Origin of the sequence: Arthrobacter sp. zg-Y919, assembly GCF_030142045.1 — a bacterium.
In the GTDB taxonomy this organism is placed as follows: domain Bacteria; phylum Actinomycetota; class Actinomycetes; order Actinomycetales; family Micrococcaceae; genus Arthrobacter_B.
Window position 1 is genome coordinate 2,627,436 of the sequence record NZ_CP126242.1, and the last position, 111,989, is coordinate 2,739,424.

The window sequence follows — 111,989 nt, forward strand, 5'->3', positions numbered from 1 at the left end:
AAGCCGGAGACAGAGCCGTTGAGCTGATGAAGGCGGCGGTGAAGGCCACCCACAATTCCTCGGTCCTGGGCGGGGTAGGCGGGTTCGCAGGCCTCTACGACGCCTCCCGTCTGCTTACGTACCGGAAGCCGCTGCTCGCAACGTCCACCGACGGAGTGGGTACCAAGGTCGCGATTGCCCAGGCCCTGGACATCCATGACACCATCGGGTTCGATCTGGTGGGCATGGTGGTGGACGACATCGTGGTGGTGGGTGCCGAACCGCTCTTTATGACCGATTACATCGCCTGCGGCAAGGTGGTGCCGGAGCGGATCGCAGCCATCGTCCGCGGCATCGCGGCGGCCTGTGAGGTGGCCGGGACGGCCCTGGTGGGTGGGGAAACCGCCGAGCACCCCGGCCTCCTAGGTGAGCACGAGTACGACGTCGCCGGCGCGGCCACCGGTGTGGTGGAAGCGGACCGCCTGCTCGGCCCGGACCGCGTGCGCAGTGGAGACGTAGTCATCGCCATGGCATCATCGGGCATCCATTCCAACGGTTATTCACTGGTCCGCCATGTCATCAACCGTGCCGGGTGGCAGCTCGAACGCCAGGTTTCCGAACTGGGACGCACCCTGGGCGAGGAACTGCTGGAGCCTACCCGGGTCTACGCCACCGACTGCCTGGACCTGGCCCGCTACGAAGCCGCCGGCGTCCACGCCTTCAGCCACGTGACCGGTGGCGGTCTGGCGGCGAATCTCGCCCGTGTGCTGCCCAAGGGGCTGCAGGCAACCGTAGACCGCGCCACGTGGGAGCTGCCTCCCGTCTTCAAGCTGATTGCCGAGCTGGGCAATGTTCCACAGCCGGACCTGGAACGGACACTGAACCTCGGCGTCGGCATGGTGGCGATCGTCGACGCGGGTGGCGCTGACGCCGCGCTCAGCCGGCTCGCTGCCCGCGGGGTCCCTGCATGGGCCATGGGCACCGTCGGGCAGTCCGAAACCCCGGCCGGCGCCGATCCTGATTTTGTCCAGGGTGCCAAGGGGGTCGACGGCGGCGCCGTGCGGCTCGTCGGAGCCTACGCCTAGCCCCCTGCCCCCGCCGCATTGCTAAGGCCTCGACCCCGCTTACCGGGTTCGAGGCCTTGGCTTTGGCTTTAGCTTTCTAGAAAAGCATCTTAACGCCATTCAGCGGATGCACCCTTAGGTGATCCGCTGAAGGATGGCAATTGGCCAACGTCTTTGAGGAACGGCCGCTAGCCTGCGCGGCGGTTACCCTCATCATCGTCATCGTCGCCAAATTGATCCGCGTACTTATCTTCGTACGCCGAGTAGTCGGGCTCAGCCGGTTCCTCGGGATATCGACTGGATGGACGACTCGTCGGTCCTGAGAGCTCGCGCTGAAGCGCCGAGTAGTCCGTGGCCGGGGTGAAGTACTTCATCTCCCGGGCCTGCTTGGTTGCTTTTGCCTTTTGACGGCCGCGCCCCATGGCGTGACCCCCTTTTTGCGTCGATCCGGAGGTTAGTCGTTCGGGCAGATGAACGAGGGCCCCGGAATATTTGGTCAATTTGTCGTAAGTACAGGTTACATGCTTTCCCGCGCCCTTGTGCCCCTCCACCACTGCAGGGAGGTGGAGCCCGGGCACTTGCGCAGCAGTCCCGGCAGGCCTTCCTCCGCGCCCCGCCCCTCGATATTGGCTAAAGTCGGAGGTAGAGACAGTTTTGGGGTGCATTACGGCGCCGCCTACAGGGAGGACAGACGTTCACCATGAGCGATCAGAAAAATACACCGGCAGCGGGTTTTCCGCCACCGGAGAAGGACAGTACGCCGGGTGCCTTCCCTGATCTGAGCGCACATTCGGACTCCCCCGCTTGGCTTTCCGAAGACGGAAACCACGATGCCGGGGTGTGGGAACGCAGCTTTGAGGGTGTTGCCGACGGTGAAATGCCCGCTGCGGATGCGAAGGGTGAGGATCGGGACGGTGCCGCTGGTGAAGGCGGCGATCAAGGCCGGGCCGCTGGTGATGAAACTCCCAACGCAGACCTCCCCGCGGAACCTGTGGTTGTGGCACCCGAGGACCTGGAACTGGAAGAACCCTCACTGGCCGATCCGGCGCTGGGCGAGGACGCCGTAGAAGCTGCTGAGCTGGACGAAGTCGCCTCGGAAACCGCCGCCGTGGAGGCCAATGCCGCTGAAGCAGGACGCCTTTCCGGACTCGAACCCGCGCCCGCCGGCGCCGAAATTCCTGTGAACACTGAAGGCTCCGGCACTGCTGTACCCGAAGACACTGTTGCCCCCGAAGATACTGCGATAGAGGCAGAGGCAGAGTCCGGCAGCGAGGCTGCCGGTTCCGGCGCCGGGGACGACGCCGGGGACGACGCCGCGAATGACGCTGCAAATGACAACGCCGAAGGTTCCGACACCGCTGGAGCCCCGGAAACGGCGGCTGATGGGGAGGCCGGAACCGAGGCCGCAGGGCAGCCTGAGGAGGTCGTCGAATCCGCAGACGAAAAGACTGACAGCGCCGGTGAAACGGCGGCTGATCTCGCGAAGGACACGGAGGCCAAACCGGAAAAGGACGCCCAGGAGCCCGGGACCCCCGCCGAGTCAGGCACGGAGAACACTGTGGACGCCGGTCAGGAACCGACTGCGGACACGGTGATCCGAGTGGAGGCCGTCGAGAAACCGGCAGCGGAACCACATGCCGGTGGGGCGGACGCCCTGCACGGCATAAATGCCGCAGCACCCGTGACGGGCGCGCTTCCCGACCAGGAGCCTAAAGCCGTCGACGCCGCTGCTTCACCCGCCGCCACGGCCGCTGTTCCCGCCGGCGAAACCCGCCGGTCCCGCCGGCTCGCCGAAAGCCAGGCGGCCGCAGCAGCGGGGGCGGCAGCACGGAAGCCGGCCGGCACATCCACGGACGTTGAGAACCCCGGTGCAGACCGTTCCAGCTCCGCCGCCGGGATGGGAACTCCTGCCGGTGGTGCCCAGGACCCCGCAAAGGATGGCGGCAGGGGCAAACGCAACACGCGTCTGCTGCTCGTGATCGGCGGTGTCGTACTGGCCGCCGTCATCGCCATCCTGTTGTTTGTGTTCGTGTTTAACGACAAGGAAGAAGGAGTCCTTTCCGAAGACGTCAGCCCGATCGAGCTCGAAGCCGGCGCGTGCCTGCAGGACTGGGATGACGTGAACTCCTCGGCGACCGTTGTCACCTGCGAGACACCGCATGATGCACAGCTGGTTGCCACCGACAGCTTCACCGAGGATGCTGCGTTCCCCGGCACCGGCGCCCTGGAAGAACGGGTCGACGAGGTCTGCGCAGCCGTGAAGTACTCCGATGCGGCAACACAATTCCCCGGCTTGAAGTTGACCAAGTCCATTCCCACCGAACAGACCTGGGCCACCGGCGACCGCCGCGTGGACTGCTTCGTCTTTGCTCCGGAGGGCCAGGAACTCACGGAATCCCTGCTGGCTGAATAAAAACCCATCGCGCGGCGGGGAGTACCCGCCGCGCGAAGCCGTCCCGGGCTAGGCGACAGCTGCCACCGTTAGACCGGGCTCGGCCACCAGCCCGTCGCCGTCCAGTCCGTCCGCGGTGCGGTCCACCAGGACGGTGTCGCCGTCGCTGATCTTCCCGGCCAGGATGCCGCGCGCCAGCTGGTCACCAATCTCCCGCTGCACCAGGCGGCGCAGCGGCCGGGCGCCGTAGGCCGGGTCATAGCCGGTCAGCGCCAGCCATTCCCGTGCAGCGTCGGTCACGTCCAGCACCAGCCGGCGCTCGTGCAGACGGCTGGCGAGGGCGCGTACCTGGATGTCCACAATCCGGGTCAGGTCCTCCAGGCTCAGCGGGTCGAACAGGATGACGTCATCGAGCCGGTTCAGGAACTCAGGCTTGAAGTTGGCGTTGACCATGGCCATCACCGACTCGCGCTTCTGCTCCTCGGTCAGGCCCGGGTCCACGAGGAACTGGGATCCGAGGTTGGACGTGAGGATCAGGATGACGTTGCGGAAGTCGACCGTGCGCCCTTGGCCGTCGGTGAGCCGGCCGTCGTCGAGCACTTGAAGCAGGATGTCGAAGACATCGGGATGCGCCTTCTCCACTTCGTCGAGGAGGATCACCGAGTAGGGGCGGCGGCGTACCGCTTCGGTAAGCTGGCCGCCCTCTTCGTAGCCGACGTAGCCGGGAGGTGCACCGACAAGGCGGGAGACCGAGTGCTTTTCGGAGTACTCACTCATGTCGATGCGCACCATGGCCCGCTCGTCGTCGAAGAGGAAGTCCGCCAGCGCCTTGGCCAGCTCGGTCTTGCCGACGCCGGTGGGACCGAGGAAGAGGAAGGAACCGGTGGGACGGTCCGGGTCGCTGACGCCGGCGCGGGAACGGCGCACGGCGTCGGACACCGCTGCCACCGCCTTACCCTGCCCGATCAGGCGCGAGCCGATGGCCTCCTCCATGTCGAGGAGCTTCTGCGACTCGCCCTGCAGCATGCGTCCGGAGGGAATTCCGGTCCACGCAGAGACCACTTCCGCGATGTCATCGGCGGTGACCTCTTCGGAGACCATGAGCTCCTTGGCTCCCTCGCCGGAGTTGTTCTCCTCGGCCTGCTGGGCAGCGTCCAGCTCCTTCTGGAGAGCCGGAATTTCGCCGTACAGAATGCGGGAGGCTTCGGTGAGGTCACCGTCGCGCTGGAATTTCTCCGCTTCGCTGCGCAGCGCATCAATCTTCGCTTTGAGGTCACCGACGCGGTTCAGTCCGGCCTTCTCCGCCTCCCACCGGGCGTTAAGCGCAGCCAGCTGTTCCTTCTTGTTGGCCATGTCTTCGCGCAGGACCGCCAGCCGCTCAATCGAGGCCTCGTCGGTTTCATTGGCCAGTGCCAGCTCTTCCATGGTGAGCCGGTCTACGGCACGCCGGAGTTCGTCGATTTCCTCGGGTGCGGAATCGATTTCCATCCGCAGCCGGGAAGCTGCCTCGTCCACCAGGTCAATGGCCTTGTCTGGAAGCTGGCGGCCGGTGATGTAACGGTTGGACAGGGTCGCGGCGGCCACCAGTGCGGAGTCCGCGATGGCGACCTTGTGGTGGGCTTCGTAGCGTTCCTTCAGGCCGCGGAGGATGCCGATGGTGTCCGGGACGCTGGGCTCCCCCACATAGACCTGCTGGAAGCGCCGCTCCAGGGCCGCGTCCTTTTCAATGTTCTCTCGGTATTCGTTCAGCGTGGTGGCACCGATCAGTCGCAGCTCCCCGCGCGCCAGCATCGGCTTAAGCATGTTCCCGGCATCCATTGACCCTTCGGCTGCACCGGCGCCGACGACGGTGTGCAACTCGTCGATAAAGGTCACGATCTGCCCCTCGGCGTTGGAGATTTCCTCGAGCACCGCCTTGAAGCGTTCCTCGAATTCACCGCGGTACTTAGCACCGGCAACCATGGACCCAAGGTCCAGGGACAGCAGGGTTTTGCCGGAGAGGCTCTCGGGCACGTCTCCGGCAACGATGCGCTGGGCCAGCCCTTCAACGACAGCTGTTTTGCCTACGCCCGGCTCGCCGATTAATACCGGATTGTTCTTGGTCCGGCGGCTCAGCACCTGGATGACGCGGCGGATTTCCGCGTCCCGGCCGATCACCGGGTCCAGTTTGCCCGAACGGGCCATTTCCGTCAGGTCGGTACTGAATTTCTCCAGTGCCTGGAAGGTGTTCTCCGGGTCGGCATTGGTCACTTTGCGGTCTCCTCGTACGGATGGGAGCACGGCGCTCAGGGCGTCATGTCCGGCATTGTTGTCCCGCAGCGCTTTTCCGGCGGGACCGCTGTCCAGGGACAACCCCAGCAGGAGGTGTTCCGTGGAAACAAAGGCATCGCCGAGCTGCTCGGCTTCCTGCTGCGCGGCGTTGATGACCTGCAGCAGCGGCCGGGAAAACTGCGGCTGCGCCACCGATGACCCCGAAGACGACGGAAGCTGGTGAATGGCGCTGCTGGCGGCCGCACTGACGGTATCTGCATTTACTCCGGCGGCCTTCAGCAACGCGACAGCCACACCCTGCCGCTGGTCCATGAGCGCTTTCAGCAGGTGGGACGGTTCAATCTGCGGGTTTCCCGCAGTATTGGCGTTCATCGCGGCAGCCGAGAGGGCTTCCTGGCTCTTGTTCGTGAATTTAGTGTCCACGGGGGCTCCTCAAAAACCTCAGCGAAATACTTCAGGGGGTGCTGCTAGGCAGAGTTGAGTCTAGTCAGCTCAACTTTAGAAGTAAAGTTATCCACAGCACCTCCGGCCCCGGCAGTCCCCTAGGGAATGTGCTCCTGATCGAAGTCATCGGCGGTCTGGCGCCACCGTTGGTTGCGGGCCTCGAAGAGATCCGCGAGGGCGCCTTCGGACTCGATTTCGAACTGGATTCCCGGGGGCTCTTCGGGGATGCGTCCGGCCAGGTACTCTTCCAGGACGTCGAGGAAGTATTCCCACCCGGCACCGCCGGTCCAGAGCCCGGCTCCGGGGGCAGCCGTTACGGCAAATCCCTTCCGGACGGACGCGTAGCGCAGCTCAAACCGGGTGGACCCGTCCTCCCCGGTCAGATGGAACTCCACCTCGGCCACGGAGTTTGCCTCCCGGGACCAGGACACGGTCAGAAGGCGGGGACCATCACACCGGAGGATGGTTCCGTGGGAGCCGTCAGGAAGGGTGTAGCTCCCACCGCGCCGCAGGTCACCTTCCGGCAGTGCCACCCATTGGCCCAGCCGGTCCCGGTCGGCGATGGCTGACCACACCTCGCCGATGGGGTAGGGAATCTCCCGCGCCATCACGATCATCAACGCGTGGCCTGCCTGAATCTGCCGGCGCCCGTAGGATCGCACCGTCTTCTCGAGAATCATGTCCAGATCGGACATTTGCCCACTCCTGCCGTAGAACAACCGGCAACCGATCCGGTCCTCCAGCGGCCATCGCGGCCGTGACGGCCGTCAGCAGGTTGCCAGTGGAAGCGGGTTGTATTCAAAGATGTCATGAGAGCTGTCATGAGTGGCCACACATTGGCCGTTTTCAAAACCGTAGCAGGGAAACCAGACCCTGCACAGGGTCCGCAAACCGCAGCGCACCGCCACCCCCTGCGCAACCAGGCAGAGGATTCCCGCAGCCCTTCATCGTGTCTGCGCCAGCGCACGGTACCCTGTGCGGATGGGGAAAAACCGTACGCCAGTTTCCGTTCTTGCCGCCGCTGCCCTGACACTGACCCTGGTGTCCTGCTCGGGAGACAAGCCGTCTCCCGACGACGCCGCAGCAGCCCTCGCACAGGGCCTGAGCGAGATGGACCTGTCGGCGTCGGTCTTTACGGAGGGCGACGCGTCCGAGGTCAACGCAGAACTGGAGCAGCTGGTCGTTGATATGGGCCCGGGCCGCCCGGAAGTCACAGTGGCCGGGATCGACGAAAACGAGGACGACGACGAAGCCGCCTCCGCGCGGCTGGCCTACGACTGGGACGTCAACAATGATTCGTCCCCGGACTGGTCCTACGAAACCACCGCCCAGCTCCGCCGCGGCGACGATGATAAATGGCTCGTCCAGTGGGAGCCCTCCGTCCTGTTCAGCTCCCTGGTCGACGGCGACCGGCTGGTGCGCACCACAACACCCGGCGGCCGTGCTGACATCGTGGACCGTAACGGGAATCCCCTGATGGGTCTGCAGCCGGTGCTGCGCATCGGCATCAACAAGCCTGATCTCCCCGAGGAACAGCAGGCCTCCTCAGCGGCTGCCCTGGCAAACCTGGTGGGGTTGGACCCCGCTGCGTACACCGCGGCGGTCCAGGGCGCCGGTCCCGAGGCGTTTGTCGAGGCGCTTGTCCAGCGTGCCGAGGCGGACGGCCCGGCAACCGAAGACGGCGTCGCAGCCATCCCGGGGGCACTGGCCCTGCCTGCCCAGCGGATCCTGGCTCCCACCCGGAGCTTTGCCCGCGCCCTTCTCGGCACGGTGGGAGAGGCGACGGCGGAACTCATCGAGGATTCCGAAGGCAGATTGTCCGCCGGAGACCAGACCGGGCTCTCCGGGCTTCAGAAACAGTACGACGCACAGCTTCAAGGCAGCCCCGGCATCCAGATCACGGTGGAGAACGCAGCCGGGACCAATGACACCGTCCATCAGCAGGACCCGCAGCTCGGTACAGCCCTGCACACCACGCTGGATCCTCGGCTGCAGGCGCTGGCCGAAGGCATCCTGGAACAGGAACCCTCGGCGTCCGCGATCGTGGCCATCCAGCCCTCCACCGGGGAAATCCTGACCGCGGCCAATGGGCCGGGCAGCGAAGGCCAGCAGACCGCCCTGCTCGGCCAGTACCCGCCGGGCTCCACCTTCAAGACCGCCACCGCCCTGGCGATGCTGCGCAGCGGCAGTACCCCGGCCAGCACCGTCGACTGCCCCGCCGACCTCACCGTCGACGGCCGGAAATTCAGCAATGTCCCCGGGTATCCGGCCGCTGCCACTGGCGCGGTCCCGCTGCGGACGGCCTTCGCAAACTCCTGCAACACCGCGTTCCTCAATGCCCGGGACACGGTATCGCAGCAGAGCCTCTCGGCTGCCGCCGCCGATCTGGGCATCGGCGTCGAAGCTTCGATCGGAACCGACGCGTTCTTCGGCTCCGTGCCCGCCGAGGCGGAAGGCACCCAGCATGCCGCCTCGTTGATCGGGCAGGGACAGGTATTGGTATCTCCCCTGTCCATGGCTGTTGCCGGTGCCTCCATTGGCAAGGGTGAACGCGTCTCCCCCACCCTGATCCGGCAGTCGACCGGCACTCCGGTACCGGCTGAGGGGTCAGCTTCCGCCACAGCTTCACCCACTGCCACGGAATCCACGGCCCCGGGAAACCTCAGCGGCGAAGAGGCTGCCTCCCTGCGGGAGATGATGCGGGCCGTAGTGGCCGAAGGCGGGGTGCAGATGCTGCTGGGCGTCCCCGGAGAGCCCGTGCTGGCCAAGTCCGGCACCGCTGAGTTCGGCAGCCAGGACCCGCCGGAGACCCACGCCTGGGTGCTGGCCATCCAGGGTGACCTCGCAGTTGCGGTGTTCGTGGAGCAGGGCGAGCGGGGCTCGACGTCGGGCGGTCCGCTGATGAAGGCGTTCCTCGAAGGCGCCCAGGGCTAACCGGGGATACCCGGGCCTTACCGGCCGCCGCAGCCGGTCAGGAGGGCCACTGCTGATGCGGCGCCATCCGGCCCACGTATCCGGGCTGCCGGTAGGCGCTGCCGGCATACGGCGTGACCTGCCAGGTGTCCGTGGGGACAATGACCTTACCCAACGGCATCAGTGAAATCGGCAGCATCTTCAGGTTGGCGATACCCAGCGGGATCCCGACAATGCTTACGAACATCGGAATGGCCGTGAGGACGTGTCCGATGGCAATCCAGATCCCGGCCAGCAGCAGCCAGATGACATTGCCCAGCAGGCTGAGCGGACCCGTAAAGCCGCCCCGGTCCACCACCGTCCGCCCGAACGGCCAGAGGGCGTAGTTGGCGATCCGGAAGGACGCAATGCCGAACGGAATGGTCACGATCAACAGGCAGCACACCACCCCCGCCAAGGCGTACCCGAGGGCCAGCCAAATACCGCCGAACAGGAGCCAGATGATGTTCAGGATCGCTTTCATGGCTCCATTGTTCTCCACCGGCCCCGCATAAGCCACGGCTTTGCCGCCTGCATACCCGCCCGGCCGCTCCTGCCCTAGACTGTCGCCATGCTGACCAGCGACGAAAGCACCCCGGACCACCTGACCTCCAGCCAGTGCTGGAACTATATCCGGCAGGCGCGGTTCGCCCGGCTTGCCGTAGTTGTCGACGGGCACCCGGAGATTTTTCCGATTAACTTCGCCGTGGACCACGGCACGGTGGTTTTCCGCACCGCGGCGGGAACCAAGTTGGCCGGTGCGCTCTCCGGCAGTCCTGTCGCTTTTGAGATCGACGGTTATGACGACACCCTTTCCTCCGCCTGGAGCGTCGTCCTCAAGGGTGGCGCCACCCTGTTGGAGGACTACGCCGAGGTTATGGACTCCGAGGAACTGCCGTTGTTCCCCTGGCAGTCGGGGACCAAGAACGCGTTCGTCCGCATTGAACCGGAGGTGACGGCCGGACGGCGGTTCCTGATCTCGAACGCCGCACGCCGCAATGTCCTGCGCGGAATGGGGCTTTACACCGAGTAGGTCCCTGCGCCTCCGCCACATAGGCCTCCAGCGCAAAAGAGGCACCCCATCCATGTGGATGCGGTGCCTCTTTTGCGGTCGAGCTAAACCCTAGCGGGAACGGCGTTCGTTCGACGCCGGCGCGGTGGCGCGGCGGGGGCCGGCGGCGCGTGCCGGACGGCCGGAGGCAGCACCAGCGGCGCCGCGGGCGGCTCCGCCCGCACGCTGGCCGGTGCCGGCACCTTCGGCGCGCTGGCCGGTGGCCGGACGGCGGTTACGGCCGGATGCGGTGGCAGCCGAAGCACTGTTGCGGCGGCCGTCGCCCGAGCGGGCCGGGCGCTGCGTCACGTCACCGGCAGCTGCGCGGTCATTGCGTTCGCTGCGGTCGGGACGTTCAGCCGAAACGCGGCCACGTCCGCCTGTGCCGCCGCGTCCACCGGCGCGGGGAGCACCGGTGGACCGGGCTGCACGCTTGCGCTGGGCATTGGCTCCGGTGGAGCGCCCGCCACCCTGCTGCGGGGACTTGGCGGCAAGCTGCGCTGCTCGGACGTGCGGTTCCACGACGGCCGCGCGTTCGCCGACAAGCTTGGCGATGGACGGCGAATTGTGGCTGACCTTCTCGATGGAAACGTCGACGCCGGCAGCCTTCATCAGCTTCGACACCTCGCTCTTCTGCTCCGGGAGGGTCAGCGTCACCACGGTTCCGCTGGATCCGGCGCGGGCCGTACGGCCTGAACGGTGCAGGTAGGCCTTGTGTTCCGTGGGCGGATCAATGTGGACCACGAGTTCAACGTCATCCACGTGGACACCGCGGGCGGCGACATCGGTGGCTACCAGCACGCGGACGTCGCCGGAAGCGAACTCCGCCAGGTTGCGGTCACGGGCATTCTGGGACAGGTTGCCGTGCAGGTCCACCGTGGGGATGCCGTTGTCCGTGAGGAACTGGGCCATCTTGCGGGCGTGGTGCTTGGTGCGCATGAACATGATGCGGCGGCCCTGGCCACCGGCCAGTTCCTTGACCAGCAGCTTCTTGGCCGTCTGGTCCTGGACCAGCAGCACGTGGTGCTCCATGGTGGACACAGCTGCCTGCGGCTCATCCACGGAGTGCGTCAGCGGGTTGGACAGGTAGCGGCGGACCAGCTTGTCCACGCCGTTGTCCAGGGTGGCGGAGAACAGCATCCGCTGGCCCTTTTCCGGAGTGCGGTCCAGCAGGCGCTGGACAACCGGCAGGAAGCCGAGGTCGGCCATGTGGTCGGCCTCGTCCAGCACGGTGATTTCGACGGACTCGAGGCTGATGACCTTCTGCTTCATCAGGTCTTCGAGGCGGCCGGGGCAGGCGATGACAATGTCGACGCCGGCCTTGAGTGCCTTTTCCTGGCGCTGCTGGGACACGCCGCCGTAAATCACGGTGGTGTTCAGGCCCAGCTCCTTGGCCAGGGGCTCAATCACGTTATTGATCTGTGTGGCCAGCTCGCGGGTCGGCGCCAGGACCAGGCCCAGCGGGCGGTTCGGGCGGCGGCGGTAAGCTGCTTCATTCTCGGCCAGCCGAGCAACCAGCGGAAGGGAGAACGCCAGCGTCTTGCCGGAGCCGGTGCGGCCACGGCCCAGGACGTCACGGCCCTTGAGTGTATCCGGAAGGGTTTCCACCTGAATGGGGAAGGCCTCGTCGATTCCGGCGGCGGCGAGGGAGGAAACAAGTGCCTTGGGCACACCAAGGGCAGCAAAAGTGGTCATTAAAGACAGGCAACTTTCGGTAAGAGGCCCCCAACGCCGTTTGGGCCGGGGGTTCGCCGAAGAAAAGTCAGACAGTGTCTACCGCACTGAAGCGGGACAAAAGAAAGCGTTCATCGACGCAGGCTGGACTGCTTACACACACCGTTTCACCAATGGTTTCGACTCAACGTTTCAACCGGGATTGACAGTGGCAGGACCAACATCTGCCTTCAGTTTACCGTAATGCGCAATCTTTCCTAATCGGCGGCAGGGGCGGCAGTGAAATCCGGACCGGTCCCAGCCGATAGCATTAACGGTAATGACTACTGAACCAGCCCTGCCCGACGCCGCCGAAAACGGGTCCACGGACGCAGCCGCCGACGCCGACGGCGAGCAGCATTTCCGCGCGCCGGTGTCCTTTGTCCGGCGCGGCTCGCGCTTGCAGGGCCGCCGCCAGCAGGCCTGGGATGAACTCTCGGACCGCTTCGTTGTGGATGTCCCGCGTGATGAAGCAGACACCTCGGTGCACCCCGAGTACGTGTTCGACGCCGCTGCCGAGTTCGGGCGCACGGCTCCGCTCGTCGTCGAAATCGGTTCCGGGCTGGGTGAAGCCGTTGCACACGCAGCCGAGCAGAACCCGGACAAGGACTTCCTGGCCGTGGAGGTCTATCTCCCCGGTCTGGCGCAGACGCTGCAGCGGATCGGCCAGAAGGGCCTGACGAATATCCGCGTGGTCCAGGCCAATGCGCCGGAGGTGCTCAGCACCATGCTCCCCGCCGGCTCCGTGGACGAGGTGTGGGTGTTCTTCCCGGACCCCTGGCACAAGACCCGGCACCACAAGCGCCGTCTGGTGAAGGAATCCTTTGCCGAGCTCGTGGCCCGGGTGCTGGTACCCGGCGGCACTTGGCGCCTGGCCACCGACTGGTCCGACTACGCCGTGCAGATGCGCGAAGTGCTTGACGCTTCGGCCTCGTTTGAGAACCTGCACACCGGTGAGCATGCCGGCGACCAGAGCCCGCTGACCCGCGTGAACCGGGAAGGCCTCGAAAACAAGGCACCCCAGGACGAGGTGGACACCCTCGGCGGGTGGGCCCCCCGCTTTGAGGGCCGGACACTGACCAGCTTTGAAAACAAGGCCCACGAGGCCGGCCGACTGATTTTCGACCTTGCTTACCGGAGGATCTAACCAAAAAATGACTGAACCGAACGACGCCCGCGTCGGCCTCTACATCGACTTCGACAACATTGTCATCTCGCGCTACCAGCAGCTGCACGGCCGCAACGCCTTCCAGCGCGACGGCATCCGCAACTTTGACCGGACCAGCCGTGAGGCCGACCCCGAGGTAGCCGCCAAGCTCACCGCAGCGACGGTGGACTTCAATGCCATCATCGACTTCGCCGCGTCCTTCGGCACCCTGGTGGTTAACCGTGCCTATGCCGACTGGTCCGTGCCGGTCAACGCGAGCTACCAGCGCCAGCTGATGTCCCGGGCTGTGGACCTCACCCAGCTCTTCACCACCACCACCCGTGGAACCAAGAATGGCGCGGACATCCGTCTCGCCGTGGACGTGGTCGAAGACCTCTTCCGGCTGCCCGACCTCACGCACATCATCATCGTGGCCGGCGATTCCGATTACATTGCCCTCGCGCAGAAGTCCAAGCGCCTGGGCCGCTTCGTGGTTGGCATCGGCGTCGCCGGATCCACCAGTACCTCCCTCGCCGCGGCCTGTGACGAGTTCGAGGACTACGATTCCCTGCCGGGCATCGTAGCCGCTGCTGCTGCTCCCCCTGCGGCCGAATCTTCGGCGGAGAAGGGACAGGCTCCGGAGCAGGCGGATCCGGCCCCTGCACGCCGGCTCACCACTGTTCCGATGTTCTCGCACACCGGACAGGCTGCATTCGACGAGCCGGAACCCGCCGACGACGTCGACCCGGGTGTCGTCGCGACGGAGCTGCTCGTGCGGGCACTGCAGATCGGCCATGCCAAGGGCGACGCCGACGAGTGGCTCAACACGGGCACGGTCAAGAACCAGATGCGCCGGATGGATCCGGCCTTCAACGAGAAGCCGCTGGGCTTCCGGTCCTTCACCGATTTCCTCTCTTCGCACGGCGACCTGGTGGAACTGGACGACGACGGCCCGCAGCGGCTTATCCGGCTCCGCCCGGACGCCAAAGCCCGAAGCTGATACAAGTGACTGTCCGCCAGGTGCTTTTGCCGCTTCGGCAAAAGAACTTGGCGGACATAGCCTGACGGCGCCATCCTGCAGATATGGAATCTCCAAACCCAGCTTCTCCTGACTCAGCACATCCCGCGGACCGCAGCGGCACCCCTCAGCCTCCACTGCGGGATCCTGCAGCGGTGGAGGCGCACTGGGACGAGCGTTACGCCGGCAGCGACGGGTTGTGGAGCGGCCAGCCGAATCCCGTCCTCGTCAGTGAAGCCAGCGGGCTTGCGCCCGCACGTGCGCTGGACGTCGGCTGCGGTGAGGGCGCCGACGCCCTCTGGCTGGCCCAACAGGGCTGGGACGTGACCGCACTGGATGTCTCCGGGATTGCGCTCTCCCGGGCCGCCCGCCAGGCCGAACGGATTTCGGTGGAGGTGACCTGGCTGCATTCGGGCCTGGTCGAGGCTGCGCTTCCCCCGGCATCCTTCGAGCTGGTTTCGGCACAGTACCCGGTGCTCCCCCGCACCGAGCAGAACATTGCTGAACAGGCCCTGCTTCAGGCCGTCGCCCCCGGCGGTGTGCTCCTCCTGGTGCACCATGCGCTGCCTGCGGCGCACGGGGCGGAGGGCCACGGGGCCCAGGACCACGGCGTGGACCTCAGCGAATATGTGCTCCCCGGAGACGTGGCAGCCCTTCTCGATGACGGCTGGCAGGTGGAGGTGGACGAAATCCGCCCGCGGCACGTTTCCGCCGGTGCCGGGGCGCACCACAAGGAGGACGTGGTGCTGCGGGCACGTCGGCTGCACTAGTCGTCTGGCTGCTTTTCCTTCCGAGGGAACCGCCTCTCCGTCTCCCACCCATTGACAGGTGCTGCGCAGCACCGCCAGCATGTTGCCGGGCACCGGGGCCCAGTGCCGCAAGCAACGGGAGGGCAGCATGGCAGGCCGTGTATCCATCGACATATTCATGACCCTGGACGGTGTTGCCCAGGCTCCGGGCGGTCCGGAGGAGGACCCGGAGGCCGGCTTCGCCTACGGCGGGTGGCAGGCTCCCCTGTTCGACGAAGCAGTTGGGGCGCAGGTGGACGAGGGCATCCACGCCATGGACGCGCTGCTGCTGGGGAGGAAAACCTATGACATTTTTGCGGCGTACTGGCCGGGTCAGCTGGAGGGGACGGATTCGTCGATTGCCCGGAAATTCGATGCCATCCCGAAATACGTGGCGTCCCGGGGAACTCCGGATCTTGGCCGATGGCGGGACTCGCACCTCCTTGGTGGAGACCTGGCGGAGGCGGTGGCAGGCCTACGGGCGCGGCACCGGGAAATCCACGTCATAGGGAGCATCGATTTCGCCCGCGCTCTGGTTGCGGGCGGTATGTTCGACTCCCTTAACCTGTGGGTGTATCCCGTCGTACTGGGCTCCGGCAAACGCCTGTTTCCTCCGGACGGACCGCCCGCGGAACTGAAACTGCTCGGAGCTTCAGCCGGTTCGGAAAAAGGCGCCGTCCTCCTGCGCTACGGCTGGGCAGGACCGACCCCCGGAACCGGGCTCATGGGCGCCTGAGCCCTCCCGCTGCTATCCCGGTGTGCGGCGGAGGGCGGCAACGTCACCCTCCGCCAGCGTTCCGGTGCGAACGATATAGGCCTGCAGACCGAATTCCGTGGAATGGATCCCGCCGAGAAGCTTCAAGGCTTTGCTCTCTGCCGGGATCCCCGCCTGCGCCTGGTCGATCATGACGCAGCGCGGCATCCCCTCTCCCAGACGCAGGACTACTCCGTCTCCGAGGGCCAGTTCGGCACCGATCCAGTCGTCCTCGCAGAAGGCAGGCAGCATCCCGGTGTCCAGGACGATGTTGGGGCGGAAACGGCGTTCATCCACCGCCCCACCGGTTAATGCGGAGAGAGCGGCAAGCGAGGAGGTCGTCACCAGGTGCAGGGGCGTTTCATCGTGGTGCGGAATGGTGGTTTCGGGCCGCACCATCAGGTCCTGTCCGAAGGCTGCACTCAGGGCCCGGGAGGCAGCGGGATCATCCGCCCGGTAGCGGAGGCCCCCGGGGCTGACGAGCAGGGGTACACCGGAAGCGTCCGCAATACTGGAGGACCACTGCATCAGGCCGGGGACGGGGCGGAAGCGCTGGGTCCGCTTGCCGCTGGCAATGCCGCCGTCGCCGGTATAGACAGCCCAACGGCGGTCGTGCAGCAGCCCCCTGTCGGTCACGGTCGCGGTGCGCAGTGCCTGTCCCGCTGTTGACTTGACGGGGTACCGGTACAGCGCCCGGACCGTGCCTACCGGCGTTTCCTCATATGGCATCCCGGCATTGTGTCACACGGGCAGGGTCTTTCAGCTGAACCGCGGTCCCGCACGGGCGGGTGCCTAGAGGGACTGGATGTACCCGTCGTCGGCGTAGTTCCGCTCCGCCGACTTTCCGGCGGGCAAAGCGCGCAGCCGGCTCCGGCGCTCCATCAGCGAGACCAGGCCGAGCTGCTGGACCGCCGCGGCGGCGGATGCTGGCGGGCGCTGGCCCCGGCTGAGGGTCACGACGTCGCCGGCAAGCCCGGCCGCGAAGACGCGGCTGCGGTCCGGGGACCGGCGCTGGGCCTCATCCAGTTCGGTGGAGAGTTCCACGATCCGCTGCCGCAGGCCCGTGACCTGGTTCTGCAGCTCCATGATCCGTTTGATTCCCTCAAGGGAAACGCCCTCCTGGGAGAGTTTCTGGACCTCGCGCAGCAGTTCAATGTCGCGCTGGGAGTAGCGGCGTGCGCGGCCCGGGGCCCGGCTGGGCCGGACAATCCCGAGCCGGTCGTATTGCCGGAGGGTCTGGGGATGCATCTCCGCGAGTTCAGCGGCAACGGAGATCACGAAGATAGGCGCATTGACGTCTATGCCCATTGTTCCTCCTTCACTGCTGTTGAAATGGTAGCGCGGGACGTTCATCCTCCGGCGGGCGGACCCGCCCACTAGAGCCGTGCTTTTGCTGCCAATCCGACCCGGGGGTCCTCACCCTTGGTGGCGTCGGCAAAAGCCTCCACGGCCGCCCGGGCATCCTTGTTCAGGTGTGTCGGTACGGCGACGTCGATGGTCACCAGCAGGTCGCCGTTGCCCTTGGACGTGTGGACGCCGCGTCCCTTGACCCGCAGGGTGCGTCCCGACGGCGTTCCGGCGGGTACCTTGAGCCGGACGGTGTCCGACGTCAGCGTGGGAACCTCGATCGTGGCCCCCAGGGCGGCCTCGGGGAACGAGACCGGCACGTGGATCCGGATGTTGTTGCCCTCGCGGACGAAGAAGTCGTGCGGGGTGACGTGGACGGTGACCATCAGGTCTCCGGCGCCGGCGGGGCCGGGCTGGCCCTTGCCGCGGACCCGGATCTTCTGGCCGTCCTTGACCCCGGCGGGAACGCGGACCTCGACGACGTCGCCGTTGGGTTCGCGCAGCCCAATCACGGTTCCGTTGATGGAACCGGCAAAGGAAATGGTGGTGCTGGCGGTACGGTCCGCGCCCTTGGTGGGCGGCGGTGCGCCGAAGCCGCCCCCTCCGAATCCGCTGCCGCCGCCGAAGAGATCGGCGAATTCGGGTGGGATGTTGCTGCCGCCGGCGTTGAAGGTGGTCCGCCGGCTGCCGCCGCGTGCGGTCTGGCCGAACAGGTCACCGAAGATATCCTCGAAGCCCGCCCCGCCGGCTCCGCCGCCACCACCGGGAGCACCGCCGGCAGTGAACCGGGCGCCGCCTCCCATGGCGCGGATGGCGTCGTACTGCTGGCGTTCCTCGGCGTCGGAGAGCACCGAATACGCCTCGGAGAGGTCCTTGAACATCCGTTCCGAGTCGGCATCGCCCTGGTTCTGGTCGGGATGGTACTTCCGTGCCAGTTTCCGGTACGCCTTCTTGATGTCGGCGTCGGACGCATCCTTGGGAACACCCAGAATCTTGTAAAAGTCCTTATCGACCCAATCCTGACTAGCCAATTGGTGTCCCTTCCTCATGTGCGGATCCCGCTGCTTGGCCGAAAAACCCGGCCGCCGGGCCTGCTGCCCCTGCTGCGGGACCTGCCGATGGAAAAAGTGTCCGGGGCCGCTGTACTGCGGCCCCGGACACGGTACTACTACTGTTCCGGAACCGAAACAATCACCTGCGCGGCACGCAGTACCCGGGCACCGGACTTGTAGCCGGCCCTCAGGATCTGCGTGACGGTATCGAACGTGACATCCGCGCTCTGCTGCTGGATGAGCGCCTCGTGGATGTTCGGATCGAACTCCACTCCGGTTTCATCGATGCGGCTGAGTCCGTACGTCTTCAGCGAGTTCTCCAGCTTGGCAGCGATCGCCGCGAAGGGTCCCTCGGCCAGGTCACCGTGCTGGCGCGCGGCGTCGATGTCGTCCAGGACAGGCATCAGGGAGTTCAGTACACCAATAACGGCCATGTCCCGGGCGACGTCGCGGTCACGCTCCACCCGCTTGCGGTAGTTCACGTACTCGGCCTGCAGGCGCAGCAGGTCGTTACGCAGTTCAGCTGCCTCGGGCGAACCGGTGGCGGCCGGCTGCGCCGGCACGTCGGCATTGTTCAGGATCTGCTCCGCCTGGGAGAGTGCATCTCCGTCGGCTCCCGCGGCCGGGGTGGAAGCCGAAGCTTCCTCCCCCGCCGCGGCGCCGTTGGCGGAATCCGCTGCCTCGCCCGGGTCGGGTGTGCCGTTTACCGGCTCTTCACCTTCGGGAGGGTTACCGTGCTCGTTTTCCGCCGGCATGATTACTTCTTTTCTTCGTCGTCGACAACTTCGGCGTCAACGATGTCTTCGTCACCGGCGGCGCTACCTGCGCCGTCACCGGCCGGAGCACCGTCAGCAGCGCCGGGGGCGCCTTCGGCACCGGCGGCGGAGGCCTGGGCGTAGATGGCTTCGCCCAGCTTGGTCTGGGAAGCCTGCAGCTTCTCAAACGCGGTCTTGACCTCGTCGTCGTTGTCGGTGCCCTCGAGCGCCTTCTTCAGCGCGTCGACGTCGCCCTTGACCTCGGTCTTGACGTCTTCGGGCAGCTTGTCGTCGTTGTCGGTGAGGAGCTTGTCCACCGAGTAGGCGAGCTGCTCGGCCGAGTTGCGGACGTCTGCAGCCTCGCGGCGCAGCTTGTCTTCGGCTGCGTGCTCTTCGGCTTCGCGCACCATCCGGTCGATGTCTTCCTTGTTGAGGGAGGACCCGCCGGTGATCGTCATGGACTGCTCGGCGCCGGTGCCCTTGTCCTTGGCGGACACGTGCACAATGCCGTTGGCGTCGATGTCGAAGGTGACCTCGATCTGCGGGACGCCGCGCGGAGCCGGCGCAATGCCAGTCAGCTCGAACGTGCCCAGCGGCTTGTTGTCGCGGGTGAACTCGCGTTCGCCCTGGAAGACCTGGATGGCCACGGACGGCTGGTTGTCATCCGCGGTGGTGAAGGTCTCGCTGCGCTTGGTGGGGATGGCCGTGTTGCGCTCGATCAGCTTGGTCATCACACCACCCTTGGTTTCGATGCCCAGGGACAGCGGGGTGACGTCGATGAGCAGCACGTCCTTGCGCTCACCCTTCAGTACACCGGCCTGCAGGGCTGCGCCCACGGCGACAACCTCGTCCGGGTTGACGCCCTTGTTCGGCTCCTGGCCGCCGGCCAGTTCCTTCACCAGTTCGGAGACGGCAGGCATACGGGTGGAACCGCCCACGAGGATGATGTGGTCGATGTCGGAAACCTTGATGCCGGCTTCGCTGATGACGTCCTGGAACGGCTTCTTGGTGCGGTCCAGCAGGTCCTTGGTCAGGTCCTGGAACTTGGCACGGGACAGGTGCTCATCCAGGTGGACCGGGCCTTCGGGGGTGACCGAGAGGTACTGCAGGGAGATGTTGGTGGAGGTGGCCGAGGAGAGTTCCTTCTTGGCCTGCTCCGCTGCTTCCTTCAGGCGCTGCAGGGCGATCTTGTCCTTGGACAGATCCGCACCCTTGGCCTTGGCCTGGCTCAGCAGGTAATCAACAATCCGCTGGTCCCAGTCGTCGCCGCCGAGGCGGTTGTCACCGGCCGTGGCGCGGACCTGGATGGTGGAGAATTCGTCTTCGTCCTTGCCGACTTCCAGCAGGGAGACGTCGAAGGTGCCGCCGCCGAGGTCGAAGACGAGGATGAGTTCATCTTCCTTGCCCTTGTCCAGGCCGTAGGCCAGGGCAGCCGCGGTGGGCTCGTTGACAATGCGCAGCACGTTCAGGCCGGCAATTTCGCCGGCTTCCTTCGTGGCCTGGCGCTCTGCGTCGTTGAAGTAGGCGGGAACGGTGACCACGGCGTCCGTGACCTTCTCACCGAGGTAGGCCTCGGCGTCGTTCTTCAGCTTCATCAGGATGCGGGCGGAGATCTCCTGGGCGGTGTACTTCTTGCCGTCCACGTCGACGTTCCAGTCGGTGCCCATGTGGCGCTTGACGGAAGCGATGGTCCGGTCAATGTTGTTGACGGCCTGGCGCTTGGCGATCTCGCCAACCAGCACCTCGCCGGACTTGGCGAAGGCTACGACGGACGGAGTGGTGCGGCCGCCTTCGGCGTTGGCGATAACCGTGGGCTCGCCGCCTTCGAGGACCGAGACAACCGAGTTGGTGGTACCGAGGTCAATACCTACTGCACGTGACATATTTGCTTCCTCTTTCTTTGGAGAAACCCGCATCTCGTGGCTTTCCGGCCTGGGCTTCCCTGAAGGAAGCCGCACCGTCAGCCACGTAGAGCAATTGAGCGTTCTGCACTCAACTTTACTCAGCGGTACTTCTTTGTCAACAAACTTGAGCGTTCCCGGCTCAACTTTGCGGCGGTGGGAACTGCGCGGGCCGGTCCGCCGTTCCTTCCGCGCAAACGGCCCGGCGGGCGGTAGGGTCCTGCCATGGCTTCCGAAACCTATTCCCACGGCCACCACCACAGCGTGGTGGACGTCCATGCCGTCCGCACCGCGCAGGACTGTGCCGGGTACCTGCTGCCGGAGTTGGCTCCCGGGATGAGCCTGCTCGACGTCGGGTGCGGGCCGGGGAGCATCACCTCGGACCTTGCGGCACTCACGGCTCCCGGCCCGGTGGTGGGACTGGACTCCTCCGAGGACGTGCTGGTCCAGGCCCGGGATCTCGCCGCGGGACGGGGGCTGGCCAATGCCTCCTTCGTTGCGGGGAATGTCTACGACCTGGATTTTCCGGACGAAACCTTCGACGTTGTCCATGCGCACCAGGTGCTCCAGCATCTGATGGATCCGGTAGCCGCACTGCGGGAAATGCGCCGGGTCGCCAAGCCGGGCGGACTGGTGGCAGTGCGCGACGCCGATTTCTCCGGCATGGTCTGGCATCCGCCCACGCCGGAACTGGCGGAATGGATGCGGATCTACCAGCTGATTGCACGCGGCAACTCCGCCGAGCCCGACGCCGGCAGGCACCTGCTCGCCTGGGCGCTGGAGGCAGGTTTCACTGAAATCACGCCCTCATCGTCCAACTGGCTCTACGCCACACCGGCGGAGCGGAGCTGGCATGCGGACTCCTGGTCCCAACGCGTGCTGCATTCGGCCTTCGGAGAGCAGGCACAGGACCGCGGACTGGCGGACGCGCAGGGGCTGCAGCGGCTCGCGGCAGGCTGGCAGGAGTGGGCCGCCGCCCCGGAGGGCTGGTTCCTGATCCCCTGCGGGGAGCTGCTCCTGAGGGCCTGACCTTTCTGGCTAGGCTTAGGGAATGTTCCGATTCCTGACCGCGTGCCCCGGCGGCACCCGCGATGCCCGCTAGACCCGGCGCTCCCCTGCTCATTGCCGTGGACGGCTTCTCCGGTGCCGGCAAAACCACCCTGGCCACGGAAATCGCCGCCGCCATGACGCGCCGCGGCTCGGTGCAGCTGTTCCATCTGGAGGACATTTATCCCGGCTGGGACGGCCTCGAATCGGGAATGACGTATTACCGCGAGCAGATCCTGCGCCCGCTCGCCGGGAACCGGGCCGCACGCTGGCAGGCCTGGGACTGGGAGGCCGGACGCTACGGGCACTGGCGCACCACCGAGCCGGCCGACGTCGTGGTCTTCGAAGGGGTGGGCGCGGCGCACCGAGAGGCGCGCGCCCTGCTGGACACCGCGGTCTGGGTGGAGGGGGAGGAAACGGTCCGGCGCCGCTGTGCGCTGGCGCGTGACGGCGGAACCTACGCGCCGCACTGGGAACGCTGGGCGGCACAGGAACGCCGCTGGGCGGCCGACGACGACGCCGCCTCCGCCGCGGACCTCACCGTGTCCCTCGTGGGGCCGCAGGGAAACACCGCAACCGCACTGGCCGCGGTCCTCGCCTGCCTCCCTCGCTAGACCCTGCCCGGAAAACCGGCCGGGCTGGCTGGGCTGGCTGGGGACGCGCGGAGTCAAAAACCTACTGCAGGGTGGCCGTCAACCTGGCGACGTTGTCGATGTACCGCTGCCACACCGGCCGGCCCACCCAGTTCTCCAGGATCAGTTCCTTGGACAGCGCCCGGTAGGTGTCCTCGATGCGGCGCATCTGTTCCACAATGGTGCCGTCAAACATCATCACTGACACTTCGAGGTTCAGCGAGAAGGACCGCATGTCCATGTTGCTGGACCCCAGCACGGCCACCTCGTTGTCGATGGTGAAGTGCTTCGCGTGCAGCACCAGCGGCTTGGGGTACTGGTAAATCCGGACGCCCGCCCGCAGCAGCGCCTCGTAATAGGAACGCTGCGCGTGGTCCACCAGGAACTGGTCGCCCTTCTCGGACACAAACAGCTCCACGGCCACACCGCGCTGCGCTGCCGTGGTCACCGCGTACAGCAAGGTGTCATCCGGGACGAAGTACGGGCTGGTGATGGAGATGCGGTCGCTGGCCGAATAGATCAGGGACGCGAAGAGGCGCAGGTTGTTTTCCGTGCTGAAGCCGGGACCGCTGGGAACCACCTGGCAGGTGACGTCCCCCGGATCGAAGGACCAGTCGTACAGGTCCAGTTCCTGCTCCAGGTTTTCGTCCGTTTCCGCGTTCCAGTCGGTGGCGAAAACGACGTTGAGTTCATCCACCACGGCACCTTCCACGCGGGCCATCAGCTCGACCCAATTGCGCCCGGACCGGCGGTTGCGGCGCTTGTTGTAGGCCGGTTCCACCAGGTTCTGTGAACCGGTGAAGGCCACCGCACCGTCCACCACGAGGATTTTGCGGTGGTTGCGCAGGTCCGGCCGGCGCCAGCGCCCTTGGAACGGCTCGACCGGGAGCATCCGCCGCCACTGGATATCACTGCTGCGCAGTTCACGCAGCAGCTTCCGGTAGCCGGGAATGCGCAGGGTGCCGATGTGGTCGAACAGGAGGCGGACGGTGACGCCCCGGCCGGCAGCGTCCTTCAGCGCACGGAAGAACCCGCGGGTGACGTCGTCGTACCCCATGATGTAGAACTCCACGTGGACGTACCGCGTGGCTTTTTCCACTTCGCGGGTCATTTCCGTGATGGACTCGTGGTAGTCGCGCTGCAGCTCCACCTTGTTGCCGTCCAGGGTGGGGAAGGACCCCAGCCGGCGGTTCAGTTCGGCCGCATTCAGCACCCACTCGGGGCCACTGTAGTTGGTGCCCTCGGTTTCCAGTTCCTTGGTGTTCTCCCGGACCAGCCGGTTGATTTCCGCCTGCCGCTTCACGCGCTGCTCGGAGAGGCGGTGGTTGCCAAAGAGGGAAAAGAGGATGATGCCGGGAATCGGGAGGAAGAAGATGCACAGCAGCCAGGCCATCGCGGTGGTGGGGCGGCGGTTGCCGGGAACAACGCCCAGGGCAATAATCCGGATCGCGTAATCCACCGCCGTCAGAACGACGGCCGTCCATCCGGACAGCTCAACACCGGTCAGAGACCACCACACACTCTTGCTCCTCCCCAAAGCCGCCTTGGAGACAGCTTATCCGCCCGGAGGCTGCTCCCGGGCCTCCGGGATTACGCTGGTGCCATGACTGTTCTGGTTTTCCTGGATTCCGCCTTCCCCGACGGCCGGCCGGCCGACGCCGGTGAGCCGCAGCTGATGATTAATGACCTGGGCGTGACGCGCGGAGACGGGATCTTTGAATCCCTGCTGGCCGTGGATGGGGTCCCCCGCAAGCCTGATGCCCACTTGGACCGGATGGCCTCCTCCGCGCAGTTGCTGGAGCTGGAGATTCCTTCCCGGAAGGCGTGGGAACGGGCCATCGCCACGGCCCTTCAGCTGCATGCTGAGGCGGAGGGCACCGGTGACACCGGCCGGGCAGCCGTGAAGCTCGTGGTGACCCGAGGCGTCGAGGGTGCGGATACGCCCACCGCGTGGGTGCAGGTGACGGCGGCCGCCGATGCCTCCCGGCAGCGTGCTGAGGGCATCAAGGTCCTGCTCCTGGACCGTGGTTACGACAGCCTGGCCGCCGCCCGCGCGCCGTGGCTGCTGCTTGGCGCCAAGACGCTCTCCTATGCCGTGAACATGGCTGCCCTGCGCTACGTAAAGCAGAACGGCGCCGACGACGCGATTTTCACCTCCTCCGACGGCAAGGTCCTCGAAGGGCCCACCTCCACCGTGGTGCTCGCCCGCGAGCGCAACGGTGTGCGCACCCTCCTCACCCCGGAGCGGAAGAGCGGCATCCTGGCCGGAACCACGCAGGACGCCCTTTTCAAGGCAGCCGAGGCAGCCGGCTGGGAACTGGGTTACGGACCGCTGGTGCCGGAGGATTTGTTCGCGGCCGACGGCGTCTGGCTGGCCTCCAGCATCCGCCTGCTGGTGCCGGTCCGGTCCATCGACGGGCGGGAACTGCCGTTTTCCGCAGCTTTGAACAGCGAACTCACCCGACTGGCGGACGAAGCGCTCTGACCCGGGAGTGGCCAGCCCCCAGGGCCGGCCTCAGGTCAGGATGAAGTTGAAGGTTCCGGCGGTCACCGCCGCGGCCACGGCTGCCGCGGACACGGCCAGCCCTGCCCCGAAAATGACGGCATCGATCCGGCTGTAGGTGGACGTCCTGGCCCAGGAACGTTCCGCAGCCCCGAAGCCACGCGCTTCCATGGCCGTGGCGAGGCGCGTGGCACGGCGGATGGCCTGCACCAGCAAGGCCAGGGACTGCCCCGCGAAGCCGCGGAGCCGCGCGGCTCCCCCGGCGTCGGGACCGGCCCCGCGGGCGTGCCGGGCCAGGCCGATGGTGCGCCATTCCTCCACGAGCAGGCCCACCAGCCGCATGGCCGCCAAGGCGCCCAGCACAAAGCGGTGCGGCAGCCGGAGCTTCTGGGCCAGGGCATCGGCCAGGTCCGTGGGATCCGTGGTGGCCAGCAGATAGATTCCCGGCAGCGCAATCGCCAGGCCGCGCAGGCCGATGGCAATACCCGCGGCTATGGAACCGGAGGTGAACACCAGCGGACCGGCGTCGAACAGCACCGTTCCGGTCTTCTCCGCCAGCAGCGCCGTCCCCCACGCCCCGATCAGGGCCGCAACAAGCAGCGGCCAGATCCGCCGTACCAGCGTCCCCGGCCGGATATGCAGCAGCGGCAGCAGGGCCAGCTCGGCGGTGAGGACGACGGCGGCGCTCACCCAGTCCACCGTGATCAGTACGGCCAGGGTCAGGAACACTGCCGCCGCGAGCTTCGACAGCGGATTGGCCCGGGCAAGGAACGTCCGGGCGGACGGCGCCGGTGCCCCGGCAACTGCGGCGCTCACGGACTCACCCCGGCATCCGGCACCGGACCGGCCACGCCGGCGGGCGCGGGTGCGGGTGCGGGCGCGGGGGCACTACCCACTGCTGTCAGCACTCCGTCCACCACCCGCAGCTCGCGGGAGGCGAGCGCAGAGATGAACTCGGCGTCGTGCGTCACGGACACCACACAGCGTCCCTCCGCCAACTGCCCGCGCAGCAGGGCCACAAGTTCTGCCCAGGTGCGTGCGTCCTGTCCGAAGGTTGGTTCGTCCAGCAGCAGGATGGACGGCTCCGTCGCCAGCATGGTTGCTACGGAGAGCCGGCGTTTTTCCCCGCCGGACAGCGTGAACGGGCTGGCGTCCAGCAATCTGTCCAGCCGCAGCCGTTCAGCGAGGAGCTGCACCGTGGCCAGCACCTGCGCATCCGTGTCCCGGCCGAGCCGCCTGGGCCCGAAGGCGAGTTCGTCCAGCACGGTGGTGGCCAGGAACTGGTGTTCCGGCTCCTGGAAGACGGTGCCGATCCGGTCCACCAGCTGCGCGGAGGTCCAGCGGCCGGGTTCCGGCCGGGCGGTTCCGGCCAGCACCGGAGCAGCGGCCAGGGTACCGTCCCTGGGCCGGAGCAACCCGCCCAGGGTCAGGGCGAGGGTGGATTTCCCGGCGCCGTTGGGTCCGGTGATGCCGACGGCGGTTCCGGCGTTCAGGCTCACGTCCACTCCCGTCAGCACCGCAGGGCCCCGGCCCGTGCGGGCCACAGCCAATCCGCGCGCCTCCAGCAGCCGGGGGCTGGGGGCGGCAGCGGTCCAGGGTCCGCCCGGGATTTCCGGTCCGCTGCCGGGAAGCCAGACACCGGACTCCGCCAGGGTGCGCCGGTGTGAGGGATTGCCGAGTACCTGCTCCGGGGAGCCGTCCGCCAGCACCCCGCCGCCGGCGGCAAGGACCACCACGCGGTCCACGACGCCGGCCCAGACCTCCACCCGGTGCTCCACCACGATGAGCGTGGCGCCGGTACGGTCCAGCACCCGGGTGACGGCGTCGCGGATTTCCACTACCCCGTCGGGGTCCAGGTTGGCCGTGGGTTCGTCCAGGAGCAGCAGTCCGGGTTCCATGGCCATGACGGACGCGAGGGCCAGACGCTGCTTCTGCCCGCCGGAGAGCGCGGACGTGGAACGGTCCAGCGGAACGTCGAGTCCGACGTCGGCCAGTGCTGCCCGCACCCGCGGCCAGATTTCGGCGGCCGGAACCGCCAGGTTCTCCGCGCCGAACGCTACTTCGTCCCCGACCCGGGACAGGACGGTCTGGGAATCCGGGTCCTGCAGGACCAGCCCGGCCCGGCCGCGGAGGGAGGCGGGATGGGCGCCGTCGAGCAGCAGGGTGCCGTGCTCCTCGCCGCCGGTATCGGGGCCCAGGACCCCCGCGAGGGCGTGCAGGAACGTTGATTTGCCGGCACCGGAGGCACCGAGCAGCAGCACCCGTTCACCGGGGGAAACCGTCAGGTCCAGCCCTGAGACCGCCGGGCCCGTCCGTCCGCCGTGCCGCCAGCCCCAGCCGCGGGCCGTCAAGGCCGCCGGGCGGGACCGGGTGCGGGATGCCGGGGATGTGCCAGCCGATGTGTCAGCCAGCGTGGACAGCCCGGCGGGCCGGCCGCGGCCGCCTGTGAAGCCGAACCGCACCGCTACGCCTGCCCCGTCCGTCCGGACGCAAACGGAGCGAGCGCGCCCGTCCGGGCCAGGGCACGGACGGCCAGCCACGACAGGCCGCCGGCAAGCACCGCGCCCGAAACAGCAGTGAGCAGGACATACAGCAGCTGCCACTGCGCGGCCCACTCCACGTTGTAGAGGACGTTTTCGCTCAAGCCCAGGAACAGGCCCGACCCCAGCCCCGCGAGCAGGGCCACGGGAAGGGTGAAGCGGCGGTACAGGAACAGCAGGAACACCAGCTCGGCACCCAGGCCCTGCAGGAAGCCGGAAAGCAGCACGGACAGGCCGAACTGGGTGCCCAGCACACCCGACACCGCCGCGGCCAGCATTTCGCAGTAGACGGCGGCACCCGGTTTGCGGATGATGAGCCCGCCCAGCACCCCGGCGATCAGCCAGCCGCCGGTATAGAGACCGGCAAGCGGCGGAAAGGCCGCGGTGAGTGCGCTGATCCCGGCGTAGCCCAGGGACCAGGCCCAGAACACGACGCCTACGGCCACGGCAAGGACGGACGCGACAACAATGTCCACCACACGCCAGCTGCGCCCGGAGGCTGCGGATCTGGCGGAGCGGGGTGCTGCGGAAAGGTCTTTCATGAATATCCTCCTGTTTTCAGGAGGGGAGGGTGCTGCGGCACCGGCGAACCGGCGCACTTCCCCCGTAGGCCGCTGCCGGCCAACGGGGAATTTCCCTGAGCTCTCGACTCCCTTCGCCGGTACTAACCGGATCAGGTTCGAGGGTCTGCGGCTACCCGCACTCTCAGCGCCTTGTCTCCGCGGGTCCGAAGGACCTGATGCGGGACGGCGCTCCCCTGTCGTATGTTTGCGCTTCCACTCTACACAGCCACCCCCGATCCGGCGACGGGTAAACGGGTACCGTAGGGTTAGGAAAAACGCCCGAAGCTAGGAGTCCTCATGAACCTGATCCTCAAACTGCTCGGAACCGGAGGCAGCATCCTCGCCGGACTCGTCGCCACCAAGGTGCTGGATTTCGCCTGGACAAAGGCCACCGGCAACGAGCCGCCCAAAGATGCCGAGGGCAGCCTGGAAAACAGCCTCCGCTCCGCCGTGGCCTTCGCCTTGGTCTCCGGTGCTGTCAGCCAGGTCATCCGTGTGCTGACCAACCGCGGCACGCAGCGCGCCATCCAGCGGTACCAGAAGACCCCGGAAATGGTCTAACCCGCCGCTTCTGCTCCGCCCCCGGGCGGAACATCACGCTCAGCCCTCGGGACTGCTTCCCGGGTGCTGGGCGTTGCTGTTTAACCTGCGTTCCTCCGCCGTGCCCCGGCCGGCCAGCAGCTCGTCGTCGTCGAGCTCTACAGCATGCTCGTGCCCCGGATCATCGTCCACGCGTGGATCGTCTTCCTCATTTTCGAGGGCTTCCTCTTCGGCTTCCCGGAGCAGCCGCTGGGCGCGTTCAACGACGTCGTCGAGTTCGTCGATGACCAGCAGTTCGGGCCGCAGGTGCTTGGTCCGGTACCCGGCGCGCCCCACCATGTGGGCGGACACCGGCGCGGTCAGGAGCATAAAGATCCAGGCCACGGCCAGGATGGGCAGCAGTTTCCAGCTGCGGAACTCCACCGCCATGGCCAGCAGGAACAGCAGCAGTCCCAGCACCTGGGGTTTGGACGCCGCGTGCATGCGGCTGAGCAGATCCGGAAAGCGGATCAGGCCGATGGCAGCGGCCAGGGACATCAGCGCACCGCCGAACATCAGCACGGCGACGATCATGTCGATTACGGTCTCATCCATGTCCTACCGCCTGTCCGTCACGAAACGGGCCACCGTCACGGAGCCGATGAACCCGATCAGGGAGATGGCCACCAGCAGGGCGAGGTAGTCGAGGTTGCGGTAGACAATCATGTCAACGGCCAGCGCCGCCCCCACAATGGCCAGCAGCACATCCGTGGCCAGCACCCGGTCCAGGATCGAGGGGCCGCGGGCAATCCGGTAAATGGCACCGGCGCCCGCCACGGCCAGCATGCTGGACACCACCATGACGGCTGCACTCATCATGCCCACCCTCCTATCTTCTGTTTCCGCGTTTCAGCGGTTTCAGCCCGCAGTGCGGCCAGCTCCTCTTTGGTTCCCATCGTGCGGATCAGCCATGCTTCGGCATTCAGCACGTCTTCCCGCACCTTTTCCGCCTGCTCGGGCGTCGAGACATTCAGTGCGTGCAGGTAGAGCGTGGAAGTGGAGCGGTCCACTTCCACAATCAGCGATCCGGGAATCAGGGACAGCGCATGCCCAGTGGCCGTGGTCAGCAAGTCGGAGCGGCTGCGCAGTTTCACGCCGATCACGCCGTTGCGGATCCGCGGGCCGCGGACGACGGCGAGCCAGAAGACGTGGAAGCTGGCCTGCACCAGCTTCCAGATAAAGCGTCCGGCAAAGACCGCCGCGTAGAGCGGGTTGAACCTGCCGCTGAGTTCCACGGGCGGGAGGTAGAAGATGTTCGCCACGATCAAGGCGATCGCTGCCCCGAAGATCAGGTTCCCGGCGCTGAAATCCTGCCACAGGGCACCCCAGAGGAAGACCAGCCAGATCAGCAGCGGCAGTTCCTGCAGCAGCGGGACACGTGGCCGGTTGCGCATGCGTGCTTCCTTGGTCATTGGGCCGCCCCTTCGCCAAGTACCGCTTCGATGTAGGGGGTCCGGTCCAGCAGGTCCCGGGCCGCGCCGTCGCTGAGCGAGAACAGCGGTCCCGCCGCCACGGTCAGGGCAACGCCGAGTGCCACCAGCCCCGCCGTCGGGTAGACCATGGTCCGGGGCAGCAGGTCCACTGAATCCCGGCCGGAGAACCGTCCGGTGGGGTGCTCGCTGACATTCTCCGAGCTGCGCAGGCTGGACCCGTCGGCGCTCGTGGCCAGCAGGATGGGGTCCGGGTGCACGGCGTCCTCGGGGGTCCGCCAGAACGCACGGTTCCAGACCCGGGCCATCACCAGCAGGGTCAACAGGCTGGTGGCGGCACCCGCACCCACCAGGACATAGGCCAGCGGCGTGCCCAGCTCGACGCCGGCCTGCATCAGGCCGAGCTTGCCGAGGAAGCCGGAGAACGGCGGAATACCGGCCAGGTTGATGGCCGGAATGAAGTACAGCACCGCCAGCAGCGGCGACAGCCGGGCCAGCCCGCCGAGCCGGTCCATGTTGGCGGTTCCACCGCGGCGTTCGATCAGGCCCGTCACCATGAACAGCGAGGTCTGCACCGTAATGTGGTGCACCACGTAGAACACGGTGGAACCGATGCCCACCACGGAGGCAATCGCCAGCCCGAACACCATGTAGCCGATGTGGCTGACCAGGGTGAAGGAAAGCATACGTTTGATGTCGGTCTGGGCCAGGGCACCCAGGATGCCCACCAGCATGGTCAGCCCGGCCACCACCATCAGCAGCGTGTTGATCCGGTCCCCGGGGAAGAGCAGGGTCTCGGTGCGGACCATGGCGTAGACACCCACCTTGGTCAGCAGGCCGGCGAACACGGCGGTGACCGGCGCCGGAGCGGTGGGATAGGAGTCCGGCAGCCAGAAGGAGAGCGGGAAGATGGCGGCCTTGATCCCGAACGCCACCAGCAGCATCAGGTGCAGCATCAGCTGGGTCGCGGGATCCAGTTCGCCGAGCTTCAGCGCCAGGTCCGCCATGTTCACCGTGCCGGTGGCAGCGTAGATCATGGCGATGGAAATCAGGAACAGCAGCGAGGACACCACGCTGACCACCACATAGGTGACACCGGCCCGGATACGCGGCGTGGTGCCGCCCAGCGTCATCAGGACATAGCTGGCGGTCAGCAGGATCTCGAAGCCCACATAGAGGTTGAACAGGTCTCCGGCGAGGAAGGCATTGGACACACCCGCCACGAGAATCAGATAGGTCGGGTGGAAAATCGAAATCGGCCCGTCTTCGTCACCGTCGGTCATACCCTGGCCGGCGGCGTAGATCAGCACGGAGAGGCTGATCGCCGAGGAGACCACCAGCATCAGCGCGGAGAACTGGTCCACCACCATGGTGATGCCGAACGGCGGAAGCCAGCCACCCAGGTCCACTGCCTGCGCGCCGGATTCCCAGACGGAACCCAGCAGGATGACTTCCAGGATCAGGGTGACGCTGAGGATGCTGATGCTGACCGCCCGCTGGGAACGCTGGTGGCGGATCAGGATGAAGGCGAGGGCGGCACCGAAAACCGGAAGCACCACCGCCAGCGGTGCAAGGCTGGCGGTGTTCATCGGGTCACCTCGGAGTCGTTTGGTGTGTTGCCACGCTGGGAGCCGGGAGCCTCTTCGGCTTCCTCCGGCGGAGTGAATTCCGTGGTGTCCTCCGGGACGTCAGCGTCATCCTCGGCATCGAAGCTGCTCTGGCTGGCCACGCGCCGGTCCTCAAGGTCGTCCTGGACCTCGTCCTGCCGGCCCAGGACCCAGGACCGGTAGATGACGCCGAGCATAAAGGCGGTGACCGAGAAGGAAATCACGATCGAGGTCAGGATGAACGCCTGCGGCAGCGGATCGTTGTAGGCATCCGCCGCAATGTCCTTGTTGAAGATCGGTGCCAGCCCGGCCGGGCCGCCGGTGGCCAGCAGCAGGATGTTCGTGGCGTTGGTGAGCATGGCCAGGCCAAGCACCACCCGGGTCAGGCTCCGTTCCAGCAGCAGGTAGATACCGGCGGCGTAGAGGGCTCCCATCACCAGCAGGAGAGTGATGTTCACAGTCACCGTGCCACCTCTTCCTCGGGGCGGGCATCGGCGTCGGAGCCGCCGTCGGGCCGTACCGCAATATCCAGGATTTCCGGTTCCTCCACAATGCTTTCGTTGTCGTCCTCATCGTCGGCGTCGTCCTCGCTGCGCTCGTCGATCTCGGAGCCAAGGCTGCGCAGGACGTCCAGGACCAGCCCCACCACCACGAGATAGACACCGATGTCGAAGATCGTGGAGGTGACGAATTTGACCTCCCCGAAAACCGGCCAGGTGAACTTGAGGATCGCGCTCTGCAGGATCTGCCCGCCGAAGAAGAGCGGCGCGGCAGCGGACAGCGCAATCATGCCCAACCCGCCGCCCAGCAGCGTCCCTGCGCTGACCGGGCTGGCTTCGGCAAGTTCAAAGCGGCCGCCGGCCAGATAGCGGATGGTCAGCGCGAGACCTGCCATCAGTCCTCCGGCGAAACCGCCGCCCGGCGCGTTGTGCCCGGCGATCAGCAGGTAGACGGAGAACAGGATGACGGAGTGGAACAGCAGCCGGGTAATCACCTCGAAGATGATGGAGCGGCGCTCGGGCGCCAGCGTCCGGCCAGCCACGAGCCACGCATCCCGGCCTACGCTGGAGAATTTGCGGGCCAGCGCCAGGGTTGCCTCCCGGCGGCCGGTGGGAGCAAATTGCTCGCGTCCCCGGTCCACCGATCCCGTCGCCACTCCTTCGGCCCGGCGGCGCTTATCGCCACGTCCGCGGACGAAGATCAGCGAGGCCAAACCGGTGGCGGCAATGGCCAGCACCGTGATTTCACCGAACGTGTCCCAGGCCCGGATGTCCACCAGGGTGACGTTGACAATGTTGGAGCCGCCGCCGCCTTCATAGGCGAGCTTTGGGAAGTCGAGGGACACCGGGGCAGCGACGCGTGAGGCCATGGCAGTCATCGCGAACACCACCATGCTGGCGCCGAAGGCGATGCCCAGCAGCGCCCGCAGGAGGCGGTGGCGCTTCGGTTCGCGCTTCCACAGGCGGGCGGGCAGGGAGCGCAGGGCCAGCACGAACGCGACCAGCACGATCGTCTCCACCAGCATCTGGGTCAGGGCCAGGTCCGGCGCGCCCTGGAGGGCGAAGATGAGGGCAATGCCGTAGCCGCTGACTGAGACCATCAGCACGGCGAGGAAACGCTTGGTGGCGCGGGCCGCGGCCAACGCACCCAGGATGACGGCCGCGCCGGCCACAGCCTGCAGCGGGTTGTCGAACCAGCGGAAGCTCTCCGGCATGGGCGCTGACCGCAGGATCACTGCCGTCAGTGGAGCGATGATCGCCATGGTCAGGATGACGAACAGGTAGAACATCAGCGAACCGCGCTGGGTCCGGCCCGTCACCCACACCGCGACGTCGTCGAGCACGCCGACGATGCCGCGGTAGGACCGCTCGGCGTCGAGCGGGAAGGCGACGACCTGCTGGAAGGACTCCATCCGGCGCCGCAGCAGGAAGAGGGTGGTACCGGCGGCGAGGGTAAGCACGGTCAGGCCGAGGGCCGGAGTCAGCCCGTGCCACAGTGCCAGGTGCGTGGGTTTGCCCTCCGCCGGGAAGAGGTCCGCATAGGAGACGATCGCTGCATCCAGCGGGCCCGGCCAGAGGCCGAACAGGACAGTGGCGGCCGCCAGGATCGCCGGGGCCGCGAGGAAGGACCAGGACACGGCCTTGAACGGGGTGGGGGCGCAGCCTCCCTTAGTGGCGAAGGCACCCCAAATGAAGCGGGCACTGTAGGCGAAGGTGAGGATGGATCCCGTCACGACGCCCGCCAGCAGGATCCAGGCGGCGAAGCTGCCCTGCTGCTCGGCGTAGTGCACAAAGGTCTCATAGACGGATTCCTTGGCCACAAAGCCCAGCAGCGGCGGCACTCCTGCCATGGACGCTGCACCGATAACGGCGACGACGGCCAGTTTCGGCGCGGCGCGGAAGATGCCCGAGAGTTTGCGGATGTCCCGGGTTCCGGCCTGGTGGTCGATGATCCCGACCACCAGGAACAGGGTGGCTTTGAAGAAGCCGTGCGCCAGCAGCAGGCCCATCCCGGCGACGGCGGCCTCCCGGCTGCCCAGCCCCACCACCAGTGTGAGGAAACCGAGCTGGCTGACCGTGCCGTAGGCCAGGATGAGCTTCACATCGAACTGGCGTAGGGCGCGCCAACCGCCCAGCAGCATGGTCGCCAGACCTAGGACCAGGACGATGGGATGCCAGAGCAGCGTTTCGGAGAAGCCGGGGGCCAGCCGGGCAATGAGGTAGATGCCGGCCTTCACCATGGCGGCGGCATGCAGGTAGGCACTGACCGGGGTGGGGGCGGCCATCGCGGCGGGCAGCCAGAAGTGGAAGGGCACCAGGGCGGACTTGGAAACGGCCCCCACGAGCATCAGGGCAATCGCCACGTTGACCAGCGCCCCGGCCTCCACCAGTTCCGGTGCCTGCGCCAGGATCTCGGAGATCCGGTATGTCCCTGCGGCGGAGCCGAGCAGGATCATCCCGACCAGCATCGCCAGGCCGCCGAGGGTCGTGACGATCAATGCCTGCAGCGCCGCACGCCGTGCGGAGAGCCGGTGTGCCGAGTATCCGATCAGCAGGTAGGACAGGACGGTGGTGAGTTCCCAGAAAATGAACAGCAGGATCAGGTCATCTGCCGTAACCAAGCCGAACATCGCGGCAGCGAAGGCCAGCAGCTGGGCGCCGAAGCTGCCCATCTTGGGATCTTTCGGCCGGAAGTACCTGGCGCAGTAGAACAGGACCAGGGCGCCGACGCCGAGGATCAGGATGGAGAGCAGCGCCGAGAGCGTGTCCATCCGGAACGCCAGCTCAACCCGCAGCTCGGGAATCCAGGGGATGGTGACCGACGGCGGCGCGTTCGGGGCGCCGGAGGCCAGGGTCTGGCCGGCCCCGGTGTACTGGGGGAAAGTGGCAATGAGCCAGGCAAAGGCAGCCGCGGGGAAGGCGGCAAGTATGTAGAACGCCGACCGTCCGGCCTTCCGGAACATTAAGGGCGCAACAAGTGCCACCGCAAACATGACGGTGAGCACAAACAGCACAATGATCTCCCGGGCTCTCTTATCGATTTTGCAGCACTTATATGGCTGTAGTGATCGCTGTAATTCCTAAGGGGGCGTTCAGGGTCGTATATACATACTACCCATGGCATACGCATGCCTTTGTCCCTGGGCAGCGTTCCCCCGGGGGCCGGCACCGGCGTTTCAGGTTCCGGATACCCGCACCGGCCCTAGCACCCGCTAGGCTCAGCGGCATGGGTCTCAGCACAGAAAAAACGTCTCCGGCCGCTCCCAGTGGGAGCACCCCGGCACCTGCCCGTTGGAAGCAGGTGGCGGCATGGGCTTCCTGGGACTGGGGATCGGCTGCCTTCAACGCGGTGATGACCACTTTTGTCTTCACCGTGTACCTGACGTCCTCGTCGTTTGGGGACACTGACACAAACTCCGCCGTGCTCGGCGCCGCACTGGCCATTGCCGGCGTTGCCATCGCCGTCCTCGCTCCGGTCACCGGGCAGCGGTCGGACGCAGGTGGACGCCGCCGCAAATGGCTGACCATCAACACCCTGCTGACCTGCGCCCTGGTCGCCGCGTGCTGGTTCGTCCTGCCCTCCCCGGATTACCTCATCCTGGGTGTGGCGCTGATCGCCGCGGCAAACCTGTTCTTCGAGTTTGCCGGTGTGAACTACAACGCCATGCTCGGCCAGGTCTCCACGCCCGCCACCGTCGGCAGGATCAGCGGCCTGGGCTGGGCCATGGGATATGTGGGCGGCATCGCGGCCCTGGCGCTGGTGCTCGTGGGGTTCGTCCAGCCCGACGTCGGCTGGTTCGGCGTCACTACCGAAGACGGCTTGAACCTCCGGGCCGTGGCACTGTTTTCCGCCGTCTGGTTCCTGCTCTTTGCCCTGCCGCTGATGTTCGCCGTTCCCGAAGTCCAGCGGCAGGAGGCGGTGGCGCGCCTGGGCATCCTTGCGTCCTACAAGCTGCTGTTCCACCGCATCAAGGTCCTCTTCAGGACTGACCGGCACACCATTTACTTCCTGCTGGCCAGTGCCGTCTTCCGCGACGGGCTCGCGGCCGTCTTCACCTTCGGCGGCGTCATCGCGGCAGGCACCTTCGGGTGGGAACTGTCCCAGGTAATCATGTTTGCCATCTTCGGCAACGTGGTGGCCGCCGTGGGATCCGTCATCGGCGGGTTCCTCGACGACCGCTTCGGCCCCAAGGCGGTAATCGTCGGTTCGCTGATTGGGCTCATCATCGCAGGCACCGCCGTCGTCGTGCTGGGTCCCGGCGACCAGGACCTGCTGGGGCTGCAGTGGACCGGGGACACCACGTTCTGGATCTTCGGCCTGATGCTGTGCCTGTTCGTGGGCCCGGCCCAGTCGGCGTCGCGGGCGTTCCTGGCCCGGCTCGCACCGGAGGGCAAGGAAGGCGAGCTGTTCGGCCTGTACGCCACCACCGGGCGGGCGGTCAGCTTCCTGGCCCCCACACTGTTCTCGGCCTGCATCGTCATCTTCGGAGCCCAGCGCTACGGCATCATCGGCATCGTGGCCGTGCTGCTGCTGGGTCTGCTCGTCCTGCTCCCCGTCCGCTCCCCCGCTGCACGGACCGCTTCACCCGTCGAAAAGGCGTAGGTCCGGCGTAGGTCCGGTCCGCCGGACTGGTGTGCGGGCCCGGCCTGCGGGACTAGCTCCGGCCTCCAGGCCTACGCCTGACTCCGGCCTCCAGGCCTGACTCCGGCGGCAACGAAATTCCTCGCTCGCAGAGCTCGCTTGGAATATTAAAGCCGCCTACGCCAGACCCTACGGCCGGGCGGGCACGGCACCTCACGCCTCCGCCAGACCCTACGGCCGGGCGGGCACGGCACCTCTGGCAGGGGCTCCGGCGGGGTGGGCACGCCGCAAGTCCGGACCTGCGCCCGGACTCCCTCCGGGTTGTCGGAATCCCTACCGTTTGTGGCAATCCCTCCGCCGCGCAGCGGAGGGACGTGCACAAACCGGAGGGAGTTGTACAAACCGGAGGTTTTTGCCCGGGTTGCCGGTTACCGCAGGGGCATCCCTTAGGAGGCGCTGACGCCGGCCGTGTCCTCGTCGTTCGCGGCAGTGCTGACGTCGGTGCGGTGGAAGTTCAGGTGGCTGCGCGACGCCGTCGGGCCCCGCTGGCCCTGATACCGGTTGCCGTAGCGGCCGGACCCGTACGCGTGCTCCGCCGGAGAGCTCAGCCGGAAGAAGCAGAGCTGGCCGATCTTGGAGCCGGGCCAGAGCTTGATGGGCAGCGTCGCCATGTTGGAAAGCTCCAGCGTGACGTGGCCGGAGAATCCCGGGTCAATAAAGCCGGCGGTGGAGTGCGTCAGGAGCCCCAGCCGTCCCAGCGAGGACTTCCCTTCCAGGCGCGCGGCAATATCGTCCGGCAGGGTGACCTGTTCGTAGGTGGAGCCCAGGACAAACTCGCCGGGATGGAGGATGAAGGGCTCGTCCGGAGCCACCTCCACCAGGCGCGTCAGCTCCGGCTGGTCCTGCGAGGGATCAATGTGGGCGTATTTGTGGTTGTCGAATAGCCGGAAGAAGCGGTCGATGCGGACATCGACACTGGAAGGCTGGACCATTGCGGGGTCGTAGGGGTCCAGGGCAATCCGGTTATCGGCAATCTCGGCTCGGATGTCACGGTCAGATATCAGCACTCTTCAAAAATAGCGCATGCACCTAGCGGCCGATTTCCGTCCGCACCGCATAGAGCTCAGGGAAAAACGTCAGTTCCAGGGCGCGGCGCAGGAAGCTGGCTCCGCTGGAACCGCCGGTTCCGCGCTTCATGCCGATGGTGCGTTCCACTGTCTTCACATGTCGGAAACGCCACAACTGGAAGTTGTCCTCGAGATCCACCAGCTCTTCACAGGCCTCGTACACGTCCCAGTTTGAGGCGGGGTTCTCGTAGACGTACTTGTAGACCGCCAGCAGCGACTCGTCATACACATGGGCCTGCGTCACGTCACGGTCCAGCAGTTCCGGTGCCACTGCATAGCCGCGGCGGGCCAGGTAGCGGATGAACTCGTCGTAGATGCTGGTTTGGGAGAGCACCCGGGACAACAGGTCCTGGGCCTCCGGATCGGCCGCGAAGACGGCAATCATCGCTTCGTTCTTGTTGCCCAGCAGGAACTCCACGGCACGGTACTGGTAGGACTGGAAGCCGCTGGAGGCGCCCAGGTCGTCACGGAACTCGGAGTATTCGGACGGGGTCAGCGTGGCCAGCACCGACCATTGCTCCGTCAGCGAGCGCTGGATGTGCTTGATCCGGGCGATGCCTTTCATGGCCGACCGCAGATCATCAGCCGCCAGCCGGGCACGCACGGCAAGCAGCTCGTGCAGGACGAGCTTCAGCCACAGTTCCGAGGTCTGGTGCTGGATGATGAAGAGCATCTCGTCATGGTGCTCCGGACGGCTCACGGGATGCTGCGCGGACAGCAGCTCATCGAGGGCAAGGTAGGAGCCGTAGCTCATCTTGTCGCTGAAATCCCGTTCAATGCCTGCTTCGAGGCTGCGGGTGTTCTCGTTCGGACTCATGCCCACCACGGTAGCCGCTGGATATGCCAGACTTGGAGTTTTGGCACCAATCCTCCCAAGGAGAGTCCCCCATGGAACCGGACAACACCCCCGAGATCCCGACAATGCCGCTGGCCCATGACGATGTTGAGGCGCCCGGCGCGGCGCTGGAAGAAGCCATCACCGCCGGCCGCGAGGGACGGCTCAGCAACCGCGAGGTCATGTCAGTGATCTGGACCTCGGAGCTGCTCAGCGTGGGGCGGCTCGCGAAGAACGATGATCCGTCGTCCTTCCAGGCCGTGGTGCTGAAGGCACCCGATGCCGACTACTCCGTGGCTGCCACGTTCACCTCCCCGGACCACATCCCCCAGCAGCTGCGCGAGGCCGCGCCCGTGATCGTCAAGGCAAGCGGCGAGGCAACCATCCGCAGCATTGCGGCGGGATACGGCATGTCCGTGAACCCCGGCCACGAAGTAGGGCTGGAAATCGGCCCCGACGTCGTTGCCTCGCTGGTCGCAGCTTCTGAACAGACCACCGGTCAGCCGGAAGATCAGACGGAAGAGCCCGTCCGGACGGAACGCACGGACGCGGAGCACTAAACCGGCGCGGGGAGGGCCGGAAACGGCCGCTTAGGTTGCGTTATGGCCATTTGATGCCGTTTTTGCAGCCCCGGCCCTTGCAGTGTCGGTGGCGGAGCCTACGCTTGGGAACCTCACAACAGAGGGAGGGCTGTACCGTGACCAACTCGAGGATGGCTTCGTCGATCTGTTCCATCGTTCCGCCGTATCTGCTGGACCGCCTGGCTGCCGCCGATGATCCCGCCAGGGCGACGGCGGCGAAGGCCGCCCGCCGGGCCCTGACCGGGATCGAGGGCGTGGAAGCGGCCCGTTCGGTACCGCATCCAGTCCCGTCCCGAAGTTCCGGTACGGCTCTCACGCCGTCGCTGCGCCGTTCCGTTTCCGACGCCCTCGGCATGGAGGACCTGCCGGGTATCGTGGTGCGGTCCGAGGGCGGGCCGGCAACGGGCGATCCCGCCGTGGACGAGACCTACGACGGACTCGGCGCCACCTACCGTCTCTTCGGCGATGCCTACGGCCGGTCCTCGCTTGACGGCGCAGGGCGGTCGCTCGAGGCCACAGTCCACTACGGGCGGGACTACGACAACGCCTTCTGGGACGGTTCCCGGATGGTGCTCGGCGACGGCGACGGCGAAGTCTTTGAACGCTTCAGCAAGTCGCTGACGGTGATCGGCCACGAGCTGACCCACGGCCTCATCCAATACACTGCCCAGCTGGACTACCGCGGCCAGGCCGGAGCCCTCAACGAATCGGTTGCGGACGTCTTCGGTGTGCTCGTGGAACAGAAACTGTTGGGCCAGAGGGCCGAGGAGGCCAGTTGGCTGGTGGGCGAAGGCCTGTTTACTCCACTGGTGCAGGGGCATGCGCTGCGGTCGCTGAAGGCTCCGGGCACTGCCTACGACGACGATGTGCTGGGCAAAGACCCCCAGCCGGGGTCCATGGAGGACTTCGTGGACACCGCGGCGGACAACGGTGGTGTCCATATCAACTCGGGGATCCCCAACCGCGCCTTTTACCTGGTGGCTGCGGCTCTGGGCGGGTATGCGTGGGAACGTGCGGGGCAGGTCTGGTACGACACAATCACCGAGCGTAATTTCCCTGCGGACGCGACCTTCGCGGTCTTCGCCGGTGCCACGCTTACGGCGGCGGAAAAACGGTACGGGGCCGGAACCGAAGAAAGTACTGCTGTGCAGGCCGCATGGAAAGAGGTTAACGTCTTGGTATGAAACTGGTTGTAGTGCGCAGCGGCGGCTTTGCCGGCATGCAGCGCACCTGGAGCACGCAGGTCAGCTCCGAAGAGGCACAGGAGCGGTGGCTTCCGCTGCTCAACGACCCCCCGGAAGTCCCGGACAGCGAACCGGACCGCTTCACGTACGAGATTTCCGTGGGCCCCGCGGCCGTCACCATCCCGGAACGCCAGGTCAAGGGCAGGTGGCGCGAACTGGTGGACCGTGCACGCACCGGCGGCGAGGCATCCGGCGGCGAGGCAGCGGACGGAAAGGACGCCGGCGAGGCAAGCGGGAATTAGGCAACCAGTGGGTTGCATGTAAAGTTAGAAACTGTGCCGGATCCCTTCCGGACACTGCGGGCGTAGCTCAATGGTAGAGCGCTAGCTTCCCAAGCTTGATACGCGGGTTCGATTCCCGTCGCCCGCTCCCCTGGGGCCCCCTCCACTCTGGACTGCCGGTGTCAACCCCCGGCTCGTGTTCCTGTGCAATCGGCGTAGACTTGTCCGCGATGAACCGGAAAATGTTTAAGTCCAAAATCCACCGCGCAACGGTGACCCATGCCGACCTGCACTACGTGGGGTCGGTGACAGTCGACCTTGACCTTCTCGAGGCCGCCGACATCCTGCCCGGCGAGCTCGTCTCGATTGTCGACGTCGACAACGGCGCCCGCCTGGAGACGTACACCATCGCCGGCGAGCGCGGCTCCGGCGTGCTGGGCATCAACGGGGCTGCTGCACATCTGGTGCACGTGGGTGACACCGTCATCCTCATTACCTACGCAGACATGACGACCGATGAGGCCCGCTCCTTTGTGCCCACGGTCGTCCACGTAGATTCCGCCAACCGCATCCTCGAACTGGGAACGGATCCCGCCGAGGCCGTGACCGAGGGCACCGAGCGTCCCCCGCTGGCCCTGGACAACACCCAGGTCATGGGCACCACGCCGGACGTACCCGCCGAAGCCAGATAGCCGCATCCGGTGCTGGGGGTACTCACCGGATTCGCCGTTGTCTGGATCATCATCCTTACCGGCTATGCCATCGGCAGGCTCGGGGTGCTGGGGGAAAACGCCCAGACCGTCCTGAGCCGGCTGGCGTTCTTCGTGGCTTCCCCCGCGCTGCTGCTCATTACCCTCAGCGACGCGGACCTGCACACGGTCTTCTCACTCCCGCTGCTGGTGGCTGCCGCCAGCGCCCTGGCCACCGCCCTCCTGTATGTGCTGGTCACCCGCTGGTGGCTGCGCCGGCCGCTGCCGGAGCTCCTTATCTCGGCGATGTCCTCCTCCCTGGTGAACGCTGCCAACCTCGGGCTGCCCATCTGTGTGTATGTCCTCGGGGATGCCGCCTATATTGCGCCGGTGCTGATCTTCCAGCTTGCCTTCTTCACCCCGTTGTTCCTCATGTTCATGGATTCGGCCACCAGCGGGCGGCGCACATCCGTCCGGGTTTTCGCCGGCCAGGTGGTGCGGAACCCGATCATCGTCGGGTCCCTGATCGGCCTGCTGCTGGCCGCCACCGGAACGCAGCTGCCCGAGATCATCCACGAACCGGTCTCCCTCATCGGCGGGGCGGCGGTTCCGGCCATGCTGTTGGCCTTCGGCCTCTCCCTGGTGGGTTCGCGGCCGCTGGAGGCCGACGGCGGCAGGCGCGCCGACGTCGTCCTCGCCTCTGCATTCAAACTCCTGCTCCAGCCCCTGCTGGCCTACCTGCTGGCCCGTTTTGTCCTGGGGATGGACGGGCACCTCCTCTTCGCCGTCGTCGTCACCGCCGCGCTGCCTACGGCCCAGAATGTCTTCGTTGCCGCTGCCCGCTACCGGGAGGGCGTACTGGTCGCCAAGGACACCGTGCTGCTCACCACCGTTGCCTCGCTTCCCGTGCTGGTTCTCGCCGCAGCCCTCCTGACCTGAGGATTTACCCGCCCTACCCCGTTCGGATGTGGCATAAATTACGTTCTGGGCCTATGGTCAAAGAAAAGGCTGCTTAGTAGGTTGCAGCTCGTTCCCTGCAATGCCGCGGGGACGTCTATGACGAGGTGGAGGCACAGTACCTATGCCAAAGGACGCAAGATACGTGGGGCGCACCCGGAAAGGGGTACGGGCAGCTTCCGGCGCTGTTCTGGCCTTGGCTGCGACTCTGCTGACCGGCTGCGGAACCGACGAGGGCGCAGCACCAACATTGACCTGGTACATCAATCCGGATGCCGGCGGGCAGGCAGAGCTGGCCCAGCAATGCACCGAGGCCTCCGGCGGCGCGTACACCATCGAAACGTCGCTGCTGCCCAATGATGCCGCCTCCCAGCGCGAGCAGCTGGCCCGCCGCCTGGCGGCCGGGGACAAAAGCATGGACATCATGAGCCTGGACCCGCCCAACGTGCCCGAGTACGCGGAGCCGGGCTATCTGGCCCCCGTCCCCGAGGATGTCGCCGCCAGGACCACCGAGGGCGTGCTGGAAGGCGCCCTTGAGGGTGCCAAGTGGAAGGACAAAGTGGTCGCGGTTCCGTTCTGGGCCAACACCCAGATCCTCTGGTACCGCAAGTCCGTGGCGGCCGCCGCAGGGCTGGACATGACCCAACCCGTGACGTGGGACCAGGTGATCGACGCCGCCCAGAGCCAGGACAAGTACATCGGTGTGCAGGGCGCACGCGCAGAGTCCATGACCGTGTGGGTCAATGCCCTGGTGGCATCGGCCGGCGGCGAGATCGTGGAGAACCCGGACGCACCGGCGGACGAACTCAAGCTGGGCCTGGACTCGAAGGCCGGAAAGCAGGCGGCCGACGTGGTCTCCACTATCGGCAAGGAGGGCCTGGGCGGTCCGGGCCTTCCGACACAGACGGAAAACACGTCCATGATCCAGTTCCAGGGTGACCAGGGTTCGTTTATGGTCAATTACCCCTTCGTCTGGCCGGCCACCAACGCGTCAGTGGAGGAAGGCGCCCTGCCTGCCTCCCTCATCGACGACATCGGCTGGGCGCTTTACCCGGCCATGAACGAGGGCGAGGACACCGCTCCCCCGCTGGGCGGCATCAACCTCGGCGTGGGCTCCAACAGCCAGCATCCGGACCTGGCGTTCGAGGCCATCGAATGCATTGTCTCGCCCGAGAACCAGGCCCAGTACTTCACCACCAACGGCAACCCGCCGTCGAATGAAGAGGCCTACGAAGCCCCGGGCATTGCCGAAACCTTCCCGATGGCCCCGACCATCCGGGACTCGCTGGAGCTGGCCGTACCGCGGCCGCAGACACCGTACTACAACGAGATCTCCACTGGTATCCAGCAGACCTGGACACCGCCGAGCGAGGTCAATCCGGACACCACCCCGGCCGAGAGCCAGAAATTCATTGTCGAGGTCCTTAGAGGGGAGAAACTGCTGTGAGCACTTCCGTCGAAGCGGTCCGGGACGCCCCGGCCAAGCCGGCTGCGACCAGGCAGCCCCTCAGCGACCGCGCCAAAGCGGAGCGGCGGCTGGGATTCTGGCTCGCCGGCCCCGCCTTCATCATCATGCTGGCGGTTACGGCCTATCCGATCCTGCTGGCACTTTGGGAATCATTGTTCAAGTACCGCCTGACTGCCCCGGCGGACCGGGAGTTCGTGGGCCTGGGCAATTACGCCACTATCCTCTCGGACGGCCTGTTCTGGCGGGACCTGGGGGTCACCGTGCTGATTACGATCATCACGGTCGTGATTGAGCTGATTCTGGGCTTTGCCCTGGCCCTGGTGATGAACAGTGCGCTGAAGGCCGTCCGCGGCTGGCTGCGCACCGCGATCCTCGTGCCATACGGCATCATCACGGTGGTTTCGGCCTTCGCCTGGTTCTACGCCTTCGATATCAACTCCGGGTACATCAACAGCTGGTTCGCCTGGGTGCCGGGCATCGATTCGGACCTGAACTGGTTCGCCGACACCTGGACCGCGCTGTCCGTCATCATGGCCTCGGAAATCTGGAAGACCACCCCGTTCATTTCCCTGCTGCTGCTCGCCGGCCTGGCCCAGGTGCCCGGTGAACTGACCGAGGCGGCCGAGGTTGACGGCGCCACCTGGTGGCAGCGGATGTCCAAGGTGATCATCCCGAACATGAAGGCAGCCATCATGGTCGCCGTCCTGTTCCGGGCCCTGGACGCCTTCCGCATCTTCGACAACGTGTACATCATGACCAACGGCGCGTACGGCACCGAGGTGCTGTCGCTGCTGGCCTACCGGACCTCGATTACCCGCCTGGAGATAGGCATGGGCTCCGCCGTGTCGGTCCTGCTGTTCATCTGCGTCATCATCATCTGTTTCATCGCCATCAAACTGTTCAAAGTGGACCTTTCCGGCGCACGAGGGGGTAAATAAGTGAAGTCCTCACCTGCCAAACGGCGGACAATCTGGACCATTATTTCGATCGTGGTTGTCCTGTACGCGCTGTTCCCAGTGGCGTCGATCCTGGCGACCTCGTTCAAGCTGCCCAGCGACCTGACGTCGGGGACCTTCCTCCCGACCAACTGGTCCTGGAGCAACTACGAGCAGATCCTGGTCGGCGACGCCCAGGGGCTGTTCCTGAGCAGCCTGCGTAATTCCATCGGCATCTGCCTGATCGCCACCTTCATCGCCGTCGTCCTGGCCACCCTGTGCGCCTACGCGATTGCCCGCCTGGACTTCCCGGGCAAGAAGCTCGTGCTCACGACGGCGCTGGGTGTCTCGATCTTCCCGGTGATCTCGATCGTGACCCCGCTGTTCAACCTGTGGCGCAACATCGGCCTCTACGACACCTGGCCCGGCCTGATCATCCCCTACCTGTCCCTGACGCTGCCGATCTCCATCTGGACGCTGGCGGCGTTCTTCCGGCAGATCCCGTGGGAACTGGAGCAGGCAGCACAGGTGGACGGTGCCACAACGTGGCAGGCGTTCCGCAAGGCCATTGTTCCGCTCGCGGCACCTGGCGTTTTCACCACCGCGATCATCGCGTTCTTCATCGCCTGGAATGACTTCGTGTACGGCATCTCGCTCACCTCCACCGAGGCAGCGCGGCCGGTTCCGGCGGCACTGGCGTTCTTCACCGGCGCATCGCAGTTCGAGGAACCCACCGGAGCCATCTCCGCTGCCGCGATCATCGTCACCATTCCCGTAGTCGTCCTGGTGCTGGCGTTCCAGCGCCAAATCGTTTCCGGCCTAACCCAGGGCGCCGTCAAGGGCTAGTCCCTTCGGCACCCGGACGAAAGAAAAGGATCCCGAACCATGGCATCTATTACCCTTAACCACCTCGTCAAGAAATACGGCGACGGTTTTCCGGCCGTCAACGATGTCAGCCTGGACATTGCCGACGGTGAGTTCATCATCCTGGTGGGCCCCTCGGGCTGCGGTAAGTCAACGTTGCTGCGCATGATCGTGGGCCTGGAGGACATCACCTCCGGTGACCTGTTGATCAACGGAGAGCGCGTCAACGACAAAGCACCACGTGACCGCAACCTGGCGATGGTGTTCCAGAACTATGCGCTGTACCCGCACCTGACTGTGTACGAGAACATCGCCTTCCCGCTGCGCCTGAACAAGGGCAAGTACAACGATGAGCAGGTCCGCAAGCTCGTGACTGACGCAGCGGCCACCCTGGAACTCACGGACCACCTGGAACGCAAACCGGCCAACCTCTCGGGCGGCCAGCGGCAGCGGGTGGCCATGGGCCGCGCCATCGTCCGGCAGGCCGATGCCTTCCTCTTCGATGAGCCGCTGTCCAACCTGGACGCGAAGCTGCGCGGACAGATGCGTTCGGAGATTGCGCAGATGCAGCGCCGCCTGGGCACCACCAGCGTCTACGTCACCCACGACCAGACCGAGGCCATGACCCTGGGCGACCGGGTGGCGGTGCTGAAGAAGGGGATCCTGCAGCAGGTCGCGTCCCCGCGTGAGCTCTACGAGCAGCCCATCAACCTGTTCGTGGCCGGCTTCATCGGTTCTCCGTCCATGAACTTCCTGCCCGCCACGCTGGAAAACGGCGTGCTGAAGACCGCCGTCGGGGACATCCGCGTTCCAGAGGAGAAGGCGGCGAAGGCTGCCGGCAAGAAGGTTGTCCTGGTGGGCATCCGTCCCGAGTTCTTCGAGGATGCTTCCCTGGTGGAGGAAAGCAAGCTCCAGCACGGCTCCACGTTCACGGCGCCGATCACGCACACGGAGTGGCTGGGCAACGAGCAGTACGGGTACATCCATTTCGATCCCACCCCCGAGGTGCGTGAGCTGTTGGACAACCTGGCCCGGGACATGGACGCCGACGAACTGCGCCCGCAGGTGGTGGTGACGCTCGACGCCGCCAGCCGGATCCGCGGCGGGCGTGACGCCGAACTGTGGCTGGACACCCGCAAGGTGCACCTCTTCGACCCGGAAACCGGGGAGAACCTTACCCGGGACGCCGCTGCCGGTGCGGAGCTGACCGAGGAAGCCAACGCCGCCCGCGCCGAGGAGATCGCTGCCGCCCACGAAGCGGTCCCGGCGGCTGCTTCCTAGCCGTCGGCCGGAGGGGGGCACCCCTGGAGGGAACTGACACGTTGGCCGGACCGGGTAACCGATCCGGCCAACGTCGGTCCGGGCAGGTAACGTAAGAGCGGTGCAGGGAACATCACCGGTAATCAAGGCAGTAGCCGTTTGGCTGCTTGCCCTCATGCTCACTATCGCGGCCGCCGTCGTCGTGACCTATTTCGTGAATGCGAAGGTGTACGGCCCCCAAAAACATGTCGAGAGCTATCTCCAGAAACTGGCCGACGGCGAAGGCGAAGAGGCGCTTGGCCTGCTGAACGCCAAGGTCCCCGAAGCCAATGCGGCGCTGCTCGACGACGACGCGCTCCGCGCCTCGGTTCAGGGACTCGAGGTACTCGAGGTCGGTGACGCCGAGGACATCGGCGGAGACCGCGTAGAGGTGCCCCTGAAGTACGCCTACGGGTCGGCCGAGGGCACCACAAGCTTCGTGCTCGAGAACACCGGGAAACGCTGGCTTTTCTTCGACACGTGGGACTTCGAGCCCGCCGCGCTGCCCACGGTGCAGGTCACCGCCCCGTCGCTCCGCGAAGCGACCCTCAACGGGGTCCGGGTGACCCTTCCCGAGGGAGCCAATACCTTTGCCGCCTTCCCCCTCTCACGGGTGGCTGCCTCCTATGAGAGCCAGTATCTGGCGGCTCCGGAGCAGGAGACCCTGGTAACCGCCGACGGCGATCCGCAGCTCACCCTGGTGCCGGAGGCGACAAAGGAGCTGGTCACCAAGATCGACGCCGGCATCCGCGAGTTCCTTGACGGCTGCACGGCCGCCGACCGGCTGGCACCTCCCGGCTGCCCGTTCTTCCACGAGACCAATAACCGCGTGGAACAGCCGATCCGCTGGAGCATCCAGGACTACCCCGACGTGGAGCTGACACAGGTGGAGGGCCGTTGGGTGCTCAGCCCCCTGACCGGCACTGCACAGGTCACCGCCACGCAGGTTGATCTCTTCACCGGCGGCAAGAGCCCCCTGGTGGCGGAGGAGGCCTTCACCTTCACCGCTTCCCTGCGGGTGGACGGCGAAAACGTCACGTTGAGTCCGCAGGTCCAGTAGCCAGCCAAAACGCCGGCGGCGGCACGGGGAAAATTCCGTGCCGCCGCCGGCGTTTCGTTTAAGGTCAGCCGGTTTCCCCTAACCCGGCTGGGTGCTGCTTAGTCCAGCCCGCGCAGGTCCAGGACCAGCTCCGACTCGCCGCCGGCCTGCAGCACTACTGGAATGCCCCAGTCCTGCTGGTACATGTGGCAGGCCGCGTGGTCCGGGATCTCGCCGCCCGGCTCTCCGTCGCAGGCCGCCGCGCGGGCGGTGATATGCAGGACCCCGTCCGTCACCGTGTCGGACAGCACGAGTTCACGGGTCAGCCCCGTGGCCGTGCCGCCACCGGAAACCAGCAGGTTCTCCGGCGAGGCGGAGATCTTCAGCTGGGTGGGATCTCCCCACCGGTCGTCGAGCTTTTGCCCCTTGGGTGCAGCGAACCGCACGGTCAGGGACAACGGTCCCGCAGACATTGCAGTCTTGGGCCGCTGCGTCTGCCGGGCGCCCTCGTCCACGGACTGGGCTTCCTTGGGGATCGGCAGGCGGACCAGCTGGTGCCGGTTGGACTCAACCACAATCAGGAGCGGCTCCGCGGCGCTGGTGTCCACCAGCACGTCCGAAGGCTCGGCAAGCCCGCGGGCCAGCGTGGAGACGGTACCCGTCACCGGGTCGTACCGGCGCACGGCGCCGTTGTAGGTGTCCGCGATGGCCACGGACCCGTCCGGCAGCACGGCGGTGCCCAGCGGGTGCTGCAGCCGGGCCTCCGAGGCGTCCCCGTCGCGGAAGCCGAAGTCGAACAGTCCGGTGCCGACGGCGGTGTCCACCAGGACGCCGTCGGTCTCCAGCGCGTCCAGGTTCAGGCGGCGCAGCGCGGAAGTCTCGGAATCCGCAACCCAGAGGTTGCCGTCGTTGTCTTCTGCCAGCCCGGAGGACTGGGCGAACCAGGCGTCACCGGCAGGTCCGTCGAGCAGCCCTTCCAGGCCCGTTCCGGCCAGGACAGCCACGGCACCGTTCACCGGGTCGAAACTGAAGATCTGGTGCGTGCCGGCCATGGCGATGACCACCTGCTGCAGCTTCGAGGACCAGACCAGGTCCCACGGAGAGGACAGGGAAACGGTCAGCGGGTCGGCGCCGCGCAGATCGGAGGAATCGGAGGGGGCGCTGTCGTCCGCGGTCTCACCTGATCCGGCCGAAGCCGCACCCGCCTTGGTCTGGTTCCCGGCGTCCAGCAGCCGCTGGACCCCGTTGCCTGCGAGGGTCCGCACTGCACCGGTGGCCAGATTCACCGACCGGAGGCGGTGGTTGACCGTGTCCGCCACAACGACGTCGTACCCAGCCTTTTCCGCCACGTCGGCGGGCAGCAGGGCCACACCCTGGGGTTCGTTGAAGCGTGCCGTGCCGGCGTCGCCGTCGCGCCAGCCCTTGACGCCGTCGCCAATGGTCCGGCGGACGCCGGCCAGGTCGGATTCAAGTTCCACGAGGCGGTGGTGCCCGGTGTCGGCCACCAGGAAGGTACCGCCCGGCAGGGCTGTCACCTTGCCCGGGAAGCGCAGGTCACCGGCGGTGGGTTCGGCCGGGACGTAGGGGCCGTCGCCGCGGTGCAGCGTGCCCTTGGCTTCGTGTTCCTCCACCAGCTCCGCCACAAGCGATTCCAGGCCTGCTGCGTGCCCTTCACCGGACAGGTGGGCCACGATGTACCCCTCGGGGTCCAGGACCACCAGGGTGGGCCAGGCACGGGCGGTGTAGGCCTGCCAGGTGAGCAGCTCCGGGTCATCCAGCACGGGGTGGTGGATCTCGTAGCGTTCCACGGCGGCGGCGAGGGCCACCGGATCCGCTTCATGCTCGAACTTGGGGGAATGGACCCCCACCGTGACCATAACGTCGGAGTACTTTTCCTCCAGCGGCCGGAGCTCGTCCAGGACGTGCAGGCAGTTGATGCAGCAGAAGGTCCAGAAATCCAGCAGCACGATCTTGCCGCGCAGATCCTCCAGGTTCAGCTGCCGGCCGCCGGTGTTCAGCCAGTTCCGGCCCTCCAGTTCGGAGGCCCGCACCCGGTATCCGGCGCGCACGGTTTCAGTCATTAACGATCTCCTTGATCCGGGGTCCCGGCATCGCGCTGCGCCAGGTTTGCAAACATGTTGTTGTAAGCGGTCAGATCGGCGTCGTTATTCCGCTCGGCCGCCCGGTCCGACCGGCGGGTTTCCCGTGCGTCGCTCTTGGACCACTGATAAGCCACGCCAATGGCCACGAAGAGGGTCGGAATTTCACCGATTCCCCACATCAGGGACCCACCCAGTTGCTGGTCCGCAAGGGCGGACAGACCCCATTCGCGGCCCATGTTGCCGAAGTAGGACGCCTGGATCAACGCCGTGCCGCCCATCACGGCCACACCGAAGAAGGCGTGGAAGGCCATGGTCGCCAGCAGGATCACCAGCCGCAGCGGGTACGGGGCCCGGCCCGGGACCGGGTCGATGCCGATCATGGTCAGGATGAAGATGTAGCCGGTGAGCAGGAAGTGCACCACCATCAGTTCATGGCCGACGTGCTCGCGCAGTGCGAGGCCGAAGAGGTCCGAATAGTAGAAGACCACGATCGAGCCGGCGAAGTTGACGGCCGCAAAGACCGGGTTGGTGACGATTTTCGAGAAGCGGGAATGTACTCCGATGAGGATCCACTCCCGGACTCCGCGTGTGCCGTCGGTCCGCGGTGTCAGGGCCTTGAGCGCCAGGGTGACCGGTGCGCCGAGTACCAGGAACAGCGGGACCACCATGGTCAGGGCCATATGCCCCAGCATGTGTGTGCTGAACAGGACCATGCCGTAGATCTGCGGTGCCCCGCAGGTGATGTAGCCCAGGGCGAGCAGGCCCACCAGCCAGCAGACCGCGCGGAGCACCGGCCACTTGTCGCCCCGGCGGCGGACCTTCACGGTGCCGATCAGGTAGGTGGTGGCGAGGGTCAGGATGACAGCCACCCAAAGCCAATCCGGCCGCCATTCGGTGAGGTAGCGTTCGGGGGTCAGCTCCGGCGGAAGGTCATAACCGGTGAGGATACGTGCAGGGGACGCATCCTGGGGAAGCTCTTCCGTCCGCGGCGGTGCGGTGCGCCCCAGAGCCGTGGCCACACCGGACACTGCACCCATGATGGCCAGTTCCACGGCGATGAGCTGCCACAGCACCCGCTGGGCAGGCATCCCGTTCCGCTGGGCAGGTGCACCCTCCGCACCCGGCGTACGGGCCGGATGGGAGCCTTCCAGGCGCGGGATTACCCAGCGGCGGTGCAGGAGTCCCAGGACGCCCAGGAGCAGCGTCAGGCCTGCCTTGGTGAGCACCAGGCCGCCCCACGGGGTAGCGAGCTGGTCCAGTGAGTTGATGCGCAGGGAAGCGTTGACGACGCCGGAGAGGAACACCAGCGCGAACGCGAATCCGGCGAGGGCGGAGAACCGGGCAAGGACTACTCCGGTGATCGAGCCGAGCTGCCGGGAAACAACGGCCAGGACGATGATCCCGCCGATCCACAGGCACACGCCCAGCAGGTGCAGCCCGATGGAGTTCACAGCTGCCGCGTGGTCGTCACCACCGGCCGAGTGGCCTGTCAAGGCCATGGGCAGCAGGGCACCGGCCGCCAGGACCAGGGTGAAGGCCAGCATGCCCAGGGAGCGCACGCCGAAGGTCAGCGCAGCGACAACGGCTGCGATGATACTCACGGCCAGCCAGGCCCGTCCGGTGGCGAAGTCCGTAAGGAAGGATGCCAGGCCCGCTGTGTAAGTCGAGTCGGTGCTGAGCGGCAGGCCGGAAACATCCGAATAGGTGAAGACCATGACCGCCAGCGCGGAGAGGGTCCAGGCGATGGCGGCCGCGGAGGTCAGGGCCAGCGCACGGGTAAATGCCGGGTGTTCCGGTTCTGCTGGCGCCGGCCGGCCGGACGTTGATTTGCGGGTCCGCCGGAAGTTGATGTTTTTGGGCAGGATCGCCACGGCGAAGACGAGGGACCCGATCACTGCTGCCATGGAAACGTTCTGGATGGCCTTCGCCACCGGGAGGCCCCAGCGGGTGAGGACGCCTGGATCCCCCAGTTGGGAGGCCCCTGCTGCTCCGGTGAAAAGCAGGGCCGCTGCGAGGGCAACAAAAACCAGCGCGCCGGCGGCGGCAAGCCAGCCTCTGCGCACGTAAGGAACCGCGTTACCGCTCTCCCCTGCTGGGCTCGGGACGTCCCCGCTGCCGTGCTGCGGAGGCAGGGAACTGCCGGCGGGGCGTTCGGTCTGGGTTTTGACGGATTTTGGCACAATACCTATTCTCTACCCGCTGTAAAAATAGGGCCAATCTTTGCTGCGGCCCTCACCATGCCGGGACGGGAGCGGGGTCCCGCGTCCGGACGGTTCTCCGGTGTCCCAGGGGCGCAGAATGCGCAGAGGGCCGGCATCGCCATGATGCCGGCCCTCTGTGTGCTGCGGCGGGTTGCCGCGGCGCAATACTACTTCTTGGTGGAAACAGCAGCCTTCAGCTTGGAGCCGGCGGTCAGCTTGACGCTGTGGCCTGCCGGGATCTGAATGGTTTCGCCGGTCTGCGGGTTGCGGCCCGTACGTGCGGCGCGGTCGGTGCGCTCAACTGCAAGCCAACCCGGGATGGTGATCTTCTCGCCCTTGGAGACGGAGCTTACGAAGATGTCGAAGACGGCATCCAGCACGCCGTTGACTGCCGTCTGGCTGTTGCCGGACTTTTCTGCAACTGCGGCAACAAGTTCACTGCGGTTCATAGCCAATTTATGTCCTCCTGGACTGTGGGTAATTCGAGCGGAACGCGGATGCGAAACCGCCGCTGTTCGAAAACTTACCAGCTTGGACCCCCAACTCCGGCAAAATCCCCTGCATTTAGCGGATTTTTCCGGATTTTTGGGCCGAAAAGTGGATTTTTGCCCTCATTTTCCACTCAACTCGTCTGGAAGCTGATCTCGTGATACGGGTTGGCCTTCGGCGCGGGTGCGGGGCCCAGTACCCGCTAAATCCGGGGCAGAAGTGTATCTGCGGGCTTGTGGCGCGGGTTCATTGCATCCGCCGGGGCAATCAACCGCTGGCCCTCTGCCGCACCCCGCCGGTCTAGGTCCCCGGCCGAGGGTCTTGGTTCTCCGCCGCAGTATCCGGCACCCATCCGCATCCGGTGTACAGATAACGGGCCTATCCGGCGCCCAGCCGTGCCCGGTGTACAGATAACGGGCCTATCCGGCGCCCAGCCCTGCCCGGTGTACAGATAACGGGCCTATCCGGAGCTCAGCCGCATCCGGTGTACAGATAACGGGCGTATCCGGCGCCCATAACCCCGGTATCTGTACTATCAACGCCGGGCCGGCCATCCAATCGGATGGGACAGCAAAAATTTGGTTCCGAAATCCTGCGCGGTGGTACGGGGATGGTGAAAGTGACCACATCAGTAACAGCGGCATCCGCGGGTGGGAATCCCTGCCCGGTGCCCTCTGACGCGCAGGGCTTTCGGTGCCCTCGAATGGCCTGTGCCCGGGAGCATCCACTTCCGACGTGCGACGGCTCAAAACGACAGGGCCTAGGCCAGGCAGTGTGGGAGGGCAACGGCACCAGTGCCCGGACCGTGCGGTGCGGAAGGACGGCGCGACGGCCCGGTTGTGTACAGCAACTGCTGCCTGGCCGGCCTCCAGGGAGCATCAGCTGTACAGGAGCCGTCCCACAGGGAGCATCACATCACCTGCGCAGGAGGCCGCAGGGTGGGGCTTCCACGTCGACACGGCGGACCGGCAGGCAGACGGACCGGCGGGCAGGCAGGCGGGCACGGCAGACCGACGGGCAGGGCAGGGCAGGCCAGCCAGGCCGCAAATCGTGGTTAAAGCAAAAAAGGACGGCCCCTTTGGAGGGCCGTCCTTTTTTCAACCGGTAGGCAGTGCTTACCAGCTGGACTTCTTGATACCCGGCAGTTCGCCTGCGTGGGCCATGTTGCGGAAACGTACACGCGAGATACCGAACTTCTGGAGGGTACCGCGGGGGCGTCCGTCAATCTGGTCACGGTTGCGGAGACGGACCGGGGAAGCGTTGCGCGGGAGCTTCTGCAGGCCGAGGCGTGCAGCTTCGCGGGCTTCGTCGGTGGCGTTTGCGTCGACCAGGGTCTTCTTCAGTTCGAGGCGCTTGGCAGCGTAACGCTCAACAATCACCTTGCGCTGCTCGTTGCGGGCAATCTTGGACTTCTTTGCCATTCTTAGCGCTCCTCACGGAAATCGACGTGCTGGCGGATCTTGGGATCGTACTTCTTCAGAACCATACGATCCGGATCGTTACGACGGTTCTTGCGAGTTACGTAGGTGTAGCCGGTGCCCGCAGTGGACTTCAGCTTGATGATCGGACGTACGTCCTTATCCTTAGCCACTACAGCTTCACACCCTTCGCGATCAGATCAGTTACAACGGCGTCGATACCGCGCACGTCGATCGTCTTGATGCCACGTGCGGAAACCTGCAGCGTCACGTTGCGGCGCAGGGACGGAACCCAGTAGCGCTTCTTCTGAATATTCGGGTCGAACCGACGCTTGTTGCGGCGGTGCGAGTGCGAAATGCTGTGACCAAAGCCGGGGATGGCTCCGGTTACCTGGCAGTAAGCTGCCATGATCTCTCCTCCAGTTGTAGTAAATATGACGGTCCTCAAAAAACAGACACAAGGCTCAAGCGCCTAAGCACCTGCCATAAAGAGCGTCCCGCCACCAGTTTTGACACCGTTATTACTGCGACTTTCCGGAGGTTAACCTGGCGGGGTGAGATCCAGCCGAAGTGCCTCGCCGCGGGGAAGACGGTGAAGTTCAGGCAGCCGAACGGGGTAACCCGGCTCGACAGCCTTCAATTCTAGGTTTATACGGGTGGCCACGCAAATGCTCCCCTGTCCACGCGAAGCGGAGAGGTTAACACATACGCGACTTAACGCCTCTCTATCCTAGGGCCAATGGGCGTTTCGTTCAAACTCGTTGGCACCTGCGTGCCGGGTATCACGACGACGGCGCGTCCGCCTTGGAATCGCGTCCCACCACGGCCACGCCGTTTTCCGGATCCAGCTCGGCACCGTCCAGTTTCCGGTCTGCGCCGATCACCGTGGTGGAGTCGACGATCAGGTTGGCGATGCGGGCCCCGGACCGGACCACGACGCCGTCCAAAAGCACGCAGGAGTCGACTTCCGCTCCGGCCTCCACTACCGCCCCGGCGCTGAGGACGCTGCGCCGAACGGTGCCTTCAACCCGTGCACCGGGAGAAAGCAGGCTGTTGGCGGCGGTGCCGTGGGGACCAACGAAGGCGGGCAGCCGGCGTGGGCTGGCCGAGAGGATGGGCCACTGCGGGTCATCGAAGTCCAGGCCGCGGCCCTCGATCAGGTCCAGATGCCCCTGGTGGTAGCTGCGCGGGGTGCCCATGTCCCGCCAGTACCCCGGCAACCGGTACTCAGCCACCTTTTCCTGCTCCACCAGGTAGGGGATGAGCTGGTCGCCGTAGTCTTCGAGGCGCCCGTCCCGCTGGACAAGGGTTTCCAGTGCGGACAGGAGGACTTCAGTGTCATAGAGGAAGATTTCGGCGGCGACCAGATCGGTTTTCGGATGCTCCGGTTTGTACTCGAAGCCGGTCACCAGCCCATCGGATACTTCGACCACCCCGTGGTCGCCCGGGTTGTTGCGGATCTTCGTGGTGACAAGGGTCAGTGCTGCGCCGTTCTCCTGGTGGGCTTCAACGACGTCGCGGTAATCCAGGCGGTAGAGGTGGTCCGCACTCAGGACCAGAACGAGGTCCGGATTGAATTCCCGGATGTAATCCACCTGGCGGTACAGGGCATCGGCGTTGCCCTGCGCGAAGCCCTCGCCGGCGCCGCCCTGGAACGGTGGGAGCACCCGCAGCCCGCCGTTGGTCCGGTCCAGGTCCCAGGGCCGTCCGCTGACCAGCTGGTCGTTGAGGGACTGGGGCTTGTACTGCTCGACAACCCATACGTCGCCGAAGCCGCTGTTATGCAGGTTGGAGAGGGAAATATCGATGAGGTTGTAGGACCCCGCGACCGGGATGGCCGGTTTGGCCCGGTGGTCCGTCAGGCTGCCCAACCGACCGCCGGCACCGCCGGCGAGGATTACGGTCAGGATTCGGGGTACGCGCATGCTGTGGTGCCTCTCGTCGTGCCGTGGTTCTGTAAGTCCACGCTAACAAGCGGAGGCACCCGGGCGACAAGTTGACTTCCGGCTGCGGTTTGGCTCGGTTTACGGTGCCTCATTGGGACCGAGGATCCCGTTGCACGGGTCGAGGCGGGCAAGGACCTTCTTCCCCACCCGTTCCAGGTCCGCCACGTCCTTGTCCGAAAGGCAGTCGAAGACCACCTTCCGAACGGATTCCACGTGGTCGGGCGCCAAGCCTTCGAGCGCGGCCATGCCCTCCTCCGAGAGCGCCGCCGTCGTCACCCGGGCGTCGGCCGGCGAAGGGGTCCGGGACACCCAGCCGCGCTGCTCGAGTTTCTTGACCACGTGGGAGAGCCTGGACAACGAGGCATTGGTACGCGATGCGAGCTCGCTCATCGGCAGGGACCTGCCTTCCGCCTCGGAGAGCATGGCCAGCACGTGGTAGTCGAAGAGGGTGATCCGTGCGCGGCGGAACAGGTCCGCATCGAGGGCTGCGGGCAGGAGGCCGGATACCGCATACAGCGCAAGCCAGGCCTGCCGTTCCCGGTCCGTCAGCCAGCGTGGGGCGTCTTCAGTCATGCCGGCACTCCTCTCTTCAAAAGCTTTACTGTTCAATCATCGCAGGGTTGTCCAGCGGCTCCAAGCGTCTGCAGACGTCCGGCGCCGAAACTTCCAGGCGGGCGGGGAAAATAAGAGCCGGCCGGACGCAGTGCGTCCGGCCGGCTCCCGTGACTGCCGGTAGTGCGGTTATCGCCTAGCGGGCGATGCCGGGCTCCGCACGGTCGTCGCCGGAGGGGGCAGCCTGCTGGCTTCCCAGCGTGTCGAACGGCAGCGAGTCGACGTCGAGCAGCGGGTTTGCGTCCTGGCCGGCCACCAGTTCGTGTGCCTCGGCGTCGGTATCCACGCTCGGCATGGAACCGGGCATCGGCCGGTTGGCGGATTCCTTCATGAAGACGACGGCGATGGCACCGGCCACGGAGGTGAACATCAGCCAGTATGCCGGCGCCATGTCATTGTCCGTGAGGGTGATCAAGCCCTGCATGATCAGCGGAGCGGTACCGCCGAAGACGGCGGTGGCAATGTTGTAGGAGATGCCCATGGCGCCGTAGCGGCTGGAGGTCTGGAACAGGGAGGGCAGCGTGGCGGCCAGGTTACCCACATAGAAGGTCACCGGGATGGCGAGCAGCAGCAGGCCCAGCAGCGTTGTCACAACCGGTCCCTGGCCAATCAGGATGAAGGCAGGAACAGCCAGCACGATGGTGGATCCCGCACCGATCCACAGCACGGGGCGGCGGCCGATCCGGTCCGACAGTTTGCCGGCGAGCGGAATGCACAGGGCCATCAGCACCAGCACGGGGATGGTCAGCAGGGTGCCGTGTACCGGGTCATAGCCCTTGGAATCAGTCAGGTAGGACGGCATGTAGGACGTGAGTGCGTAGCCCACCGAGTTGACCGCGGCCACGAGGACCATGGCCAGCACGATCGGACGCCAGTAGGCACGGAAGATGCCCATGGTGCCGAGGGAAGCGGTTTCGTCACCGGCCTTGGCGCTGGCTTCCTGGGCGTCCATCGTGGCCTGGAAGGCCGGGGACTCCTCGATTTTCAGCCGGAAGTAGATGGCAATGATGCCCAGCGGCCCGGCGACGAGGAACGGGATCCGCCAGCCCCAGTCCAGCATGGTCTGCTCGGACAGTGTCAGCTGCATCACCGAGACGACGGCGGCACCCAGGGCAAAGCCCATGTAGCTGCCCAGGTCAAGGATGCTTGCCAGGAAACCGCGCCGCTTGTCAGAGGCGTATTCCGAGACGAAGGTGGTGGCGCCGGCGTACTCGCCGCCGGTGGAGAAGCCCTGCAGCAGCTTCATCAGGACCAACAGGATCGGAGCCCAGATGCCGATGGTGTTGTAGCTGGGCAGCAGGCCGATGGCGCACGTGGAAGCGGCCATCATGATCAGGGTAATGGCGAGGGTTTTCTGCCGGCCGATGCGGTCGCCGAGGCGGCCGAAGACGACGCCGCCCAGCGGGCGGGCAATAAAGGTGGCTGCGAAAACGCCCAGGCTGAAAAGCAGCTGCGCTTCCTTGTCTGCGTCGGACAGGAAGACGGCGCCCATGGTGACGGCGAGGTAGCCGTACACACCGACGTCGAACCATTCCATGGTGTTGCCGACGACGGTTCCGCCGACGGCCTTCTTCATCATGGACTTGTCGACGACGTTGACATCGTCCACCTCAAGGCGGCGGCGCCGCAGGTGGGGCCGGCGGATCTTACGGGCCGCCTGGGTGGCCGGTGACGCCGGGGTTCCGGAAGCGTGGGGCGGTGCATCTTTCGACATGTGGGCCTTCCCTAGATCGATGGGCTGCTGGAGACAAAAGCAACCGCCCGGGCACCACACGGTGCCGGACTGACATACAAGTTTAGGAAAATGCCGCGGATTGAACGAATCGGGGACCGGTTTCATTCCCACAAGGCCGGGGGTTTAGGCCGGTTCCGTCAAACAAACAGGGAATATGCCGACATGGATGTGATTTACCGCACCCCTAGCCCTGGGAGGGCAGGACGGGGTGTGTCAGCTCGGGATAACGGGGGCTGAGGTTATCTCCGGAGGAGACCCCGCGCAGCCGCCGGCTCACCCATGGTCCGAGGTATTCCCGGGCCCACTGGGCGTCCCTGCGGAGCTGCTCCACCCGGTTGCGGGCGGGCTGCTCCTCCAGTTCCGGAATGTCGATGGCATCCGTGCCGCGGAGCACTTCCAGCACCTTCTTTGCGGTGAGCATGTGCCCGGCCGGTGACATGTGCAGGCGGTCGACCGCCCAGTACCGCTCGTCCTGGAGGTTTTTCATCCGCCAGTAATCCACCAGCACGGCGTCGTTCTTCTCCACGGCTTCGCGCACCAGCTCGTTGTAGATGGCAGTGCGTCCGCGGGTCCGGCCGAAGACCGGGGAGTTGCCGGAGTCGAATCCCGTGAAGACCAGCACCGCAGCGCCGCTGGAGCAGAGTTTCGCAATTCCGGCATCGTAGGCAGCCACGATGGCGTCAATGTCCACCTTGGGGCGCAGGATGTCGTTGCCGCCGGCGTAGATGGTCACCAGAGTCGGCGACAGGGCGATGGCGGCATCCACCTGCTCGTTCAGGACCTGGTGCAGCTTCTTGCCGCGGATGGCGAGGTTCGCATACCCCCAGGAACTGTCGGCCAGCACCAGCTGCTCGGCCACCCGGTCCGCCCACCCGCGCACGCCGTTGGGACGGGACTCGTCCTCGTCACCTACGCCTTCGGTAAACGAATCTCCCAGGGCCACGTATCGCTGCTTAAAAGTCACCCCCACAGATTACAAGCTTCCGGATCACCTGCATTCCAAGCAGGCAGCCGGTACCGCCCCCGCCCGGCCGCATGCCGGGCTAGACTCAGAGCCGGATTAAAGTTCGCCTGCTTACGATAAGGACACCATGACCAGCCCAGAGACCCAGTCGCGTCCCCGCGCCGCCGTCATTGTGAACCCCATCAAGAAGACCGACTTTGACGTCCGGGTGCGGGTGGCCGAGATCTGCGCCGACGAAGGCTGGGACGAGCCGCTGTTCTTCGACACCGAGGAAGCGGACCCGGGACACTCCATGGCACGCAAGGCCATGGAGGCCGGCGTCGACCTGGTCATTGCCGCAGGCGGAGACGGCACCGTCCGCTGCGTTGCCGCGGAGCTGGCCGGCACCTCCTTCCCCATGGGACTGCTGCCGCTGGGCACCGGAAACCTGCTGGCACGGAACCTGGACATTGGCGTCGACGACCCGGAGCAGGCGGTCCGCGCCGCCCTGAACGGAACCGAGCGCCGCATCGACGTCGTCCACGTAACCGTTGACGAGGCCGTGGACAGCGACACGTTCCTGGTGATGGCCGGGCTGGGCTACGACGCCGGCATGATGGCGGACACCAAGGACGCACTCAAGGACAAGATTGGCTGGCTGGCGTACGTCGACGCCGGCATCCGCAACCTTCCGGGCAAGCCCGTGAAGACCACCATCTCGATCGACGGCGGGAAGCCGATCCACCGCCGCCTGCGCAGCGTGATGGGCGGCAACTGCGGCAAGATCACCGGCGGCCTGGAAATCTTCCCGGGGGCCCGTCTCGACGACGGCCTGCTGGACATCCTGACCCTGGCGCCGAAGGGCAAGCTCGGCTGGCTGGGCGTGGTGACAGGGCTGCTGCGCCGCGGCAAGGGCAGCAGCACCGCTGTGGAGTACTACCAGTGCAAGCGCGCCGAGGTGTGGGCCGATTCCCCGCTGGACTTTGAAATGGACGGCGACCACCTGGGCAACGCCACCCACATCCTGTTTGAGATGGATGCCAATGCCCTGCGCATCCGGATGCCGCACGGCAAGAAGGATCCGGCAGTTCTCACCAACCCGGTGCCGTAAGGCTTCCAGGTTGCTTGCGGGTTTACCTCCGGTGGGACGGCCTTACAGCCAGCCCATCGGGTCTTCGTAGTTCCCGTGCCGCAGCACCTCAAAGTGCAGGTGGGGCCCGGTGGAGTTGCCGGTGCTGCCGATTCCGCCGACCACCACGCCGGCGTCCACCGCCTGCCCCACACTCACATCAATGCTGTTGAGGTGGTTGTAGGTGGTCTGCAGGCCATCCCCGTGGTCAACCACCACGCGCAGCCCGCCGCCGCCGGTGGTATGCCAGCCGGCTTCGGTGACGGTTCCGCCAAGCATGGCCTTCACCGGGGTTCCCGTTCCGGCACCGAAGTCCGTTCCGGTGTGGAATTCCAGGGCTCCGGGCGCCATCGGGTTGTTGCGGTAGCCAAACGGGGATGTGACCGCCATGTCATCCACGGGCGGCACTGGTCCCTGGGGTTCGGCAGCCGGTTCAGGTGCCGGGTCCGGTGCGGGTTCGGCGGCCGGCACCGGTTCGGCTGCATCCGGATCCGGATCGCCGCCGCCTTCCCCACCCTGGACCGCAGCCAGCTCAGTCACCACGGATTGCCGTTCAAGCTCCAAGTCGGTTTCGACTGCATTGACTGCCCCGCCCACAAGTCCGCCGATGGCGACGGCGGCGGCGATGGACAGTGCACCTGTCCGACGGCTGGGGGTGTCGCGTGCCTCGATCCAGTCTTTGGCGGAGGACCCCAACCCGATGGCCCGGGCGCGGACCTCAGCGGCTTTCTGTCCGGCCTGCGCCCCGGACACGCGTAAATCGGACAGGTGCCAATCGGACGGACGCCAATCGGCCAGGCCGGCGACCCGGTCCCGGACCGTGGAGAGCGCGCGAAGCAGCTCCGGGACGGAGCCGGCGCATTTTGAACGTACGGAGTCGAAAAAGTTCTCGGTCAACAATCACCTCAATGTGCGTTGGTCACGAACTCTTTTAGTGGTTCCGGACGTCATCCGGAACGTTCCAGCCCGGGCAGCCTTCACCGGGCGCCTTATAAGGATGGTGCCGGAAGGGAACGCGCCGCCGGACCCGCACGGCCCGGCGCACCGTAATCCGGCACTCCTTCCATTTTAAGAACCGGCCCGCGCACCGTCCGCCTTTTGTGGCCAATCCCAACTCCCCCAGTGACCTGCGGAACGGGCACTGTTCGTACCGTCCCGCAGGTAACCGGCAGACACTTTTCAGCCCGCCCTAGAGCACACCCTTCCGGGCCTGGATAAACAACAGGTATCCCAGATAGAGACTGCCCAGGGCCGCAGTAAAGATTCCCACGGGCAGCGCCGCACCGAAGTCGATCTGCTGCACCGCGAAATCGGACAGGGTCAGCACCAGCGCCCCCACCAGCGCAGGGGCGACGACGCCGGGAGAAGACACCCCGAGCAGGCGCAGCGCAATCTGCGGGGCAACCAGGGCCACGAAGGCCACCGGGCCGCAGACGCTGACCGCCGAGGCGGCCAGCACCACCGCAAGGAGAACGGCAACCGTGCGGGTCCGGTCGACCCGGACACCCAGTGATTCAGCCACCTCATCACCCAGGGACACCAGGTTCAGGCGGCGCTGCAGCAGTGCCGCGGCGGGCAGTACCAGCACCAGCGCTGCGGTAATGGTCGCCACGTGGGACCAGGAACGTGAGGCCAGGGATCCGTTGAGGTAGAAGGCCAGGGTCTGCGCCTGGCGCTCCCCCACGGTGGTCATGGCGAGCGAGGTCAGGGCGGTGGCCACGGCCGAAATGCCGATGCCTGCCACGATCAGCTTCCCCGGACGCGAGAACCCGCGGCCGGTGCTGAGCCACACCAGCCCCACGGCAAGTCCTCCGCCGAGGATTGCCGCTGCCGGAACGGGCAGATAGCCCGGCCAGAGCGTGACCGCAGCAGCCCCGGCAGCCGCACCACTGGTTAGCCCAACAACCTCGGGGCTGCCCAGCGGGTTGCGGGTGACGGTTTGGAAAAGGGACCCGGCCACGCCCAAGGCCATCCCTGCTCCCACAGCCGTGAGGAACCGTGGACCGCGCAGCACGCCAAGGACAAAGGAGGCGCTTCCCTCCGGCTGTGACACGGCAAAAAGCTCACGCCAGGAAAGCCCCAGTTCCCCTGCAGTCAGCGTGAACGCCCCCACCAGGAGTACGCCCGCGGCGAGCAGTGCGGACACCAGGACGCTTCGCCGGCGGTACCGGAAGCTCAGGTTCCTGCCGATGCGGACGGTGCGGACACCGCGGACGGCGGTCAGGGCGCTCATGCCACGGCCCGCATCCGGCGGACGGCCAGGATCAGCAGTGGTGCGCCCAGCAGTGCGGTGACGACGCCGGTGAGCAGCTCGGCGGGCTGGGCCACGAGGCGCCCGGCGACGTCGGCCAACAGCAGCAGCGCAGGGCCAACCACGGCGCTGATCAGCAGCAGCCAGCGGTGGTCCGGACCCGTGAAGCTGCGGACGATATGCGGTACGGCGAGCCCAACGAAGCCAATGGGTCCGACGGCGGCAGTCGCCGAGGCGCAGAGCAGCGCGGCGGCCAGTGCGCCCATGATCTTCGCCGCCTGCGGGTGCAGGCCCAGCGACGCCGCGGCCTCTTCGCCCAGCGCCAGGGCATTCAGCGACCGGCCGGCGGCCAGGGCGGCAACCAGCCCGACCAGGAAGAACGGCAGGACCTCATACGCCTGCTCCATGGTCCTGCCGCTGAGTGATCCGACGGCCCAGAACCGGTACATGGTGAACACATCCGGCCGGGTCAGGGCGACGGCCTGGATATAGGACATCAGGACGGCGGAGATCACGGTGCCGGCCAGGACCAGCCGGACCGGTGTCGCACCGCGCCGGCCGGAGGCCAGGGCGTACACCACCAGCACGGTGAGCACGGCTCCCGGCAGGGCCACCCAGACATTGGCGCTGGTGGCTCCGAGACCGAAAAACGCCATTCCGGTGACCATGGCAGCGGCCGCACCGGCGTTCACGCCGAGGATGCCCGGATCGGCAAGCGGGTTCCGGGTCAGTCCCTGCATCATCACCCCGGCCACGGCCAGGGCGGCGCCGGCCACCAGACCCAGGACGGTGCGCGGCACCCGGCTCGCGACGACGTCGTCGGCATAGGTACTGCCGGTGCCGGTGATTTCCGTCCACAGCGAGGCCGCAACCTCCGCAGGGCTCAGCTGGTGGGCGCCGACAGCCAGGCTGGTGACGACGGCAAGGAGCAGCACGCCCACCCCCGCAGCGAGGAGCACCGTGCCGCGGCGGGCGCCCAGGAGCTGACGCCGGGGAGCGGCCGGTGCATCCGCACCGGCCGCTCCCGGGTTCCCGGCTTCCGCCAGGATCCGTTGGTTGATCGAACTAGTCGACCTTGGCAACTGCTTCTTCGATCATCGGCTCAAAGCGGTCCAGGACCCACGGGACACTCAGCGGGGTCAGGAAGCTGGAGGCCATGCCCACCTGGCGGTCCAGGCTGCGGACCACGGAGCCGCGCTCCACGGCGGGAATCTGCGCAAAGAGCCGCTGCTCTTCGGTACGCTGCTGCTCGGCTTCGTCGTTGTACCAGGTGAACAGGACGTCGACGTCGTTCAGCTTGCCGGCGCTCTCCAGTCCCAGGTCCGAGGTGAAGCTTCCCTCGCTCGAGGGGATGTCCTTCACCTCGGGGGCCACGGTCATGCCCAGTGCAGTGAGGATGTCCACCCGGGCATCGCCCTCGTTGTAGAGCACCAGGGAACCGGGGGCTCCTCCGCCCCAGACATAGGCGAAGGTCTTTCCGGCGAACTCCGGGTGCTCGGCGGCGCTGTCGGCCAGGGACTGTCCGATGCCGTCCACTGCGTCCTTTGCGGCGTCGGGCTCGCCCAGCGCCTTGCCGATGAGCGAGATCTGGTCATCCCACTTGATGTTCCACGCCTGCTCCGGGTACGCCACGGTGGGGGCGAGTTCGTTGAGGACATCGAAATCCTCCTGGGTGATGCCGGAGTTGGGGGCCAGGATCAGGTCCGGCTCCAGGGCGACAATGGCATCGATGTCGATGTCCTGCCCGCCGGTGAAGGTGGCCGGCAGCTCATCGCCGCGTTCTTCGATCGCTTCGGTCACCCAGGGGTAGTTCCCGTGCTCGTCATTACCCCAGGTAACCTCCTCGACGCCCACCGGGGTGGTGCCCAGGGCTACGGCGGTGTCAGCCGAACCCCAGCCGATGGTGACTACCCGTTCGGGCTTCTGCTCAATCACTGCCTCGCCCAGGGCGGACTCGATAGTGACCGGAAAGTTCTCCGATGCCGTCTCGCTCGAATCGGATGCCGGGCCTTCCCCAGCGTCCGCGCCGCAGCCGCTCAGGGCCAGCAGGACGGCGGGAACCGCCAGGAAGGCGGCGATCGGAGCTCTTTTCATTGTTTTTCCTCTCAGAAGAACCGGCCCGCCGAACGGCGGGCCGGGCACAGCAAAAAATCCGGGGAGCCTAGGTCAGCTCGGCACGGCCCTTGCGCCAGTAGCCCATGAAGGCCACCTGCTTGCGGTCTATCCCGACGTCGCGGACCAGGTAGCGGCGCAGGCCGCGGACCACTGCCGCTTCCCCGGCAATCCAGGCGTAGAAGGGAAGCGCGCCGGAGGGAGCGTGCGGGTTCCGGGAAGCTTCCACCACGGCCGGGTCCAGCCGCTGCGGGGTTTCCCACAGGATGGTTTCGTCCACGTTGACGTCTTCGGGTTCGGGCAGGGCCGGGCTGGGGCGGAACGGCTCGCCGTCGGCGGTGTCCACCGATGCCCAGCCGGGCAGCGCCACTGCCTGCCGCACGGCGGCGTCGAGCAGTTCGCCATGCGGCCGGGAGCCGCGTGCCAGCCAGATCATCTGGACACCGGACCGGGTGCGGACCTCCTGGCGGTCACCGCTGGAGGGGATTTCCATCAGGGCGTGGCCGGTGACGTCTTCGGGGAGGGCTTCCAGGATCGCGGTCATGGCCGGAACCGCCGTTTCATCACCTGCCAGCAGGACGTGCCGGGCCATGCCCGGACGCCATTCGATGCCGCCGTAGGACTCGGCAGTGACGCACTGGGCGGCGTTGGGTCCGATGATGCAGACCCGGTCCCCCGGCTCCGCGGACGCGGCCCAGCTGGACGCCGGGCCGCCCTTGCCGTCTTCATCGAAGTGCAGCACGAAGTCAACGTCGATTTCCGGCTCCGGGCCGGAGCAGCGTGCGCCGCGCACGGTGTAGGTGCGCATGCAGCCGCGGGTGGCCGGATCCAGTTTCAACCAGTCCTGGTACCAGCCGGCGTCGAGGGTGGAGAGGTCCGGCAGCGGCAGTGAGGTTCCCTCGGCGTCGACGCAGGGCACAATGACCTTGATCCGCAGGTCATGGGTCTGTCCCTGCACCCCGAAGTCCGCCAGGCAGGGGCCGGCGAAGGTGATGCGCTGGAAGTTCGAGCCCAGCCGGACAATCCGCTTGACCTCGACGTCGAAGGACATGACTGCCCCTGCGGTGCGGGCCCGGCGTCCGGTGCGGGCCGGGCGGGCGGGCCCGGTTTCCTGCGCCTCGGACGCGGCGGCTGCCCCGGATGTGGAGCGGACGTGCGTCATGATGCTGCCTCCATGGGCTCATTGATGCCGGAGCGGCGCTGGCCGTCACCCGGGTTGGGCAGGTACCCCTGCGTCTGTTCCGCTTCCGGTTCCGGTTCTTCCTTGTCCGTCTCCGGAGCGGCGCTGTGGTGGCGTCCAAGCGGGACCACCATGGGTGTTCCCGAGACGGGGTCCGCAATGACGCGGGACGCCAGCCCGAAGACGGTGCCCACCAGTTCCTCGGTCACGACGTCGGACGGGGCGCCTTCCGCGGCAATCCGGCCGTCCTTCATGGCGATCAGGTGGTCCGCGTAGCGGGCCGCCAGGTTCAGGTCATGCAGCACGATCGCGACGGTGGTGCCCGAGCGCCGGTTCAGGTCGGTGATCAGGTCCAGGACCTCGATCTGGTGGGTGACATCAAGGAAGGTGGTGGGTTCGTCCAGCAGCAGGATGTCCGTCTCCTGGGCCAGGGCCATGGCAATCCAGACCCGCTGGCGCTGGCCGCCGGAAAGCTCGTCCACGTTCCGGCCGGCAAGGTCCACGGTGTCCGTGGCGGCCAGGGCGGCGGCGACGGCTTCGTCGTCGGCGGGGGTCCATTGCCGGAACCAGCCCTGGTGCGGGTAGCGGCCGCGTCCCACCAGATCCGCCACGGTGATTCCCTCGGGTGCCGTGGGGGTCTGCGGCAGCAGGCCCAGAGTGCGGGCCACCTGCCGGCTGGGCACGGAGGAAATGTCCTTGCCGTTCAGGTAGACGGTGCCGCCGGTGGGCTTCAGCAGCCGGGCCAGGCCGCGCAGCAGTGTGGACTTTCCGCAGGCGTTTGCGCCGACAATGATCGTGATCCTGCCGGCGGGCAGGGTAAGCGAGAGTGAGTCCACCACTTTGCGCTCGTCGTATCCGAGCTCCAGCTTCTCAGCGGAAAGCAGGTTCTCCATGTCAGCCTCCTTGGCCTACGCGGTTTGACGTGACCAGCAGCCACAGAAGAAAAGGGGCCCCGAGCGCACCGGTGACGACGCCCACGGGCAGGGTGACTCCGGGAATCAGGTTGGCGCCGACGAAGTCCGCAGCCAGGACGATGCACGCGCCCACCAGCCCGGCCGAAAGCAGGGTGGATTCCCCACCCATCAGCCGGCGGGCGATGGGCCCGGACAGGAACGCGATGAAGGCCACCGGTCCGGCGGCCGCGGTGGCAACGGCGGCCAGTCCGACGCCGGTGATGATCAGGGCCAGCCGTGCCGTTTCGACCCGGATGCCGAGCCCGGCAGCGGCGTCGTCGCCCAGCTCCAGTCCGCGCAGGCTGCGGGCGAGTACGGCCGCGGCGGGCAGCAGCACCACCAGGAACACGGCCAGGACCGCGGCACGGTCCCAGCTGCTGTTGTTCAGTGAGCCGGTGAGCCACACCAGGGCTTCGGAAGCGGTGCGGATATCGGTCCGGGTGAGCAGGAAATTCACCAGTGCCTGCATCACGGCGGCAAAGCCGATCCCCACCAGGACCAGCCGGTACCCGGCCGCCGACCCGCGGCGGGCAAGCAGGTAAATGGCCAGGGCCACGGCCAGCGCTCCGAGCAGGGCGGTCACGGAGACCGTGGTGCCGGCGGCGCCGAAGACCACGATGGCGCACACCGCGCTGGCGCTGGCCCCGTAACTGATGCCGATGATGTCCGGGCTGGCCAGCGGGTTGCGCAGCAGCGTCTGGAACACGGTGCCGGCTATTCCGAAGGCCACCCCGATCAGGGTGCCGATGACGGCCCGGGGAAGCTTGCTCTCCATCAGGATGTAGCTGGCCCCGGGGATCTGCTCACCGAACAGGATCCGGAAGAAATCGGGGATGGTGAAGGTGTAGGTGCCCAGCAGGACGTAGACGGCGAAGAGCACCAGCACGGCGGCGGCCAGCAGCGCCGGCACCAGCACCCGGCGTCGCCGTCCTTGTTTCCGGGCGGCGCGGACGGCCTGTGCGGTACCGGCGGGGGCGGTGCGCGGACTGCGGGACGTCTCCACGGCGGCGCTCACAGTTCGGCCAGCTTCCGGCGGCGCACGAGCCAGATGAAGACGGGCGCGCCGATCACGGCGGTGGTGACGCCCACGGGAATCTCCCCCGGCGGCAGCAGGACCCGGCCGATGACGTCGGCGGTCACCAGGAGGGCCGGGGCGAGCAGCATGGAGAAGGGCAGGATCAACCGGTAGTCGGGGCCGGTGAAGCTGCGCACCACGTGCGGAATGACCAGGCCGATGAACGCGATGGGACCGGCGGCGGCGGTGGCTCCACCGCACAGCAGCACCACGCCCAGCGCGGTGATTCCCCGGCTGAGGCCCACGCGCTGGCCCAGTCCGCGGGCGACGTCGTCGCCCAGGCCCAGGCCGTTCAGGGCGCGGCCGGCGAAGACGGTGATCAGGGCCCCGGCGGCGAGGAACGGCAGCACCGCGGCGATGGTGTTCCAGTCACGGCCGGACACGCTGCCCACCTGCCAGAACCGGAAGGTGTCGAGGGTCTGCTGGCTGGAGACCAGCACGGCGGTGAGCAGGGACATCAATCCGGCGCTCAGCGCGGCGCCGGCCAGCGCCAGCTTGACCGGAGTGGCACCTTCGCGGCCGGCGCCTGCCACCAGATAGACGATGGCGGCGGCTCCGGCTGCGCCGGCCAGCGCGAACCAGACGTAGCCGCTGAGGCTGGTAATGCCGAAAACGTAGATGCCCAGCACGACGGCGAAAGCCGCTCCGGCGTTGACGCCGAGGATGCCGGGGTCGGCCAGCGGGTTGCGGGCCACGCCCTGCATCGCCGCGCCGGCCAGGCCCAGGGCGGCGCCGGTAACCAGCCCCAGGACCGTGCGGGGAACGCGGGAAAGGACCACTGCGTGGTCGCCGTTGGACGGGTCGAAGGCGGTCAGGGCGTCCCACACGGTGCCGGGGGCCACCGGCCGGGCGCCGACGGCGACGGACGCGGCGGATGCCACGGCAAGCACGGCGAGGGTCAGGATAAGGAGGGTCGCGGGTGCGGTCCGGGAGCCTTGCTGGCGGAGAACGCCGGCTGGGCGTGCAGCAACACTCACGTAGGCACCTCCCAAGGGCAACGGCGAATTTCTTAAGTAAGGCTAGCCTATGGTCGGGGCCTTTAAGAAACGTTTATGTTGCGTAATAGGAAGGACTGCCGCGCTTAGTTTCCGGCGCCGTGACCCGCGGCCACACGCTCTGCCTCCCGCACCGGTCCGGGGGCAGTCCCGTCGCCGAACGGACGGCCGCCCAGCTCCTCGCGGCCGTGCGCTGAGAGCCAGCCGGACAGCTCCGGCCCGCGGGGCACAATTCCGGTGGGATTGATGTCCTCATGCACCACGTAGTAGTGCGCCTTGATCTGCTCGAAGTCCACGGTGTCCCCGAAGCCGGGCGTCTGGAACAGGTCCCGGGCGTAACCCCAGAGTGCAGGCATTTCCGTGAGCTTGTTCCGGTTGCACTTGAAGTGCCCGTGGTAGACGGGATCAAAGCGCACCAGCGTGGTGAAGAGGCGGACGTCCGCCTCCGTGATGGTGTCGCCGATCAGGTAGCGCTGCCGGGAAAGCCGTTCTTCCAGCCAGTCCATGGCTGTCCACAGCCGGTCATAGGCGGCGTCGTAGGCCTCCTGGGATCCGGCGAAGCCGCACCGGTACACACCGTTGTTCACCTCGGTGAAGATCCGCTTGTTGACCTGTTCCATCTCCTCCATGTGCTCGGCCGGAAGCAGGTCCGGGGCACCCTCGCGGTGGAAGTCCTTCCACTCGGTGGAGAAGTCCAGGGTGATCTGGGGGAAGTTGTTGGTCACCACGGCGCCGGTGGGGACGTCGACGATGGCCGGGACCGTGATCCCGCGCTGATAGCCGGGGACCCGCTTAAAGAAGGCCTCCTGCAGACGTTCGATATCCAGGACCGGGTCCCGCCCGTCGGGGTCGAGGTCAAAGGTCCAGCTGCGGGCATCGTGGGTGGGTCCGGGCAGGCCCAGCGAAATGGCGTCCTCCAGGCCCAGCAGCCGCCGGACAATGATGGTCCGGTTGGCCCAGGGGCAGGCACGGGCGGCGACCAGCCGGTACCGGCCCGCCTCCACGGGGTAGCCGTCGCGGCCGTCACGGGTGATCCTGGTTTCTATGTAGTTCGTGTCCCGGGTGTACTCGGTGCCCCCGGTGACATAGGAGCCGATGGTGCTGTGCGCGGCGCTGTCCGCCGGGGCTGATCCCTGAGTGGTCATGCCCTCCAGACTAACGCGTTCGGCCCTCCCGCAGGCGGCCTGCAGAGGCCCCGAGGCTGCCGGAGATTAAGGCCGCGGCGGTAGAGTCGACTGCAACGCCGGCAGCAGTGCAACGGAAGGATCTGGGCCATGCGAGTAGCCGTTATCGGAGCAACCGGAAACGTGGGGACAGCCATTCTGCGGCGGCTTGCCGACGCCCGCATCGAGCGCGGCGACCTGGAGGTTGTAGGCATTGCCCGCCGGATTCCGGACACCTCGCTGCCTCCCTACACCGGCGTCGAGTGGCACTCCATCGATGTCGGCGACACCGGGAACGTGGAGGTGCTGGCCGATGCGCTCCGCGGCGCGGACGCGGTGATCCACCTCGCCTGGCTCATCCAGCCCAACCGCGACGAGGCGGAACTGCACCGGGTCAACGTCCAGGGCACGGAGAATGCCCTGGCCGCGGCAGCGGCCGCCGGGGTCCGCCAGTTTGTCTGTGCTTCCTCGGTGGGGGCGTACAGCCCGGCCCCCAAGGACCGCCTGACGGACGAGTCCTGGCCGGCGCGCGGCATCGCCAGTTCGCACTACAGCCGGCACAAGGGCGAGCAGGAAGCCCTGCTGGACCGGTTCCAGCTGGAGTACCCGGAGATTGCGGTGGCACGCCTGCGTCCGGGGCTGATTTTCTCTTCCGACGCCGGAAGCGAGATCGCCGGCTATTTCGTCGGCCGGGTGATCCCCAAGTTCGTCCTGAACAAGCTGCGCCTGCCGCTGATCCCGCTGCCCGCCGAGTTTGTCTTCCAGGCGGTCCACGCCGATGACATCGCGGACGCGTACTGGCGCGTGGTGGCCCAGCGGGCCGAAGGCGCGTTCAACATCGCCGCCGATCCGGTCATCACCCCCGAGATTTTGGCCGGGGTGCTGGGTGCCAAGCGGATCCTGAACGTGCCGGTGAAACTGGTGCGCGCCGTCGTCGGCCTGACCTGGGCCGCGCATCTGCAGGCCACCGATCCCGGCTGGATCGACATGGCCGCCGGTGCACCGGTCATGGACACCACCCGGGCGAGGGAAGAGCTGGGCTGGCAGCCCCGCCGGACCTCGCTCGAATCGCTGCGGTATGTGCTGGACGGAATGAGCGCCGGCGACGGCGTGTCCGGCTCCCCGCTGCTGGCACCCCGCCGACGGGAACGGGCCTAGCTGTACTCAGACAGCACGTGGTCTACACGGCTTCCCGCAGGGATGCGGCTTCCACCAGTCCCGCAGCCGGGTCCTCCCCTGCGGAAGCCCTCGCCAGGCCAAGGTCCTCTTCGAGCAGCTTGGCGTTGACCACCACGGCCAGGCGGTACGCGTCGCCGGCTGCGGCCACCACCTGCGCCGAGGGGTCGGTGGCGTTGCCCACGGCCCAGATCCGGTCCTGGCTGGTGCGGCCCAGCTCGTTGGTGACGATGCAGCCGTCGTCGTCCACTTTCAGGTGTTCGGTGAGTCCCTTGTCCATTTCGGCCGCCGGCTCCAGGAACAGCGCCTCGCAGGGCACTGTCCGTCCGTCGGCCAGCACCAGGCCGGCCAGGGCATCGTTTTCAACCTGAACTTCCGCGACCTTGCCGTCCAGCACCTTGATCCCCAGGGAGGCCAGGCCGTGGGCATCCTCGTCGCTGAGCTTGATATCCGCGTGCAGCACCAGCACCACATCCGGGGAGAACGTGCGGACCAGCTGCGCCTGTTGGATGGACGTTTCCTCGGTGCCCAGCACGGCCAGGACCTTGTCTGCCGTTTCGTAGCCGTGGCAGTAGGGGCACTGCAGCACGTCGCGGCCCCAGCGGTCCCGCAGGCCCTCGATATCCGGCAGCACGTCCCGCAGTCCGGTGGCGAGGATCAGCTGCCGCCCGCGGAATTCCCGGCCGTCGCCGGTCCGGACGGTGCCGTCGGGTTCGACGGCGGCAACCGTGGCCTGGATTACTTCGACGCCGTAGCCGCGGACCTCGTCACGGGCAAGCTTCAGCAATTCGGCAGGGGACATGCCGTCACGGGTGGGGAAGCCGTGGACGTGGCCGGCGGGCGAGTTGCGCGGAGCTCCGGCGTCGAGCACCAGAACCCGGCGGCGGGCCCGGCCGAGTACGAGCGCGGCAGTGAGGCCGGCCATGCCGCCACCCACTATGACAACGTCGTATCCGGACACTGGTGATGAAGAGTTCGAACTGGTCATACGTAATTTTTACAGGACCGAACGGCGATCATCAGCATTCTTAGTATGTTGTCTAGACTTTTCCCCATGGAAGAAACCACGCAGGAAAAGCCTGCCTCCAAACTCAAGCAGGGCATCACCGGCCCCATGCTTTATTTGTTCATTTTGGGCGACGTCCTCGGCGCCGGTATTTACGCGCTGGTGGGCGAAGTGTCCGGTGAAGTCGGCGGGGCCATCTGGGTTCCGCTGCTGGTTGCCCTCGTCCTCGCACTGCTGACCGCGGCCTCGTACGCCGAATTGGTGACGAAGTATCCCAAGGCCGGCGGTGCGGCGGTGTTCGCCCAGCGTGCCTTCAAGGTCCCGGCCATTTCCTTCCTGGTCGGTTTCGCCATGCTGGCCGCCGGCGTGACCAGCGCCGCGGGCCTGGCATTGGCGTTCACCGGGGACTACCTCAGCCCGTTCCTGGATGTGCCGCCGGTCCCGGCTGCCATCGTGTTCCTGCTGCTGGTGGCGCTGCTGAACGCCCGCGGAATTTCCGAGTCGGTGCGCAGCAACGTGGTGATGACCGTGATTGAGCTTTCCGGCCTCGTGCTGGTGATTGTGCTGGTCGGCCTGATGCTGGGCCAGGACGAGGGTTACACCGAGCAGATCACCGAGTTCCCGGTAGGCGTGAATCCGGGCACCGCCGTCCTTGGCGCGTCCGTCATTGCCTACTACTCCTTCGTCGGCTTCGAGGTTTCGGCCAACGTTGCCGAAGAGGTCCGTGACGTCCGCCGGGTCTACCCGAAGGCGATTTTCGGCGCCATGCTCACCGCCGGCCTGGTCTACGTCCTGATCGGACTGGCCGCCTCGATTGCGCTGCCGACCGAGGACCTCACCGGCTCCTCAGGCCCGCTGCTCGACGTCGTCAGCGCCACCGGCTTCGGCGTCCCGGACTGGCTCTTCAGCCTGATCGCCCTGATCGCCGTGGCCAACGGCGCCCTGCTGACCATGATCATGTCCTCACGGCTGACCTTCGGCATGTCGGAGCAGGGCCTGCTTCCCGCCGTCTTCAGCCGGGTGCTGCCCAACCGCAGGACTCCGTGGGTGGCCATCATCGCCACCACCGCCATCGCCATGCTGCTGACCATGACCGGCGGGCTGGCCTCCCTGGCGGAGACCGTGGTCCTGCTGCTGCTCTTCGTCTTCCTGAGCACGAATGTGGCAGTCATTGTGCTGCGCAGGGACAAGGTAGCGGAAAAACACTTCCAGGCCCCCATTGTGGTGCCGTACCTGGCCATCGCGTCCTGCCTGCTGCTGCTGACCCAGCAGGACGGCACCGTGTGGCTGCGGGCCGGAGCGCTGATGGCCGTTGGCCTGCTGTTGTTCGGCGCGCGGTTCCTGGCCAAGGGGAAGAACCTCGGCGCCAAGCCACGGCGCGGCCGGAAATCCCAGGACGCGGGCAAGGAACAGTAAGCCGCGGGTCCCGGCCGGCGTCACAACGCCGGCCGGGGAGTTCCCTCCGGTGCCAGCAGCCACGCCGCCACGACGTCCCCGAGCATCGACCGCAGATGCCCGTTCAGCGGCGGGGCGTGCAGGTCCCGGCCAAAGAGATAGCCGAAGGTGTACTGGTTCGCCACCTGGAAGACGCAGTACGCGCTGATGAGCAGATGCACGTCAAAGGCATCCACGTCATGGCGGAAGACTCCCTCGGCCTGCCCACGCTCCAGGATCTCGTCGAGGATGCCGACAGCGGGTTCCGCCAGGTCGCGGATTGAGTCGATCTGCCGGATGAAGACACCCCGGTGGATGTTTTCGATCATGACCAGCCGGATGAAGTCGCTGTGGCGCACATGGTGGTCATAGGTGAGTTCGGCCAGTTGCCGGATGGCCTCGGTGGGTTTCAGGCTGTCCACCTGGATGGCCCGCTCCGCCTCGCGGATGCCGCTGTAGGCCTTCTTGAGCACCGCCAGGTAAAGCTGTTCCTTGCTGCCGAAGTAGTAATAGATCATCCGCTTGGTGGTGCGGGTCCGGTCCGCAATTTCGTCGACGCGCGCTCCGGAATAACCCTGTGCGGCGAAAACCTCGGTGGATACCGCCAAAATTTCGGCGCGGGTCCGTTCCGGGTCACGCTTCCGCAGTGTTCCGCCCTGCTGCACGGTATCGCTGGCGATAACTCCACCGTCTTTCATTTGTGGCCCGCATGCGCCAACAGGCGGCGGGGATTGTCAATCATCATTGCGTCCAGGACGCCGTCGTCCAGCCCCAGTTCGCGGAGGCGGGGCAGCACCCGGGTATGCACGTTTTCCATGTGCCAGTTCGGCACGGTCCGCTTGCGCCAGGACGGCGGGGTGATCCTGCTGAAGAAAGCCGCGTCATGCGAGAGCACTATTTGGTCAGCGTAGCCCCGGCTGATGAGTGCCCACAGCATGCGGAACCGCTGCGCGTCGGAGACCACATGCTCCATGCCGAACCGGTCGAAGCCCAGGAAGGATCCGGCGTCGGCGAGGGCCATTAGATAGTCAAGGTCGTCGGAGTCCCCCGCATGGCCGATCACTACGCGGTCCAGCGGCACCCCCAGCCGCGCCAGCAGCTGCTGCTGGCCGATCCCGCCGCGGGAGGGAGCGTGCGAGTGGGTGGTCACCGGTACCCCGGTTTCCAAATGGGCGTGCGCCGCAGCCGCGAACACGCGTTCGACGTCGGCAGTGATGCCGTCGGCATCGGAAAAGACCTTCAACATGCCCGCCCGGATATCCGTGCCGGCAATTCCTTCCCGGATATCCCGCAGGAACAGCTCCACCAACGGATCCTCCGAGTCCACCAGGCCGCCGGGGCCGTGGGTCCGGAAAAACTGTGGCAGCCCGTCAGCGGTGTAGTACCCCGTGGCCGCGACCAGCCGAACCGGGCTGCGCCGCGCCACGCGGAGCACCCGGGCAACATCGCGTCCCAGCCCAGGCACTGTGAGGTCGACGACGGTGCGCACCCCGAGCGCGTAGAGCCGCTCGAAACCGGCCACAGCCTTCTCGACCGCCTGCTCCTCATCCCATTCAGGATGGGGCAGATTGAGGTCAAGTTCCGGATGGCCCACGAAAACGTGCTCATGGATCAGGGTTGTCCCGAGCTCGTCCGCGGGCACGTCACCGGTAAAGGTTGGAACGGTGTGCGCCGCCGTCGTCGACCGCACGGCGGTTACTCTGCCGTGGCGCGGATGGCTTCGAATACTTCCAGTGAATCTCCGGTGTATTCGGACTCCAGGTACTCAAGGGACTGGCTGCGGAAGGCGTCCACGTCGACGTCCTCCACGATTTCCCAGGCGCCTTCAGCCTTCCACTCGGACAGCGTTTCCGCTTCGTCTTCCTCGACGCAGGATGTCACTTCAGTGACAGCCTTCTCGACGGCGGCGTTCACGGCGTCCTGCTGGTCGCCGGAGAGTTCGTTCCAGACCGGACCCGCAATGATGAGGTTGGTGTTCAGTTGGTGGCCCGTCAGGGACAGGTAGTCCTGCACCTCGGCGAGGTTCTGCGCCTTGATGTTGGTGACCGGGTTTTCCTGGCCGTCCACGGTGCCCTGCTGCAGGGCGAGATACAGCTCCTCATAGGCCACTTCGGTGGCGGAAGCACCAAGGGCTTCTGCGTTCATCAGGAACTGCGGTGAACCGGGGAAGCGGATCCGCAGACCCTCCAGGTCCTCAGGCTTGGTGATGGGCTTGCCGGCGGTGAAGTGCCGGGCCCCCGCAGACCAGGCGCCCAGGGTCTGGACACCGGCGGCTTCGGCGAAGCCGTCGACCACGGTCTTCGACTCGTCGCTGGCCATGAATGCGGCAAGGTGGTCCGAATCCTCGAAGACGTAGGCTGCGTCAAGCACGCTGATGGGCTCGTAGACCGAGCCCAGGGCCGATGCTCCCTGGATATCGATATCGATGTCGCCGGAGGCCACGGAGGCGACGCGGTCCGCGTCGCCGCCAAGCTGGCTGGACGGGAAGATCTCCACGGTCACCCCGACATCCGCTGCCGCAACCTCGTCGGCGATGACCTGGGCTCCACAGCGGTGCTGCGGCTGGTCTTCGTTGTAGCTGTGGGCCAGCGTGAGCTCTACTTCCTCTCCGCTTCCTCCTCCTTCAGCTCCGGAATCTCCGCCTGAGCAGCTGACCAGCATCATTGCCGGCAGCACTGCGAGGGTGGCCAGGGCCAGGTGCTTGCTTCGTTGTGCCTTCATGGTTGTCTCTCTTCTCGGTTTGGGATGGTTGTGCGTAGGGGGATTCAAGGGCCTAGAGCCCCAGCAGGCCGGGGAGCACCTGCAGCGCTTCAGGGAAGGCGATGATCAGGGCCAGGATGGCCAGGAACGGGATGATGAACGGCAGGCAGCCGCGGAAGACCTCGCCGATCCGGGTCCTGGACACCGCTGAGGTGACAAAGAGCACCGTGCCCACCGGAGGGGTCAGCAGGCCGATCATGAGCGAGATGATGAGCAGTACACCGAAGGAAATCGGGTTGACCCCGTACTGCACGGCAATCGGCATCAGGATCGGAACCACAAGCACCAGAATGGCCGTCGCATCGATGACGGTGCCCAGCAGCAGTGCGAGCAGGACCACCAGGATCAGGAAGACCGTGGGATTGTCGGTGAACCCGAACAGCGCCTCGGTGAGCATCTGCGGCAGCCGCTCCCGGGCGAGGATGTAGCCCAGCAGGGACGCACTGGCCACGATCAGCATGATGCCGGTTGTGGTGAGGACGGTTTCCTTGATGGCGGCCAGCAGCCCTGCCATGGAGAGGGTGCGCTGGCCAAGGCCGAGCAGCAGCATGTACATCACGCCGACGGCGGCGGCTTCGGTGGGGGTGAAGATGCCGGCCAGGATGCCGCCCAGAATGATGATCGGCGCCAGCAGCGGCAGGGCGACACCCTTGAGTGAGGCAACGAATTCGGCCTTGTCGAAGGTGCCCTTGACGATGTTGGGCTGCCGGCGGACCAGGATGTAGACCACGATGCAGAGCCCCAGGGTCATGGCTAGGGCAGGCAGGACGGAGGCTGCGAACAGCGCGCCGGTGGACACGGCGGCGAGGCCGGAGAAGATGACTGCCGGGATACTCGGCGGCATCACCGGCGCGATGAGGGATGAGGACGCGACGACGCCGGTGGCGAAGCGGCGGCTGTACCCGTTGCGGAGCATGGCGGGAATTTCCACCTTGCCCAGCGCTGCCGCATCCGCAACGGCGGATCCGCTCATCCAGGAGAAGCCCAGGCTGACGCCGACGCTCACGTAACCGAGGTTGCCGCGCACGGAGGCAAAGGCCGCCATGGCGAAGCGGAACAGCCGGTCCGCAATTCCAGCATGGTTGGCCAGCGCGCCGAGGAGGATAAAGAGCGGTACAGCCAGCAGCGGAAAGCTGTCGGCGGCGTTGGCCACTTCGCGCAGCGCGCTGCCGGGAGAGCGGCCGTTCACCAGCATGTAGACCAGCGACGGGCCGAGGAAGGCAATAGCCACCGGGACACGGATGACCAGGAGCACCGCAATGGCGATGCCGAGGAGGGCGAGCATCATACGACCACCGCCGGTGCTTCATCGCTGTCGTACTCGGTGAGCATCGGGCCGTTTTTCGCGACCAGGACCGCTGCAACCAGGGCCCGGACCGTCAGGCTGAGCACGCCCAGGAGCACGGGCAGGTAGACGAAGGACATGGGCACGCGAAGCACGGGTGACTTAATGATCTGCTGCGAGTCAATGAGCGCGAAGGCTTCGATGGTCAGACCGAATCCGGTGACTGCCACCACCACCAGCGCAATGACCTGGACCCAGCGGACCACCATCTGGTTGGGGATGGCGTCCACGATCTCCAAGGCGATATGTCCGTTGGTGCTCACCAGCACGCCGGCTGCGGCGAAGGTCAGCCAGATGAGTGCAAAGCGGGCAAGCTCACCGGTCCAGGCGTAGCCTCCTCCGGGCAGGTAGCGCTGCAGGGCCTGCATAAAGACCATTGCCAGGATGGTGATAAGCGCGACGGCGCCGATAAATATTTCAATGCGGGTGATAACCGCCGCGGTTTTCTGCCACCGCCCCTGTCCGGGTGATGGCTGCTGCTTGTCCGGCACTTGACTCCTTCGTCAACAACGTCGGCAGGCGCTGCCGATCGGTTGTAACTTACTAGTTAATACATTGTGAGACAACTCACAATTTGGTAACTCCCGCCCCACCCGGAACGCAGAACGCCCCCGGAACGCAGAGCCCCCAATACGCAGAACGCCCCGGACCGTTCGGTCCGGGGCGTTCTGTTTCTTTGAGAGCTTTGGCGCTAAGGGCTACTCGTGCAGGTGGTCGTCGTAGTCCTTGCCGGCGTGCTGCTGGCGCAGCTTCCGGCCTTCCTCGATGTCTTTCTCTTCCTGCTCCTGGCGCTTCTCCGTCTGGCGGGTGTCACGCGGGGGAAGCTGCACGGATTCCTCGGCCTGGATGCCTGCCTGCAGTTCGCGGCCGCGCTCCACCTCGGCGTCGAACTCCGCACCGAAGAGCAGGGACACATTGGCCAGCCAGATCCACAGCAGCAGGACGATGACGCCGCCGATGGCACCGTAGGTGGCGTTGTAGTTGCCGAAGTTTGCGACGTAGAAGCTGAAGCCAAGGGTCACGATCGCCAGGATCACGAGGGCAATCAGCGAGCCCATGCTCATCCAGCGGAATTTAGGCTGCTTGACGTTCGGGGTGGCGTAGTAAAGGACTGCGATGATCAGCACGGCGAAGATCAGCATGACCGGCCACTTGGCGATGTTCCAGACGGTTACCGCTTCACTGCCCAGGCCGATGACGTTGCCGATCGCTTCGGCGATCGGGCCGGAAATCACCAGCATCAGCATCAGTGCGGCCGCCATCAGGACCAGGATCAGGGTCACAAGCAGCTGCGTGGGAAGCAGTTTCCAGGCGGGCCGGCCTTCATCCACTTCGTAAATGCGGTTGAGGGAACGGCCGAACGCCTTCACGAAGCCGGAGGCGGACCAGAGGGCGCCCACGATACCGATGATCAACGTGATGCCGGCAGCGCTGGAGTTCGTCAGCTGCTCGATGGGTCCCTGAATGACCTTGGCGGCGTCTTCGGGCGCAAACTGCTTAACGAAGTCCAGCAGGGCATTCGTGGTGCTTTCGCCCTGTCCCACGACCCCCAGGATGGAGACCATGGCCAGCAGTGCCGGGAAGATCGCCAGGACGGTGTAGTACGTCAGCGCCGCGGCCAGGTCGGTGCACTGGTCCTTGGAAAACTCCCGGACGGTCTTCTTGAGGATGTATTTCCAGTTGGGTTTGGAAACCTCGGTGGGTTTATCGGGTTTGCGTGCGTCGTCCGGACTCGGTGCTGTCTCGGCTTTGCTGTTGCTGTCCTGCGCCACTTCGGCCTCCTGCGGGGATGGATGTCTGCCCCCATGCTATTAGTAAGCGTTCTTAGCAACAAAGAGGTTCCGCTGACGTGGGCACCCCGGCGGTTCAGCGCAGGCCGTAGTAATCCATCAAAACCGACTCTTCTCCGGGGCTGAGCGGATTTTCCGGATTCGCTCCCGGCGAGTGCGCCACCTGGTTCCTGCTGTAGTTCACGAAGATGTCCTGCCCGTCGCGCCGGGCACTGATCAACGGAACATAGTGCTCCTCGGTCGCGAACAGGCCCAGATCGACGGTGACCCAGACGGGTTCGCCCGTGACCCGGTCCAGGTGGACCTCCCCCACCAGCCCCAGCCGTTCGCCGTCGTTGGCCCAGACACTGGAGCCCTGGATTTCGTGGAGCACAAAAGCATCCGCCATCGTCCCGTCCCTTCGCCGGCCCGGCGGTGCTGCCGGGGTTCTTATTGCCGCCCGGCGTACGGCCTGCTGTCAACACCTCCGGCGTGTGGCCCGGCCGGGAACGGGAAAGTCAGCGGGACTGCTCCTCTGCGGCGTCCTCCCGTTCGGCGAAGACCTCCTCGCCGGGGCCGGAGAAGCTCACGCGGCGCTCCACGGCGTCGATGCTGCCGGTGAACAGCTGGGAGTCGCTGGTGTCCTCGCTGCGCGTCGCCGGGGCGCTGCGGGGAACGCGCTGCGCCGCGCGGGCCGGTGGACGGACTTCCTCCCAGCGCTGCCGGGGAAGGGCCTCCGGATGGTGTTCCTGCAGGTGTGTCACCATGGTTTCGCGGATGAGGCAGCGCAGGTCGAACAGGGTGCCGCTGTCCACGGCGCTGACGAGGATGCGGATCCGCACCAGGCCCTTCACCGCGTCCGTCACCTGCAGGACACTGGTGCGCTGGTCCCACAGGTCGGTGTCGGCCAGGATCTCCCTGAGCAGGGTGCGCAGCTCCCCCACCGGGACCCGCCAGTCCAGGTCCAGTTCCACCGTGCCCAGGATGTCCGACCGGCGGCGGGTCCAGTTCTGGAACGGCGTGGTGGTGAAGTAGGTGGAGGGCAGGATCAGGCGCCGGTCGTCCCAGATGTGGAGCACCACGTAGGTCATGGTGATTTCCTCGATGGTGCCCCATTCGCCTTCCACCACAACGACGTCGTCCACCCGGATCGCATCGGTGAAGGCCAGCTGCATTCCGGCAAAGACATTCGTCAGCGTCCCCTGCACGGCGAGGCCGGCCACGATGGACAGCACACCGGCGGAGGCCAGGATGCCGGCGCCGAGGGCACGGACCTCGGGAATGGTCAGCAGCACACAGGCCACGGCCAGGCTGATCAGGATGGCGATGCCGACCCGCCGGCCCAGGATGACCTGGGTCTTGAGGCGCCGGTACCTGCGGTTATCGCGGGTATCGGTGCTGTACCTGGTGAGGATCATGGCCTCAATGACCAGCAGCACCACCACTGCAAGCCAGGCCACCGCACCAATCAGGCCCAGCACCAGCACATAGTCCACCGCCGGCAGCCACGAGGTCCCGGCTGCCGTGGCGCCGAGGGCAATCCGCACTCCGATCAGGGCGAGCCCCAGACGCAGCGGGTTCCGGGCCTTGACGGAGATTTCCCGGATGCCGGGTGTTTTCCGGAAGGCCCGGTGGACCACCTCCCGCAGGATCCGGGCGAGGATCAGGGCAACACCCACTGCCACCAGCACGGCAAAGAGCGGTTTAAAGCTGACGGCAAGGGAAAGGAGGTCTTCCATAGGTTCGATGATTGCAAACTGCCGTGGGGAACTGTCCAATCGGCGCGGGGCGTCCGGACCGCAGCCGGAGCGGGTGCAGGACGGTTAAAAAGCGGACACCCCGGGGATGCCGGGGTGTCCGCTGCGCCTTTGAGGCGGCAGATGTGTTCTTGCTTACGTGGGCAGGAACGTTACTTCGCGTTGTCCGCTGCCGTGGCGGCGTCGGCGATCATCGGCACCACGTTGTCCAGGGCGTACGGGATGCTGAGCACGTTGATGGCCGACGTGGAGAAGACGCGCGTGGGATCGGCGTCGGCCACCAGGCTGCCGTTCTTCACAGCGGGGATCTGGCTCAACAGCGGATCGGAGGCAATGGTGTCCGCCACGTCGTCGCTGGCCACCCAGCTGACGAAGATATCCGAGTCCAGCTGGTTGAGGTTCTCGTCGGACCAGGGGACGTAGAACTCGCCTTCCTTGCTGTTCTCGGCCACCACGGGGGCCTGCGTCAGGCCCAGGGACTCCATGAACTTGGGGCGGTTGTCCAGCGCGGTGTAGACGGAGTTCTCCGCACCCGGGGCGAGGTTGCCGTAGATGAAGGTCTTGCCTTCCAGCTGCGGGTATTCGGCGGCCTTGTCGGTGATGGCCTGCTCTGTGTCCGCCACCAGCTTTTCCGCGTCGTCGCTCTTGCCCAGGGCCTCGCCGATCATGGTGGCGGTGTCCTGCCAGGAGGTGCCCCAGGGAGCTTCGGGGTAGGCCACCACGGGAGCAATCTTGCTCAGCTTGTCGTAGTCCTCCTGCGAGAGGCCGGAGTACGCAGCGATGATGACGTCGGGGTTGGTGGCCGCGACGTCGTCGAAGGCAATGCCGTCAGCCTCGGAGTACTGCGCCGGAGCGTTTTCGGAGCCGATGGGTGCGTCCAGGTCCTCGAGCGCGTCGTCGATCCAGGGGGTGGTGCCCTGCTCGTTGCCGCCGAACTCAATCAAGGGCATACCCACGGGAACCACACCCAGCGCGAGGGCGGTCTCCGCGTTGGCCCAGGACACGGCTGCCACCCGCTCGGGAACACCTTCAATGGTGGTCTCGCCGAAGGCATGCTCGATGGTTACGGGGAACTGGTCTTCGGCAGCGGCAGCGCTGCTGGAGGATTCGTTTTCACCCGCGGCGCCGGTGGAGCAGGCGGAGAGGGAAAGAACGGCGACGGCGGCCGCAGCGGCTGCGCGCCGCATCCGGGACAGGGCCATTTTGGGCTCCTTGGATCACATAAACGGACGGAACAGACCCGGCGGTCGCGGGTCCAAAAATAAGATTAGCCCAGGGTTAACCCAATTACGCAACGCTAATCTTTCGTAATACCCTTTCGGCCGCTGAGTGCCCCGCCATCCGGGCGCCCCGGACGGCCCGGGAGGTGCCCTAGGACTTGGCCCGCGCCAGCCGCCGCAGGTCCACGGCGGGGTCCCGCAGCTGTTCCGGGTCCACACGGCGCCCGGTTTCAATCAGCCTGCGCGCGGCCCGCACGGCGGTTCCGGCGTCGACGGCGGCCACGCCGGCCAGCGTCCCGTCCGCACCGAGGCGAAAGGCCATAAAACCGGGGCCGGGTTCGCCGCGGAGCATGGTCCGCCCCGGAACCGTCATGCTGCCGGCCACTTCCAGATGCACGCCGTACCGGTCGGACCAGAACCAGTCCACCGCCGCGGCCGGAGGGTCGACGCCGAGCATCCCGGCCGCGGCCGCCTCACCCGTGTGCCGGGCAGCATCCCAGTGCTCGAACCTGCGGCCGGGCACTCCGCCGGAACCAATGCGGCGGGAGGAATCTCCGGCGGCGAAAACGCGCGGGTGGGAAGTGCGCCCGGAGCCGTCCACCAGTACGCCGCCGTCCACCGCCAACCCCGCACCGCGGGCGAGTTCCGTGACCGGTTCGCTGCCCGCGGCCATCAGGACCGCGGTGGCGGAAAGCCTGCTGCCGTCCGTGAGCTCCACGGTCAGGGCTCCCCCGTCCGCACAGATGGCCTCCGGCATGCCGCGCCGGTAGTGCGTGCCGTGCGCGGTGTGGAGTTGATGCAGGGAGCCGGCCATCTCGGGACCCACCGCGGATGCGGACGGCAGGCCGGCGGGATCCACCAGGGTGACGTCGGCGCCCAGGGCGCGGGCGGTACCTGCCACTTCGGCGCCGATCAGTCCGGCGCCAAGGATGACCAGGTGTGCACCGGGAATGATCCGCTCCCGCAGCGCTTCGGCGTCGCCGGCGCTGCGCAGGGTGAACACCCCGGGCAGGTCCGCACCCGGCAGCGGCAGCCGGCGGGCGCGGGCACCGGTGGCAAGCAGAACGACGTCGGCCGTCAGCTCCGTGCCGGAGGCCAGGGCGAGGACGGGCGCGGTGGTGCCGCTGCCGGCGTCGAGCCTGCCCACGGAGTCGGCAATCACGGAGATGCTGTTGTCCTCGAACCACTGCCGGGGAGCCAGCTGCAGGCGCAGCCGGTCCAGGGTCCCGGCGAGGAAGGCCTTGCTCAGCGGCGGCCGGTCATAGGGCAGTCCGGCGGGATCCACCAGGGACAGTACGCCGGCATAACCGCGCCGGCGCAGCTCACGCACCGCACTGAAGCCGGCGATTCCGCCGCCCACCACGGCTATGGACGCCGGGGCTCCGTCGGTACTCAAGCGCCGAGCGGACTCTCGTTGGGGTAGAGCCAGACCCCACCGTCACGCACGTCCACCCGGTGGGCCTTGGTATTGACCAGGGCCGGCAGGCACAGGGCCTCGCCGGTGCGGAGGCAGAAGCGTGCGGAGTGGACGGGGCATTCCACCTCATCCCCCTCGATCCATCCTTCGGCAAGGGATGCATCCTCGTGCGTGCAGGTGTCATTGAGCGCGTAGAAGCGTCCGTTGTCGCTGTGGAACACGGCAATGTCGTCCGCGGTGCCCGCCGTTTCGGCGTCCACCGTGAGGGCCTCGCCCTCTTCTATTCCATCAACGTCGGCAACGCGGATACCCTCGCTCATGCCCTTCCTTCCCCGGCACCAGGCCAATAACGTGTTGCTTACGTCAACACGTTACCCCGGCAGCGGTGGCTCGGAGCCCGCGGTGAGCGGGGGCACACCCTGCTGCCGGCCGGAGGGGAACAGCGGAGCCGCACGCCGGGTCGGCCTGCCCGGTTCCAGTCCCCTGATAAGCGCAGTCAGTTCCGCACGCAGCTCGGGGCCGATCCCGGCGGTGGAGTCGTCCTGCTCAAGGTTTTCGGCGTCGGCCAGGAGCTTTTGCCCGCGTTCGGAAATGGCAACCCATCGTCCGGACCTGCCGACAGTTTCCGCCGGCACCTCTTCCACGAGGCCCTGCCCGGCCATACTCACGAGCGCCGTCCCCAGGGTCTGTGCAGTAACACGCAGCCGCCGGGCAAGCTCCGCGCGGCGCATGGGCCCATCGGCAAGGAGCACCCGCAGCACCGTCACACGTTCCTGGGTTAGTCCCACTGCGCGAAGCTTGTTATCCACTTCCCGCCGTACAAGCCGTGCAGCCGTCGAGAGCAGCCGCACGGGTTCCCAATCCCCCTCGTTCTGCATCTTCCTGCTTTCCTGATACGTCATTGGTAAGCGGTTCTGCTCCGCTGAACAATCAGTGTGCTTACTATTTCAACGGCACAGAGGGGGTACTTGTCAAGCCGGGTGGGGTTACCTGCCTGCCCACTGGCGGAACGCGCGGACGGCGTCACCCCCGCCTTCGATGCTGACATTGGCCGCTGCGCGCCGGCCCATGGCATGCAGCGCGAGGTCCACTACATCCCCGGAAACCAACACCGACTCAGTGCCGCGCTTGACCCTGCGCCGCCCCGAACCGGGCAGCGCCAGTTCCACGCCGACAGGGCTGCCGCGGTATCCCATCCGCGCCATCAGGCCCAGCTGCTTCCACAGCGCCTGCTGCTGGCCGGCAGGGAGTTCCCGTGGTGCGGCCGTTCCCTCGCCGCGGCGGATGTCCTCATGGTGAACGACGTATTCCACCAGGTTTGCCGCCTCCAGCCGGTAGGGCGAAAACCGGCCCGGACCGGCGGCGAACCGGTCAACCAGCGCAGCATAGCCCTCAGGCACCGCTGCCGCTGCAGCCTCGGCGCCGAGGTGCTTTTCCTGGCCCGGTTTGGGCCGGCGCACCGCATCGGCGGCGATCTTCCAGGGGGCGTGCTCCCGGAGCACGAGGTGCGCCAGCAGCCGGCGCACGTCCCACCCCTCACACAGGGTGGGTGCGAGCGGATCCGCCTCCCGCAGCGTCCGGACCAGTTCCGCGCGTTCCGTATCCACCCATGCCATGTTGCACTCCTTCGCGTTGAACGCCGCTGATTTTCCGCCCTCTCCAGGCGGTTACCTGCGGCAATGTGGCCTACGGCCAACATTAGCCACCGAACCCCCTTTACCCGTACCTACTGGCGCGTAGCATGGTCCCCACAGTGAGCCGAGGCTGTTGAGCCGTGCACACGGGGCAGCCGTGACAGAGGAGAAATCCCATGAGCACCACTGATCTTTCCCAGGACGCCAGCCGCAACGGCAGCGCCCGCAAAATCAAGGAACGCGTCGTCACCGAACAGGACGCCCGCAACGCCACCGAAGCAGCCCGGGATACCGGTGAGTCCCGGCCGAGTTTCGCCAAGGGAATCTACCTGGGCAACTACAACCTGGACCTGGTGGGCTCCCTGCCCCCGGGGGACCTCGATGAAGAGGCCCGGGCACAGCTGTTCCTGGCGGCCTTGACGGACTACTGCAAAACCATGGACGGCCGGGCAATTGAACGTACCGGCATCATCCCCGACGAGAACCTGCGCGGGCTCGCCGATCTGGGGGTGTTTGGAATAAAGATCCCGCAGCACTACGGCGGGCTGGGCCTGTCCCTGCTGAACTACGGGCGTGCCCTGATGATCCTGGGCACCGTGCACCCCAGCCTGGGTGCGCTGGTCTCCGCCCACCAGTCCATCGGTGTGCCGGAACCGGTCAAGGTGTTCGGCACCGAGGCGCAGAAGGAGGAGTACCTGCCGCGCTGCGCCGCCGGGGCGGTGACCGCCTTCCTGCTCACCGAACCCGACGTCGGGTCCGACCCCGCGCGGCTGCGCACCACCGCCATCCCCTCCGACGACGGCAGCGAATACGTGATCGACGGCGTCAAGCTGTGGACCACCAACGGGGTCATTGCCGAACTGGTGGTGGTGATGGCCGCCGTTCCGCCGCACGGCGAGTCCAAGGGCGGGATCAGCGCCTTTGTGGTGGAGATGTCCTCCCCCGGCATCACCGTGGAGAACCGCAACAACTTCATGGGCCTGCGCGGCATCGAAAACGGGGTCACCCGGTTCACCAATGTCCGCGTCCCGGCCGCCAACCGGCTGGGCCGCGAGGGCCAGGGCCTGAAGATCGCCCTGACCACACTGAACACGGGCCGGCTGTCCATTCCGGCCATGTGCGCCGCGGCCGGCAAATGGTCGCTGAAGATTGCCCGCGGCTGGTCCGGTGCCCGGGAGCAGTGGGGCAGGCCGATTGGCCGGCACGAGGCCGTGGCCAAGAAGCTCGCCTTCATTGCAGCCACCAGCTTCGCGCTGGAGGCGGTGTTTGAACTCTCCGCCGAACTGGCCGACGCCGGCACCAAGGACATCCGCATCGAGGCGGCCCTGGCCAAACTATGGGCCAGCGAAATGGCCTACAACATTGCGGACGAGCTGGTGCAGGTGCGCGGCGGACGCGGTTTCGAGACGGCCGATTCGCTTGCGGCCCGCGGCGAGCGTGCGGTCCCGGCCGAGCAGCAGCTGCGGGACCTGCGCATCAACCGGGTGTTCGAGGGGTCCACCGAGATCATGCACCTGTTCATTGCACGTGAAGCGGTGGATGCCCACCTCTCCGCGGCCGGGGACCTGGCGGTGGCGGATGCTCCGGTGGGCGCCAAGGCGCGGGCGGCCCTGAAGGCCAGCGGTTTCTACGGCAAGTGGCTGCCGACGCTCGCCGCGGGCAAGGGCAATGTGCCGACGTCCTACACGGAGTTCGGCGTGCTGGCCCGGCACCTGCGCTACGCCGAGCGGGCTTCGCGCCGGCTGGCCCGCTCCACCTTCTACGGCATGGCCCGCTGGCAGGCCGGGTTGGAACAGCACCAGGTTTTCCTGGGCCGGATCGTGGACATCGGTGCCGAGATTTTTGCCATCTCCGCCTCCTGCGTCCGCGCCGTGAAGATCCGCCGGGAGGATCCGGCGGAAGGAGCCAGCGCATTCGAGCTCGCCGATGCGTTCAGCAGGGAATCCCGGGTCCGGATCGAAGCACTTTTCGACGGCCTGTGGAACAACTCCGACGAGTCCGACCGCCGGCTATCCAAGGGCGTTTTGGCCGGGCGGTACACCTGGCAGGAGGAGGGTGTGCTGGACGGGTCCGAAGGCACCGGACCGTGGATTTCCGAGACGGCCCGCGGGGACGAGCCGAAGGAGAACCTGCACCGCTGGTACCGGTAGGACTGCCTGGGACCGCCTACACGGCGCCGACCGCGCCGCGGCAGATCTGCACATAGCGGTCCGCCAGTTCCTCCGGCGGAAGCGGGCCGCCGGCGCGGTACCACTGGGCCACTCCGGTGCACATGGTGGTGACCGCCCGGCTGGCGTCCTTGGGGTAGCCGGTGGTGAAGCGGCCGCTGCGCACGGCTTCGGCCACGACGTCGTCCAGGAGTTTCTGCTGCCGGTCCCGGGCCGCGATATGCCCGGCCCGGGCCGGCCCCTCCAGGCTGCGGATCTCGCTGGCCGCAATGAAGGCGTGTTCCCAGCGGTAGGCGTGGACCAGGACCAGGCATTCGATGAGCAGGGCAAACCGCTGCTCCACGTCACCGCCGGCCTCGGCCAGGGCCGCCGTGCTGCGGGCGTACAGGTCTGCCATGGCGGATTCGGCTATCCCCACCAGCAGCGCCTGTTTGGACGGGTAATGGTGGTACAGCCCGGGCACGGAGAGCCCGGCGCGGGTGGCGACGGTGCGGATGGTGGTCCCGTGGTAGCCGTGCTCCACAAAACAGTCCAGGGCGGCGCGCAGCAGCGGGGGCAGGGCGGGGACGGAGAAGTCCCGCCAGCCGGGCTGCACACGGGTGTCGGTCATGCCGTCCCTTCCATGGGAACAATGTGAGAGCAATGCGAGAATAATGTGACCCTTGACACGTTCGGAGGGCCTGCACCAGACTAACCGTACCGAGCGGTCGCTCGGTAGTAGGTCCCGGTAGTAGTTTGAGCGGAAGTTGGCGCAGCATGACGGAACAGACGCCGGAGCAGCCGGAGCAGGTGCCGGGGCAGGAGACAGCCAGGCCCCGCCTCGAGGGCAGGACAGCAGTGGTCACCGGAGCCAGCCGCGGCATCGGACTGGCGATCGCCCGGCGGCTGGTGGCCGAAGGCGCGAAGGTCTGCATCACCGCCCGCAACATCGGCCCGCTGAAGGAAGCCGCTGCGGAGTTCCCGGAAGGCACCGTGCTGGCGGTTGCCGGCCGGTCCGACGACCCGGACCACCGCGCAGAGGTGCTGGACACCGTCGCGGACACCTGGGGCCGGCTGGACATCCTCGTGAACAACGCCGGGGTGAACCCCGTCTACGGCCCGCTGAGCGAGCTGGACCCGGAGGCGGCCCGCCGGATCCTCGACGTCAACGTGCTCGGCACCCTCGCCTGGGTCACCGCCGTCTGCGCCCATGAAGCCCTGGACTTCCGCGGCCGCGGCGGCTCGGTATTGAACCTCTCCTCCGTCTCGGCGCAGACACCTGCCGCCGGCATCGGCTTCTACGGCATCAGCAAGGCCGCCGTGGAACAGCTCACCCGTACCCTCGCCGTCGAACTGGCACCCACCGTGCGTGTGAACGCGCTGGCACCCGCCGTCGTCAAGACGCAGTTTGCCCGTGCCCTGTACGAAGGGCGCGAGGAAAAGGTCAGCTCCACCTACCCGCTCAAGCGGCTCGGCACCCCGGAGGACGTGGCCGGCGCGGCTGCCTTCCTGGCCTCCGACGACGCCGCCTGGGTCACCGGGCAGATCATCAACCTCGACGGCGGCCTGCTGGTGGCCGGCGGCGCGGCCTGACCCGCCCGCTGGCCGAACAGCATCCCGCCACCCTAAGGACCCCCGCCATGAGCACCGTTTCGCCGGAGATCGAAGACCTGCGCCTGCGCACCCGTGAATTCATCCGCGGCACGGTGATCCCCGCCGAACCGCGGCCGGGCGCCGTCGTACCGGAGGCCCTGCTGGAGGAGCTGCGATCCGCCGCGAAGGCAGCCGGCGTCTTCGCCCCGCACGCACCGCGCGAATACGGCGGCCAGGGCGTGCCGCTGGAGCACTGGTCCCCCATCTTCCAGGAGGCCGGCTACTCGCTGATCGGCCCGTCGGCGTTGAACTGCATGGCCCCGGACGAGGGGAACATGCACATGCTGCACCTGATCGGCAGCGAGGAGCAGAAGCAGCGTTACCTCGCTCCGCTGGTCTCCGGCGCGGCCCGCTCCTGCTTCGGTATGACCGAGCCGCACCCGGGCGCCGGTTCGGACCCGGCCGCCCTGCGCAGCACTGCCGCGAAGGTCGACGGCGGCTGGCTGATCACCGGGCACAAGCGCTTTACCAGCGGCGCCAACAACGCCACCTTCTGCATCGCCATGGTCCGCACCCCGGCGGTCGACGGCGCCCCCGCCGGAGCCACCATGCTCCTGGTGGACATGGACGCCCCCGGTGTGCGGATCGGCGAGCAGCTGCACACCATGGACCGGGCGATCGGCGGCGGGCATCCGCACGTGCACTTCGAGGACGTATTCGTGCCGGATACCGCCGTGCTCGGGGCACCGGGGGAAGGCTTCCGTTACGCGCAGGTCCGGCTTGGCCCGGCCCGACTGACCCACTGCATGCGCTGGCTCGGCCTGGCCCGGCGGTCCCTGGACATTGCGCTGGACCGGACCAACCGGCGCGAGATTTTCGGATCGGTGATGAATGAACTCGGCCTGGCCCAGGAAATGATCGCCCAGTCCGTGATCGACATTGAAACCTCCGATGCCATCATCACCAAGACCGCGGCGCTGCTGGAGAGCGATGCCAGGGCCGGATCCGCCCTGTCCTCGGTGGCCAAGGCCCACACCTCGGAGGCGGTGTACCGGGTGATCGACCGCAGCCTGCAGCTGTGCGGCGGCGACGGCGTCACCGACCGGCTGCCGCTGGCCTCGTACCTCAACGAGGTCCGCGCCTTCCGCATCTATGACGGTTCCAACGAGACGCATAAGTGGGCCATTGCCCGCCGCGCCTCCGCACACCGCCGCCGCGAGGTGGAGCACGGCGCCCCCGATCTTGCCGATGTGTCCCGTCCGGTGTCCGACGCCGAGTCCCCCGCCGAAGCGAAAGCCTGAACGCCATGCACACCACTGCCGACGGCACCGAAGTTGTAGCCACCCGCGCCGACGCCGATGCGCTTGCCTCCCCTCCCCTGCTGATCCTGGACGAGGTCACCGCATTCTTCGACGCGCACGGTCTCGGGTCGGGACCACTGTCCTGGACGCAGATCGGCGACGGGCAGTCCAACATCACGTACCGGATCCGGCGCGGCAACGAGGACTTCGTGCTGCGCCGCGGGCCGCGCCCGCCGCTGCCCCGCTCCACGCATGACATGGTCCGCGAGGCGAGGATCCAGCAGCTGCTGCGCGTGCAGGGGGTGCCGGTTCCGGAAATCCTGGCCGTCTGCGAAGACGCGTCGGTGCTCGGGGTGCCGTTCTACGTGATGGCTTTCCTCGACGGCCTGGTCATCACCAACACCATCCCGCCGGCGCTGACGTCACCGGAGGACCGCCGGGCCACCAGCGCCGCCGTCGTCGACGCCCTGGTCCGCATCCACTCGGTGGATGTGGACAGCGGGGACCTGGCGTCCTTCGGCAAACCGGAGGGGTACCTGCAGCGCCAGGTGACCCGGTTCTCCGGGCTGTGGGAGGTCAACACCCTGCGCAACCTGCCCGAGGTGGCCCGGATCGGCAGCTGGCTGGCGGACAACGTGCCCGAAAGCCAGGCCGCATCGGTGCTGCACGGTGACTACCGGCCCGGAAACCTGATGTTCGCTCCGCAGTCCCCCGCACGGGTCATTGCGGTCCTGGACTGGGAGATGTCCGCCATCGGCGATCCGCTCGCGGACCTTGGCTACCTCACCGCCACGTACTCCGAACCCGGCAGCGCCGTCACGCCCCTCGAGCTGACCGGTGTGACCCGCAACCCCGGCTATTACACCCGGGAGGACGTCATTGCGGCCTACCGGGAGCGGATGGACCTGGATCTGGACGCGCTGCCCTGGTACCAGGCCCTGGCACTGTGGAAGGCCTCGATTTTCTGTGAGGCCATCTACACCCGCTGGCTCAAGGGCGAACGCCCCAACGACCGGGTGTTTGCCCCGTCATTGGAGACCGGGGTGCCGCAGCTGCTGCGCACCGCCGCAGGGTTCGCGGGGCTGGCACCGGCACCGCTGTAACGTCCGGTGCCGGTTCCTCCGGACCGGGTCAGGGAACGACGACGGCGCGGCCCAGCAGCTGGTTGTTCTTCAGTTTCTCGTAGGCCGCCGGGGCGTCGTCCAGGCTGAAGACCTCAGTGTGCACGTTGAGTCCGCCGCCCCGGGCCAGGTCCAGCACCTCGAAAAGTTCCGGCCGGGAGCCCCAGTACGGGGCCCGGATAGAGGTTTCCCAAGCCGCGGTGGCACCCAGGCCCACCGGCAGGGTTCCGGCGCCCACACCCACCAGGACCTGGTCGCCCTGTGATCCCACCATTGCCTGGCCCATGTCCAGCGTGGCTTGGATGGTCACGAAGTCGAAGACCGCGTCCACGCCCCGTCCGCCGGTCAGGTCCCGGACCAGGTCCACCGCACCGGGCTCGGACGGGAAGGTGTAGTGCGCGCCGACGTCGGTGGCCAGGTTCAGCTTCGCCTCGTCGATATCCAGTGCCACCACGGTGGCCGCGGTCATGGCCCGCAGGATCTGCACGGCCACGTGCCCCAGCCCACCCACACCGATAACGACGGCGGTGGCGCCGGAGGGCAGTTTCTCCAGCGAACCCTTGATGGCGTGGTATGGGGTGAGTCCGGCGTCGGTCAGGGACACGTTCTGCACGGGATCCAGCTCCCCCAGTGGCAGCAGGTGCCGGGGACTATCCACAATCAGGTATTCCGCCATGGCCCCGGGGGCACCGAGCCCGGGCGGCGCAATTCCGAATTTCCCGGCGTTGCGGCAGTAGTTTTCCCGGCCGCTGGAACATTCGTAGCAAAGTCCGCAGCCCCACGGCCCGTAGACGGCCATGGAGGTGCCCTCCTCGATGTACTGGACGCCTTCGCCCACCCGGTCCACCACTCCGGCGCCTTCGTGCCCCAATGTCAGGGGCAGTCCGTAGATGTATTCGTTCTCCGGCAGGCTCATGATGAATTCGTCGGAGTGGCACACACCCGAGGCCGTGACCTTCAGGCGCACCTGCCCCGGGCCGGGTTCCGGAGTGTCAATCTCCACCACTTCGGGCGGCTGGCCGATGGTGCGGTACTGAAGGGCTCTCATGGCATGCTCCTGCTCTCCGCGGCGGCGGAGGATCCGCCGGGGCGCGGTGGATGGAATGTGCCCTTTAAGCGTTGCACCCGCGTCGCCGGTTCCGTAGCCCTCGAGCCGCAGGTAGCGTGTGGGCCATGAAGAATCTTCCGCTGTCGCTCGCACTCGCCGCCTCCTCCGGCATATTCACCCTGCAGAGGCCGGCCGACTGGTCTCCGCGGATGCGCCGCACCTACGTTGTTGCTCCCGGTGTTGCCCTCGGCGCCATCGGTGTCCTGGCTGTCCGGAAGGGCGCCCAAAAGGGAAGGGAACTGGCCGCTGCCGGGACCGTTGACCTCGTCACCCCCTTCACGGCTGGGGCTGGGACTGGGACTGGGACTGACGGCGGCGGCGAAGGCACCGATTCCACCACTGCGCCTTCCTACGTTGCCGGGAACGCGTCCGGACACCGGACCCGGGTGCCGGCAATTGCGCTGGCGGTTCTGGCGGCAACGGTGGGTACAACCGTGAGCGGGCTCCTGGCACTGGGCCTGGTGCTGGACGAGCGTATGGAAACGTGGCTGGTCCGGCGCGGGGTGGCGCAGCCCCGGCGGGTGATGGCGGTTGCTGCCGCCGCGGGTTCCCTGATCCTGGACCAGGCGATGGATTCGAGGGACTCGTCCAGGGGCTCCGGGGAGCCAGGCGCCCATCGGTAGAGCCGGCGTACTGCCTCCTGCTGCGGCAGGAAGGTTAAAGACTGCGGGCCGGCAGCGGGTGTTTTCCACACCCGCTGCCGGCCCGTTGTATTCCGTTCGGCTAAACAGCGTTTAGCCGAACGGTGTTGTCTAACTGATTGGTGCTTTAGCCGAAGAGCGCCGAAGCCTTGGTCAGGGTCTGAAAGATCCCGTAGGCCAGCGGAGCTCCCACCAGCACCCAGCTCACTGTCAGCTTTGCCTTAGTCATTAGCGTTCTCCGTTTACGGTAGCGGTCTGTTCCGGAGCCACGGGTGAAGACTTCGGCTCGTGGTAGCGGGATGCCACCGGTGTCACCAGCAGGTTGGCGATGAAGCCTACCACCAGCAGGCCCACCATGGTCAGGAGCGCGGGCTGGTAAGCCGCGGCCGTGAGTTCACCGGGGGTGCCCTGGGAATCCAGGAACGAGTTGACGATCAGCGGACCGGCAATGCCCGCGGCAGACCATGCAGTGAGCAACCGGCCGTGGATAGCACCGACCTGGTAGGTGCCAAAGAGATCCCGCAGGTAGGCCGGTACCGTAGCGAATCCGCCTCCGTAGAAGGAGATGATGATGAACGCCAAAGCCACGTACAGGAAGGTGGAACCGCCGCCGAACAGGGACAGCAGGATGTACAGGGCGCCACCGAGGCCGAGGTAGACCATGTAGATGCGCTTGCGGCCCACCAGGTCCGACGTGGCGGACCAGACAAAACGACCGCCCATGTTTCCAATGGAAAGCAGGCCCACAAATCCACCGGCAACGGCAGCGGAGACCAGGGAAACGCCGTCGGGCTGGCGGAAGAAGTCCTGGATCATCGGGGCAGCCTGCTCCAGGATGCCGATGCCGGCAGTGACATTGCAGAAGAGCACAACCCAGACCAGCCAGAACTGCTTTGTCTTGATGGCGTTGGCCGCGGACACGTGGTTGGTGGTGACCATGGCCTTGGCCTTGACCTTGGAGGGGTCGAAGCCTGCGGGCTTCCAGTCTGCCGCCGGCACGCGGATGCTCCACGCTCCGTAAAGCATGTAGACGAGGTACACCAGTCCCAGGGTGAGGAACAGTTTGCCTACGGCGTCGCCGCTGGCCACCCATCCTTCGGTTCCGGACTCCGGATCAAAGAAGCCCAGGAGTGCCGAGGACAACGGGCTGGCGACCAGCGCGCCGCCGCCGAAGCCCATGATGGCCATGCCCGTGGCGAGTCCCGGACGGTCCGGGAACCACTTCATCAGGGTGGAGACCGGGGAAATGTAACCGATGCCCAGGCCGATGCCGCCGATGAAGCCGTAGCCCAGGTAAAGCAGCCAAAGCTGGCCGGTAAAGATGCCCACGGAACCGACGAAGAAACCGCCCGCCCAGAACACGGCGGCGACAAACATGGCCTTGCGGGGTCCGTTGCGGTCCACCCAGGTGCCCAAGACGGCAGCGGAGAGGCCGAGCATCACGATGGCAATGGAGAAAATGACGCCGATCTGCGTCAGGCTGGCGTCGAAGTACTCCACCAATGCCGTCTTGTAAACGCTCGTGGCATACACCTGGCCGATGCATAGATGCACCGCCAGCGCTGCCGGTGGAATCAGCCACCGGTTAAATCCGGGCGGTGCGATCGTTCGGTCGCGGTCCAGCCAACTCATCAAAAAACTCCCTTTATCTCACGCTAAATCTTGTCTCTCAACAACGATGCCTCGTGCGGCATGTCTTGCCCCGGTCCGACACGCAGTTTTCACCGGCTGGACCAAACAGCGGGCCGACATACCGCGCAACCTACTCGCCGGTAACTAATTTTGAAAAAGGCTTGCTTTGTTACCGATGGGTAGCTTAGATGTAACAGACATCACACTGAGTTCGGCCGGATATGTCTCACCGTTGCGACTGCCCCGGCCTTTTGCATCCGCGAAGGCTGCGCCTACCCGCGCAGCGCAGTCAGTCTCGAACCCGTAAGAAGCAGAAAAAGGACATTCAATGACGAGTTCTCCGTCCGGACGCGCCGCTAGCCGCCCGCACACACTTTTAACCATTCTTTTGGCGTTGTTCCTGGTTCTCCTGCTGGCCTTCTTCGTCCTCTTTACGGGCAAGGTAGCCAGCGGAGCATCAGAGCTCAGCGACGGTGCGGAGCGTGCCTCCACCGGCGCGGGCGACCTGCAGGAGGGCGCGGATAAGGCCAAGGCCGGCGCGGACAAGGTTGCCGCCGGCTCGGAAAAGGTCGATACCGGTGCGAACACCCTGGCCGCGGGTATCTCCTCCGCCAAGACGGGTGTCACCACCCTGAAGGAAGGCGCCACCACGCTGGATGAGGGTGCACTCAAGCTCCTCACCGGCGCAGAAGCCGCCAACACCGGTGCCAACACGCTGGCCGCCGGTGCCACCAACGCCCGGACCGGTGCAGGCACCCTGGCTGCCGGAGCCAACAGTGCTGCTGCTGGCGCTAACACCCTGGCTGCCGGTGCGACGACGGCGCGGGCCGGCTCGGACGAGCTGGCCGCGGGTGCCAATCAGCTTTACACGAAGATGAAGCCACTGGCTGATGGTGCACCTGCTCTGGCCACGGGTGCAGCGACTGTCGCTGGTGGTATCGGTCAGCTTGCTCCCGGTTCAGTAAAGGTGAGCGGGGGCGCCCTAGAGATGTGGAAGGGCATTCATGCCCAAACAGGCAAGGACGGGAAAACCGCCTACGAAAACATAAGCACCGATTTGTTCCCGTATGGCAAGGAAGGCAATTCCGCTGGCGCGGCCACACTCCGTGGGGCGGGCTTGGTCGACGTTGCAAATAAGCTTGAGGGCCTTGAACGGATTGTCGCAGAGTTTGACAAAGCTCTTACGGGTTACAACCCCGAAGTGGATGGCGCCGTCCCTTATCACCTGGACGGCAACGGAGCGCCGAAGTACGACACAGATGGTCTCTTGTATGGCACCGGTGCGATCGCGCAGGGCCTCACCGACCTCAATGACCCCGCAGCCGCACCGAACTTGGCTGCCAAGGCAGGCGAGGCCGCTGCCGGCATCGCAGAGCTCTACGCAGGTGCCGGCAACCTTTCCAAGGGCGCCACCAACCTGAACACCGGCCTGAAGACCCTTGAGGCCGGCGCAGGGACCCTCGCCCAGGGCAACGGCCAGCTGGCCACCGGTGCAGGTTCGCTCTACACCGGCCTGGATACGCTCGAGACCGGCGCGTACACGCTGGCCGACGGCAACTACAAGATCTACGACGGCACCATCACCCTCGCCGACGGCACCAGCCGCCTGGCCACGGGCACCGAGTCCCTGGACGAGGGCGTGGTGAAGCTCGACGACGGCGGCAAGACGCTGACCGCCGGCACCAAGGAGCTGAAGACCGGCGCCTCGGACCTGGCTGACGGCAACGGCGAGCTGGCCGAAGGCAGCAAGACCCTGGCCGACGGCAACAGCAAGATCTCCGAAGGTGCGGACACCATGCGGGCCAGCACCACGGCGCTGACTCCGGGTGAAATCCTCACCTCCCCGAAGATCCTGGCCGTGCTCATCCCGCTGCTCCTGCTGCTGATCCCGATCGGCATGCTGATCGCCAGCACACGCCGCGGCGCCCACGGCTAGACAGCACCACCGTTGTACCGCTAGACCGCACCACCACTCGCATCACTGCAGAAAAGGGCAGGTACCGCACCGCGGTACCTGCCCTTTTCCGTGTCCGGCATGGTCAGGGGGCGGACCCGGAACCGGTCGGCAGTGCCGCAGGGTGCAGCGTCACCGAGATGGCTCCGGACCGGGTGGTCTGGGGCTCGGAGACGCTGTAGGAGGCGGCCTCCCGGATGTCTTCGAAGAGCCGCTTGCCCTGGCCCACAACCACCGGGAAAATCAGCAGCCGGTACGCGTCCACCAGCCCGGCCGCAGCCAGTGCCTGCACCAGCTGGTAGCTGCCGTGCACCTGGAGTTCGCCGCTGCGCCGGGACTTCAGCCGTTCCACGCTGGGCATCAGCTCCCCTTCGAGCAGAAGGGTGTTGTGCCAGGGCACACGCGGCATGGTGGCGGAGACCAGATACTTCGGCAGGCTGTTCAAAGCTGTGGCAATGAGGTCCCCGGGCTGGTTCGCGGCCTCCCAATAGGGCTGCATCATGTCGTACGTGTTGCGCCCCAGGAGAAGTGCATCGGCCATCGCGTACCACTCGGAGACAATCTGCTCCAGGTCGGGATCAGCATGCGGAATCAGCCACCCGCCGCCGGTGAAACCACCGGACGGGTCTTCCTCCCTGCTGCCCGGAGCCTGCATCACGCCGTTCAACGTCAGGAAAGTGTTGACCGTCAGCTTCACCGAGCACCCCGTTCCTAGGTCCCCCTGTTTCTAGGGTCGGCCCGGCATCCGGGGGTGTCAACGGTCCCGGACAACCCCCGGGGCGGCAGTTCCGGTTAGGCCCATGTGTGCGGAGCGGGGCGGCGGGTGCTCGGCAGGGCGACTGCGGCACGCCAGTCGTTGATCCACTCCGGCAGTTCCAGGTCCGACGGCGGGACGGCGCCTACGGCCTCGAAGATCTCCTCGTTGCTCACCGGGCCGTTCTTGGACACGAGCCGGGTGCAGATGACGGCACTGGCGTAAATCTCGCCGTCCACCACCATGCGCTGCTCGATGTAGATGGCGCGCTCATCGAAGCCGATGACCCGGGTTTCGATGCTGTAGCGCTGGTGCAGCTGCAGCGACTTGCGGAAGCTTATGGTCTCGTTGTTCGCCACCGGACTCCAGCCGCGCTTCTTCATCACGTCCCAGACGCCGCTGCGGACCAGCAGGTCAAAACGGCCCAGGTCCATCAGCGAGAAATACATGCCGTTGTTCAAGTGCATCGCAAAGTCGATGTCCGAGAGCAGGACTTTCATGGGCACCGAAGAGGTGTCGAAGAAGCCGAGCTTGGGGCGGCGGCGGGCACGGAAGAGGGTCAGGATGGTGCGCAGGATCAGGTGCATGCCAGCTATATTACCGCTCAGTAACATAGTGTCGAGGTGCACCGCGGAAATTTCTTTTTCCGATCCGTTTTATGCGGACCGGCTCGGGTGCCCGCTACCCCACGCCTTTCAGCGCCACGGCTGGACCATGGCCTTCAGCGCTCCCGGCTGCTGGCCGGCGTCGAGCGCTTCCCGCACCTCGCCGAGCCCAAACTCATGGGTGACCAGCACGTCCAGGTCCACCCTGCCCTCGGCCACCAGCGAGATGGCCAGCGGCCAGGTGTTGGCGTAGCGGAAGATGCCGGTGAGCCAGATTTCGCGGTTCTGGATGATGCCGACCGGCAGTTCCACGTCCTCGGCACCCATACCCACCAGCACCGCCCGGCCGCCCGGGGCCACCGCGCGGATGCCGGCACGGACAGCTCTCGGTGCGCCGGAGGCGTCGATGAACGAGTCCACCCCCAACCCGTCCACCGGCTGCGATGCGTGCAGGGTGTGGGTGGCGCCGTGCCCGGCCGCGAAGTCCAGCCGGTCCTGAGCAATATCGCTGACGTAGACGGCACTGGCACCGAAGGCCCGCGCCACCTGGGCAATGATCACTCCGATCGGTCCGGCACCCGCCACCAGCACGCGGTGCCCCGGGCCGACCCCGGCCCTGCGGCAGGCCCAGATGCCCACGGACAGCGGTTCCATCAGGGCAGCCGCTTCGTCCGAGACCGTGTCCGGAACGGTGTGGGCGAAGTCGGACTCAATCACCACGTATTCGGCGAACGCCCCGTCCACCGGCGGGGTGGCATAAAACGCCATGTCCGGGCACAGGTTGTAGCGGCCCTGTTTGCACTGCCCGCAGCGGCGGCAGGGTTTCTGCGGCTCGATGGACACCCGCTCACCGATCCGGGCCGGATCCACGGCGGAGCCGACGGCGGCAATGGTCCCCGAGGCCTCGTGCCCGAGCACCAGCGGTTCCTCCACCACAAACTGCCCGATCCGGCCGTGCCGGAAATAATGCACATCGCTGCCACAGACCCCGACGGCGGCCACCCGGACCAACACCTCGTCCGGTCCCGGCTGCGGGAGCGGGCGTTCGTCGACGGAAAGGAGGTTGGGAGCGTCGGCGCTGCCGGCGCCGTCGGCGTTTTTACCCTGTCCGACCGGGACGCGCAGGACCGAGACGCGCATGGTGTCCGGCAGGTCCGGCGTCGGCATTGCAGCGGCGGGACTGGTGGAAAGCGACATGCGGTTCCTCCTCGTTGCGGGTCCGCGGGCTCCGGTGGGCTCCGGCGTAGTCAGGACGCTAGCCCGGTGCGGGCCTGCTGTCCTTAAACCACCGCCGGCCCCTGTCCCAACTCCGTTTCCCCTGCCCTGTCCCGGACGCGCCGGGCGGAGTACCTTGAAGCGCGTACTCCCCTTCGTGGAGCAGGAGCCCAATGCACACCCTCGTTGTCCTCTTCGGGCATCCCCGGAACCCTGAGGCCTTCCGCCGGCACTACCGGAGCGTGCACCTGCCGCTGGTGCGCAACATCCCCGGGGTGCGGGAGCTGCGCGCCTCGGAGGAGCTGGGCTCGTCTGCCGGCACGCCCCCGTATTTCGCGCTGTTTGAAGCGGATTTCGATGACGGGCCCGCCATGCAGGACGCCCTGACCACGGCCGAGGGGCAGGCTGCCAATGCCGACATCCCGAACTTCGCCACCGGTGGGCTGACCGTGTTCACCTACCGGCGGTAGCGGCTTAGTCGTCGTCGCCCGGCGCCTTCCGGAACCCGCGCTGCTTGGCGTCCATCCACAGCACCACATCCATGGCCCGCAGGGTGGACACCCGTACCGGCAGTGCCGCCCGGTCCTGCACGGTGTCCAGGCGCCGGACCAGCTCCCGGTCATTGGCGGTCAGCAGGGCGTACCATTCCTCCCACTGGGTGAGGGAACTGGCCACGCCGGTGCTGCGGGCCACCAGAGGATCCCAGATGGGAATCAGCTTCGGGCGTTTGCGGGCCAGCAGCTTGCTGGTTTTGCCCGGGCCCATTTTCCACTGCCCGCCCTTGTAGCCGCGGAAAAGGTCCCAGAGCAGCCAGGCCGGGCTTTCCTTGCCCAGGACGTGCAGGTATTCGACGCCGGTCACGTCTGCCAGCTCCAGGGTCACCGGAATCAGTTCCAGCAGCTCGCCGATTTCCGGAGCCTGCGTTTCAAGCAGTCCAACCACCGCCGGACCCTTGATGTCCTCGCCCAGCAGGGCCAGCGCCACCAGGTCGTCGGCGGTGATGCGGTTGGCGGCACCCGGCGCATCGCCGCCGCCGGCCCACGTATCGAACCGCGCCCCGGTCCGCACGTGGCCGGACGTCAGCTTCTGCGTGTAGTAGCGGTGCAGCAGGCCGGCGGCGTCGTCGACCCGGCCGGCGTCGAGGATGGCTGGCAGGTCCACGGTGTCCACCTCACTCGGGAGCGGTGATCAGGCCCTTCTCAACCATCCAGTCGAACGCGACGTCGGCAGGTTCCTGGCCGTTAACGTCCACGGCAAGGTTCATCTTGCGCAGTTCCTCGTCGGTAAGCAACGGAGATACCTGCGCGAAGATGTCCACCAGCACGGGATACTCCTCCAACGCCTCGGTGTTGAAGACCGGGGCGGCGTTGTAGGCGGGGAAATAGGCCAGGTCATCCTCGAGCACGGTCAGCCCGAGCGAATCGATGCGCCCGTCCGTGGCAAAGACCTCGCCGAAGTTGCACTCCCCGGCGTCGGTGGCCGAGTACACGGCACCGGTGTCATAGATCCCCACGTTGGCGTCCGGCACCCCGTCGGGCGCACCGCGCGGCATGCCGTACTTTTCGAGCAGCGGGTTCATGCCGTCCGGCCGCGAATTGAACTCGGCCTCGAGGCAGAAGGTGCGATCCTCCACCGGCAGCCGGGCGATGTCGGAAATGCTCTGCACTCCCAGTTCCTGCGCGGCCTCGGTGCGGATGGCCATCGCATAGGTGTTGTTCAGCGGTGCCGGGTCGCCCCAGGTGACACCGTTCGCGAGGTCCGCATCATGCACGGCCTGCCACTGTTCCTGCTTGTCCGGAATGCCCGCACTCTGGCCGAGATAGGCGATCCATCCGGTGCCGGTGTATTCCCAGGTCATGCCGGCCTGCCCCGAGAGGAGCAGCTCGCGCGCCGGCTGGCTGCCGGGCACATTGGTCAGGTCGGTGACCTCGAAACCTGCGACCTTGGTGGCCAGCACGGCGATCTTGCCCAGGATGAGCTGCTCGGTGAAGTTCTTGCTCGTGACGGTGAGTTTCGCGTCGTCGGGCAGCCCCTCGACCGGCTGGATCGAGCCGGGATCCGCCTCCGGCACATAGGAGGCTGCCGGCTGCAGGCCGCAGCCCGAAAGCAGCAGGCCGACGGCGGCGGCCCCGACTGCGGCCAGGCGGACGCGCGTGGTTGACGGCTTGTTCATCAGAGTCCCTTCGGCCGGGCGATGTGCTCGACCAGGCGGCCGATCCAGTCGACCACCAGGGCCAGCAGCGCCACCAGCAGAGCGCCGGCAACCAGCACGGTGGTCAGGTTCAGGTTCACGCCGGTAGTGATGAGGATGCCCAGCCCGCCGCCGTTGACGAACGTGGCGAGGGTGGCGGTGCCCACCAGGAGCACCAGGGCGGTCCGGACGCCGGAGAGCATCACGGGCACCGCGAGCGGCAGTTCCAGCCGGAACAGCACCTGGGCGTTGCTCATGCCCACGCCGCGGCCGGCCTCCACCACGCGCGGGTCCACCTGCTGCAGTCCCACCATGGTGTTCCGCATGACCGGCAGCAGGGCGTAGACCACCAGGGCGCCGATGGCGGCCCGGAAGCCGAAGCCGACCCAGAAGGCCAGCAGCACCAGCAGTCCGATGGCCGGTGCGGCCTGACCGATGTTGGCCAGCGCCATAATCGGGCCGGTGAACCGGCGCATCCGTCCGCGGGTCAGCAGCACGCCCAGCGGAATCGCGACCACCAGCACAATCACCGCGGACACACCGGTCAGCAGCAGGTGCTGGACGGTGTATTCCCACAGCGCTGCGGGGTCCAGGGTGGTGCGCTCGGTGACGCTGAGCTCCGCAGTGGTCAGCCACAGCATCAGCAACCCGAAAGCCACCGCAATGCCGGCCAGCTGCAGCAGCAGGGGGCGCCACGACGTCGGTCCGGCACCGGTTTCGGCCTCGGCCCGGGCCTGCGCGGCCGTGGGGACGGCGGTCACCGGGTGCCCTGGCCGGCGGCAGCACCGGCGTCGTCCTGCACCGGAACCGGCGCCGCGTCAGTGCCGCGCTCGATGACGCCGCGGTTAAGACCAACCGGAGCGCTGGAGGAACCCAGCTGCGCGGCGTCGTTCGCTGCCGTGATCGCTTCCATCACGGTCTGCACGGTGACGGTCCCAAGGAAACGCTCATGCGGACCGGCGACGAGCGCCGCCCCGGTGCTGGAGACCAGCATGGTGTCCAGTGCGTCGTTGAGCGTGGACTGGTCGCTGATGACCGGAAGCTTGGGATCAACGGCGTCGGTGTGCCGGTCCAGCCGGGAGAGCTGGCGCCGGGAGAGCCATTGGATGGGCCGTTCGCGTTCGTCCAGGACCACCGCGTTCTGCTCGCCCGCGCCCTGCAGCCGGGAGAGGGTGTCGCTGGCGAGGTCGCCGATGCCGGCGGTGATGGGTGCGGTCAGTTCCACCTCGTTCACCCGGGTGAGGGTGAGCTGTTTCAGGCCGGCGCCGGAGCCGATGAAGTTCTCCACGAACTCGTTGGCGGGGTTGGCGAGGATGCGTTCCGGGGAGTCGTACTGCACCAGCTGGGCGCCCTCGTCGAAGATGGCGATCCAGTCCCCCAGTTTCACGGCTTCGTCGAAGTCGTGGGTGACGCAGACGATGGTCTTCTGCAGCTCGGACTGGATGTGCAGCAGCTCATCCTGCAGCCGCTGCCGGGTGATCGGGTCCACGGCGCCGAACGGTTCGTCCATCAGCAGCACGGGCGGATCGGCGGCCAGTGCGCGGGCCACGCCCACACGCTGCTGCTGCCCGCCGGAAAGCTCCTTCGGGTAGCGGTCCCGGTAGAGCGCCGGGTCCAGGGACACCAGTTCGAGCAGTTCATCCACCCGGGCCTGGATACGGTCCTTGTCCCAGTCGAGCATCTTGGGGACGACGGCGATGTTCGCTGCGACGGTCATGTGCGGAAATAGCCCGCCGGCCTGGATGACGTAGCCGATGCCGCGGCGCAGCTGGTCGCCGTCGATACCGGTGACGTCGTCGCCGTCCAGGATGATCCGTCCGCTGCTGGGCTCGATGAGCCGGTTGATCATTTTCAGCGTGGTGGTTTTGCCGCAACCGGACGGGCCCACGAGCATCACGATGCTGCCCCGCGGGATTTCCATGGTCAGCCCGCCGACCGCCGGTTTGTCCTGCCCGGGATAGCGCTTGGTGACGTTGTCGAGCAGGATGCCGGTGCCGGTGGCTGTGGCGCCGGTGGATGGGGAAAGGGTCTCAGACACGGATACCTCGCGGGGTTGTGAGCCGGCCGAGGCCGACCAGGAGAAGGTCAAGGATCAGGGCCAGCAGGATCACGCCGACGACGCCGACCACTACGGATTCGAGCGAATTGGCACCACCCAGGCGGGACAGGCCGGTGAAGATGAAGCCGCCCAGTCCCGGGCCGAGGGCGTAGGCCGCGATGGCGGCGATGCCCATCACCATCTGGGCGGACACCCGGACACCGGCAAGGATGACCGGCCAGGCCAGCGGCAGTTCGATGCGCAGGAGGGTGCGCATCCGGCCCATGCCGACGCCGCGGGCAGATTCGATGACGGTCGGGGAAATCCCGGCCAGCCCCACCACCGCGTTACGCAGGATGGGCAGGGTGGCATAGAACGCCACCACGATGACGGCCGGCACGGCGCCGAATCCGAAGGGTGCGATCAGCAGGCCGATCAGCGCGAAGGACGGCAGCGTCAGGCCCACCGCGGAGACGCCGTTCGCTACTCCACTGAGGGTCTTATTCCGGTACACCAGTGCTGCGATGACCACGGCGAGGACCGTCGCCAGGAGCAGGCACTGCAGAACTAGGCTGAAGTGCTGCCATCCGGCGAACAGGATCTGTTGATACCGGTCCGCCACGAATTCCCACACATCAAGACCTCTTCACTTGGTTACGAACGCTTCTGTGGTCCGCCCGCACATGGTGTCTGGGCGAAAACTACCAAGCAAGCTTACCGTTACCTGCTTCACATTAAGCGCCGAAAAGCTCCGAACCGGAACATCGTGACGCTTTAGCAGCGGTCTGGGGTGGGGTTTGGGTGGGTTCTTGCGGGGTGCTAGGCGGGGGTTTGGGGGTTGGGGGGGTGGGGTTTGACGGGGTGCTCCGGGGGCGAGCCTCAATGGTCCCGGGACTCCGGGTGCTCCAGGCGCGGTTTCCCAGCTTTGCCGGGCTGCTTCAGATACTGCTCGGCGGGGCTTCCGGTTAGAGCTCCGGGCCAGGCCGTATCCGCCGGGGCTTTCTTCCTTGTGCCGAGGTTCTTTCCTGGCCGCTTTACCTTCTGTACAGCTGATGAGGCCGGGCCTCCACCTTCTGTACAGCTGATGCTGCCTGGCGGGCCCTTAGGGCGCATCTGCTGTACAGAAGGCAGCGTCTCCGTCTCCTAGGGTGTTTCCGACACGGTTTCCCACGCGGTGTGACGGGCGTGGCCGGTGTTGTCCCAGCTGCAACATCCGCACCACCGAGTGGGACGCTCTGCTGCGAACGAGGATCCTGGCGGGTTATCCCAACACAGCCTCCCACTTGGTGTGACTGGTGTGGCCCGTGTTGTCTCAGCAGCAACAACGGCACCACCGGGTGGGACGCTCTGCTGAGACTGAGAGTCCCAGGCTGGTTCATAGCGCAGTAGATGTCCCCGGCCAGTCAGCAGGCAGCATTTACTGCACTATGAACGGCGGGCCGCCCGTTCGTTGTACAGATAACGGGGCTTAGCACCGTTCGTTGTACAGATAATGGGCTCATTCGGCATCGAAAAGCCCATTATCTGTACAGTCGCTGAGCGCCGCGTTAGGCCTCTTCGTCGTCCCCCGCCCCAAATCGTCCCCGAGCTATTTCTCCGCGGGTTCCATAATTTCCAGTACGACGTTCGACCCGCTGTCAGGGTGGTAACTCCACGAAGCGGAGATGTCCCCCCACTGCGCATTTTGTGTGCCGTCAAGGGCTCGAGTGTTTCCCATTCGGCTACTGACGCTATCCGGCATTCCGGTCGCACCCAGAACGCATTCGATGTCCTCGTAGGCAGCACCGGTGGCGTAGTACTCCTCGCCCTGGCCGTCCATTGTCAGGCTCTGGCCCTCGTCGCCAAGCTCAATACCTGTTTCATCTTCTACACCGCATGTTTTCACCGCATCGATCAATGCGGTGGAAGGTTGAGTCGACGTCAGATCAATCTGCGCGATTAGGAGGCCGGCACCAAGTCCCACCAACAATCCGGCTGCAGCAAACAGCACGTAATTCCGGCGAGGAGAAGGCGACGCCGGCATGGCGGCTGCATTCGGCACCATTCCGGACGGTGGATCCAACGGTCGTGGCTGCGCGGGCGGCGCAAGGGGCGCCGGGGGCACATGGACGGCGTTGGGGACGGGGGCGGTCTGGTGATGCGGGTCCTGCGTCATAGCGTCTTCCTTTAGTACAGCCGGCGGATAGACAGAGCTCTGGCGCCCGCCGCTGTACTGCTCGCGCCTTTATCTACCCTCGGCACCCCGCGGGTATTGGTAAGGCTGGACGTAACACCCCGCCCAACCGCCAACACCAGGCACCTACCCCTTCAGCCCCTCCCGCAGGTCCTTCCACGCCCCGGTGGACCAGAGCGCCCACAGCACCAGCGGCGGCTGGAAGAACAACCGGACCAGCCGGGCACGGTCCGAATCCAGACCGAACGCGTCCGTATGCGTGACGTACTGGGAGATGTTGCCCGGGAAGATGGCAATGAAGAACGCCGCGGCCGCAAGACCGACAGGGACCCGGCGCTTCCGCAGCAGGATCAACGACGCACCAAGACTGATTTCAGCGACGCCGGACAGCAGCACCACGGCGTCCTCGTCCAGCGGCACCCAGTCCGGCACCTGCGCCTGGAATTCCTGCCGGGCGAAGGTCAGGTGTGAGGTGCCGGCAAACGCCAGAAACGTCCCCAGCCCGACGGCGGCCCAACGCCGGGGTTTCGACGTCGGCGGCGCTGGGCGGGCAGCAAGGGCGAGGACTTTCTTCAGGGCAGACATGCTCCCGACGCTAACACCCCGGCGTCGGCCGGGGCAGGAGTGCGGGCAGCCCCCGAGGGGCAGCGAGACATACACGGGCAGGGCTGCGGACAGGGGCAAGGGAACGGGGTCCCCGGCCCGCGGACCGGGGACCCCGGGCAGGGCCGGGGACCGCGGGCAGGGGCACCCGCTCCCTCCCCAGCCCCCTAGGTCAGCCGGTTGTACGCCAGCTGTGCCAGGGCGGCAGCCTGGTCCCCCAGCACCGCATCGTCGAAGACCACCCGCGGGGAGTGGTTCCACGCGGCGGTGACCGGGTTGACCGACGGCGGCGTCGCACCGAGGAAGAGGAAGGTACCGGGCACTTCGTTGAGCACCAGGGAGAAATCCTCCGACCCCATCAGCGGGTCCCGGGATTCCAGCACCCGGTCCTCGCCGAAAATCTCCCGCAGCCCGGTGATCGCCTCCCGGGTCCGGTCGGCATCGTTCCGGGTGACCGGGTACCGGATGGTGAAGTCCACCTCCACGGTGCAGCCGTGCGCGGCGGCAATCCCCTCGGCGAGCGCCTTGGACTCGACGATCACCCGGTCCAGGGATTCCTCCGACAAGGTACGCACGGAGGCACCCAGGCTGGCGGAATCGGGAATCACGTTGATCGCTTCCCCGGCGGAAAGCTGCGTCACGGTAAGCACAATCGGATCGAACGCGGAAAACCGGCGGGTGGCCATGGTCTGCAGCGCCGTGGCGATCTCGGTCAGCGCGGGCACCGGGTCGATGGCGGTCTGCGGCTGCGAGCTGTGCCCGCCGGATCCCTTCACGGTGATCCGCAGTTCGTTGGCGCCGGCCATCAGCGTGCCGGACTTGGTGCGGAACAAGCCCAGCGGACCCGGCCGCACATGGATACCGAAGGCCGCCACGGGACGTTCCCCGGCGGCGTCGAGCACTCCCTCGTCGATCATCAGGCTCGCACCGTCGTGGCCCTCCTCCCCCGGCTGGAACATAAAGATCACGTTGCCGGCGAGGTCCTGCTGCTGGGCGCAGAGCAGGCGGGCCGCACCCACCAGCCCGGCCACGTGCAGGTCATGCCCGCAGGCGTGCATGGCGCCGTTGGTGGAGGCATAGTCCAGGTCCGTCAGTTCGTTCACCGGCAGCGCATCCATGTCCCCGCGCAGCAGGACGGTGGGACCGGGCTCCGCCCCGCGCAGCACGGCGACCACCGAGGTGGTCTTGACCCCCAGGATGACCTCCAGGTCCAGCCCCTCCAGCGCGGCGAGGACCTTTTCCTGCGTTCGCGGCAAGTTGATTCCGGTCTCCGGGTCCCGGTGCAGCTCCCGACGCAGGGCCACCAGTTCAGGCAGGATCGCCTGTGCTTCCTGTACAAACATGCTTGAAGTCCCGTCATCCGCGCTGATAACCGGCCAGTACGGCCGCTGCTATCTACGCAGTAAACCACCCCTTCCCCTCCAGCACAGCGGTCGACGTCCCAACAGGGCGATTACGGGAAACGACGACGGCGGGACGGCCGGAGTTCCGCTCCCTCTGGGGGTGCTCATCCCTGCGGCCGATACTCCGCCGTCCCCGCCCCTCCTAGACTGGGCACCATGATCGAGACCATGGCCTTCGACACACCCGGGTCCGGGCACGGCCCCGGACAAGGCTCCACCGGCACCGAGCAGCACGGACCGACGCGTCCGCGTTGGCTTACCCGCCTCCCGTGGCGCACCGGCGAGGACTGGGAACGCCCGGGCCCCACCCGCGAGCAGCAGCGCCACGACATCATCGGCACCATCGTCCTGCTGCTGGTCTCGGCCTTCATCCTGGAAGTGAGCCGCGGAATCGGTGCCGTGGCCGGGGAAACCAAACCCATCTGGCTCCAGCACCTGGCCATGGCACTGATCATCCTGCCGCTGGCGGTGCGCCGGCGTTACCCAGTGGCCGTGATGCTGGCGTGCAGTGCGGTGTTCCTCGGCCTGGGCCTGCTGGTGCCCTCGGTCTCCATGCAGATGACCTTCCAGGCCGCCTACTTCGCCTCGCTCTACACCGCAGTCGCCTGGGCGAAGGACCGCAGGATGCTCTGGCTCGGCACTACGGTGGTCATTGCCGTGATGGCCTTGTGGGTCATCCTCTCCTTCACCGTCTCCTCCTCCTATGACTCCGTCCTGGAACGGATCATGGAAGGCGATGACACCTACCGCGGCTTCCTGCCCCCGCTGGTGTCGCTGGCGATCTACAACTTCGCCATCAATGCCGCCTACTTCGGCGGGGCCATCATGTTCGGCATGAACGCCTGGCGCAGCGCCCACCAGCGCGAGCTGCTCCTCACGCAGTCCGCCCAGCTGGAAGTCCAGGCGGCCGAGCTGGCCCGGCAGGCGGTGCTCGACGAGCGGCTGCGCATCGCCCGGGAGCTGCACGACGTCGTCGCGCACCACATCGCGGTGATCGGTGTCCAGGCCGGCGCGGCGCGGCGGGTGCTGGAGAAAAAACCCGGGGCTGCGGCGGGTGCCCTGCAGACCATCGAGGGTTCCTCCCGCGAAGCGGTGGAACAGATGCGGTCCCTGCTGGGCGTACTGCGCTCGGGTGAGCAACCCGGTTCGGAGTCCGACGGCGGTGCTCGGCGCGCGCCCGAGCCCGGGCTGGCGGACCTCCCGGCACTGGTGGCGGAGCATGGGCAGCTGGGACTGTCTGTTTCCTATCACCGGTCCGAGGATGTTCCCGGTGCCCTGGACCGGGTCCCCGCACCGATGGGCCTGTCGATTTACCGCACCGTGCAGGAATCCCTCGCCAACGTCCGCCGGCATTCGACCGCCGGTTCCGCCGTCGTGGCCCTGCGTACCGGCACCACCGGGGAGGGACGGGCCTGGGTGGAAGTGGAAACGGTCGATGACGGCCGGCCGCGGACCGGCAGCACCGCCGGGTCCGGATTCGGCATCCGGGGCATCCGCGAACGTGCTGATCTGCACGGCGGCATCGCCGAGATCGGACCGCGGTCCGGCGGCGGCTGGCGCGTCCGGGTCCGGTTTCCGGTGCGCTGACCGCTACCGTGGTTGCCTAAGGCCGCATACTGCGGCCGGCGGAATTCCTTCGAAAGGCAGATACCTAAGCAATGGAACCGATCCGGGTCCTGCTCGCCGATGACCAGGCCCTGCTGCGGGCCGGCTTCGCCATGATGCTCTCCGTGGAGGAGGAAATCGAGGTGGTGGGCCAGGCCGCCAACGGGGCCGAAGCGGTGGAGTTCGCCGCCACCCACCCCGTGGACATCATCCTCATGGACGTGCAGATGCCGGTCCTCGACGGGATCCGGGCCACGGAGCAGGTAGTGCAGGCGGGCACCGCGAAGGTCATCATCCTCACCACTTTCGAACGCGACGACTACCTGTTCGACGCACTCCGTGCCGGCGCCAGCGGGTTCCTGCTCAAGAATTCCGACCCGGACGACCTGGTGGCTGCGGTCCACGCCGTCGCCGGCGGCCACGCCCTGCTGGCACCGGAGATGACGGTCCGCGTGATCGAGCGCTTCACCCGGCAGCTGCATGCCGAAACCGCCGGTGCCCGCCGCGATTCGGCCCTTCCGGGGGCCGGTTCCGGCGCTGCCGTGGGGATGCAGCCGGGCGGCACCCAAGTGGGCCCCGCGCAACTGGGCGGCGCCCCGTCGTCGTCCGGTTCCGGGTCCGGTTCCGGGTCCACCGAGCAGCGGAAACTGCTGGCGTCGCTGACCTCCCGCGAACGCGAAGTCTTGGAACATGTGGCCGCAGGCAGGAGCAACGCCGAGATCGCCGCGGAAATGTTCGTCGCCGAAGCCACCGTCAAGACCCACGTGTCCAACCTGCTGGGCAAGATCCAGGTCCGGGACCGGGTGCAGGCCGTGGTGTTCGCCTACGAGTCCGCTCTCATCCTCCCGGGGGACAAGCCCGCGGCCGGCTGACCCGGCGGCTTCCATCCCGCGGCCGATCCCCTGCGGCGCTCTTCTGCCTAAGCTCGAAGCAGATGCCCCCACTAGGCCCGGCCTTTCCGGGAAAGGAGCAGCGCATGCTGCAGGTCCGCAACCTCACCCGCCGCTTCGGCGACAAAACCGCCGTCGACGACGTCACGTTCGATATCCCCTCCGGCCGCATGACCGGTTTCGTCGGGGCCAACGGCGCCGGCAAGACCACCACCATGCGCATGATCATGGGCGTCCTGACCGCCACGTCCGGGGACGTGCTGCTGGACGGCGCCCCGGTCACCGCTGCGCAGCGCGCACAGTTCGGGTACATGCCCGAAGAGCGCGGCCTCTACCCCAAGCAGCCCATCATTGACCAGCTGGTCTACCTCGGCCAGCTGCACCGGATGAGCCAGTCCTCGGCCCGCCGCGAGGCACTGGAACTGCTGGACCGGTTTAACCTCGCCGACCGCAGCAAGGACAAGCTCGAATCCCTCTCCCTGGGCAACCAGCAGCGGGTGCAGATTGCCGCGTCGCTGCTGCACCGTCCCACCGTCCTGATCCTGGATGAGCCGTTCTCCGGGCTGGATCCGCTCGCCGTCGACTCCATGGTGGAGCTGCTGCGGGAGCGGACCTCCGCCGGTGTTCCGGTCCTGTTCTCCAGCCACCAGCTGGACCTGGTGGACCGGCTCTGCGACAACCTGGTGGTGCTGCAGAGCGGCCGCCTGATGGCCGCCGGAACCGGCGACGAACTGCGCGCCACGGCACCCCGCCGGCACCGCATCACGGTCTCCCCCGACGCCGGCTGGCTGCGTGAGGAGCCCGGGCTCACCGTCGTCGACGTCGCCGGCCCGTCAGCGCTGGTGGAGTTCGACGACGACACCACCGCACAGCGCACCCTCGCCGCCGCCCTCTCCCGCGGCACGGTGCAGGAATTCGCCCCTCTCCGCCCGTCCCTGAGTGACATCTACCGTGAGGTGACAGCATGAGCACCGCAACCCGCACCCCCGTGGACAAGCCCGGGCAGGCTCCGGAGATTCCGGACACCACCCCGGCCTGGGCGATCGTGACGCTGCGCGAAGTCACGGTCAAAATGCGTGACCGCACCTACCTGCTCTCCACGCTCGTGACCCTGCTGCTGATCGTGGGCAGTGTCCTCTTCAACGCCTACATGTCCTCACGCGGTTCGGACCATACGGTGGCGGTGGCAGATAGCGCCGCCACCGAAATCGTCGCCGCCGCCGACGCCGCCGGACAGGGAGACGACGGAAACACCAGCTTCGAAGCCAAGACGGCCGACTCCCCGGATGCCGCCCTGCAGCTGGTCCGCGATGAAGACGCCGA

106 protein-coding genes, 1 tRNA gene, 1 pseudogene and 1 riboswitch (2 of these 109 cut by a window edge) are annotated in these 111,989 nt (G+C 66.6%); of the genes and pseudogenes, 38 read left to right on the forward strand and 70 right to left on the reverse strand.

Going from position 1 to position 111,989, the window contains the following annotated elements:
- Positions 1-1,064 carry the 3' portion of a phosphoribosylformylglycinamidine cyclo-ligase gene (purM, locus tag QNO10_RS12380; protein ID WP_229946858.1) on the forward strand. The gene continues 52 nt to the left of window position 1, outside the view, so the window shows 1,064 of its 1,116 coding nt (coding positions 53-1,116); its start codon lies off the left edge, out of view; the stop codon is at positions 1,062-1,064.
- A 167-nt stretch (positions 1,065-1,231) separates the two neighbouring features.
- On the opposite strand, the gene QNO10_RS12385 is transcribed toward purM, so the two are convergent.
- Positions 1,232-1,465 carry a DUF3073 domain-containing protein gene (locus QNO10_RS12385; RefSeq protein WP_227912583.1) on the reverse strand — a complete coding sequence of 78 codons (234 nt, stop codon included), beginning with the start codon at positions 1,463-1,465 and terminating at the stop codon, positions 1,232-1,234.
- A 278-nt stretch (positions 1,466-1,743) separates the two neighbouring features.
- On the opposite strand from QNO10_RS12385, the gene QNO10_RS12390 reads away from it, so the two are divergent.
- A complete protein-coding gene (locus tag QNO10_RS12390) occupies positions 1,744-3,456 on the forward strand; it encodes a septum formation family protein (protein ID WP_229946856.1) in 1,713 nt (570 codons plus the stop codon).
- Positions 3,457-3,504: 48 nt separating this feature from the next.
- Here QNO10_RS12390 and clpB read toward each other — a convergent pair whose 3' ends face one another.
- Both clpB and QNO10_RS12400 read right to left on the reverse strand, forming a co-directional pair.
- Positions 3,505-6,129, reverse strand: a complete 2,625-nt coding sequence (clpB, locus tag QNO10_RS12395; protein WP_229946854.1) for an ATP-dependent chaperone ClpB — start codon at positions 6,127-6,129, stop codon at positions 3,505-3,507.
- A 119-nt stretch (positions 6,130-6,248) separates the two neighbouring features.
- Entirely contained in the window at positions 6,249-6,845 is a 597-nt protein-coding gene (locus QNO10_RS12400) for an SRPBCC domain-containing protein (protein WP_229946852.1), read from the reverse strand.
- A 286-nt stretch (positions 6,846-7,131) separates the two neighbouring features.
- Here QNO10_RS12400 and QNO10_RS12405 point away from each other — a divergent pair, with 286 nt between their 5' ends.
- Positions 7,132-9,084, forward strand: a complete 1,953-nt coding sequence (locus QNO10_RS12405; protein ID WP_229946850.1) for a penicillin-binding transpeptidase domain-containing protein — start codon at positions 7,132-7,134, stop codon at positions 9,082-9,084.
- 37 nt (positions 9,085-9,121) lie between these two features.
- Here QNO10_RS12405 and QNO10_RS12410 read toward each other — a convergent pair whose 3' ends face one another.
- A complete protein-coding gene (locus QNO10_RS12410) occupies positions 9,122-9,586 on the reverse strand; it encodes a YccF domain-containing protein (RefSeq protein WP_229946849.1) in 465 nt (154 codons plus the stop codon).
- Between the two features lie 87 nt (positions 9,587-9,673).
- Between QNO10_RS12410 and QNO10_RS12415 the strand changes: the two genes are divergently transcribed.
- Positions 9,674-10,135 (forward strand): pyridoxamine 5'-phosphate oxidase family protein, encoded by a 462-nt coding sequence (locus QNO10_RS12415; protein ID WP_229946846.1) that lies wholly within the window; start codon positions 9,674-9,676, stop codon positions 10,133-10,135.
- Positions 10,136-10,225: 90 nt separating this feature from the next.
- Here the strand turns inward: QNO10_RS12415 and QNO10_RS12420 are convergent, their stop codons facing one another.
- Positions 10,226-11,848: a DEAD/DEAH box helicase gene (locus QNO10_RS12420; RefSeq protein WP_229946844.1), complete on the reverse strand. Its 1,623-nt coding sequence runs from the start codon at positions 11,846-11,848 to the stop codon at positions 10,226-10,228.
- 298 nt (positions 11,849-12,146) lie between these two features.
- Between QNO10_RS12420 and trmB the strand changes: the two genes are divergently transcribed.
- The 4 genes from trmB to QNO10_RS12440 all read left to right on the forward strand — a co-directional run bounded on the left by trmB (position 12,147) and on the right by QNO10_RS12440 (position 15,555).
- Positions 12,147-13,013: a tRNA (guanosine(46)-N7)-methyltransferase TrmB gene (gene trmB, locus QNO10_RS12425; RefSeq protein ID WP_229946842.1), complete on the forward strand. Its 867-nt coding sequence runs from the start codon at positions 12,147-12,149 to the stop codon at positions 13,011-13,013.
- A gap of 7 nt (positions 13,014-13,020) precedes the next feature.
- Positions 13,021-14,013 (forward strand): NYN domain-containing protein, encoded by a 993-nt coding sequence (locus QNO10_RS12430; protein ID WP_229946840.1) that lies wholly within the window; start codon positions 13,021-13,023, stop codon positions 14,011-14,013.
- A gap of 173 nt (positions 14,014-14,186) precedes the next feature.
- Positions 14,187-14,801 carry a class I SAM-dependent methyltransferase gene (locus tag QNO10_RS12435; RefSeq protein ID WP_229946838.1) on the forward strand — a complete coding sequence of 205 codons (615 nt, stop codon included), beginning with the start codon at positions 14,187-14,189 and terminating at the stop codon, positions 14,799-14,801.
- Between the two features lie 127 nt (positions 14,802-14,928).
- On the forward strand, positions 14,929-15,555 hold the full coding sequence (locus QNO10_RS12440; protein WP_229946835.1) for a dihydrofolate reductase family protein: 627 nt from the start codon (positions 14,929-14,931) through the stop codon (positions 15,553-15,555).
- Between the two features lie 12 nt (positions 15,556-15,567).
- On the opposite strand, the gene QNO10_RS12445 is transcribed toward QNO10_RS12440, so the two are convergent.
- From QNO10_RS12445 to dnaK, 5 genes and pseudogenes are all read right to left on the reverse strand, one after another.
- Positions 15,568-16,302, reverse strand: a complete 735-nt coding sequence (locus QNO10_RS12445; RefSeq protein ID WP_229946833.1) for an MOSC domain-containing protein — start codon at positions 16,300-16,302, stop codon at positions 15,568-15,570.
- A gap of 177 nt (positions 16,303-16,479) precedes the next feature.
- Positions 16,480-16,881 (reverse strand): annotated as a pseudogene (locus QNO10_RS12450) (heat shock protein transcriptional repressor HspR); the annotation flags it as partial.
- Positions 16,882-16,949: 68 nt separating this feature from the next.
- Positions 16,950-17,951, reverse strand: coding sequence for a DnaJ C-terminal domain-containing protein (locus QNO10_RS12455; RefSeq protein WP_229946830.1), 1,002 nt, complete (start codon positions 17,949-17,951; stop codon positions 16,950-16,952).
- 137 nt (positions 17,952-18,088) lie between these two features.
- A complete protein-coding gene (locus QNO10_RS12460) occupies positions 18,089-18,727 on the reverse strand; it encodes a nucleotide exchange factor GrpE (RefSeq protein WP_229946828.1) in 639 nt (212 codons plus the stop codon).
- Between the two features lie 2 nt (positions 18,728-18,729).
- Complete coding sequence (gene dnaK, locus QNO10_RS12465; protein ID WP_229946825.1) at positions 18,730-20,610, reverse strand: molecular chaperone DnaK; 1,881 nt, start codon at positions 20,608-20,610, stop codon at positions 18,730-18,732.
- A gap of 243 nt (positions 20,611-20,853) precedes the next feature.
- Here dnaK and QNO10_RS12470 point away from each other — a divergent pair, with 243 nt between their 5' ends.
- Together QNO10_RS12470 and QNO10_RS12475 are read left to right on the forward strand one after the other, a co-directional pair.
- Entirely contained in the window at positions 20,854-21,657 is an 804-nt protein-coding gene (locus QNO10_RS12470) for a methyltransferase domain-containing protein (RefSeq protein WP_229946823.1), read from the forward strand.
- Positions 21,658-21,719: 62 nt separating this feature from the next.
- The gene (locus QNO10_RS12475; protein WP_229946821.1) at positions 21,720-22,289 is read left to right on the forward strand and encodes a nucleoside/nucleotide kinase family protein; all 570 of its coding nucleotides are present in this window, start codon (positions 21,720-21,722) and stop codon (positions 22,287-22,289) included.
- Positions 22,290-22,350: 61 nt separating this feature from the next.
- Here QNO10_RS12475 and cls read toward each other — a convergent pair whose 3' ends face one another.
- Positions 22,351-23,826 carry a cardiolipin synthase gene (cls, locus tag QNO10_RS12480; RefSeq protein WP_442860225.1) on the reverse strand — a complete coding sequence of 492 codons (1,476 nt, stop codon included), beginning with the start codon at positions 23,824-23,826 and terminating at the stop codon, positions 22,351-22,353.
- Positions 23,827-23,910: 84 nt separating this feature from the next.
- On the opposite strand from cls, the gene QNO10_RS12485 reads away from it, so the two are divergent.
- Positions 23,911-24,792, forward strand: a complete 882-nt coding sequence (locus QNO10_RS12485; protein ID WP_229946819.1) for an aminodeoxychorismate lyase — start codon at positions 23,911-23,913, stop codon at positions 24,790-24,792.
- A 30-nt stretch (positions 24,793-24,822) separates the two neighbouring features.
- On the opposite strand, the gene QNO10_RS12490 is transcribed toward QNO10_RS12485, so the two are convergent.
- From QNO10_RS12490 to QNO10_RS12500, 3 genes are read right to left on the reverse strand one after another with little or no spacing between them, the layout of a single operon-like run.
- The gene (locus tag QNO10_RS12490; RefSeq protein ID WP_229946817.1) at positions 24,823-25,626 is read right to left on the reverse strand and encodes an energy-coupling factor transporter transmembrane component T family protein; all 804 of its coding nucleotides are present in this window, start codon (positions 25,624-25,626) and stop codon (positions 24,823-24,825) included.
- Positions 25,623-27,221, reverse strand: coding sequence for an ABC transporter ATP-binding protein (locus tag QNO10_RS12495; protein WP_229946891.1), 1,599 nt, complete (start codon positions 27,219-27,221; stop codon positions 25,623-25,625). The genes QNO10_RS12490 and QNO10_RS12495 overlap by 4 nt, the downstream gene beginning before the upstream one ends.
- 53 nt (positions 27,222-27,274) lie before the next feature.
- Positions 27,275-27,892 (reverse strand): ECF transporter S component, encoded by a 618-nt coding sequence (locus QNO10_RS12500; protein WP_229946815.1) that lies wholly within the window; start codon positions 27,890-27,892, stop codon positions 27,275-27,277.
- Positions 27,893-27,983: 91 nt separating this feature from the next.
- Positions 27,984-28,119, reverse strand: a riboswitch (TPP riboswitch).
- 91 nt (positions 28,120-28,210) lie between these two features.
- Here QNO10_RS12500 and QNO10_RS12505 point away from each other — a divergent pair.
- A complete protein-coding gene (locus tag QNO10_RS12505) occupies positions 28,211-28,474 on the forward strand; it encodes a DUF4235 domain-containing protein (protein ID WP_229946813.1) in 264 nt (87 codons plus the stop codon).
- Positions 28,475-28,513: 39 nt separating this feature from the next.
- Here QNO10_RS12505 and mnhG read toward each other — a convergent pair whose 3' ends face one another.
- From mnhG to QNO10_RS12535, 6 genes are read right to left on the reverse strand one after another with little or no spacing between them, the layout of a single operon-like run.
- Positions 28,514-29,047 carry a monovalent cation/H(+) antiporter subunit G gene (gene mnhG, locus QNO10_RS14630; protein ID WP_442860224.1) on the reverse strand — a complete coding sequence of 178 codons (534 nt, stop codon included), beginning with the start codon at positions 29,045-29,047 and terminating at the stop codon, positions 28,514-28,516.
- A 3-nt stretch (positions 29,048-29,050) separates the two neighbouring features.
- Positions 29,051-29,308 (reverse strand): MrpF/PhaF family protein, encoded by a 258-nt coding sequence (locus QNO10_RS12515; RefSeq protein WP_442860226.1) that lies wholly within the window; start codon positions 29,306-29,308, stop codon positions 29,051-29,053.
- Positions 29,308-29,904: a Na+/H+ antiporter subunit E gene (locus QNO10_RS12520; RefSeq protein WP_229946805.1), complete on the reverse strand. Its 597-nt coding sequence runs from the start codon at positions 29,902-29,904 to the stop codon at positions 29,308-29,310. The genes QNO10_RS12515 and QNO10_RS12520 overlap by 1 nt, the downstream gene beginning before the upstream one ends.
- The gene (locus QNO10_RS12525) at positions 29,901-31,511 is read right to left on the reverse strand and encodes a Na+/H+ antiporter subunit D (RefSeq protein WP_229946803.1); all 1,611 of its coding nucleotides are present in this window, start codon (positions 31,509-31,511) and stop codon (positions 29,901-29,903) included. The genes QNO10_RS12520 and QNO10_RS12525 overlap by 4 nt, the downstream gene beginning before the upstream one ends.
- Entirely contained in the window at positions 31,508-31,993 is a 486-nt protein-coding gene (locus tag QNO10_RS12530; protein ID WP_229946801.1) for a Na(+)/H(+) antiporter subunit C, read from the reverse strand. Before QNO10_RS12530 ends, QNO10_RS12525 begins: the two co-directional genes overlap by 4 nt.
- Entirely contained in the window at positions 31,990-35,043 is a 3,054-nt protein-coding gene (locus QNO10_RS12535; RefSeq protein WP_229946799.1) for a Na+/H+ antiporter subunit A, read from the reverse strand. The genes QNO10_RS12530 and QNO10_RS12535 overlap by 4 nt, the downstream gene beginning before the upstream one ends.
- Positions 35,044-35,255: 212 nt before the next feature.
- On the opposite strand from QNO10_RS12535, the gene QNO10_RS12540 reads away from it, so the two are divergent.
- On the forward strand, positions 35,256-36,632 hold the full coding sequence (locus QNO10_RS12540) for an MFS transporter (RefSeq protein ID WP_229946798.1): 1,377 nt from the start codon (positions 35,256-35,258) through the stop codon (positions 36,630-36,632).
- A 425-nt stretch (positions 36,633-37,057) separates the two neighbouring features.
- Here QNO10_RS12540 and dcd read toward each other — a convergent pair whose 3' ends face one another.
- On the reverse strand, positions 37,058-37,678 hold the full coding sequence (gene dcd, locus QNO10_RS12545; RefSeq protein WP_229946796.1) for a dCTP deaminase: 621 nt from the start codon (positions 37,676-37,678) through the stop codon (positions 37,058-37,060).
- 22 nt (positions 37,679-37,700) lie between these two features.
- Positions 37,701-38,555: a tryptophan 2,3-dioxygenase gene (gene kynA, locus QNO10_RS12550; RefSeq protein ID WP_229946793.1), complete on the reverse strand. Its 855-nt coding sequence runs from the start codon at positions 38,553-38,555 to the stop codon at positions 37,701-37,703.
- A 71-nt stretch (positions 38,556-38,626) separates the two neighbouring features.
- On the opposite strand from kynA, the gene QNO10_RS12555 reads away from it, so the two are divergent.
- The 11 genes from QNO10_RS12555 to QNO10_RS12605 all read left to right on the forward strand — a co-directional run bounded on the left by QNO10_RS12555 (position 38,627) and on the right by QNO10_RS12605 (position 47,891).
- The gene (locus QNO10_RS12555) at positions 38,627-39,133 is read left to right on the forward strand and encodes an SseB family protein (protein ID WP_229946791.1); all 507 of its coding nucleotides are present in this window, start codon (positions 38,627-38,629) and stop codon (positions 39,131-39,133) included.
- A 152-nt stretch (positions 39,134-39,285) separates the two neighbouring features.
- A complete protein-coding gene (locus QNO10_RS12560; protein ID WP_229946889.1) occupies positions 39,286-40,338 on the forward strand; it encodes a M4 family metallopeptidase in 1,053 nt (350 codons plus the stop codon).
- Entirely contained in the window at positions 40,335-40,640 is a 306-nt protein-coding gene (locus QNO10_RS12565; RefSeq protein WP_229946789.1) for a protealysin inhibitor emfourin, read from the forward strand. Before QNO10_RS12560 ends, QNO10_RS12565 begins: the two co-directional genes overlap by 4 nt.
- Before the next feature lie 56 nt (positions 40,641-40,696).
- Positions 40,697-40,767: transfer RNA gene (locus QNO10_RS12570), tRNA-Gly, on the forward strand.
- 82 nt (positions 40,768-40,849) lie between these two features.
- Positions 40,850-41,311 (forward strand): aspartate 1-decarboxylase, encoded by a 462-nt coding sequence (gene panD, locus QNO10_RS12575; protein ID WP_229946787.1) that lies wholly within the window; start codon positions 40,850-40,852, stop codon positions 41,309-41,311.
- Positions 41,312-41,320: 9 nt separating this feature from the next.
- Positions 41,321-42,247 carry an AEC family transporter gene (locus tag QNO10_RS12580; RefSeq protein ID WP_229946785.1) on the forward strand — a complete coding sequence of 309 codons (927 nt, stop codon included), beginning with the start codon at positions 41,321-41,323 and terminating at the stop codon, positions 42,245-42,247.
- 142 nt (positions 42,248-42,389) lie between these two features.
- Positions 42,390-43,712, forward strand: a complete 1,323-nt coding sequence (locus tag QNO10_RS12585) for an extracellular solute-binding protein (protein ID WP_229946784.1) — start codon at positions 42,390-42,392, stop codon at positions 43,710-43,712.
- Entirely contained in the window at positions 43,709-44,671 is a 963-nt protein-coding gene (locus QNO10_RS12590) for a carbohydrate ABC transporter permease (RefSeq protein WP_229946783.1), read from the forward strand. Before QNO10_RS12585 ends, QNO10_RS12590 begins: the two co-directional genes overlap by 4 nt.
- A complete protein-coding gene (locus QNO10_RS12595) occupies positions 44,672-45,514 on the forward strand; it encodes a carbohydrate ABC transporter permease (RefSeq protein WP_229946782.1) in 843 nt (280 codons plus the stop codon).
- A gap of 39 nt (positions 45,515-45,553) precedes the next feature.
- Positions 45,554-46,813, forward strand: coding sequence for an ABC transporter ATP-binding protein (locus QNO10_RS12600; RefSeq protein WP_229946781.1), 1,260 nt, complete (start codon positions 45,554-45,556; stop codon positions 46,811-46,813).
- A gap of 100 nt (positions 46,814-46,913) precedes the next feature.
- On the forward strand, positions 46,914-47,891 hold the full coding sequence (locus QNO10_RS12605; RefSeq protein ID WP_229946780.1) for a zinc ribbon domain-containing protein: 978 nt from the start codon (positions 46,914-46,916) through the stop codon (positions 47,889-47,891).
- A gap of 98 nt (positions 47,892-47,989) precedes the next feature.
- On the opposite strand, the gene QNO10_RS12610 is transcribed toward QNO10_RS12605, so the two are convergent.
- The 10 genes from QNO10_RS12610 to QNO10_RS12655 all read right to left on the reverse strand — a co-directional run bounded on the left by QNO10_RS12610 (position 47,990) and on the right by QNO10_RS12655 (position 59,337).
- On the reverse strand, positions 47,990-49,951 hold the full coding sequence (locus QNO10_RS12610; RefSeq protein WP_229946778.1) for an NHL domain-containing thioredoxin family protein: 1,962 nt from the start codon (positions 49,949-49,951) through the stop codon (positions 47,990-47,992).
- On the reverse strand, positions 49,951-52,152 hold the full coding sequence (locus QNO10_RS12615; protein WP_442860223.1) for a bifunctional copper resistance protein CopD/cytochrome c oxidase assembly protein: 2,202 nt from the start codon (positions 52,150-52,152) through the stop codon (positions 49,951-49,953). The genes QNO10_RS12610 and QNO10_RS12615 overlap by 1 nt, the downstream gene beginning before the upstream one ends.
- A gap of 188 nt (positions 52,153-52,340) precedes the next feature.
- Positions 52,341-52,628, reverse strand: coding sequence for an HU family DNA-binding protein (locus QNO10_RS12620; protein WP_269437792.1), 288 nt, complete (start codon positions 52,626-52,628; stop codon positions 52,341-52,343).
- Between the two features lie 1,149 nt (positions 52,629-53,777).
- Positions 53,778-54,083, reverse strand: a complete 306-nt coding sequence (gene rpsN / locus QNO10_RS12625; RefSeq protein ID WP_227919276.1) for a 30S ribosomal protein S14 — start codon at positions 54,081-54,083, stop codon at positions 53,778-53,780.
- A gap of 2 nt (positions 54,084-54,085) precedes the next feature.
- The gene (rpmG, locus tag QNO10_RS12630; protein ID WP_227919278.1) at positions 54,086-54,253 is read right to left on the reverse strand and encodes a 50S ribosomal protein L33; all 168 of its coding nucleotides are present in this window, start codon (positions 54,251-54,253) and stop codon (positions 54,086-54,088) included.
- Positions 54,253-54,489 (reverse strand): 50S ribosomal protein L28, encoded by a 237-nt coding sequence (gene rpmB, locus QNO10_RS12635; protein WP_229946774.1) that lies wholly within the window; start codon positions 54,487-54,489, stop codon positions 54,253-54,255. The genes rpmG and rpmB overlap by 1 nt, the downstream gene beginning before the upstream one ends.
- 373 nt (positions 54,490-54,862) lie before the next feature.
- Positions 54,863-56,005 (reverse strand): glucose-1-phosphate adenylyltransferase family protein, encoded by a 1,143-nt coding sequence (locus QNO10_RS12640; RefSeq protein ID WP_229946770.1) that lies wholly within the window; start codon positions 56,003-56,005, stop codon positions 54,863-54,865.
- A gap of 99 nt (positions 56,006-56,104) precedes the next feature.
- Positions 56,105-56,599, reverse strand: a complete 495-nt coding sequence (locus tag QNO10_RS12645) for a MarR family winged helix-turn-helix transcriptional regulator (protein WP_229946767.1) — start codon at positions 56,597-56,599, stop codon at positions 56,105-56,107.
- A gap of 175 nt (positions 56,600-56,774) precedes the next feature.
- Positions 56,775-58,352 carry an MFS transporter gene (locus tag QNO10_RS12650; protein WP_229946765.1) on the reverse strand — a complete coding sequence of 526 codons (1,578 nt, stop codon included), beginning with the start codon at positions 58,350-58,352 and terminating at the stop codon, positions 56,775-56,777.
- Positions 58,353-58,557: 205 nt separating this feature from the next.
- The gene (locus tag QNO10_RS12655; RefSeq protein WP_229946761.1) at positions 58,558-59,337 is read right to left on the reverse strand and encodes an SGNH/GDSL hydrolase family protein; all 780 of its coding nucleotides are present in this window, start codon (positions 59,335-59,337) and stop codon (positions 58,558-58,560) included.
- A 127-nt stretch (positions 59,338-59,464) separates the two neighbouring features.
- Between QNO10_RS12655 and QNO10_RS12660 the strand changes: the two genes are divergently transcribed.
- Positions 59,465-60,427 (forward strand): diacylglycerol/lipid kinase family protein, encoded by a 963-nt coding sequence (locus QNO10_RS12660; RefSeq protein ID WP_229946759.1) that lies wholly within the window; start codon positions 59,465-59,467, stop codon positions 60,425-60,427.
- Positions 60,428-60,469: 42 nt separating this feature from the next.
- On the opposite strand, the gene QNO10_RS12665 is transcribed toward QNO10_RS12660, so the two are convergent.
- The 9 genes from QNO10_RS12665 to QNO10_RS12705 form a co-directional block, all read right to left on the reverse strand.
- Complete coding sequence (locus QNO10_RS12665) at positions 60,470-61,342, reverse strand: M23 family metallopeptidase (RefSeq protein ID WP_229946756.1); 873 nt, start codon at positions 61,340-61,342, stop codon at positions 60,470-60,472.
- A gap of 292 nt (positions 61,343-61,634) precedes the next feature.
- Entirely contained in the window at positions 61,635-62,678 is a 1,044-nt protein-coding gene (locus tag QNO10_RS12670) for a FecCD family ABC transporter permease (protein WP_229946754.1), read from the reverse strand.
- Positions 62,675-63,778 carry a FecCD family ABC transporter permease gene (locus tag QNO10_RS12675; protein WP_229946751.1) on the reverse strand — a complete coding sequence of 368 codons (1,104 nt, stop codon included), beginning with the start codon at positions 63,776-63,778 and terminating at the stop codon, positions 62,675-62,677. Before QNO10_RS12675 ends, QNO10_RS12670 begins: the two co-directional genes overlap by 4 nt.
- Positions 63,762-64,790, reverse strand: coding sequence for an iron-siderophore ABC transporter substrate-binding protein (locus QNO10_RS12680; RefSeq protein WP_229946749.1), 1,029 nt, complete (start codon positions 64,788-64,790; stop codon positions 63,762-63,764). Before QNO10_RS12680 ends, QNO10_RS12675 begins: the two co-directional genes overlap by 17 nt.
- A gap of 67 nt (positions 64,791-64,857) precedes the next feature.
- On the reverse strand, positions 64,858-65,859 hold the full coding sequence (locus tag QNO10_RS12685; RefSeq protein ID WP_229946886.1) for a siderophore-interacting protein: 1,002 nt from the start codon (positions 65,857-65,859) through the stop codon (positions 64,858-64,860).
- A 107-nt stretch (positions 65,860-65,966) separates the two neighbouring features.
- Positions 65,967-66,881 carry an ABC transporter ATP-binding protein gene (locus tag QNO10_RS12690; protein WP_229946747.1) on the reverse strand — a complete coding sequence of 305 codons (915 nt, stop codon included), beginning with the start codon at positions 66,879-66,881 and terminating at the stop codon, positions 65,967-65,969.
- Between the two features lies 1 nt (position 66,882).
- Positions 66,883-67,956 (reverse strand): FecCD family ABC transporter permease, encoded by a 1,074-nt coding sequence (locus QNO10_RS12695; protein WP_442860222.1) that lies wholly within the window; start codon positions 67,954-67,956, stop codon positions 66,883-66,885.
- Positions 67,953-68,993 carry a FecCD family ABC transporter permease gene (locus QNO10_RS12700; RefSeq protein WP_442860221.1) on the reverse strand — a complete coding sequence of 347 codons (1,041 nt, stop codon included), beginning with the start codon at positions 68,991-68,993 and terminating at the stop codon, positions 67,953-67,955. The genes QNO10_RS12695 and QNO10_RS12700 overlap by 4 nt, the downstream gene beginning before the upstream one ends.
- Before the next feature lie 104 nt (positions 68,994-69,097).
- Positions 69,098-70,156: a glutathione S-transferase family protein gene (locus QNO10_RS12705; RefSeq protein ID WP_229946745.1), complete on the reverse strand. Its 1,059-nt coding sequence runs from the start codon at positions 70,154-70,156 to the stop codon at positions 69,098-69,100.
- 129 nt (positions 70,157-70,285) lie between these two features.
- Between QNO10_RS12705 and QNO10_RS12710 the strand changes: the two genes are divergently transcribed.
- On the forward strand, positions 70,286-71,332 hold the full coding sequence (locus QNO10_RS12710) for an NAD-dependent epimerase/dehydratase family protein (protein ID WP_229946742.1): 1,047 nt from the start codon (positions 70,286-70,288) through the stop codon (positions 71,330-71,332).
- A gap of 22 nt (positions 71,333-71,354) precedes the next feature.
- Here QNO10_RS12710 and QNO10_RS12715 read toward each other — a convergent pair whose 3' ends face one another.
- Positions 71,355-72,338: an NAD(P)/FAD-dependent oxidoreductase gene (locus tag QNO10_RS12715; RefSeq protein ID WP_229946738.1), complete on the reverse strand. Its 984-nt coding sequence runs from the start codon at positions 72,336-72,338 to the stop codon at positions 71,355-71,357.
- A gap of 66 nt (positions 72,339-72,404) precedes the next feature.
- On the opposite strand from QNO10_RS12715, the gene QNO10_RS12720 reads away from it, so the two are divergent.
- Entirely contained in the window at positions 72,405-73,772 is a 1,368-nt protein-coding gene (locus QNO10_RS12720; RefSeq protein WP_229946735.1) for an APC family permease, read from the forward strand.
- A gap of 20 nt (positions 73,773-73,792) precedes the next feature.
- Here the strand turns inward: QNO10_RS12720 and QNO10_RS12725 are convergent, their stop codons facing one another.
- The 13 genes from QNO10_RS12725 to QNO10_RS12785 all read right to left on the reverse strand — a co-directional run bounded on the left by QNO10_RS12725 (position 73,793) and on the right by QNO10_RS12785 (position 85,674).
- A complete protein-coding gene (locus QNO10_RS12725) occupies positions 73,793-74,488 on the reverse strand; it encodes a TetR/AcrR family transcriptional regulator (RefSeq protein ID WP_229946730.1) in 696 nt (231 codons plus the stop codon).
- Complete coding sequence (locus QNO10_RS12730) at positions 74,485-75,480, reverse strand: phosphotriesterase family protein (protein WP_229946727.1); 996 nt, start codon at positions 75,478-75,480, stop codon at positions 74,485-74,487. The genes QNO10_RS12725 and QNO10_RS12730 overlap by 4 nt, the downstream gene beginning before the upstream one ends.
- Positions 75,481-75,485: 5 nt before the next feature.
- The gene (locus tag QNO10_RS12735) at positions 75,486-76,511 is read right to left on the reverse strand and encodes a DctP family TRAP transporter solute-binding subunit (RefSeq protein ID WP_229946725.1); all 1,026 of its coding nucleotides are present in this window, start codon (positions 76,509-76,511) and stop codon (positions 75,486-75,488) included.
- Positions 76,512-76,563: 52 nt separating this feature from the next.
- A complete protein-coding gene (locus QNO10_RS12740; RefSeq protein ID WP_229946722.1) occupies positions 76,564-77,838 on the reverse strand; it encodes a TRAP transporter large permease in 1,275 nt (424 codons plus the stop codon).
- Positions 77,835-78,386 (reverse strand): TRAP transporter small permease, encoded by a 552-nt coding sequence (locus tag QNO10_RS12745; protein ID WP_229946719.1) that lies wholly within the window; start codon positions 78,384-78,386, stop codon positions 77,835-77,837. The genes QNO10_RS12740 and QNO10_RS12745 overlap by 4 nt, the downstream gene beginning before the upstream one ends.
- Before the next feature lie 207 nt (positions 78,387-78,593).
- Entirely contained in the window at positions 78,594-79,667 is a 1,074-nt protein-coding gene (locus QNO10_RS12750; RefSeq protein ID WP_229946718.1) for a YhjD/YihY/BrkB family envelope integrity protein, read from the reverse strand.
- A 94-nt stretch (positions 79,668-79,761) separates the two neighbouring features.
- Positions 79,762-80,073: a PRC-barrel domain-containing protein gene (locus tag QNO10_RS12755; RefSeq protein WP_229946716.1), complete on the reverse strand. Its 312-nt coding sequence runs from the start codon at positions 80,071-80,073 to the stop codon at positions 79,762-79,764.
- Positions 80,074-80,182: 109 nt separating this feature from the next.
- A complete protein-coding gene (locus tag QNO10_RS12760) occupies positions 80,183-81,403 on the reverse strand; it encodes a mechanosensitive ion channel family protein (protein ID WP_229946714.1) in 1,221 nt (406 codons plus the stop codon).
- Positions 81,404-81,573: 170 nt separating this feature from the next.
- Positions 81,574-82,623: an iron-siderophore ABC transporter substrate-binding protein gene (locus QNO10_RS12765; protein ID WP_229946712.1), complete on the reverse strand. Its 1,050-nt coding sequence runs from the start codon at positions 82,621-82,623 to the stop codon at positions 81,574-81,576.
- A 169-nt stretch (positions 82,624-82,792) separates the two neighbouring features.
- Positions 82,793-84,037, reverse strand: a complete 1,245-nt coding sequence (locus QNO10_RS12770; RefSeq protein WP_229946711.1) for an NAD(P)/FAD-dependent oxidoreductase — start codon at positions 84,035-84,037, stop codon at positions 82,793-82,795.
- Positions 84,034-84,378 (reverse strand): bifunctional 3-phenylpropionate/cinnamic acid dioxygenase ferredoxin subunit, encoded by a 345-nt coding sequence (locus tag QNO10_RS12775; RefSeq protein ID WP_229946708.1) that lies wholly within the window; start codon positions 84,376-84,378, stop codon positions 84,034-84,036. Before QNO10_RS12775 ends, QNO10_RS12770 begins: the two co-directional genes overlap by 4 nt.
- 51 nt (positions 84,379-84,429) lie before the next feature.
- The gene (locus tag QNO10_RS12780) at positions 84,430-84,960 is read right to left on the reverse strand and encodes a MarR family winged helix-turn-helix transcriptional regulator (protein WP_229946706.1); all 531 of its coding nucleotides are present in this window, start codon (positions 84,958-84,960) and stop codon (positions 84,430-84,432) included.
- 84 nt (positions 84,961-85,044) lie between these two features.
- Positions 85,045-85,674: a TIGR03085 family metal-binding protein gene (locus tag QNO10_RS12785; protein WP_229946698.1), complete on the reverse strand. Its 630-nt coding sequence runs from the start codon at positions 85,672-85,674 to the stop codon at positions 85,045-85,047.
- Between the two features lie 194 nt (positions 85,675-85,868).
- Between QNO10_RS12785 and QNO10_RS12790 the strand changes: the two genes are divergently transcribed.
- On the forward strand, positions 85,869-87,842 hold the full coding sequence (locus tag QNO10_RS12790) for an acyl-CoA dehydrogenase family protein (protein WP_229946696.1): 1,974 nt from the start codon (positions 85,869-85,871) through the stop codon (positions 87,840-87,842).
- A 16-nt stretch (positions 87,843-87,858) separates the two neighbouring features.
- Here QNO10_RS12790 and QNO10_RS12795 read toward each other — a convergent pair whose 3' ends face one another.
- Positions 87,859-88,470 carry a TetR/AcrR family transcriptional regulator gene (locus tag QNO10_RS12795; protein ID WP_229946694.1) on the reverse strand — a complete coding sequence of 204 codons (612 nt, stop codon included), beginning with the start codon at positions 88,468-88,470 and terminating at the stop codon, positions 87,859-87,861.
- A 146-nt stretch (positions 88,471-88,616) separates the two neighbouring features.
- On the opposite strand from QNO10_RS12795, the gene QNO10_RS12800 reads away from it, so the two are divergent.
- The 3 genes from QNO10_RS12800 to QNO10_RS12810 are packed head-to-tail and all read left to right on the forward strand — an operon-like array spanning position 88,617 to position 91,836.
- Positions 88,617-89,432: an SDR family oxidoreductase gene (locus QNO10_RS12800; RefSeq protein ID WP_229946692.1), complete on the forward strand. Its 816-nt coding sequence runs from the start codon at positions 88,617-88,619 to the stop codon at positions 89,430-89,432.
- Between the two features lie 47 nt (positions 89,433-89,479).
- A complete protein-coding gene (locus tag QNO10_RS12805) occupies positions 89,480-90,733 on the forward strand; it encodes an acyl-CoA dehydrogenase family protein (RefSeq protein ID WP_229946691.1) in 1,254 nt (417 codons plus the stop codon).
- A gap of 5 nt (positions 90,734-90,738) precedes the next feature.
- The gene (locus QNO10_RS12810; RefSeq protein WP_229946689.1) at positions 90,739-91,836 is read left to right on the forward strand and encodes a phosphotransferase family protein; all 1,098 of its coding nucleotides are present in this window, start codon (positions 90,739-90,741) and stop codon (positions 91,834-91,836) included.
- Between the two features lie 28 nt (positions 91,837-91,864).
- Here the strand turns inward: QNO10_RS12810 and QNO10_RS12815 are convergent, their stop codons facing one another.
- Positions 91,865-92,902: an NAD(P)-dependent alcohol dehydrogenase gene (locus QNO10_RS12815; protein WP_229946687.1), complete on the reverse strand. Its 1,038-nt coding sequence runs from the start codon at positions 92,900-92,902 to the stop codon at positions 91,865-91,867.
- A 125-nt stretch (positions 92,903-93,027) separates the two neighbouring features.
- On the opposite strand from QNO10_RS12815, the gene QNO10_RS12820 reads away from it, so the two are divergent.
- Positions 93,028-93,585: a hypothetical protein gene (locus QNO10_RS12820; RefSeq protein ID WP_229946685.1), complete on the forward strand. Its 558-nt coding sequence runs from the start codon at positions 93,028-93,030 to the stop codon at positions 93,583-93,585.
- Positions 93,586-93,730: 145 nt separating this feature from the next.
- Here the strand turns inward: QNO10_RS12820 and QNO10_RS14635 are convergent, their stop codons facing one another.
- Positions 93,731-93,832 (reverse strand): MFS transporter small subunit, encoded by a 102-nt coding sequence (locus QNO10_RS14635; protein WP_442860216.1) that lies wholly within the window; start codon positions 93,830-93,832, stop codon positions 93,731-93,733.
- Entirely contained in the window at positions 93,832-95,235 is a 1,404-nt protein-coding gene (locus QNO10_RS12825) for an OFA family MFS transporter (RefSeq protein WP_229946591.1), read from the reverse strand. Before QNO10_RS12825 ends, QNO10_RS14635 begins: the two co-directional genes overlap by 1 nt.
- Positions 95,236-95,629: 394 nt before the next feature.
- On the opposite strand from QNO10_RS12825, the gene QNO10_RS12830 reads away from it, so the two are divergent.
- The gene (locus QNO10_RS12830; RefSeq protein ID WP_229946589.1) at positions 95,630-97,171 is read left to right on the forward strand and encodes a hypothetical protein; all 1,542 of its coding nucleotides are present in this window, start codon (positions 95,630-95,632) and stop codon (positions 97,169-97,171) included.
- Between the two features lie 103 nt (positions 97,172-97,274).
- Here QNO10_RS12830 and QNO10_RS12835 read toward each other — a convergent pair whose 3' ends face one another.
- From QNO10_RS12835 to QNO10_RS12845, 3 genes are all read right to left on the reverse strand, one after another.
- Positions 97,275-97,886, reverse strand: coding sequence for a dihydrofolate reductase family protein (locus QNO10_RS12835; protein WP_229946588.1), 612 nt, complete (start codon positions 97,884-97,886; stop codon positions 97,275-97,277).
- A gap of 95 nt (positions 97,887-97,981) precedes the next feature.
- Positions 97,982-98,530, reverse strand: a complete 549-nt coding sequence (locus QNO10_RS12840) for an acyl-CoA thioesterase (RefSeq protein ID WP_229946586.1) — start codon at positions 98,528-98,530, stop codon at positions 97,982-97,984.
- Positions 98,531-98,638: 108 nt separating this feature from the next.
- A complete protein-coding gene (locus tag QNO10_RS12845; protein WP_229946583.1) occupies positions 98,639-99,745 on the reverse strand; it encodes an NAD(P)-dependent alcohol dehydrogenase in 1,107 nt (368 codons plus the stop codon).
- Between the two features lie 191 nt (positions 99,746-99,936).
- On the opposite strand from QNO10_RS12845, the gene QNO10_RS12850 reads away from it, so the two are divergent.
- Positions 99,937-100,233 carry an EthD family reductase gene (locus QNO10_RS12850; protein ID WP_229946581.1) on the forward strand — a complete coding sequence of 99 codons (297 nt, stop codon included), beginning with the start codon at positions 99,937-99,939 and terminating at the stop codon, positions 100,231-100,233.
- A gap of 4 nt (positions 100,234-100,237) precedes the next feature.
- Here the strand turns inward: QNO10_RS12850 and QNO10_RS12855 are convergent, their stop codons facing one another.
- The 8 genes from QNO10_RS12855 to QNO10_RS12890 all read right to left on the reverse strand — a co-directional run bounded on the left by QNO10_RS12855 (position 100,238) and on the right by QNO10_RS12890 (position 108,111).
- Positions 100,238-100,924 (reverse strand): DUF6308 family protein, encoded by a 687-nt coding sequence (locus tag QNO10_RS12855; protein ID WP_229946579.1) that lies wholly within the window; start codon positions 100,922-100,924, stop codon positions 100,238-100,240.
- 10 nt (positions 100,925-100,934) lie between these two features.
- The gene (locus tag QNO10_RS12860; RefSeq protein ID WP_229946577.1) at positions 100,935-101,936 is read right to left on the reverse strand and encodes a glycine betaine ABC transporter substrate-binding protein; all 1,002 of its coding nucleotides are present in this window, start codon (positions 101,934-101,936) and stop codon (positions 100,935-100,937) included.
- The gene (locus QNO10_RS12865) at positions 101,936-102,595 is read right to left on the reverse strand and encodes an ABC transporter permease (RefSeq protein WP_229946677.1); all 660 of its coding nucleotides are present in this window, start codon (positions 102,593-102,595) and stop codon (positions 101,936-101,938) included. The genes QNO10_RS12860 and QNO10_RS12865 overlap by 1 nt, the downstream gene beginning before the upstream one ends.
- A gap of 116 nt (positions 102,596-102,711) precedes the next feature.
- A complete protein-coding gene (locus tag QNO10_RS12870; protein ID WP_229946575.1) occupies positions 102,712-103,992 on the reverse strand; it encodes an ABC transporter ATP-binding protein in 1,281 nt (426 codons plus the stop codon).
- Positions 103,985-104,626, reverse strand: a complete 642-nt coding sequence (locus QNO10_RS12875; RefSeq protein WP_229946573.1) for an ABC transporter permease — start codon at positions 104,624-104,626, stop codon at positions 103,985-103,987. The genes QNO10_RS12870 and QNO10_RS12875 overlap by 8 nt, the downstream gene beginning before the upstream one ends.
- Positions 104,627-105,580: 954 nt before the next feature.
- Positions 105,581-106,147: a hypothetical protein gene (locus QNO10_RS12880; RefSeq protein WP_229946571.1), complete on the reverse strand. Its 567-nt coding sequence runs from the start codon at positions 106,145-106,147 to the stop codon at positions 105,581-105,583.
- Positions 106,148-106,291: 144 nt separating this feature from the next.
- A complete protein-coding gene (locus QNO10_RS12885) occupies positions 106,292-106,750 on the reverse strand; it encodes a DoxX family protein (RefSeq protein WP_229946568.1) in 459 nt (152 codons plus the stop codon).
- A 185-nt stretch (positions 106,751-106,935) separates the two neighbouring features.
- On the reverse strand, positions 106,936-108,111 hold the full coding sequence (locus tag QNO10_RS12890) for a M20 metallopeptidase family protein (RefSeq protein WP_229946564.1): 1,176 nt from the start codon (positions 108,109-108,111) through the stop codon (positions 106,936-106,938).
- 216 nt (positions 108,112-108,327) lie between these two features.
- Here QNO10_RS12890 and QNO10_RS12895 point away from each other — a divergent pair, with 216 nt between their 5' ends.
- The 4 genes from QNO10_RS12895 to QNO10_RS12910 all read left to right on the forward strand — a co-directional run.
- Positions 108,328-109,758: a sensor histidine kinase gene (locus tag QNO10_RS12895; RefSeq protein ID WP_229946561.1), complete on the forward strand. Its 1,431-nt coding sequence runs from the start codon at positions 108,328-108,330 to the stop codon at positions 109,756-109,758.
- Between the two features lie 71 nt (positions 109,759-109,829).
- The gene (locus tag QNO10_RS12900) at positions 109,830-110,648 is read left to right on the forward strand and encodes a response regulator (protein WP_229946560.1); all 819 of its coding nucleotides are present in this window, start codon (positions 109,830-109,832) and stop codon (positions 110,646-110,648) included.
- Positions 110,649-110,752: 104 nt separating this feature from the next.
- Positions 110,753-111,634, forward strand: coding sequence for an ABC transporter ATP-binding protein (locus QNO10_RS12905; protein WP_229946559.1), 882 nt, complete (start codon positions 110,753-110,755; stop codon positions 111,632-111,634).
- Positions 111,631-111,989, forward strand: the 5' portion of a protein-coding gene (locus tag QNO10_RS12910; protein WP_229946556.1) for an ABC transporter permease. The gene runs 871 nt beyond the window's last position; only the first 359 of its 1,230 coding nucleotides appear in the window; the start codon lies at positions 111,631-111,633; its stop codon lies beyond the right edge, outside the window. Before QNO10_RS12905 ends, QNO10_RS12910 begins: the two co-directional genes overlap by 4 nt.

What these genes read in the sequence shown, in the direction of transcription:
- QNO10_RS12385 (WP_227912583.1), bottom strand. Translation starts at nt 1,465, where the DNA reads ATGGGGCGCGGCCGTCAAAAGGCAAAAGCAACCAAGCAGGCCCGGGAG.
- QNO10_RS12390 (WP_229946856.1), top strand. Translation starts at nt 1,744, where the DNA reads ATGAGCGATCAGAAAAATACACCGGCAGCGGGTTTTCCGCCACCGGAG.
- QNO10_RS12400 (WP_229946852.1), bottom strand. Translation starts at nt 6,845, where the DNA reads ATGTCCGATCTGGACATGATTCTCGAGAAGACGGTGCGATCCTACGGG.
- QNO10_RS12405 (WP_229946850.1), top strand. Translation starts at nt 7,132, where the DNA reads ATGGGGAAAAACCGTACGCCAGTTTCCGTTCTTGCCGCCGCTGCCCTG.
- QNO10_RS12410 (WP_229946849.1), bottom strand. Translation starts at nt 9,586, where the DNA reads ATGAAAGCGATCCTGAACATCATCTGGCTCCTGTTCGGCGGTATTTGG.
- QNO10_RS12415 (WP_229946846.1), top strand. Translation starts at nt 9,674, where the DNA reads ATGCTGACCAGCGACGAAAGCACCCCGGACCACCTGACCTCCAGCCAG.
- QNO10_RS12420 (WP_229946844.1), bottom strand. Translation starts at nt 11,848, where the DNA reads ATGACCACTTTTGCTGCCCTTGGTGTGCCCAAGGCACTTGTTTCCTCC.
- trmB (WP_229946842.1), top strand. Translation starts at nt 12,147, where the DNA reads ATGACTACTGAACCAGCCCTGCCCGACGCCGCCGAAAACGGGTCCACG.
- QNO10_RS12430 (WP_229946840.1), top strand. Translation starts at nt 13,021, where the DNA reads ATGACTGAACCGAACGACGCCCGCGTCGGCCTCTACATCGACTTCGAC.
- QNO10_RS12440 (WP_229946835.1), top strand. Translation starts at nt 14,929, where the DNA reads ATGGCAGGCCGTGTATCCATCGACATATTCATGACCCTGGACGGTGTT.
- QNO10_RS12445 (WP_229946833.1), bottom strand. Translation starts at nt 16,302, where the DNA reads ATGCCATATGAGGAAACGCCGGTAGGCACGGTCCGGGCGCTGTACCGG.
- QNO10_RS12460 (WP_229946828.1), bottom strand. Translation starts at nt 18,727, where the DNA reads ATGCCGGCGGAAAACGAGCACGGTAACCCTCCCGAAGGTGAAGAGCCG.
- dnaK (WP_229946825.1), bottom strand. Translation starts at nt 20,610, where the DNA reads ATGTCACGTGCAGTAGGTATTGACCTCGGTACCACCAACTCGGTTGTC.
- QNO10_RS12470 (WP_229946823.1), top strand. Translation starts at nt 20,854, where the DNA reads ATGGCTTCCGAAACCTATTCCCACGGCCACCACCACAGCGTGGTGGAC.
- QNO10_RS12475 (WP_229946821.1), top strand. Translation starts at nt 21,720, where the DNA reads ATGCCCGCTAGACCCGGCGCTCCCCTGCTCATTGCCGTGGACGGCTTC.
- QNO10_RS12485 (WP_229946819.1), top strand. Translation starts at nt 23,911, where the DNA reads ATGACTGTTCTGGTTTTCCTGGATTCCGCCTTCCCCGACGGCCGGCCG.
- QNO10_RS12500 (WP_229946815.1), bottom strand. Translation starts at nt 27,892, where the DNA reads ATGAAAGACCTTTCCGCAGCACCCCGCTCCGCCAGATCCGCAGCCTCC.
- QNO10_RS12505 (WP_229946813.1), top strand. Translation starts at nt 28,211, where the DNA reads ATGAACCTGATCCTCAAACTGCTCGGAACCGGAGGCAGCATCCTCGCC.
- mnhG (WP_442860224.1), bottom strand. Translation starts at nt 29,047, where the DNA reads ATGGATGAGACCGTAATCGACATGATCGTCGCCGTGCTGATGTTCGGC.
- QNO10_RS12515 (WP_442860226.1), bottom strand. Translation starts at nt 29,308, where the DNA reads ATGAGTGCAGCCGTCATGGTGGTGTCCAGCATGCTGGCCGTGGCGGGC.
- QNO10_RS12520 (WP_229946805.1), bottom strand. Translation starts at nt 29,904, where the DNA reads ATGACCAAGGAAGCACGCATGCGCAACCGGCCACGTGTCCCGCTGCTG.
- QNO10_RS12525 (WP_229946803.1), bottom strand. Translation starts at nt 31,511, where the DNA reads ATGAACACCGCCAGCCTTGCACCGCTGGCGGTGGTGCTTCCGGTTTTC.
- QNO10_RS12540 (WP_229946798.1), top strand. Translation starts at nt 35,256, where the DNA reads ATGGGTCTCAGCACAGAAAAAACGTCTCCGGCCGCTCCCAGTGGGAGC.
- kynA (WP_229946793.1), bottom strand. Translation starts at nt 38,555, where the DNA reads ATGAGTCCGAACGAGAACACCCGCAGCCTCGAAGCAGGCATTGAACGG.
- QNO10_RS12555 (WP_229946791.1), top strand. Translation starts at nt 38,627, where the DNA reads ATGGAACCGGACAACACCCCCGAGATCCCGACAATGCCGCTGGCCCAT.
- QNO10_RS12560 (WP_229946889.1), top strand. Translation starts at nt 39,286, where the DNA reads ATGGCTTCGTCGATCTGTTCCATCGTTCCGCCGTATCTGCTGGACCGC.
- QNO10_RS12565 (WP_229946789.1), top strand. Translation starts at nt 40,335, where the DNA reads ATGAAACTGGTTGTAGTGCGCAGCGGCGGCTTTGCCGGCATGCAGCGC.
- panD (WP_229946787.1), top strand. Translation starts at nt 40,850, where the DNA reads ATGAACCGGAAAATGTTTAAGTCCAAAATCCACCGCGCAACGGTGACC.
- QNO10_RS12585 (WP_229946784.1), top strand. Translation starts at nt 42,390, where the DNA reads ATGCCAAAGGACGCAAGATACGTGGGGCGCACCCGGAAAGGGGTACGG.
- QNO10_RS12600 (WP_229946781.1), top strand. Translation starts at nt 45,554, where the DNA reads ATGGCATCTATTACCCTTAACCACCTCGTCAAGAAATACGGCGACGGT.
- QNO10_RS12610 (WP_229946778.1), bottom strand. Translation starts at nt 49,951, where the DNA reads ATGACTGAAACCGTGCGCGCCGGATACCGGGTGCGGGCCTCCGAACTG.
- rpsN (WP_227919276.1), bottom strand. Translation starts at nt 54,083, where the DNA reads ATGGCAAAGAAGTCCAAGATTGCCCGCAACGAGCAGCGCAAGGTGATT.
- rpmB (WP_229946774.1), bottom strand. Translation starts at nt 54,489, where the DNA reads ATGGCAGCTTACTGCCAGGTAACCGGAGCCATCCCCGGCTTTGGTCAC.
- QNO10_RS12640 (WP_229946770.1), bottom strand. Translation starts at nt 56,005, where the DNA reads ATGCGCGTACCCCGAATCCTGACCGTAATCCTCGCCGGCGGTGCCGGC.
- QNO10_RS12645 (WP_229946767.1), bottom strand. Translation starts at nt 56,599, where the DNA reads ATGACTGAAGACGCCCCACGCTGGCTGACGGACCGGGAACGGCAGGCC.
- QNO10_RS12650 (WP_229946765.1), bottom strand. Translation starts at nt 58,352, where the DNA reads ATGTCGAAAGATGCACCGCCCCACGCTTCCGGAACCCCGGCGTCACCG.
- QNO10_RS12660 (WP_229946759.1), top strand. Translation starts at nt 59,465, where the DNA reads ATGACCAGCCCAGAGACCCAGTCGCGTCCCCGCGCCGCCGTCATTGTG.
- QNO10_RS12670 (WP_229946754.1), bottom strand. Translation starts at nt 62,678, where the DNA reads ATGAGCGCCCTGACCGCCGTCCGCGGTGTCCGCACCGTCCGCATCGGC.
- QNO10_RS12680 (WP_229946749.1), bottom strand. Translation starts at nt 64,790, where the DNA reads ATGAAAAGAGCTCCGATCGCCGCCTTCCTGGCGGTTCCCGCCGTCCTG.
- QNO10_RS12685 (WP_229946886.1), bottom strand. Translation starts at nt 65,859, where the DNA reads ATGTCCTTCGACGTCGAGGTCAAGCGGATTGTCCGGCTGGGCTCGAAC.
- QNO10_RS12690 (WP_229946747.1), bottom strand. Translation starts at nt 66,881, where the DNA reads ATGGAGAACCTGCTTTCCGCTGAGAAGCTGGAGCTCGGATACGACGAG.
- QNO10_RS12705 (WP_229946745.1), bottom strand. Translation starts at nt 70,156, where the DNA reads ATGACCACTCAGGGATCAGCCCCGGCGGACAGCGCCGCGCACAGCACC.
- QNO10_RS12710 (WP_229946742.1), top strand. Translation starts at nt 70,286, where the DNA reads ATGCGAGTAGCCGTTATCGGAGCAACCGGAAACGTGGGGACAGCCATT.
- QNO10_RS12715 (WP_229946738.1), bottom strand. Translation starts at nt 72,338, where the DNA reads ATGACCAGTTCGAACTCTTCATCACCAGTGTCCGGATACGACGTTGTC.
- QNO10_RS12720 (WP_229946735.1), top strand. Translation starts at nt 72,405, where the DNA reads ATGGAAGAAACCACGCAGGAAAAGCCTGCCTCCAAACTCAAGCAGGGC.
- QNO10_RS12725 (WP_229946730.1), bottom strand. Translation starts at nt 74,488, where the DNA reads ATGAAAGACGGTGGAGTTATCGCCAGCGATACCGTGCAGCAGGGCGGA.
- QNO10_RS12735 (WP_229946725.1), bottom strand. Translation starts at nt 76,511, where the DNA reads ATGAAGGCACAACGAAGCAAGCACCTGGCCCTGGCCACCCTCGCAGTG.
- QNO10_RS12740 (WP_229946722.1), bottom strand. Translation starts at nt 77,838, where the DNA reads ATGATGCTCGCCCTCCTCGGCATCGCCATTGCGGTGCTCCTGGTCATC.
- QNO10_RS12755 (WP_229946716.1), bottom strand. Translation starts at nt 80,073, where the DNA reads ATGGCGGATGCTTTTGTGCTCCACGAAATCCAGGGCTCCAGTGTCTGG.
- QNO10_RS12760 (WP_229946714.1), bottom strand. Translation starts at nt 81,403, where the DNA reads ATGGAAGACCTCCTTTCCCTTGCCGTCAGCTTTAAACCGCTCTTTGCC.
- QNO10_RS12765 (WP_229946712.1), bottom strand. Translation starts at nt 82,623, where the DNA reads ATGGCCCTGTCCCGGATGCGGCGCGCAGCCGCTGCGGCCGCCGTCGCC.
- QNO10_RS12775 (WP_229946708.1), bottom strand. Translation starts at nt 84,378, where the DNA reads ATGAGCGAGGGTATCCGCGTTGCCGACGTTGATGGAATAGAAGAGGGC.
- QNO10_RS12780 (WP_229946706.1), bottom strand. Translation starts at nt 84,960, where the DNA reads ATGACGTATCAGGAAAGCAGGAAGATGCAGAACGAGGGGGATTGGGAA.
- QNO10_RS12785 (WP_229946698.1), bottom strand. Translation starts at nt 85,674, where the DNA reads ATGGCATGGGTGGATACGGAACGCGCGGAACTGGTCCGGACGCTGCGG.
- QNO10_RS12790 (WP_229946696.1), top strand. Translation starts at nt 85,869, where the DNA reads ATGAGCACCACTGATCTTTCCCAGGACGCCAGCCGCAACGGCAGCGCC.
- QNO10_RS12795 (WP_229946694.1), bottom strand. Translation starts at nt 88,470, where the DNA reads ATGACCGACACCCGTGTGCAGCCCGGCTGGCGGGACTTCTCCGTCCCC.
- QNO10_RS12800 (WP_229946692.1), top strand. Translation starts at nt 88,617, where the DNA reads ATGACGGAACAGACGCCGGAGCAGCCGGAGCAGGTGCCGGGGCAGGAG.
- QNO10_RS12805 (WP_229946691.1), top strand. Translation starts at nt 89,480, where the DNA reads ATGAGCACCGTTTCGCCGGAGATCGAAGACCTGCGCCTGCGCACCCGT.
- QNO10_RS12810 (WP_229946689.1), top strand. Translation starts at nt 90,739, where the DNA reads ATGCACACCACTGCCGACGGCACCGAAGTTGTAGCCACCCGCGCCGAC.
- QNO10_RS12815 (WP_229946687.1), bottom strand. Translation starts at nt 92,902, where the DNA reads ATGAGAGCCCTTCAGTACCGCACCATCGGCCAGCCGCCCGAAGTGGTG.
- QNO10_RS12820 (WP_229946685.1), top strand. Translation starts at nt 93,028, where the DNA reads ATGAAGAATCTTCCGCTGTCGCTCGCACTCGCCGCCTCCTCCGGCATA.
- QNO10_RS14635 (WP_442860216.1), bottom strand. Translation starts at nt 93,832, where the DNA reads ATGACTAAGGCAAAGCTGACAGTGAGCTGGGTGCTGGTGGGAGCTCCG.
- QNO10_RS12825 (WP_229946591.1), bottom strand. Translation starts at nt 95,235, where the DNA reads ATGAGTTGGCTGGACCGCGACCGAACGATCGCACCGCCCGGATTTAAC.
- QNO10_RS12840 (WP_229946586.1), bottom strand. Translation starts at nt 98,530, where the DNA reads ATGCACCTGATCCTGCGCACCATCCTGACCCTCTTCCGTGCCCGCCGC.
- QNO10_RS12845 (WP_229946583.1), bottom strand. Translation starts at nt 99,745, where the DNA reads ATGTCGCTTTCCACCAGTCCCGCCGCTGCAATGCCGACGCCGGACCTG.
- QNO10_RS12850 (WP_229946581.1), top strand. Translation starts at nt 99,937, where the DNA reads ATGCACACCCTCGTTGTCCTCTTCGGGCATCCCCGGAACCCTGAGGCC.
- QNO10_RS12860 (WP_229946577.1), bottom strand. Translation starts at nt 101,936, where the DNA reads ATGAACAAGCCGTCAACCACGCGCGTCCGCCTGGCCGCAGTCGGGGCC.
- QNO10_RS12865 (WP_229946677.1), bottom strand. Translation starts at nt 102,595, where the DNA reads ATGCTGTGGCTGACCACTGCGGAGCTCAGCGTCACCGAGCGCACCACC.
- QNO10_RS12880 (WP_229946571.1), bottom strand. Translation starts at nt 106,147, where the DNA reads ATGACGCAGGACCCGCATCACCAGACCGCCCCCGTCCCCAACGCCGTC.
- QNO10_RS12885 (WP_229946568.1), bottom strand. Translation starts at nt 106,750, where the DNA reads ATGTCTGCCCTGAAGAAAGTCCTCGCCCTTGCTGCCCGCCCAGCGCCG.
- QNO10_RS12890 (WP_229946564.1), bottom strand. Translation starts at nt 108,111, where the DNA reads ATGTTTGTACAGGAAGCACAGGCGATCCTGCCTGAACTGGTGGCCCTG.
- QNO10_RS12895 (WP_229946561.1), top strand. Translation starts at nt 108,328, where the DNA reads ATGATCGAGACCATGGCCTTCGACACACCCGGGTCCGGGCACGGCCCC.
- QNO10_RS12900 (WP_229946560.1), top strand. Translation starts at nt 109,830, where the DNA reads ATGGAACCGATCCGGGTCCTGCTCGCCGATGACCAGGCCCTGCTGCGG.
- QNO10_RS12905 (WP_229946559.1), top strand. Translation starts at nt 110,753, where the DNA reads ATGCTGCAGGTCCGCAACCTCACCCGCCGCTTCGGCGACAAAACCGCC.